A 113,896-nucleotide genomic window follows, 5' to 3' on the forward strand; every position below is an offset into this window, starting at 1 on the left:
CACCGGTCATGGCGTACGCGGCCAGTGGGAATACGATCAACTTTCAAGGGGAAGTTACGGATCAGACCTGCCAGGTCACGATCAACGGTAACGCAGCCAACCCTACGGTTCTGTTGCCAGCCGTCTCATCGACGGTTTTGACTTCTGCGGGCGCGACTGCAGGAACGACGTCTTTCACTGTGGGTGTAAGCGGCTGTGTAGCGCCGACAACCACCACGCAAGCAATCAAGACTGTCTTCGTGGGCAACCAGGTTACGGCAGCCGGGAACCTCGGCAACACCGGCACAGCTACGAATGTCGCTCTGCAATTGCTTGATCCGGCGACGCCGACGGTGCCCTTCAACCTGGGCAATGCTGGTGGCTACGCAGCCAGCGGCCTCACGCTGCCAGTCGGCGCCACGTCGGCATCGCATGATTTCGCTGTTCAGTACATCTCCGAGCCAGGCGGCGCAACTGCCGGTTCGGTGCTGGGTAGCGTCCAGTATGCAGTGAGCTATCTGTAAATACGACTGGAGTTCCCGGGTCTGTCTTCTCGGACAGGCCCAGGAGCCTTCGGGCGGAGAAAACTGAGAGTTGTTGAAATGGCCTCGCGTTACCCCATGCCTGTTCTAGGCGCCGTACTGAGCATCGTGCTCGCGCTACAAGCAGGTTCCGCCATTGGCAGCGTAACCATGACTGGCACCCGCGTGATCTACGACGGACGGTCGCCCGGAGAAAGTCTGCAGTTCACCAATCAAGGAAGCAGCCCCAGCGTGATGCAAGTATGGGTTGACTCTGGAAACGAGCAATCCACTCCAAAGACCGCTGACGCACCTTTTATTGTCACTCCGCCGGTATTCCGTATTGAACCCACTGCAGGCCAGACAATTCGCCTGTTATATGTGGGCAAGGATTTTCCTAAAGACCGCGAATCTGTCTTTTATCTTAACACCTTGGAAATTCCTTCCTTAAATTCTTCGTATGCAAACCAGAATCAAATGCTGGTAATGCTACGCAACAGAATCAAGATACTTTACCGACCGTCTGGTATCGAAGGAAGCCCTCAGAAAGCGATCGAAAAGCTCAGCTTTCAGATAGTTCGGCAAGGTGCCAATGTAAGCATCATTGCAAAGAATGCATCGAGCTACCACATATCGCTCGCGAACGGAAATTTGATTTGCGGTGGAGACGTTGCGACATTCTCCCCTGCCATGATCTCGCCCCAATCCGACATGGAGTGGAGCGTGAAGGGACGCTGTCCTGCGGGCGAATCGCCCATCCATACGAAAGTGCAATATGTCGATGACTACGGCGCAGTTCGTGAATCGGAGCTTCCGGTAACAGTTCAAGGCGCGCACTGAAATGACTAACGGGAGAACCCGTGGCTTTCGTAGTTCCGTGATTTGGAGGCATAACAGAACTGTTCTGCTTTCCGTGATACTGAGTACGCTAGTCATTACCGCATCAACGCTTCAGGCTATGGCGGCTCCAATCAACGTTGACAAGCAGGCGTCTGGCGGCGCTACGCTAGCCTACAGCTTCGACAGCAAACTGCTTCTTGGTTCATCGCTCGGTGTGGCCAACATCGAACGATTCAACAAGGCAAGTGCGGTAGAGCCTGGTATTTATCCGGTCGACATCTACGTCAATGGTGCTTTCGCGGCACGCAAGCCCGTCGATTTCCGAGCCATGGAAGGTGATGTTGTTGGCCCTTGTTTGAACGACGAGTTCCTGACCTCCAGCGGCATACTCCTTGATGAAGGTAGTGCAACTGGCAGCACGTCGACTCGGTCGCTAGCCCCGACGGGGAAGCGGGCCGCGCCCGCTCCGGAAACTCTGGCACCCGTTCCTCACGCCGAGAATTGTGTCCCGCTTGAGCGCCGCGTGCCGGGGGCATCTACTGCGTTTGACCTGTCCCGCTTGCGCCTGGATATCGGCGTCCCCCAAGCACAGATGAAGCAAGTGCCACGCGGTTTCGTCGACTCGGCCAATCTGAATGCCGGGCAGACGATGGGATATGTCAACTACGACACCAACTATTACACCTCGTCAGCCTACGGCGCTCGGTCAAACTCCGCTTACGCAGGCATCAATGCGGGTCTGAACGTTGGACTCTGGCGTCTTCGCCAACAATCGACCTACACGTATACAAGTGGGCTTGGGGAAAGTCGTTCTCATTGGAACAATATCCGCACTTATGCGGAGCGGCCGCTAGTTTCGCTGCGCAGCAATCTTGTCGTTGGGCAGAGCTTCACCGGGGGCAATCTCCTGAGCGCGGTGGGATACACCGGCGTGCACATCGAAAGCGACGACCGCATGTTGTCGGATTCAATGCGAGGGTATGCGCCTGTGGTCAATGGGGTGGCAAATACGAACGCCCGCGTCGTAATCAGCCAGAACGGTCAAACGATCTATCAGACCACGGTGGCACCGGGTCCGTTTTCCATCAAAGATCTCAATCCGACAAGCTACCAAGGGAACCTGACCGTACAGGTTCTTGAAGCCAACGGAGAGGTCACCACGTTCATTGTGCCGTTCTCGGCGGTACCGAACTCGCTTCGCCCAGGCCTGTCGCACTACAGTCTGACGCTTGGCCAGGTACGACAGATAGCCGACTCGAACGCCAAATTTGCCGATGTTACTTATGAACGCGGTTTGACGAATGTACTGACGGCAAACGGCGGTGCGCGAATTTCACCTGACTATCAGTCAGTGCTTGGCGGAGTCGTGTTTGGCACGAAAGTCGGAGCATTCGGTGTGAACACAGCGTGGTCGAGAGCGCAGGAACCGCAGGGCGGTAACGTGAACGGCTGGCGTAGTTCTGTCAACTACAGTCATACGATCCAGCAAACAATGACGACGTTCACGTTGGCAGGCTATCGCTATTCAACAAATGGTTATCGAGATTTTATCGATGCGATCAGCTCTCGTGCAGCTTTGCAGAACGGAGCCAATTGGATCTCCAGCACCTATCGTCAGCGGGACCAATTTACCGTCAATGCCAATCAGAATCTCAACGGACTCGGCTCGTTGTCTTTATCCGCTTCGACCAGTAGCTATTACAGTTCAAGGTCACGGGATACGCAATTCCAGCTCAGCTACAACAACCATTATCGGCGCATCAGCTACAACTTATCGGTAATCCGTCAGCAAACGGGCATGCTCTACGGTGGGAATGCTCCTGGCATGATTGGCGGCGCCCCGCTACCAAGTTCGCCGCCCAGGTTGACCAATGCCGTGATGTTTACGGTTTCCATACCCCTCGATCTGGGAGCTCGCTCCGCTTCAGTATCTGGCAGCGTGGCGCACAGCACGGATCAAGGCGTGTCGTATCAGACATCCGTAAGCGGCGTCGCCGATACGGCACAGACGCTTAGCTATGGATTCTCTGTTGCCGGGCAGACGCAAAACGAATCGCGCAACTTCAGTGGCAACCTGCAGAAGAACCTGTCGGCGGTAACAGTCGGTGCAAACTACTCGCAGGGCAACAACTATTGGCAGGCTGGTGCGAACGCACGCGGCGCTGCGGTTGTGCACGAAGGCGGTGTCACGCTCGGGAGATATCTCAGCGATACCTTCGGACTCATCGAGGCAAAAGGTGCGGAAGGTGCGGCAGTGCGTAATGCTCCAGGGACATTCGTGAACCGGTTCGGCTTCGCAATCGTGCCTTCGCTAACGCCCTATCGCTACAACGATGTGGCGCTCGATTCCAAGGGCATCAATCCAAACGCAGAACTAACTGGTAGCCAGGTCAGGGTCGCGCCATATGCCGGATCTTCTGTCCTGCTCAAGTTCTCGACGCTCACTGGTCATGCGGTGCTGATAACCGCTACGGGTACAGATGGAGAACTATTGCCGTTTGGTGCCACCGTTCTCGACAGTTCTGGCACGACGATTGGCGTCGTTGGCCAAGGCAATCAGGTCTATGCGCGTGTGCCAAACGACCAAGGCACGCTGACCGTCAAATGGGGGGAAGGCAAGGAGGATCTGTGCGTCATCGGCTATGACCTCAAGACAGCGGATGCGAAGGAAGTCATACAGCGTTTTGAGGGGAAATGCCGTTCAGCTCATACGGACAAGACTGCTGCACGAGCTCAAGAGCACATGTCAATGGCAAATACACCTGCCGGAGCCGGCAGAAATTCGGAATAACCACCCATGATCCGCCGCTTGCAGATATTCATTCTTCGTTTAGGGAAAGAGCGTCTCATTCCTTCACTTGCTGCGCTACTCTTTATTGTTGGCATAGCAGGACCGATGTTGGCGTTAGCACAGTCGACATCCAAAGGATGCTGGGCGATCACGACAACGACAACGAGTCCAAACTCCTACCTCTATACCGATCCCGGTACTGTTGCGAGGAATTGGAATGGCGCAGTCGATACGGCAGGGCAAGGCGCGTATCCCATGACCGTCTCGGTCAACATACCCGCTTTGGTACCAGATGGCACGCTGCTCGGAAGCGGCGTTTCGTCAATCAATAACCTCGGGGGAAGTGGCGTGGGAAGCTATAGCCCTGAGCAGGTATTGTTCCGATGTTCTCCGGATGCAGATGGAACCTTGTACGAGTACTATGCGACAAACGGCGATTCCTCTTACGCGGGAGCCACTGACGTAAGTGCACAATCTGGTATCCCGGGAACCTACAGGTCGTACTATACGGGGGTCGTGTCGCGGATAACAAATATTACTACGGGTGATTATCTCAGCCGGGCGTGGAAAGCCCGTCCCCTAACCGGGCTGGACCGTGATAGTCAGGGATGGATTCTCGTCAAAGCAAAGAATTTCAGCCAATACAGGCTGGAGATGTTTCAGTGTACGGTTTGCCAGTCTGGCGCTACGAATGGTACAGGTACCTGGGCGCAACCTCAGCCACAAGGATATGTCGCATTCGTCGGGGGAGCCACTGGGACGGTTATCAAAGGCAACCTTGCTGTAGGCGCCGACTCCGCATCCAACTTTTCAGGCTGGCCTAGCACATGGCCAGGCGCAATCAATGCGTACCAGACGGTCATAGTTAGAAGGGCTGCAACCTGCGCGGTAACCAACGCGACGCCTTTAGTACGTTTTCCAATAATATCTGTCCGGGAACTGAATCAGGGAAACACAAGACAACTGCCGGTGACTATACAAATGCAGTGCCAGAGCTCAACACCTTCCGGACTGTCTGCGTTCATAAGTGGAACTGCCGCGAATCAGACCGCTCTTGGTGTACTCGTCCAGCCCGCCAATGCGCAAAGCGCCATCGCAGCAGGCCTGACAACCGCGGGAAGTGGCGTCACTTATCTACTCTCCGATGGCTATGGTACCGATCCGAGCGTTGCGACCGGTGTGGGCGTAACACTGTCCAGGCCAAACGGCACGCCATTGAACTTCCTGACAAATCAGTACGTTACGACAGGAGGTGCGATCGACGGATGGGACCCCGTGCTAAACGACGCAACGGCGAACGGGCCTGCAAGTGGCGGAATGACTTCGTATACACGCGTCTTCAATGCAACCCTCAAAGCGTTCGCACCCGGCGTTACACCGGTGACCGCCGGCCGATTCAATGCGACCGCCCAAGTGGTCGTTCGAGTCCAGTGACTATGTTACGCATATCCAGACTCGACGATTAATAAGTATTCCTATCTTGCAAGGTGTATCAGCAATGTCCCCGATAGGGCGCGAAAAACCGGAGTTCCGCGGAATCCGAATCAATAAAATCTGGAGTGATTGGCGCCTTCTCTCCGGTTTCCGCGCACCTGGACTGGTAATTATCCTCAGCGCGATGCTTATGCAGACATGGAGCCCGCAAGCAGCTGCTGGCGTGACACCGGAAATCTCCCGGGTTGTTTACGCGGCGGATGCTGTTGAACAGTCTCTGCAGGTATTTAATGTCAATGATTATCCGGTTCTTGTTCAGGCCTGGGTCGACGACGGCAGAATAGACGCGCTGCCACAAGAGTCGACCGCACCGATAATCGTAATTCCACCAATATTCCGCCTCGGCCGCGGCGATCAGACAAGTCTCCGACTAATAAACTCCGGTGCCGCGCTTCCGCAAGATCGCGAGTCATTATTCTGGCTCAATATCTATGAGATACCGTCGACGCCCAATAGCGTTATTGCGGAGCGCCAGCTGGTGACTGTAACGATGCGGACGCAGATCAAAGTTTTCGTTCGACCTCGCAAACTTCCTTTTCCATCAGACGAACTCCCGAAGCGCCTCGCGTTTTCCTTGACAAAAATGCCTGATGAGTTCCTTTTGGAGATCAGAAATCCCACGCCATACTATGCAACCATCTCGGCGCTTAAAGTCGATACTGGATCTGCCTCACAAGTGGCACCCGTGGAAATGATCGCGCCTTTCTCCAATACCATCGTCCATCTCAGCCCGCAAAAAGACAGCGTCAGCAATGACGCAAGGATCCACTTCTCGCTAGTCAATGATGATGGGAATTCAGTTGGCGGGGAGCGTACAGTTCATATTGGGAATTAAAGCGTTGATTTTTGCCTTCCATGCGGCTTCACGCCCCTACGTTAAATCATGTATTGACAGGCGGACCCAGCAAGGCAAGGGCAGCAGACGCACCTCTGGAATCCATGAGACTGTTCGAGATCGGCATGCAAAGCCCGGGGCGGGGCCGCAGACAGTACAAGTAGTACGGCAAGGCCCCGCAACGACGCCAGAATCTTTTTGAAACGGCTTCCAAGCGCGACACCTCGTACAACGGCCCGAACTACCACTATCGCCACGCGATGTGCGAGTTGATTGTTCGATGCTGAGCGTTGCCCTCGGACACGACAGGATCGAGACGCGGCCTTCTGACGCAACTAGGCTCGTGCGGCGGCCAGTCGCTTCCTGACGCTGTCAAGCAGACATTCTGCTGGCGTCGAAAGCCGCGCATTCCAGCGTGTAATGAGTGAGATGGGGTGTTCGACTCCCTCGCAGGGCAATGCCTTCGCTACCAGGCCCAGTTCCGATACGAACTCCCGAACGTAGCCGGGCAACACCGTAACCCCGAGCCGCGCCTTCGCAAAGCTGATGGCCGACAGAACCGTCCCGACCTCGACGGATGTCGAGTACGTCAGGTGTCTCGACGCAAAAACGCGATCGATGGTCCGCCGCGTGCTGAACGTTGAATGCAAGGAGATCTGCGGATAGTCCGCAAGCAACTCCCAGCTAACCTTGCGCTTGCGTGCCAGTTCGTGGTCGCCGGCACAGATCACGAACATGGATTCGTTGTACAGGTGCTCGATCGAGAGCTTGGGATGGGCTTCTTCCATCGAAACCAGTCCGAAGTCGGCCTTTCCATTGACCACGTACTCGATCGTCTCGTCCGTCGACAACTCATGCATGCCGATCCGGATCGCCGGATGGGCTTCGTGGAACGCCGAAACCGCCCCACGCAACAATCCCACGCACATCATTGGCGACGATGCGACGCTGACTTCGCCAGCTTCCAGGTTCAGCAGGCTCTGCATACTGCGCTCGGCGGCATCCATGGTCCCGAGCACTTCACATACATGGCCATACAGCTGGTGCGCCAACTGGGTTGGTGTCACCTTGCGCGTCGACCGTTCGAAGAGCCGCTGCCCGACCTTGGCCTCCATCTCCTGGCACACCTTGCTCACCGCCGACTGCGTCATGTGAATGGCCTGGGAAGCTCCGCTGAAACTGCGGAGTTCGTACACGACGCGGAATACTCGGAACTCCCTGAGTGTGAAGTTCATGGCGCTGGCAATTGGACGGAGCGCTCGATGGTACATGACCGCTCGCCGCGCCCGTCAGCTTTTCTTCTTGCGCTCAAGAAACCGCGCCATGTACGCATCCGGTTCTGACCCAGCGTAGACGTCGCCAAACACGGCAATGCTGTGCTTCAGCCCCCGCTCGATCGCAGGATCTTCCCACGCGCGCAGCAGCAACTTCTGCGCGCGCACAGCTTCCGGCCCGCACTCCAGTATTTCGGATACCGTATGCGCAACTGCGGCATCCAGCGCGTCGTTGGCAACGACCTCGTGAACAAATCCCCAGGCGTGGGCGCGCGCAGCATTGATCGAGGACCCGGTCAGCAACATCCAGCGCGTGTTCCCCTCACCGATCAGGCGAGAAAGGATGTTTGCATGAATGACCGACGGGATGCCGATCCTGACTTCCGGCATGGCGAAATTGGCATGCTCGTCAGCGATGCGGATATCGCAAGCGGCGGCAAACTCCATGCCGCCCCCCATGCACCAGCCCGACAAACGGGCGATCGTCGGCACCGGGAAATCGCGGACTGCCTCGCACAGATCGTGCAACCGCGTGATGAACGCCACCGCCGTCTCCGGCTGGAGCCTGGCCAGCTCCTTGATGTTCGCGCCACCAACAAATGCCTTCTCCCCCGTCCCGCGCAACACCAGTACCCGGACGTCAGGGCGACGAGCTAGCCGACGCAGCGTTTGCGTGAATTCGACGATCGTGTCCGAGTCCAGAATATTCAGACTGGTGCCATTGGCGATGCGCAGCGTCGCCACGCCCTGCTCCGATACATCGAGCGCCAGATGTTTGATCTCTTCCGTGTTCACCATTTTCACCGTTTCCTGATTCATTCTTCCAGTTCCCCTGCCTGCTGACCAAGCTTCGGCGCCGGCGTTGCAAGATCATTTTGCGCGGCTGGCGAGCGAAAGCGTGCAACGATACGCCGCTGACCACCATCGCCGAAGTCGCGCTGATCAAAGAAGCCAACCGAGCGAAGCTGCGCATCTTCCAGCAGGTCTTCCACGCGATTGACACGCGCGCACGGAATATCCGCGGCTTCCAGCAGCGCCACCCACGCGTCGGTGGTGCGCGTCAGCATGACCTGCGCGAGGTGGCCATAGATGACGTCGTAGTTCTCGGCCCGCGCGGGCGCAGTTTGAAACCGGCTGTCGCGCTCGAACGTCGCGAGATCATCAATCGCCTCGAAGAACGACTTCCAGTGCTTGTCGTTGTAGACAACCGCTGCGATGTAGCCATCGCGCGTTCGATATGGCTTCCTGTGCGGTGTCAGCAGGCGGCTGTATCCCATTGCGCCAGTCGAAGGTTCGAACGACGCTCCGCCGAGGTGATCCGCAAGAACGAACGCCGCCATCGTCTCGAACATCGATACGCGAACCGTATCACCGCGCCCCGTGCTCTTGCGCGCGAACAGTGCCGCAATGGTGGCGTGCGCGGCCGTCAGGCCGGTCACCCTGTCTGCAATCAGCGTCGGCACATACTGAGGCGCGCCGCCCGTCTGGCGTGCAAACAATTCGGCCAGCCCCGTCTGCGCCTGAATGACGTCGTCATACGCCGCACGTCCGTGCAGCGGCCCACCCTCTGCATACCCGGTCAGTTCAACATAGATGATCGACGGATTCAGGCCGCGCACGGCCGCTTCATCGAGCCCTAACCTGCGCATGGCTTGCGGCCGCACGTTGTGCACCAGCACGTCAAAGCCCGGTAGCATCTCTCTGAGCGTTCGGACATCATCCTCTCGCTTGAGATCCAGGACGACCGACGATTTTCCCTGGTTCGCATGAAGGAACATGCTTCCCATGCCAGGCGCACGCTTGTTGCCGGCATGGCGCATCACGTCACCATCAGGCGGCTCGATCTTCACGACCGTCGCCCCATAGTCGGCCAGAATCTGCGTGCAGACGGGACCCATGATGACCGACGTCAGATCCAGCACACGGACGCCCGCAAGCGGCCCCGTCGTATCCGGTGCGCGATGCGTCATTGCTGCTCCACACCCGCCTTGGTGGCCCTGGACGTCCAGATGCCACGCTGAGCGACAGTGAATGCCGCGAAGTCACGCGTGCTGGCCGGCGCCGCAACCATGCCGAGCTTCGCAAGCTTCTCCACGACGGGGGGACGTGCCACGGCATCGTTCACGGCCTTGTTCCATTTCTCCACGACGGCCGCCGGCGTGCCAGCCGGCGCGGCCAGCCCCACCCATACGACCAGGTCGAAGTTCTTGTATCCAGCCTCCGCCATCGTCGGCACGTTGGGAAGCTCGGGCAAACGCCTGGGACTCGTGATGGCCAGGCCATCGAGCTTGCCACCATGAAGGAAACTCATGACGACCGATGTATCCGCCACCATGTAGTCGATCTGCCCACCGAGCAGATCGGTCACCGCAGGAGGCTGACTCTTGTAGGGAATGGCGTCGGATGGCACGTTCGCCATCTGCGAGAACGTGGCGGCCGCGATCTGCGCCGAGCCGCTGCCGTAGCCATAACGCAGATGGTTCTTCTGCGCGTACAGGGCCATGTCCTTTGCCGTCTTGTATGGCGCATCCGGACGCGTGACCAGCACCATGGGGATCGTAGCGATGCGGGAGATATGAACAAAGTCCTTGATCGGGTCGTAGCCGGGACGTTTGAACAACGCTTCGATGCCGGAATGCGTGGAACTGCTTGTCAACAACAGCGTGTAGCCATCCGCCGGCGACTTCGCCACATAGTTCGAGCCGATGATGCCGTTGGCGCCCGGCCGATTGTCGACGACGATCGTGCCAATCGACGAACGCACCTCCTCGGCAACAATGCGCGCCGCCGTATCGGAAGCACTGCCGGCCGTGAAAGGAACAACCAGCTTGATCGGCTTGTTCGGATAATCGTCACCGTGGGCAAACGCGTGTGGTGCAACGATGACGGCAGCCACCAAGGCGGCAATACGTGTCTTCATGAGTGTCTCCTCTGTCTGATGACCGCCATGTTGTTCCGATCCATTCATGCAAACAAGCGAATTGTCTTCATAGATTTATCATCGAATGGAATATGTTGGCAACAGATCCTGCATCGAAGCTGCTGCCAGGGCCCTGCTGGATCAGGCCCACGCCAGATCCAGCAGGGCCGCCAGAACCCGGGTTCGCGTGCCCATGTGGTAGACGCGCTTGAGAAACAGATGCGCGTCATGCTCCCAGGCAAACCCCATGCCGCCATGGACCTGCACCGACAGCTTGGTGGCCTGCGCGGCCGCTGCCGCCACCAGCCGATTCGCCGTGCCCGCGAGACTCGGCCCCTTCTCAGATTCACTCAATAGCGCGCGAACGGCATAGCGACCGTTATCAAGCGCAACCCACGCATTTGCCAGCGGATGCTTGATCGCCTGATACTGGCCAATCAGCCTGCCAAACTGGCGCCGCTCCTTGGCATATCCAATCGCCATATCCAACGAGGCGGCGGCTGCACCGATCATCTGAGCCAGTTCTACCGCCAGATACCGTCGGAGAATCGTCGCCATGTCCGCCTCGGCAAGCGTCAGCGTCGTCTCGGCAAGCGCACCGCGCTCAGGTAACACTCCCAGTCGCCCACATGCATCCATGCCTTCCATCTCCTGCACGTCGCATCCTGCGTACCGCCGGATCCCCCACGTCCTCCGGTCTGCCCCCAGATAGAGCTGGTAGTAGCAGGCGTCCTGGCCGTGATAGTCGACGAATCGCCCGGCGCCGGCCCCTTCATCCACACGACCGACGCCGGGATGGGTTTCGGGCGGAAGGATCACACCAGCATCGACAAGCGCGGGCATGTCATCGCAGAGTGGCTTCAGCACGTAGGCGGAAAATGCGAGCGGCTGCGTCAGAAGCGCACGGCCCATCAACTCACCGATTGCGAGGACCTGCGATTCCGCCTGCGACTCGAATTGGCACAGATCCAGCCACCCACCTTCATCCAGCAGCGACCAGAGCAGATAGCGCCTGGCGGCGTCGTGCGTACAGGCGGTTCTCGCATAGGCGATCGGATGTTGCTCGCGGATCAGTCGATCAAACGATGCCACCAGCATTTCGTCGGCTTCAGTCTGCATTGGCAATTTTGTCCTTTGGTAGGCCCAAGACTCGTTCTGCGATGATGTTCCGCTGGATCTCGGATGTACCAGCAACGATCGTCTCCGCTCTCGACCACAGGAACTCGCGAACGATCGAAGCATCCTCGGCATAGTCGCCATCCGCCCCGGGGCCGATCGCCGCACGTTCTCCCAACAGGTCAAGTTGAAGCTCGATGACCATCTGCCGTGTTTCACTCCAGAGCAGCTTCAGGATCGCCCCATCAATCCCGGGGGTGTTGCCTGCTGCGACCCGGCTTACCACCCTCTCCACACGCCAGCGAATCACCTGACAGCGATCCCGTGCATCCAGCAAACGGGAGCCGTAGGTCGCTGCGTCGCTGCCTTCCGCCGACACGCGCGCCAGCAGTGATTCAGCCCGGCCAAGCTCATGCTCCAGTTGCACGACGCGGGGAAGGAAATAGATGCCGCGCTCGAACTCCGCAGCGGCCATGGCAACTCGCCACCCATCTCCAACCTGCCCGACGATGTTCTCGTCGGGTACCGTCACATTCTCGAAGAAAACCTCGTTGTAGTCGGCCTCGCCCGTTAGCTGGCGGATTGGACAAACACGAACGCCTGGCGACTGCATATCGACGAGCATGAAGCTGAGCCCTCGATGTCCCTGGCTTTCCGGGTCCGTGCGAACCAGCGCAAAGCACCATCGCGCAAGATGCGCCTGGGTGGTCCAGATCTTGTGCCCGTTCAGGGTCCACCCGGCCTCGCCCTTGACAGCCCGCGACTTCACCGATGCGAGATCGGACCCCGATCCCGGCTCGGAGTAACCCTGACACCAGATTTCCGTGCCAAGACGAATGCCAGGGAGAAAACGTGCCTTCTGCGCCGCTGTGCCGAACTGAAGCAGGGTCGGCGCCAGAATCGAGTGCGCGATGCTGTTGCTCGGCTGAGGAGCCCCCTTGGTAGCGCAAAGCTCGTGGAAAGCGATCAGGTCGGCTATGGGCAATGCGCGCCCGCCGTACTCCTCAGGCCAGGTCAAGGCAATCAGATTGGCGTCACAGAGGAGCGCGTTCCAGCGCAACCGGCACGCCTGGCTCGGATTCATGTGCGATGGGAACTCCTCGCGCAAGGCTGCCAGGCCCCCCTCCAGCCAGGCCCTGGCCTCCACAACGATCTCCGGCGCTTCGCTGGTGTCCGACACGGTGTTCATCTCGATGTTCGGCATGGGTCAACGAGTGGGATGGTCAGAGGTGCCGCTGGACAACACGACAAACGGTTCGTCACGCCACCGTAGCGGGCCTGCGACCCATTGGCCGATGGTCTCCGGAGAGACACCTTCCACCAGCGCCCGCGGGACAAAGCTCCCGTCCGCTACGTCGAAGACACCAATCTCCGTGTACACGCGATTCACGACGCCCTGCGCCGTCAGCGGCAATTCGCAGCGAGCGACCAGACGGGAAGCATTCGAACGGGTGAGCGTTTCCATCATGACCCAGACTGTCGGCGTTCCAACCGCAAGATCCATGGCCCCACCAACGGACGGCAGCGGGTCGCCTTCACCGAGGGCCCAGTTGGCAATGTCGCCGTTCGCAGCCACTTCGAATGCCCCAAGCACCGTGATATCGAGATGTCCCCCACGCATCATCGTGAAGGACAGTGCGTGGTCGCAGATCGATGCACCGGGCTGGAGCGCCACATTTTCCTTGCTGGCGTTGATGAGATCCGGGTCAGGTGGCACCGATGGGTTTCGCTGCGCCATGCCCAGGATGCCGTTCTCGCTATGGAGATGAATGCCAAGACGCGGTGAGATGTGCTCAGTCACCATTGTCGGCATCCCGATACCCAGGTTGACCACTGCGTACCTGGGAAAGTCTTCCGCAACAAGGCGGGCGATATCGTTTCGCGTCAGGCAGCGCATGTATCTCTCCGGACTACGCGGTTGACAAAGATGCTCGGCGTCACGATGTGGCAGGGGTCAAGCATCCCCGTATCGACCACCTCATCCGCTTCAACGATCGTGGTGCCGGCGGCCGTGCACATCACCGGCCCGAAGTTTCGCTGTGCATAGCGGTATTCAAGATTGCCGAGCATGTCCGCGCGAGACGCGTTGACGAAGGCATAGTCCGCAGGCAGCGGCTGCTCCAGTACGTATCCGCGTCCGTTCATCACCCTTGTCTCCTTGCCTTCGGCGAACGGCGTCCCGTATCCCGTGGGCGTGAAGAACGCCCCGAGCCCCGCCCCCGCGGCACGAATACGCTCGACAAGCGTTCCCTGTGGCATGACTTCCACCACCAGGCTGCCGGCAATCACTCGGTCCCTGAGCAATTCCGATCCCGGCATCCGCGGGTAGGAACAGACAATGCGCCGCACCCTGCCAACCCGCACCAACTCCAAGAAGCTTGGATCACCACTGCCTGCGTTATTGTTGATCAGCGTGAGGTCCCCGACGTCAGTGCTGTTCAACAGCGCGGCGAGTAGTTGCCTCGGGATCCCCGCGCCGCCGAATCCACCTACAAAGATGGATGCGCCGGATTCAATGTCGGCAACCGCTGTCTCAGCGGCGTCAATCAGCTTGCTCTGCATATTCCGTTTCCAATCCTGTTCCCGTTGCGCTCTCCAACTCCCAGACCACATGCCCAAAGGCCAGCTCCCGGTGGGTGTCCGCCTCCAGACACCGGAAAGCCGTCCGATCGGCGCCGAGCCAGCACTCGACATCAACGCTCCGTCCCGGGTACGCCATGCCGGTGAACCGGATATCAATCTGGGAAACAAAGCACTCGCCACCGAGCGGCGGCCGCCTCAAGACTGCCCGAGTGGCAATGCCTGCCATTGAAGCACCATGCAGGATCGGCGCGTCCAGGCCCGCCTTCCTTGCGCTTTCGGGGTCGATATGCAGTGGATTGCGGTCACCGGTCAGTCGATAGATCGCCGCCTGGTTCCTGGCAGTGGGCATCCGCAGCGTCTCATCCGGCCGCCGTTCCGGTGGGCTCGGTATAGGCGGCAGCGGTGTGTCCGAAAGCAGACTGTCACCCACGGAGTAGCCGCCATCGCCCCGGCAGACGTTGACCTGCTCGATCCGCGCCAAGCACCTCTCCGACGCTTCGTCGAAAATGCAACGCTCCACTGCAACCACAGCGCCACCACGCTCCCCCTTGTCTGTCACGCGTGTCACGCAACTGCGGCTGACGACGCTGCCCGATGCGGGAAGCGGACCGAACAACGTCATGCGCTGTTCGCCGTGCACGACCTTTCTCCAGTCAATGCCATGTGCCGGATCTCGCATCCAGAACCCCTGATAGGCAATGGCGACACCATGGATGGCAATGCACGAATCCCATCTTCGTAGAGGTACTCGATCTCGTCACCGAAGGCATCGGGATCACCCAGGCCGGCGCCAACCCCAAGGGCGTACAGGATGCAGTCGTCCGCGCCATAACGATGGTGCAGGGCATCGAAACGGGTCGATTTCAGTTGGTGATAGTCCAAAGGCATCGTGACCCTCAAACTGGATCCCAGGCAAACACTTCCGCCGAAGTGTCCAGCGGCATGAAGGATTGGCGAAGTGCCGGCATTCCGTGTGTGGCGATGGTGTCCGAGGTCCAGCCTTCGGAACGATGCACGGACTTCGCAGGTCGCGACTGGCTCATCAGGAATATTTCGTTGAGCCGGATGGCGAATACCTGGCCCGAGACGTTCGCCGATGCATCCGAAGCCAGGTACGCAATCAACGGCGCGATCGTTTCGGGTCCCATGCGACGAATCTTCTCGATATGCGCTGCCTGTTCGGGCGTCTTTGCCGGAATGGTCTCGGTCATCCGGCTCCAGGCGAGCGGCGCAATGCAGTTGGATCGAACGTTGAAGCGCTGCATGTCCAGGGCGATCGCCTTGGACATGCCGACAATGCCAAGCTTGGCCGCGCAATAGTTGGCTTGCCCCCGATTGCCGATGACCGCAGAGTTCGACGTCATGTTGATCAGGCTGCCACCACCCTGCTTCTGAAAGTGATCGGCGGCTGCATGGCTGACGTTGAACGTGCCGTAAAGATGCACCTTGACGACCGCGTCGAAGTCCTCGGGAGTCAGCTTGTAGAACATCTTGTCCCGCACGATGCCGGCGTTGTTCACTACCGCATCGATTCTGCCGAATCGCTCGATGGCGGTAGCGACAATGCTCCTGGCGCCCGCATACTCCGCAACGGAATCGCAATTCGCCACAGCGGCTCCGCCGGCACGCCGAATCTCCTCGGCCACCCGCTCCGCGGCGTTGTCGCCTGCCGCGCGACCATCAAGAGAGACGCTGAGATCATTGACCACGACGCCGGCGCCCTGACGCGCCAGTTCAATCGCGGCCGCCCGCCCGATGCCATTGCCGGCCCCCGTTACTACCACTACTTTTCCATTCAACATGTACCTATTTCTCCAATGAAAGGATCGTCGTCGCCTGAGCGCTCAACGTGCCGCCATTTCCATGGACGAGCGCCGTGCGTGCGTTCGCTACCTGACGGTCGCCGCATATGCCCTGCAGTTGCCGCACGGCCTCGACCAGGCCGAACATGCTGTACATCCCTGGGTGCACGCACGAAAGGCCACCCCCATTGGTATTCACGGGCAGCGCGCCACCTGGCGCGATGCGCCCGCCCTGGATGAAGCGCCCCCCCTCTCCCTTGGGGCAGAACCCGAGATCCTCTAGAAACAGGATCGGGTTGATGGTGAACGCGTCGTAGAGCTGAACGACATCGACCTCGTCGAGATGCATCCCGGCTCGCTGCAGCGCAGACGCACCCGAAATCCGTGCATCCGTCGTCGTCAGGTCGTCCATGCATGAGATTTGCCGATGGTGATGCGACATCGCCGTCCCAAGGACATGGACGGGCACCGACGCCAGGTCCTTCGCCCGTTCCGCCGCAGTCACCACAATTGCCCCCGCGCCATCCGTCACCAGGCAACAATCGCGCGCAGTGAACGGCGATGACACGACCTTTGCACCCAACACGTCATCGATCGTCAGAGGCTCTCGCCTGAACGCCTCGGGGTTCAGTTGCGCCCACTTCCGTGCCGAAACCGCAACCTCCGCAAGTTGCTCGCGCGTGGTGCCGTACTCGTGCATATGGCGCATGGCCGCAAACGCATAGCTGGTGGGCGGATTGAACGGCTGGAATGGGTCCTCAAACGGAAACGGGTCGAGCTTCGCGCGTGCCGGAGACGTGGCCGAGACGCTGTTGCCGCCACGTGGCGTCGCGCCGTAGGCAATCACGATGTTCCTGCAGAGACCAGCCCGAATCGCGGCGGCAGCCGTGAGCAGATGGCCAACGAACGACGCGCCCCCAATCTGCGTACTGTCGGAGAAGCGTGGGCGGACACCGAGGTACTCCGCCAGCTTCACCACCCACATCGAAGATGAGAGACTGGCCGTCATCAGACCGTCGATATCGGACATTCTGAATCCGGCTTGCGCGATCGCCGCGTGCACAGCTCTCGATGTGATCTCCAGATCGGTCTGCCCGCCGGCATCGCCAATGCCCGCCGTTGCGCTCCCGACAATCGCGATACTTCCGCGCAGCGATGGATCCCAGTCAATCATTCGCTCGTCTCCTCAAGAACAAGGCGTGGAGGCTCCGTGCTCGGATCCACGATGGCACGCAGACGCATGCCGATGGCCAGCGCGCCGGGAGCAGCCCCGGGAACCGTTGACATCATGCGAAACCCATCATCCATGTCGATCAGCACCACATTTCGTCCTGCGGACTCTCCGTAACCGGGAATCTCCGAGAAGGAGTACAGCGTGCCCGTACGCGTCATCGGCACCCATGCGTAGTGCTCCGCGTCGCATGTGGGGCAATGCGTGCGTGGGAAGAAGAAGCGCTTGCGACACGTCTCGCAACACTGGATCATTGGTGTCCCCTGCCGCAGGGCCGCGAAGAACACCTGCTCCGGCGATGCCGGATTTACCGCTCGCTTAGCTGCCTCACTATTCATCCTTGACTCCCGCTTGCTGAATCACGCCCTTCCACTTCTCCATTTCCGACAAGACAAAAGCCCTGTAGGTGGGCAGGTCCATATCGGCCGGCTCTGACCCTGTCGAACGGATGTACTCCGACGTCGCCGGCATGGCGATGGCCTTTCGGAAGCCCTTGTTGAGCATGTCCAGGACCTGCGGCGGTGTTCCGGCGGGCACATAGGCACCGACCCAGGTGGTCAGTTCGAAGCCCTTGTAGCCGAGTTCATTGAGCGTCGGCACCGTTGGAAACTCATCGCTCCGCCGCGCCGAGGCGATCGCCAGCGGAACGATCTTTCCGGACTTGAGATACGCATTCGCGGTCACGGATTCGGCCACGCCAAACGGAACCTGACCGGAAACAAGATCCGCCATCGCCGGTCCCGCGCCCTTGTAAGCAACGTGAACGAGCGGAAGTCCACTCTGTGCCCGCAGGAGTTCGCCGATAATGTGCGGAGCTCCGCCGATACCGGCGGTACCGTAGGGAATGCTTGGGTGGCTCTTTCCATAGGCTTTCAGATCGGCGAACGTCCTGATGTTGAGCCCTGCATTGACGAGCACGAAGTTCGGACTAATCGCCAGCAATGCAACCGGATCGAAGGCTTTCCTGGCGTCATAGGGCAGCGTCTTCTTCAGCGCGGGATTGATGACGTGGCTGGTCGCGCCCACCAGGATGGTGTAGCCGTCCGCCGGCCGCCGCCCGACGTACTCCGTGGCGATCTGCCCCGTGGCGCCCGGTTTGTTGTCGACGACGAACGTCTGACCGGTTTGCGCCTGAAGGTCGGCGGCAACCTTGCGGGTCAGGATGTCGGTCATGCCACCGGCGGCATATGCAACAACCAGCGTGACCGGCTTCGATGGGTAAGCATCCGCCGCATGGGCGGCCGAGATAAACAATGCTGCGAGCGAGATTGAAAAAACGAACTTCACTAGCGGTCTCCTATGCCCAAGGTTTCTGAATGGAATTGGTGCGCAGCCCCCTACTGGGGCTCGATGCCGGAACGTTTCACGATGTCGCCCCACTTGCCGATCTCCTTTTGAACAAAGCGCTGAAAATCCGGCACTGACATCTGGCCCGGCAGCGTTCCCTGTTGCTGGAGCATTTCCTTGAAGCGAGTCTCGTTCATGGCGCTCTTCGCCATCGCGTTGAGTTGACTAACGATTTCGGGCGGAGTGTTGGCCGGTGCGTAGAAGCCGATCCAGATCTCGGTCTCGTAGCCCGGAACGCCCTGTTCTGCGATGGTTGGAACATCGGGCAAAACCGCCGCACGGCGGCTGGTGGTCACCCCCACGGCGTTCAGCTTGCCTGCCTGGATGTACTTGATGGCGGTCAGCGCATCCACGAACGACGCCTGAATCTGCCCACCAAGCAGATCGTTGACCGCGGCTGCGGTTCCCTTGTAGGGCACATGCAGGAGCGGCGCGCCGGTGCGGCTCGCAAGCAATGCACCGGAAAGATGCGTAATACCGCCAGTACCCGATGAACCGTAGCTGAGACTCCCGGCGCTCCGCGCATACGCCAACAGCTCCGGCAGTTTCCTAGCGGGAATCGAGGGATTGACGACGAGCACCGCAGGCGTGCTCGCCAGAAGTGCCACCGGAGCGAAATCGTGGGCCGTGTCATAAGGCAACTGCTTCGTGATGGACGGATTGACGACGTGCGCCGTGGTCGTTACGAGCAGCGTGTAGCCATCCGGCTTCGCCTTCGCCACCTTCTCCGTACCAATGATCCCGCCGGCACCTGGCCGGTTATCAACCAGCACGGTCTGCCCGGTAGCATTCTGCATACTGGTGGCCAGTTGCCTAGCCAGCACGTCGGTCATGCCGCCGGCTACGAACGGCACGATCAGAGTCACCGGCTTCTGCGGATAGGCAACCGCCTGGGCAACGGCGGAAGCGAGCAGCATGCAGCCGCCCAACAGGCAACGTCCAAGCCTTGCACTTCGATTCATCTTGTCTCCTCCTTTATTGCGCGTGGTGTATCCCACGTCGTGTCACTGGAGGATTCGGATGGTAGCGACTGACCTATTCATGACACAATCGACTTCTTCTCATGAATCCAGTCGGTGTTGGAATGAATATCACCTTTCGGCAACTGCGCCTCTTCCTGGAGGTCTTCGAGACTCACAGCATCACCGCGGCAGCGGTTCGTCAGAACCTCACCCAGTCCGCCGCCAGCAAAGTCATTGCCGAACTCGAGTCTCAATTGGGCTTTGCCCTATTCGATCGCACGACGCGCCGGGTCGAGCCCACGGCTGCGGCCATCGAATTCCATGCCTTTGCAGTCGACGTGATCGCCACCATGCACGCCGCCACCCGCAGCGTCGAGGAATTGATTGAACTGAAACGCGGCAAGGTAAGTGTGGCGGCGTCGCCGCTGATGATCTACGGGCTGCTTGCCGGCCCGATCACCGAGTATAGGAAGCGATTTCCTGGCGTCAGCTTCGAGCTCCACGAATTGTCGACGGACGAAACCGTCGAGAGCGTGCGTGCGGGAACAGTAGATTTCGGGCTCGGTGCCGTCGAAACGGACCTGCCAGGTGTTGCGACCGAACTCGTGTATCAGGGGCGTATGCGCCTGGTGGTCAGCGACGACTGTCCCCTCGCAGCCCGCAAGCGCATCTCTCTGGCGGACCTATCCCACTGCAACCACATCAGCTTGCGGCGCTTCTTCAGCGTAAGACGCACGCTGGATCAGCTTGTCCTGGACAAGGGTGTGACGCTGCCAAGCGCTCTGGAAGTCGGCACGCTGACTTCCGCGCTTGGCTTGATCAAGCAAGGAGCGGGTGTGTTGATCGCGCCGGCCTATGCGGCGGAGATCGCTGAGGAATGGGGAATGCGAACGATCCCCATCGCCGATATTCCGCACGACGCGCATCGCATCTCGCTGATCCGGCGTCGGCTGGGACGCCCCACGCTCGCGACACGCCAGTTTCTTCGAGAACTCATTCCGCAACTGAAGCAGATGAGCTCCTGAACCCATGAACCGCCCGCCTACACGCCGCCAAACTCGGACCACGCAATCTCGATCGCGTCACGCAGTGAGAGCAGCACAGGCGCATATCGCGCCTCCAGCGGACCATCGTCATCGTCCCCTACCGCGTACGAGACACTCAGGGTATAGAGCACACCATCCGGGCCCATCACCGCAGTCGCGATGCCCTCCATGCCGAGCACGACGCGCGAGCGGCAATAGCCGTCCTTCGCGTACTTCGCCCTCGATGTGTCGATGCGCTCCTTGTACTTCGGCCACTTCTCGCCGTAGTGGCTCGCCAGCCTGCCCATCAGTAGTTGCCGCCGCGATTCCGGCAGGCCAGCAAGATATGCGTGCCCGGTCGAGCTTCTTACCATCCCGAATCGCGTTCCGGTCATTGCGGCACGACTCATCAGCCCGCGGCCCTTGCGAATCGTGTGGAGATAGACCATCCAGAACCCGTCGGCTGCCGATAGCGTGACGTTGATCTGCTCCGCCGTCGCCACCTGGCCCATCAGCGGCAACACGGCGTCCAGCTCCGAGCGTCCGATATGGAACGAGCGCGCCAGGCTCAGGCATACCGGCGCGAGGCGATAGCCCTTCGACACACCGTCGTATTCGAGGTAACCGCCTTCCACCAGCGAATGGGTAAGGCGACTGACCGTGGGCCTCGGCAGGCCACTGCGTTCGGCAAGCTGAGCGTTGCTCAGCACAGGCGCGCCGCTGACGAATGCGCGCAGTAAGTTGAGTCCGCGCAGCAATGTCTGGCTGCCCGGTGTGGTGCGCGAGAAAGGCTCGCTCTCGTGCGTCGGTTCAAGCATGGCTTCCTGCCGGCTTCGGTCGCTCCGGTCGTTTCAACTGTCGAAACGACCATACTGCGGCCCCCTCTCTACGCGGTCAAGGCTCGATATCCCGCGACCATCCCATTGAATCCCAATCAGAAGGAAACGTCGTGCCGCACTTACGTTGCCTTGATTCCTGGCTGGTTCCAGACTGCGATACCCGGCCCGCCCGATGATTTGCGCGTGGACAAGGACACCCCATTTGGCAATGGTGACGGGGCACCAAGTCCATTTCGTTGAAGGCCCCGTCCACACAATGATCTATGTCAGAAAATGTGCTTGATCCCGAGGGTCGTGCCGAACTGATTGCTGCCCGGCGGCGTGTGGCCGAAGCCGGCTGCGCCATTGCCAAGACCCATGTTCGAGTTTTCCTGATTCAGTGCGTAGCCCAGCGTCAGGTAGGCCTCGGTACGCTTCGAGAATGCGTACCGACCCGTGGCGACGAACAGCCACGGGTCACCGCCGGTGTTGCGGAAATCCTGGTAATAAGCGGCCGCGCTAAGCGTCACCGCCGGCCCCGCCTGCCACATCACGCCAGTCCACCACAGGTTCGACGCCTGATTCGACACACCTGGCAGCGCGCCCACGAGAATCGCTCCATCGTAGGCCTTTGCCCATCGGTAGCCGGCGAACACCTTGAGGGTGGAGAGCGCATAGGTACCGGCCAGCGTGGCCCGACGCGACGTGGCGTCGCGGTTCGTGGTCAATGTGCCGGTGTTGACCTCGTCATAGGCCGTGCCAATGCTGAACGGGCCATTGTTGTAGCTCAGGCGAAAGCCGAACTCCCGACCTAGTTTGGCATTCCCAGGCACCTCGCTGCCATCCACCGTGGTGCTTTCCGCGCCAAAGCTGTACATCGCCGTGGCCGTCAAGCCACCGAACTTCCCCACGTACTTCACGGTGTTGTCCGGCCGGGCGACGAAGGCAAGATCCTGATTGAAGATGGACCACCTCGGCGACAGCGCCATCGGGTCGAACGCGCCGATCATGTCGAACAACGCGCTCTGCTGACGCCCAAACAGGACGCTGCCCCATTGGCTCTCCAACCCCACATATGCCGATCGCCCGAACAGCCGTCCGCCCTGCGCTGATTTGCCAGTGTCGACATCAAAGCCACTTTCGAGCACGAACACCGCTTTCAGGCCTTGGCCAAGGTCCTCGGATCCACGTACGCCCCAGCGCGAACTGGAAAGGCTGCCCGACGTCTGCCTGACCACGCTGCCTCCGCCCACCTGGTTGTTGGTGAAGCTCACGCCTGCATCCACGACGCCGTACAGGGTCACGTTTGCCCGGGATTCCGCCGAAACGCAGCACAGCAATGCTGCGAGTGCGGGAACTGTCAATCTCGCCTTCATTCTTTTCCTCCAAGTTGAAAATGCCTCAATCTCCGGCTGAGGCTGGCCAGGTCATGGCGTGTGGACGCGCTCCCGCTTGAGCGGGAACGCTTCACGCCTTATTGATTTCGTGGCGCATCAAAGCGCTGGACAAAGCTCCGCCCTGCCGGCTGTTGTCGGCGAACGGTACGTTGCTCGTGGATGAGTGATTGAGTTCGGAGCGCGCGGCTACGGATTGCCCGTAACCAGAATGCTCGCGGTCTTCCGATAATGTTCGGCTTGCTTCTCGATCAGCGTGACGGCGTTACCGCGGATGCAGGCAATGCACGCGATACGGGGGCTGTCGACAGTAGTGGACTGAGCCCCATGCCGCAGTTGTGGTGTGTGAAGTATCCGTCGTCGTCGTGACGATGCGCGACCCGAGGTCGCCAGGTTGCGAGTTGCCATCCTTGTCTCCTTGTTTGATCAACTGCATGGATGGCCAATCACGTGAAGCGGCTCGGTGGGCGCTGACGAACCCAGTACTCGGCTAACCATTGCATGAGTGCGCGTTGTCGATCTGCGTCGACCAGAACACGCACCAGCGGCGAGTATCAAACACTTGACCACGCATTGCCAGACCACCGTTTCGGTATCCGAAACGAACCCGGAGAACCGATATGGGGAGAGCAGCGATAAGGAGAATCGGGCTAATGCGCGCCTTATCGAGCGTGCAATTCGCCATCGACGCTGGCGAACCACTGCAGCAGCAACTGATTGATTTCGTCTGCTCGTTCGTATTGCACCCAATGCCCGGCGCCGGGAACCAGATGCCATTGCCGAGCCGACAGATGTCCCGCGATGCGCGGTGCCGCTTCCACGGGGTCAGCCGTCACGTCATGCTCGCCCCAAATCAGCAGCGTCTTTCCGCCATAGCTGTCGAGCGCCTGTCCGAGCACCGGACCGCCGCGCGAAATGGACTTGCTGCGGAAGCGCGTGGCCATGCAAGCCCGTTCGTGCACCGCCATGGCCAGCGCGTCGATGCTGGCCGGATCGTGAAGCATCAGTGCTTCGAGGTTGTGCCTCAACCCCTGCAGCATCTGCTCGCGGTCCTCCGTGCGCCAGTTGACCATATCGAGTCGCTGGCGCCGCTTACCGCCATGCCCGGCAGAGCCCAGTAGCGCAAGCTTCTCGACATTCGGCAGCGCGGCTGCCAGGCGGGCCGCGACAACGCCACCGAAAGAGAAACCCGCCAGCGCGAATCCATCCGACGCGCCGAACCGCTGCCTCAGACTGGCTGCCACCGTATCGACCAGCCGATCCAGCCGGTCATCCGCGTGAGGATCGCCGTCGAGCGTGCCAGATTCACCGAAACCGGGCAGGTCAGGCAGCCATAGCGTGTGCTGCTGGCTCAGCGCCTCGATATTGCGCACCCAGTGCATCCAGTTTCCATGACCGCCATGGATCAGTACCAGGGGGGAGCCACGACCGATCTCGCGCCAGACCATCTCTGTAGGACCGGATCGGTCCCGGTGGACGACAGCCCTCGCGCTGAGCCGCTCGATCATCTCGTCTGGCGTCGCGGGCCGTGGGGGCGTTGTAGATATCGGGCTCGTCATATTGCAATTACGTGGGGACGTGGGAAATGAAGCGCTGTATCTGACCACGCACGGCGTGCCCGAAGCAAGTCATGGACGAGAAAAATCGCCTCGATTCGAGTATGTGAGTTTCGCCCTTATCCCTGCTCTTCGCTGACTCATCATCTGATCACGCCGGGCGTCAGCCGTTCGGGACCTCAGACCTTCAAGTCCGCCAGCATCTGTTCCGCCAGAAAATCGCACGGTGGCCGCGCCGATTTCGCGCTGCGCGCCAGCACGACCTCCAGCGGTGCAAGCGGCGGCAGTCCTTCAGACTCCCCCAGCACGGCGAGATGCGCCGGCACGCTGCATCGGGCCAGCGGCGCCACCGCCAGTCCAGCCTCGACCATGCTGATCAATCCAAGCAGACTGGGGCTTTCATACGACATCCGATACTGGATATCGGCCTGCTGCAGCGCTGCGATGGCGCCGGCTCTCGCGGCGCTGCCGTGGGCGAAGACGGCGATCGGGAGCGGACGCTCCCGCCAGATGGGTCGGCCACCGCGGGCCGAGACCCAGACCATCGGCTCATGGCGGATGAAATCGCCGGTGACGCCGCGCGCCTTCGTGATGCAGGCCAGATCCAGCGTGTTGTCCTTCAGCAATGGAATCAGCGCGTGGCTGGGCAACCCGATGACACGGATCTCCACGCGCGGATGGGCCGCCGCGAACCGGCGCAAGACCGAAGGTAGCAGCGACGACGCGTAATCGTCAGGAACGCCGATCGTGACGCGCCCGCGAATCTCCGGGCGAACCACCGCCGACCATGCCTCCTCCCGCAAGGCCAGCATATGCCGTCCGTAATCCAGGAGCGTCCTGCCGTCCTCGGTCAGGGCGACGTTGCGCGTGGTGCGCGTGAAGAGTGGTTTGCCGAGCACGTCCTCGATCGCCTTGATCTGCATGCTCACGGCCGATGGCGACCGATGCAGGGTCTCCGCCGCGCGCGCGAACGACCCGGTATCGGCCACGGCAACGATCATCTCCATCACGTCGAGATCGAGCTTCTTCATTTCATCAGTAAATCTGAATAATCGGATCAGTATAATCCGTTTTACTTAGCTATCCCGTGGTCCGATACTGCCAGCATTCCCGATCAAGGATGGTTCTGGACCAGGTGCTGCGCATGAGAACGATGTACGAATTCATGGCCGTGGGCGGCCTGCTGGCAATCACGCCGGGCCCCAATATGGTCTACGTGATGGCGCGCTCGGTCTCGCAAGGCACCCGGGCTGGGCTGACTTCACTGGCGGGCGTCATGCTCGGTTACATGACCTACATGCTCAGCGCGGCATTTGGCATCAGTGCGCTGTTCCTGGCGATTCCTGGCGCCGCGCGCCTGCTTGCCATCGCTGGTGCAGCCTACCTGCTCTACATGGCCTGGCAGATGCTCAAGCCAGGCGGCCGGTCCCCGCTTCAGGTCCAGGCAACCCAGGCCGAACGGCCGCGTCGCCTGTTCACGATGGGCGCGATGACCAGCCTGCTCAATCCCAAGCTAGCGCTGGTCTTCCTGTCGATACTGCCGCAATTCATCGACTATCAGGCGGGTGGCGTCCTCAGGCAATCGTTGGTCCTGGGGCTGGCCCTGACCGCCGCTTTCGCATCGGTCAACGCGCTCGTCGCCATATCGTCGGGCCGCGCCGCGGCAATGATGGGAAGCCACCCACGCTGGCTGCTGGCGCAGCGCCTTGTGGCGGGCGGCGTGCTTCTGCTGCTCGGGGCGAGGATGGCGCTGGAAGCCGCGCACTGGCCGGCGCTGTCGTAGCGCCATCGCCGGCCAGGCGAGTGGAAAGATCACCCGCTTACGGCGAGTTCATCCGCAAACTTCCCCGGATCGACGGCGGATGGACGATCCACGGCATCGTGGTATCCACCCCCGTATCGTCCAGGCAGCCCTCGAAGGTGCCGCTGCCGGGATACTGCTGATGGACCGAGAGCGTGACGGCGATCATGGCCGCGCCATTGGTGCAGATGCCGACGCTGCCGCCCGGCTCTGCAGGACGTATCACCTGCCCGCCCATCACGTCGCCGCTCTGCAGGGTGCCATCGGCTTGCCACCAGTGCCATTCGCCCCCGATGACGGTAGCCTCCACCACGGTACTCGTATCGACCAGGGCACCCGGCTCGGCTGGCGGCGGCGCCGTGCGGTCGAAGCTGGCAACCCAGAATCCGCCGTGGCCGGCAATCGTATCGCTGCACGGTTCACCGGTACCGGTGTCCGATCCCGAGAACGTCACGCGGCTGGCGCCCGTGTCATAGGCCACGTCCTCGTACACATCGACGCCCGAGAGGCAGGCCTGGGAATGAACTTCCGGATACGCGCAGGCGGCGCACCACGGAAGCAGCATGACCGACGCGACGCGCCGGACCTGCGCATTGAGATCTGGAGTCATGGCGACCTCCCGGTGCATCTTGTTCTTCCAATCCTTCCCATAGCTTAGGAAGCCCAACGCCTTCCTGCCGGGTCATTTTGCCGATAGCGGCGACGCGGCATCGCGGGGGATGGCGTCCTCCCGATCGATCCGACCAACGAGTGATGCAGACACCCCATTTGCACGCGTCGAAGTCACTACTGCGCAACTCGGCTGGCATCCTTGGCGTGCTCTCCTAGACTGGAAGCTTTCGTCACAAGAGACCCGCAAGGAAAAACCATGGCCGCGATCGAAGTGAAAGTGCCGCAGTTGTCCGAATCCGTCTCGGAAGCCACGCTGATGCAGTGGAAGAAGCAAGCCGGCGAGGCCGTCAAACGCGACGAGATCCTGGTGGAACTGGAAACCGACAAGGTCACACTGGAGGTGCCAAGTCCGGCCGACGGCGTGCTGGCAAAGATCGTCCAGCCCGATGGCGCCACGGTCCATACGGACGACGTGCTCGCGGTGGTCGACACCGAGGGCAAAGCAGTCGCTGCAGCCTCTCCCGTGGCGGCTGCAGCGCCGGCATCCGCCCCAGCGCCCGCACCTGCCCCTGCTCCGGTGGCCGCCGTGGCATCAGGTGGCGCTGGTGCCCCGGCATCGGCCAAGGCCGACTTCGACGTGATCGTGATCGGCTCCGGCCCGGGTGGATATATCGCCGCCATCCGTGCGGCCCAGCTAGGCAAGACGGTAGCCTGCATCGAGGAATGGAAAGACGACGCTGGCAAGCCACGGCTCGGCGGTACCTGCCTGAACGTCGGCTGCATTCCAAGCAAGGCGCTGCTCGCCTCGTCCGAGTACTTCGAGCAAGCGAAGCATGGGCTGGCCGAACATGGCGTGCAGGTCAAGGGCGTCACGCTCGATCTGCCGCAGATGATCCAGCGCAAGGCCGCGATCGTCGACAAGTTCACCGGTGGCGTGGAGTTCTTGTTCCGTAAGAACAAGGTCACCTGGATCAAGGGCCATGGCAAGTTCAAGGGGCGGGCCGCGGATGGCATGATCACCGTGGAAGCCAGCAACGGCAGCGAGACAACGTCGCATACGGCACGCAACGTCATCATCGCAACGGGTTCGAAGGCTCGCCATCTTTCGGGCGTGCCGGTCGACAACAAGATCGTCTCCGACAACGAGGGCGCGCTGTCCTTCGATTCGGTGCCGAAGAAACTCGCGGTGATCGGCGCCGGGGTGATCGGCCTCGAACTCGGCTCGGTATGGCGACGGCTCGGCTCAGAAGTCACGCTGCTGGAGGCGCTGCCCACATTCCTCGGCGCGCTTGACGAAGCTGTGGCCAGGGAAGCCGCCAAACAGTTCGGCAAGCAGGGGCTCGCGATCCACCTTGGTGTCGACATCGGCAATATCGAAGCCACCGCCAAGGGCGTCAGCATCGCCTACAAGGACAAGGACGGCGCCGAACAGAAGCTCGTCGCGGACCGGTTGATCGTGTCGATCGGGCGCGTGCCGAATACCGACAATCTGGGTCTGGATGCCGTGGGCCTGGCCGCCGACGCGCGTGGTTTCATCCCCGTGGACGACCAGTGCCGCACGCCGGTGGCGGGCATCTACGCGATCGGCGATGTCGTGCGCGGCCCGATGCTCGCCCACAAGGCCGAAGACGAAGGCGTCATGGCCGCCGAGGTCATCGACGGCCAGAAGCCACACATCGACTACAACTGCATTCCGTGGGTGATCTACACCGAGCCCGAAATCGCCTGGGTGGGGAAGTCAGAAGCCCAGTTGAAGGCGGAAGGCCGCGAGTTCCGTTCCGGCCAGTTCCCGATGATGGCCAACGGCCGCGCACTTGGGATCGGACATCCGGATGGCTTCATCAAGATGATCGCGGATGCAAAGACCGACGAAATCCTGGGCGTGCACATCATCTCCGCCAATGCCTCGGATCTGATCGCCGAGGCCGTGGTCGCCATGGAGTTCAAGGCGGCATCGGAGGACATCGGCATGATCTGCCACCCGCACCCATCACTGTCCGAGGTCATGCGCGAGGCTGCGCTGGCGGTGCGGAAGCGGGCGCTCAATATGTAGTTGGCGCTATTGCTCCTATTGGTCGTCTCGCCAAAGGTAACGGCCCAGGACCGACTGGAGCGTCTCGTAGCTGACCGGCTTCGTCAGCACCATGCCGATGCCGGCCTCCAGGCACGCGAGTCGCTCCTCGGGTCCAGCGGTGGCCGTGATGGCGACGATGGGCAGGTCGGGGGCCACCTGCCCCGCCTTGCCCGTGCGAATTCTGCGCGCGAGCGCCAGTCCTTCGATGCCGGGCAGGCTGAGGTCCGTCAGCAGCAGCGCGGCCGGGCCGCTTTCCAGCGCCCTGAGCGCGTCGGCACCGTCCTCGCAGAGCACCACCTCGCAGCCACCAATGCCCTTGAGCTGGTCCTCCAGCACGAGCAGGCATACGGGATGATCCTCCGCGACGATGACGCGCGGCAACGGCGGTTTATTGGCAGGCATGGACACGGTACGTGGCAACAGAAAATCGGCTGTCGCTATTGTGCATGTCGACGCAGCGACAAGGTTGCTGAAAACTCCGCAACTTCCCGCATCGGTTTGCAGCCTTTTCTGCAACCCCTTCCAATTTGCCGTTAGGCTGAGACGTTTCGCAATGTCTGACCCGCCAACCGACGGCGAAGATTGTCCAGGAAGATGTCGACCACACGCGCCGCATTGCCGTCCGAGAAACCGGCGCTATGCGGCGTGGCAATGACGTTCGGCAACGACCATAGCGGCGACGTCGCCGGCAATGGCTCATGCGCGAACACATCAAGGTATGCGCCGTCCAACCTTCCTTCTGTCAGTGCGTCGATCAGCGCTGGCTCGTCCACCACTTCTCCACGCGCCACATTGACCAGCCGCGCGCCAGCCGGCAATCGCCGCAGGGCCGCGCCGTCGACCAGCCCACGCGTCCGGTCCGTCAGAGGGCAGGCCAGTATCAACCAGTCCGTACGGGGAAGCACCTCGTGCAGGGTATCGAACGTAAAAGTCTCGAACCCTTCGCCAGCCGGCGTCGGCTGTTGCCGGACCACGGCCACCGACATGCCGAGCAGGCGCAGCATGGCACCGAGCTGCTGCCCGATCGGGCCCCACCCCACAATGGTTGCGGTCTGCCCCCGCACGTCACGCGGCAATCCCGTGCCGAGCAACGGGGCCCAGCGTTGCTCGCGCTGGGCGGCGAGCAGCAGCGGAAAATGCCTCGCCAGCGCCAGCAATCCCGCCAGCGCGGTTTGCGCCACCACTCCCGCATTGGCGCCGGAAGACGTGGTGACCGTTACCCCGCGCTGCCGCAACTGGCCGAACACGGCGCGATCGGCGCCGGCCGAATGCACATGCACCCATCGCAGCGCGGGCGCCTCGAGCATCGCCGAGTAGAAGCGCTGCGTGTCCGGCAGGATCTGATGCTTGGTCGATAGCCCGGTCACATCGCGCGACACGAAGGCGATATCGACATCGACACCCTTCGGATCATCAGTGGCAGGCGCCAGTACCGGCAGCCACGGCGTGCCGTCCATGGCCAGATCGATCGCGGCGCGATGCTCCCTCAGCGTTAGTTCGGACAACAGGATGCGCAATGGCTGGACGGCTTCTAGAGACTTCGGCTGAGTTTGAGACATGTCTGAATTTCAATCGACAGTGGCACCGGAGGCCTTGACCACGACCTTCCACTTCTCATATTCCTTGCGCGTGAAATCACCGAACTGCTGCGGCGAGCCGCCGACCGGATCGGCGCCTTCACGAACCATCTGCGCCTGCAGCGATGGCAGGATGTCATTTACGGCCTGATTGACCCGGGTGACAACCTCGGCCGGCGTGCCCTTCGGTGCGAAGAAGCCGAACCACGAGCCAGCCTCGAAGCCAGGGAAGCCCTTCTCCGCCACCGTCGGCAGATCCGGCAGCGAGCGGGAACGCTTCGCGCTAGTCACCGCCAGCGCGCGCAGCTTGCCTGCCTGGATCTGCGAGATCACCGATGGAATCGTGGCGAACATGAACTGGACGCGCCCCGAGAGCAGGTCGTTCAGCGCATCGGCACCCTTGTAAGGCACATGAGTGGCCTGGGCACCGATGCGTTCACTGAACATGAAGCCCGACAGATGCGACGACGTCCCCACCCCGGTCGAGCTGTAGTTGAGCTTGCCCGAGTTCGCCTTGGCATAGGCCACGAACTCGTCGAAGTTCTTTACCGGCAGCGCGGCCGGCACGACGAGCACGTTCGGCACGTCGGCGATCTGCACCACCGGCACCAGATCGGCCAGCGGGTCGTAGTTCAGGCGCTTGTAGAGCGTCTGATTGATCGAGATCGGCCCCACCGAGTTGACCAGCAGCGTGTAGCCATCGGCCGGCGATCGGACAACGTACTCGGTGCCGATATTGCCGCCCGCGCCGGGACGGTTGTCCACCACGAAGGATTGCTTGAAGCGCTGGGCAAGTTGCTGGCTGACGCTGCGCGCCAGCATGTCGGTGGTACCGCCTGCGGTGAAGGCCACCACCACACGCACGGGCTTGGCCGGATACGGAGTGCCTTGCGCCGACGCCTGCGCGGCGAACGTGAAACCAGTGGCGGCCAATGCAGTAGCCAGCCATCGAACGGGGGCGAATCGATGCATGTCTTGTCTCTCTTGTTTATATAGTTCTTATGCGCACCGGGACGATCTTGCGCGGGCCCGGCGCCATGCCACCAGTCGGGACCCGCGATTCGGGGCACAGATCCCGCCGGTTCGCCACTAGCCATCCACGCCTCTGCGGGCGTTGGATGGCATTCAGGCCTTCTTCTTCAGGTGCAACGGTGATGCGGTAAAACGGTAACGCGGTAAGGCGGTAAGGCGGGGATACGGGAATGCGTTAATTCGGCTTCCTAGTCGCGGAAGCTCGGGTCCAGGCGATCAAGCTTGCGCAGCAACGCTGGCCACTCCATGACGCCATACGGACGGCGCGTGCCCGGCTGATAGTTACTCCACGTGGCTTCCAGCACGTCCGCCGACACCTGCTGCAGCGGCGTGTTGCACGACATCGCCGCCACCTGCGAGCGGCAGGCCAACTCGAGCCGATGCATCCAGTTGAACGCCTCGCCCACGGTATTGCCAACGGTCAGGGCACCGTGATTGCGCAGGATCAGCGCCTCGCCCTTGCCCAGGTCTTCAAGCAGCGACGCCTGCTCGGCGGTATCGAGCACCACGCCCTGGTAGTCGTGATAGCCGATCTTCAGGAAGCGCATCGCTGTCTGCGTGATCGGCAGCAAGCCGCACGCCAGGGACGACACCGCCATCGATGCCCAGCTATGGGTATGAATCACACACGCCACCTCGGGCCGCGCGTGATGCACCGCGCTGTGAATCACGTAGCCGGCCTTGTTGATGCCGTAGTTCAGCGAACCGAAGTCCGGCTTCGACAGGATGTTGCCCGCGTGGTCCACCTTGATCAGACACGATGCGGTGATCTCCTCGTACATCATGCCGTACGGGTTGATCAGGAACGCATCCTCTTCATCCGGCACGCGCACCGAGATGTGGTTGGCCATCATGTCGGCCATGCCATAAAGCTCGACCAGCCTGTAGCACGCGGCGAGATCGACGCGCGCTTGCCACTCCGTGTCGCTGCACTGGCCGCGCATCGAGGGGATGTTCAGCACACCCGGTTTCGTCATGATCCTGTCTCCCTTTTCGGTTTCTTGATTCGATTCGATGTCTTAGTCGGCGCCCAGCGCGAGATCGCTCGGCCGGCGCTTTTCGATGTTGTACTTCAGCAGCGCCGCGCAGCGGTAGATGCCATGCGCGAACTTGCCGTACGGCAGCGTCAGGAACAGCGCCATGACGATGCCGAGGTGAATGGCCAGCGCTGTGGCCATCGCACCGGTATCGCGCAAGGCCAGCAACGCCAGCCCGCTCGCGCTGGTCAGGAACAGCAGCGCGATGAATCCACGGTCCATCGGCTTCTGATCCGGATCGCCGGTGCGCGGGTCGCGCCGCACATTGAGCCAGAACAGACCGGCGGTGCCGATCAGCAGGCCGATGCCGCCCACCGTGCCAAGCAGCACAGGCAGGCTCGTCAGCGCGTACGGTGCATGCAGATCCAGCAGGTAGTGATACAGCGTGGCCACCGTCGTCGCGGCAAAGCACAGCATGAAGCCGTAGAACGTGAAATGGTGGAAGCGCCGGCGCAGCAGCGTGAACGCGTCGTCCTCGTTGTTGCAGCCTTCGCCGTGCCCACCGCCGAGATACTTGAGCCGCAGCGCATCGTGCGCGGCGCCGCCCACGGCCGCACCGCCGTCATCACTGGCTCGCGTGCCGGGCGTTACCTGCTGCCAGAACCGCGTCACCCCGATGCCCAGCGCGACGATGGCGAAGACAAACACCACGCCGAACATCACTGCCAGCAGATTGTGCGGGAAGATCGCGTAGAAGTTGCCAGCCAGCGGCGCGTGCAGCAGGCTGCCACGCATCGCCAGCACCATCAGCAGGAACAACGCCAGGCCGCCAGCCAGCGCCAGCGCCGTGGTCAGCCCCGCGCGCCGGTACAAACCGCCGAGCGCGGCGGGAAATGCGTAGTCGCCGTAGGTCTGCACACGCACCTTGGCCATCGCCTGCGGAATATTGACCGCGAACTCATGCGGCGGCGCGTACTGGCAGGCGTGATAGCAGGCGCCACAGTTGTGGCACAGATTGGCCAGATAGTGGATATCGGCCTTGGGAAACTCCAGCCGGCGCGTCATTGCCGGGAACACCGCGCAGAAGCCCTCGCAATAGCGGCAGGCGTTGCAGATCTGCAGGGTGCGGGCCACTTCGCCTTCGTCTGCAGTCAGCGGCAGCGCGCCGCGCGCCAATGCCGCGGCCTCGCGCGTCAGCGCTTCAAGATGTTGCATATTCCTTTTCCGTTGATGCCTGTGAGGCACGCCTGGCCATGCCCTTTGCCGCCTTGGCGGCCTGCGTGCCGGCAATCCGGCCGAACGCGGTGCCGATCGCCATGCCGACGCCAGCGGTATAGCCCTTGCCGAGCACGTTGCCAGCCATCATCTCGCCGGCCACGAACAGGTTGTCGCTCGGCTTGCCATCGAAATGCACGGCCGACTCTTCGTTGACCTTCAGTCCCAGGTACGTGAACGTGATGCCTGGGCGAAGCGCGTAGCCGAAGAACGGCGCGGTGTCGAGCGGCCGCGCCCAGTGAGTCTTGGACGGCGTCACGCCTTCGGTGTGGCAATCGTCCAGCACCGTGTGGTCGAACTTGCCGACCCGGCACGCGGCGTTGTACGCGTTGATCGTCCGCATGAACGTGGTTTCGTCGAGCCCGAGCTTGCGCGCGAGTTCCGGCAGCGTATCGGCCTTCACGCCCGGGAACACCGGCGGCATGAAGCGCCCGACGGCCTTTGCGTCGATGATCGAGTAACCGATCTGCTGTGGCTGCTGCGCGACCAGACGGCCCCAGATCGCATAGCGCTTGGGCCAGAAGTCCTCGCCTTCGTCGTAGAACCGCTCCGCGTTGGCGTTGAGCACGACCCCGAGCGAGACGCAATCGATTCGCGTGCAGATGCCACCGTCATAGAGCGGCGCGCGCGCGTCGATAGCCACGCAGTGCGACTGCGACGGGTCACCGATCGCGTCGGCGCCCGCGGCAATCATGTGCTTGAGCAGCACGCCCATGTTGAAGCGGGTGCCGCGGATCAGGAAGTTATCGGCGGGCCATTCGCCCCGCTCGTTCTGGCCCCAGGCCTCCCGCAGCCACTCGCGGTTCGATTCGAATCCGCCGGCCGCCAGCACGCAGGCGCGTGCTTCAATCCGCTCGGCGCCGATACGCGCCGCCACGAATCGGCTGCCATCGAGCTCGATGGCGTCGATTGGGGCGTTGTACCGAATCTGCACGCCGAGCGCCTCGGCGCTGCGGTAGTACGCATTGACGAGCGCCTTGCCGCCGCCCATGAAGAACGCATTGGTGCGAGCCACGTGGAGCGCGCCAGATAACGGTGGCTGGAAATGCACGCCATGGCTGCGCATCCAGTCCCGGCACGACGACGACGCGCGGATCGCAAGCCGCGCCAGCTTCTCGTCGGTCAGGCCGCCGGTCACTTTCAGCAGATCCTGCCAGTACTCCTCTTCGGGGTACGCGTCGACCAGCACGTCCTGCGGAGCGTCATGCATGCAGCGCAGATTGCGTGTGTGGGAGGAATTACCGCCGCGCCATTCTCGCGGCGCGGCTTCCAGCAGCATCACGCTGGCGCCCGCTTCACGGGCCATCAGCGCTGCGCAAAGGGCGGCATTGCCGCCGCCGATCACCAGGACGTCGATCATGACCGGGCGTCCTGAGTGCGGGGATTGGGGGTGGGGGTGGAAATTGACACGCCTTTCTGAGCCTTCCTGGAGTCTGTCCGGGACTGTAGCCGCCCGCTCAGGGCCTGCTAACCCGTTGACTGGCATGGGGGTATCACGATTTGTGATGGGACAGCCAAGCCGGGCCCGAGGCGGGAAACAGGTGGCGGAGGATCGCGATGGGGTTGCATGGGAGGCCTTTCAGATCCGTCTCATATCCATCCCGGCTGCGCTGGCCCAGAGTATCGAACACGGCACCCGCGGTGCCGCTCTCTCAACCTCCAAGGAGCCGTTCACATCATGGATGACATCATCGAATTCAGTACCTCCAGGCGTGCCAGCCAGACCGGCACGGAAGGCCCCTGCCCCCATCTGCTGGCATTGCGGGGCTGTATGCGGCACGACGGCCGGCCGCTGACACCCGGGCAGATCGACCTGCTGATCAAATCCTCCGTCATGGAGGAATTCATGTCCAGCATGGGGTGGGACCCCACCACCGTCGTCAATGCGGGGGACTGGCCGGCTCTTGAGGACATGCCGTACGCCGGAGCATCGGCGAACCCGCTGTTCGGCTGCTTGGCTCAGACCTACCGCGAGCAGGGCGTGGAGTTCTATGTGCCGAGTACGGATTTCTTCCGGCCACTGGCCGCTGGCCAACCTGGAGGGCGTCAGGGATGATCGGGCTGGACACCTGCGTGCTGGCGCGGCTGATCCTGGACGACGATGCCGTACAGTCGCCGATCGCCGCCGGTCTGGTCGCCAGTCTGACCTCCCAGCGGCCCGGCTACGTGTCGACAGCGGTCATCCTGGAACTGGCATGGGTGCTGCAGCGGCGCCGCTCGCGGCCCGAGATCATCCGGGCCATCTATCGCCTGCTCAGGAGCCGGGCGCTGCGGGTCGAGTCCGCTCCAGTCGTCTATCGCGCGTTGGCGATGCTCGCGTCGGGGAACATCGGTTTCGCCGATTGCCTGATCGACCGTGCCGCGCACGCAGAGGGCTGCGAATACGTCGCCACGTTCGATCACGCCGCCGGCCACATGCCCGGGTTTCGCGATATCGGGCGTCATCCGTACCCGCTATCCCTCCACTAAGAGGCGCTATCAAAATGAAGCGAAGCGGTTCTGGCTAGGGTGAAGCAGGGGTTTCGGCTCGTATGCGAGCCGCCTGCGGAACGGCATGTGCCTGCGAGCACATGCGCGCCCTGCAAGGGGGCGGCCGCAGACAGTACAAGTGGACTGGCCAAGGGCGCGCAACGACGCCAGAATCATTTTGATAGTGCCTCTAGCAGCCGTGCCCCGCGCCAACCTCCCGATCGCACCAGACCACGCGCCGTATCGGCCAGCACCACCCGCAGCGCCAGCGCAGCGGGTGACAACTCATCGTCCGACAGACTGCAAAGCAGGTTCTGACGACCTACCTGCGGATCGTCGATCTGCGCCAGGTGAAATCGCGTTTCCGCATCGGGATAGCGCCCCACTGCCGCCCATGGTTGCAGCGTGGTGCCGAAGCCCATGTCGACGGCATCCATCAGCATCGCCAGCGAATCGATCTCCTGCGTGACATGCGGCACAACCTTGGCCCGGGAGAATGCCGCATCGAGCGTGCTGCGCAGACCATGAACACCGGTGGGCATGATCAGCGGCACCTCGGACAGATCGGCCATGGTCAGACGCGTGGGCGGCTCGGCCTTACCCTGCGGCAAGGCATTGCGGGACTGAATCAGGAAAAGCGTCTCCTCAAGCAGCGGCATGACCGTCCAGCGCCGCGCGGCATGGGTATCGAACAACACGGCCAGATCAAGCTGGCGCGCATTGAGCATCGCGGTCAGGTGTCCCGACAGGCTTTCGACAATATGCAGTCGCACGTCGGGATAGCGCTCGCGCATCGCGCGAATCAGCGGCACACCGATCACCGAGGCCGTGGTCGGCGCCAGCCCGACACTGACCGTACCGGTCAGCCGCGCCTGATGCGCGGCGCGGCGCGCCTGCTCCGCGTGCCGCAGCGTCAGCTGGGCTTCGTGAAAGAACGCAAGGCCCGCTTCAGTCGGCGTCACGCCGTGTGGCGTCCGGCGCAGCAGGCGCGTGGCCAGTTCGCTCTCGAGCCGGCTGATCTGCTGGCTGACAGCCGATTGCACCATGTCGAGCTCAAGCGCCGCCCGGCTCATGCTGCCGAGTTCGACCACTCGCACGAAGTATTGAAGCTGGCGCAATTCCATCTGTGTCCCCTGGCATCGCTACCGCCGATTCCGGCGGCAACGATCGTCATCTCGTGGGACGTCTTATACCAGATGCGAAACCCGGCGCGCCGAGACGCCGGCTCCGGGGTCTCAGGCTTCGTTGGCGCCGCTGTACCAGTCGACAGTCTGATCTAGGTACACCAGACCCTTTTCAGCCAGCCCCGGACGCATGTTGTACATGTCGACGCCCAGCACGCCGGAGGCCAGCTTCTCGCGCTTGCCAGCTTCCAGCGCCTCCCGCTCGGCCGCCTTCGCGGCGATGTCCGCCGCTTGCGGTCGCGCCACGACGACCACACCGTCATCGTCCGCGACGATCACATCCCCGGGTCGTACCAGCGTGCCGGCGCAGACCACCGGTACGTTGACCGCGCCCACGGTCTCCTTGACCGCGCCCTGCGCGGAAATCGCGCGGGACCAGACCGGAAAGCCCATGGCATTCAGCGTCGACACGTCACGCACACCGCAATCGATGATCAGCCCGCGCGCGCCGCGCGCCTTCAGCGACGTTGCCAGCAGATCGCCAAACACGCCGTCGGTGCAGTCGCTCACCAGGCCCACCACCAGCACATCGCCGGGCTGAACCATTTCCACGGCCACATGGATCATCCAGTTGTCACCGGGATGCATCAGCGCCGTGACGGCACAGCCCGAGATTGCCGAACCGGACTGGATCGGCCGCAGATATGGCTTCATCAGCCCGGTACGGCGCTGGGCCTCATGCACCGTCGCCACGCCGAACTTGCCAAGCGCTTCGACATCACGCGACTCGGCGCGCAGGATATTGCGATAAGCGACGGTTCTCATGCCAGGACCTCCGAGACTTGCGGGAAAATGCGGGCGTAGCCCTCACCGTGGGTAATCTTGCGATCGGAATTGCGCGTTGCCTGCGCGCCCCGCTGAAGCGCGACGCGGGTGTAGTACTCCCACAGGTGTTCCTGCGCGGCCATGGTCGTGAACGCGCGCTGCTTCTTCTCCCAGACCGCGGAGATATCGAGCAGCACGTCCGGCTTCCAGTTGCACTGCTCCGGCTGGTGCGGCTCGAACAGGAACACGGGCGGCGCGCCGATCACCGGCACTTCGGGCTTGTAGCCATGCGCCTGGGCGATGATGCGCGCTTCCTGCGCTACGTGGGTGGCCAGTGGGTGGTCGAAGTTATAGATGTCTTCACGCGAGTGCGTCAGCACCAGTTCCGGGCGAATGTCGCGATAGATGTCGGCCAGCCGCAGCAGCGCTTCGTCGGGCACGCGCAGCGGATAGTCGCCCAGATCGAAGCATTCGAGCGTGCCGCCCAGGATCTCGGCGGCGCGTTCGGCTTCCTCGCGACGCGCGACCTTGACCCGGTCCATCGTCATGCCCGGCTGCCGCCACATCTTCGCGGACTCGCCGCGCTCGCCGAACGACAGGCACACGATGCGCACGTGATAACCACGCTCGGCGTAAAGCGCGATGGCACCGCCCGCGCGCCAGACAAAATCAGCGGCGTGGGCGCTGACCACCAGGATGGAAGGCTTTGCAGCCGATGCTTGTTGTACGGACATGGCAATACGAAAAACGTTTTCGAGAGAATGGGCGCAGTCAGGCGCCCGGATGCGGCCTCGATCGGCCGCTCAGTCAACCACTCAGTTGGCCACTCAGTCAGCCGCTCAGTCGGCCCCTCAGTCGGCGGTAATCCCAGCCTTGCGGATCACCCCGGTCCAGGTCGTGGTTTCCGAGCGGATGAACTGGCCGAACTGCTCGGGCGTGCCTGAGACGATCGTCACACCAAGCTGACCAAGCTGCTTGCGCACGTCGGCATCATTCAACGCGGCGTTGGCCGCCGTGTTCAGCGCCTTGACGACCGGCGCGGGCGTCTTGGCGGGCGCCACGAGTCCCCACCAGACCGAGGCCGTAAAGGCGGGCAGCCCTTCCTCCTTCGAGGTCGGGACATTGGGCAGCAACGCCGAACGGCTGGCGCTGGCCACCGCCAGCGGCCGCAGCGTGCCGGACTTGATATGGCTGATCACTTCAAGCGGATTGATCGGCATGAACGTCAGGCGTTCGCCGATCAAGTCGGTAATGGCGGGCGCGCCGCCTTTGTATGGAACGTGCAGCACGTCGATGCCAGCGGACTCCTTGAGCATTTCGCCCGCAAGGTGGCCCGAGCTGCCGTTGCCGGCCGAACCGAAGCTAAGTTTGCCCGGTTCCGCCTTGGCCTGGGCGATCAGCCCCTTCATCGATGTGATGTTCGACTTGGCCGGCACGACCACCACCAGCGATGCCTCGCCAATCCGCGCCACTGGCGCGAAATCCGTGGCCGGGTTGAAGCTGAGTTTGTTGAACAGCGCTGCGTTCGTCGCCAGGCTGTTCGATGCCATCATGATCGTGTAGCCGTCGGCCGGGGCCTTGGCCACGAAGTCCATGCCGATATTGGTGCTGGCGCCGGGGCGGTTATCGACGATGATCGGCTGCTTGAGTTGCTGGCTCATGCGCTGGCCAATTGAGCGAGCCACGATATCGACCGCGCCGCCCGCCGCATACGGCACGACCAGCCGGATCGGGTGGTCGGGATACGCGTCGGCACGGGCCGTCTGGGCACCGATTGCCAGCGCGGTGGCCAGCATTGCGGCCAGAATCGGGCGGCTCCCGCCCTGCAAAACATGAATACGAGCGAGCCCGCGCAGCATGATGTCTCCAGATGTTATTAATCTCCTGGCACATTTTCGGCGCGGGCCGTGATACTGTCCAATATGTTTTCAGGTGGCTCGTTATTTCGAATTCGTATCAATGGACTTTCGCCAACTTCGCTATTTCGTGGCCGTGGCCGAGGCGCTGAGCTTCAGCGAGGCCGCCCGCCGGCTGCATGTCAGCCAGCCGCCGCTCAGCATCCAGATCAAGGCACTGGAAGATGAACTGGGCAGCCCGCTGCTGGAACGGTCGCGCCATCACGTGGCGCTGACGCCGGCCGGAGAACTGTTCCTGGACAAGGCACGGGCGGCACTGGCCAATCTCGAGGAAGCGCGTGACGTGGTCAGGCAGGTGGCCTCCGGCGAAGCAGGAGAGATACGGGTGGGATTCACGGCGTCGGTGCCGATGCAGGATGTCTTTCCGCGCGCCGTGCACGCCTTCCGCGAGGCACATCGCCATGCCCGGCTTGAACTGGTGCACATGTCCACTGGTCAGCAGCTCCAGCAACTCGAAAGTGGCGAAGTCGACATTGGATTCCTGCGTCCCTCGCCTCAGTTCCGGCCACCGGCGCGTATTGAAGTGCGGGAAGTCCTGGCGGACCGTCTGGTAGCGGTGCTACCGGTCGGCCACCCGTTGGCGCGATCGAATGAGCAGACAAAGATCGACATCAGTGAACTATCCGGCGAGAAGTTCCTGCTGTTTCCCCGCGGACTCGGCTGCGGCCTGTTCGACCACGTGACCACACTGTGCAATCGCGCCGGATTCGCGCCGAATGTCGCGCAGGAAGCGCGCGAGGCCACCACGATCATCGGTCTGGTAGCCAGTGGTGCGGGGGTGTCGGTGCTACCGGCGATCTACGCGCGCACGGGCATCCCCGGCGTGGCATACCGCGCCATCGCCGGGCCCGACGCAGGCAGCCGCATCCTGATGGCGCATCGCGCGGATGCGCTATCGCCGATCATGAAACGGTTCGTGGGATATTTCTGAGGTTGGGTGTTGCCGATTGCTGGCTCCCCTCTTCCGCTCGCGGAAGAGGGGAAAAAACCAACTGCAGATCAGCCGCCTGGCGCCGTCACCAGCCCATCCGCGCGGAACATCGCCTTGATCCCGCGCACGGCCTGACGGATACGCGATTCGTTCTCGATCAACGCGAATCGCACGTACTCATCGCCGTAGTCACCAAACCCGATACCGGGGGATACGGATACCTTGGCCTTGGCCAGCAGTTGTTTGGAAAACTCCAACGAGCCGAGCGCGCGATAGGGTTCCGGGATGCGGGCCCAGATGTACATCGAAGCCTTTGGAATATCGACTGGCCAGCCCGACTCGATCAGCCCGCGTGCCAGCACGTCGCGGCGCGACTGGTACTGGGCGGCAATTTCCTTTACGCACTGCTGGTCACCCTCGAGCGCGGCGATCGCCGCCACCTGCAGCGGTGTGAACGTACCGTAGTCGTGATAGCTCTTGATACGCGTCAGCGCGGCCACGAGGTCGGGATTGCCGACCATGAAGCCAATCCGCCATCCCGCCATGTTGTAGCTCTTGGACAGCGTGAAGAACTCCACCGCGATGTCCTTCGCGCCCGGCACCTGCATGATCGACGGCGCCTTCCAGCCATCGAAGACGATATCGGCATAAGCCAGGTCGTGCACCACGAAGATGTCGTGCTTGCGCGCCAGCGCAATCACACGTTCGAAGAAATCGAGCTCCACGCAGGCCGCCGTCGGGTTGGACGGGAAACCCAGCACGATCATCTTGGGCTTCGGGTAGCTGCCGCGAATCGCGCGTTCCAGTTCGGCGAAGAAGTCGATACCCGGCGTCAGCGGCACTGAACGGATGTCTGCCCCCGCGATCACCGCGCCATAGATATGGATCGGGTAGCTGGGGTCGGGCACCAGCACGGTGTCGCCACGGTCCAGCGTGGCCAGCATCAGGTGCGCAAGGCCTTCCTTCGAGCCGATCGTGACGATCGCTTCCTTGTCCGGATCGATATCGACGTCATAGCGTTCGCGGTACCAGTGCGAGATCGCACGACGCAACCGCGGGATGCCCTTCGACGCCGAATACCCGTGCGTGTCCGGCCGCTGCGCGGCGTCGACGAGCTTGGCCACGATATGCGGCGGCGTGGCGCCATCGGGGTTGCCCATGCTCATGTCGATGATGTCCTCGCCACGGCGGCGGGCGGCCATCTTGAGCTCGGCAGTGATATTGAAAACGTACGGGGGAAGACGATCGATGCGCGCAAAGCGGCGCTTGCCGGAATCGGCAGTCATGTGGAGTCCTTTACGTAAGCGCCCGGAACCGTCCGAGCGACGTCGCGACCGTTGTCTCGGTCGCTGGGGACTGAATTTAGCAAGACGCGCGCGATCGCACAACCAATAAATTGCACGCGTCGAACAACGCGCGTTGCGCTGCGTTACTGGAACATGCCGCTGGGCGGCTGCGTCGGACGATCCGGAGGAAGATGGCGCACGATGCAATCGAGCGCATCGGCATTGGACTTGGTACCCCCCATCGACCCGGCAATCGCGTCGCGATACTGCGGCACATCGATGCGGCTGTAGTAAAGCCTGGAGGTCTGGTCGAGCCAGTAGACGTAGTCGCTGTCGCTATCGGTGGTGCCGCTGCGCAGCCACTCGCCCAGGTTGTGGTTGCCAAGCCGCGTGTCGGCGCACGCATCCTGGATCGTGTTCAGATATTTGTTGAGGCCATGGGCCTCGTAGTTACGCACGGAGTCGGGGGCGCACGCCGCGGTGCCAACAGCGGCGGCGATGGCGGCGGCAACGGCAAACAATGGCGACAGGCGAAGGCGCGGCATGGCAGATCCCTGTGTCGATGAGCGTGGCGATTAGTGTATCCGCGCCACGCCCCTGCCGGAGCCCGCGACGAAAAATTTCAGATGTCGAGATTCAACTCTTCAGTCGTCGATCGTTTCATGCACCGCCGCATTGCCGCGTTTCCAGTAAGCCGATGCGCGAATACGCGACTTGTCGATGCCGCGCTCGCCCACCAGATACTGGCGCACCTCGCGCATCGCGGCGGCCTCGCCAGCAGCCCAGACGTAGCCTTCGCCCTGCGGCAAGCTGAGCCAGCGAAGCGTCGGCGCAAGCTGGCTACCTTCGGGCCGGCCTTCGCGGTGCACCCAGTGCACTTGCGCATTCGGCCCTGTCGCGAGCGGAATCTGCGCCGAGGCATCCGACACCTCCGCCACCACGATCACACGGGCGTCCGGGCCCAGTTCCTCGATACGACGAGCCATGGCTGGCAGCGCGGTGTCGTCGCCGATCAGCAGATGCCAGTCGAACCCGCGCGGGATCACGAACGAACCGCGTGGGCCGCCCACGCCGAGATACTGGCCCGGCTGCGCTTGCGCCGCCCAGGTGGAAGCAGGCCCGTCGCCATGCAGCACGAACTCGATGTCGAGTTCGCGGGCTGTGTTGTCGTATCGGCGGGGCGTGTAGTCGCGTGTCTCTGGCCGGGGCTGCCCTTCCGGAAAACGGATGCCGTCGGCCCCCACTTCTGGCAGCGCAGGCTTTTCCGCACCCGGGGGCGGGAAAAACACCTTGATGTGATCGTCGAACGAGCCCGAGACGAAATCCGCGAGGTCTTCGCCACCCAGTGTCACGCGCAGCAACTGCGGCGATACCCGGTGCGTGCGCAGCACCTTGAGCAGGCGCATCTTGAGCGGATGGCGGACGCGCTCGACTGTCAGATTGCGGTCGTCATTCATGCGTTCTGGTCTCCCGATTCGATGTCATCCGCCGCGCGGCTCAGGATGGCGGCAATCCGGCGCTGTTCGTCTGGAGACGCACCGCTGCGAAGCGCCAGCGCCTGCTTGAGTCGCATCCGCGACGCCACGAACTCGGGCACCCATCCGCCCTGCTCGGGCTCGCGCTGCGGCTCGCCGCGCATGGCCCGGCGCATCCAGTCCATCTTGCGCGCCACGTGCTGCAGCCGTGCCAGCATCTGCTCCAGCCGCTCACGGTTCTCTTCCAGATAGGCGCGACCGGCGTCTGCCAACTGGTAGCGCTTCTTGTTGCCCTCGGTATCGACCGTTGCGTAGCCGAGATCCTCCAGGAAGGTCAGCGCGGGGTAGACCACACCCGGGCTCGGCTTGTAGAACCCGCCCGTGCGCGCCTCCAGCGCCTTGATCAGCTCATAGCCGTGTGACGGCTTTTCCTCTAGCAGCGACAGCAACAGCAGTTGCAGATCCTCGGCGCTGAACTTGCGGCCACGGCGCAGGCTTTCGCCATCGAAGCCATCGGAGCCGTCCCAATCCCCACCGCCTCCACGGGACCAGAAGCTGCCACCTCGGCCCATCGCGTGGATCAGCACGCGCAAGCCATCGTGACGCTGCCCGCGCCAATGCCCGTGTCCGCCATGCCGCCCTTGATGACCTTGGCGACCTTCACCCCTACCATCAGAACCAAAGCAGTCCCTCATGATTGCACTCCAATAAGTCTTACGATGCATCTTAAGATATATATCGTACGATATAAAGTCAAGGACGGATTCTCAGGTCATACGGTATGGGATCGTTCCTGTCATAATGCAAGCCACTACGCAAACACCCAGGACACCCAAGGCATTCCACGCAGCACCCTTTCCGCAATTCAACCTGGCAGGAGGAGACACCGTGCCTGAGAAGAAAGCCATCCTCGTCGTCGGCGCCGGCGACGCCACCGGGGGCGCCATCGCCCGCCGCTTTGCCCGCGAGGGTTATGTCGCCTGCGTCACCCGACGCGATGTCGACAAACTCGCGCCACTGGTCGAGCAGATTCGGGCCGAAGGCGGCGAAGCCCATGCCTTTGGCTGCGACGCGCGCAAGGAAGAAGAGACGGTTGCCATGATCGAGCGCATCGAGCGCGATATCGGGCAACTGGAAGTCGCGGTGTTCAACATCGGCGCGAACGTGAATTTCCCGATTCTGGAAACCACCTCGCGCGTCTACTTCAAGGTCTGGGAGATGGCCTGTTTCGCAGGCTTCCTGATGGGCCGCGAAGCCGCACGCGTCATGGTGCCCCGGCAGCGCGGGTCGATTTTCTTCACCGGCGCCACTGCAAGCACGCGCGGCCGCGAGGGCATGTCGGCATTCTCGGGCGCGAAGCACGCGCTGCGCGCGCTGGCGCAAAGCATGGCACGTGAACTTGGCCCGAAGAACCTCCACGTCGCCCACCTGATCATCGACGCCGCCATCGACACCGCCTTTATCCGCGACAATTTCCCCGACCGCTACGCCACCAGGGCACAGGACGGCATCGTCAATCCGGAGCATATCGCGGACACTTACTGGATGCTGCATCAACAGCCACGCGATGCCTGGACCCATGAACTCGATCTGCGTCCCTGGATCGAACACTGGTAATCGCCCTCAAGCCAGCATTGCCAAGAAGCACAAAGCCGGACACAAAGGAGACATGCAATGACCAAGCAGGTGGAATTTTTCTTCGATTTCGGCAGTCCTTACTCGTACCTGGCGTACAAGGAACTGCCTCGCGTGGCGGCGCGTACCGGCGCCACGATCGTGTGGCGGCCGATGCTGCTGGGCGGGGTATTCAAGGCCACGGGCAACCATAGCCCGGCCGAGATTCCGGCCAAGAGCAAGTGGTCGTCCGGCGATACCGAACGCTGGGCCCGGCGCTACGACGCACCGTTCCGGCACAACCCGTTCTTTCCGGTGAACACGCTGACCCTGATGCGTGGCGCGATCGGCTACCAGCGCAAGGGCGACGCCGAGTTCCATCGCTATGTCGACGCGATCTTCAGCGCGATGTGGGAACACGGCAAGAACCTCAACGACCCGAACGAGATCGGCAAGGTGCTGGTGGCGGCGGGATTCGACCCGCGCGAGGCACTGACGATGCTCGACGACCCCGAGGTCAAGGCCGAACTCAAGCAGGTGACCGAAGAAGCCGTGGCACGCGGTATCTTCGGCGCGCCAAGCTTCATCGTCGATGGCGAATTGTTCTGGGGCAACGACCGGCTGACGTTCGTCGAGGAACAACTCGCCAGCTAACGCCACCTGCCCGGGTAAATCCCCCTCGGGCGGCCCTTCAGGTTGCCCCTCAGGCGAACCATCAAGCCGCCAGCTTGAACGTTGTCACGGCAGCGGCAAGCTGGTTGGCCTGGGATTCGAGCGAATCCGCGGCGGCAGCAGCCTGCTCCACCAAGGCAGCGTTCTGCTGGTTCACCTGCTCCATCTGCGACACCGCCTCGCTGACCTGCGAGATACCCGATGACTGTTCGATCGATGCGGCCGAGATCTCATTGACGGTATCGGCCAGTCGCCGCACGGCCACCACGATGTCCTCGATCGTGCTGCCGGCCTGCTCTACCTGCGCGCTGCCGGCGCCCACCTTGTCGACAGACGAATCGATCAATGACTTGATCTCCTTGGCGGCCCCTGCGCTGCGCTGGGCCAGCGCGCGCACCTCGCCAGCCACCACCGCGAAACCGCGGCCCTGCTCGCCGGCACGTGCCGCTTCCACGGCGGCATTGAGTGCCAGGATGTTGGTCTGGAATGCGATGCCGTCGATCACGCCGATGATGTCCACGATCTTCTGCGAGCTGGCGTTGATCTCGCTCATCGTCTGCACCACGCCGCGCACCACCTCGCCACCGCGCGATGCCAGATCCGCCGCGTCGCGGGCCAAGCCGCTGGCGCGCGTGGCGCTCTCCGCGTTATTGGCCACCGTCGACGTCAATTCCTCCATGCTGGCGGCAGTCTGCTCCAGCGCCGAAGACTGCTGCTCGGTACGCGACGACAGGTCGGTATTGCCCGCGGCAATCTCCTTCGCGCCGGTTGTCACCGCATCGGAGCCCGCCCGCACCTTCGCCACGGTGTCCGTCAGCCCATGCTGCATTCGCGACAGCGCGCGCAGCAATTGTCCGATTTCATTGCGGCCGGCTTCGGGCACCTTGATCGTCAGATCGCCGTCCGCCACGCGCATGATCAGGTCGCACGCCAGGTGCAGCGGCGCCACAACCAGCTTGCGCAGCGCCAGATGCACGACCACGATCAGCAGCACCGACGCCACCATGCCGACACACACCAGGATCAGCACCCGGTTGAAACGGGTGCTGATCCTGGCGATCACGGCTTCCGTGTGCTGCGTGGCGAGCGCCTCGAAACGCTCGACATCAGCCGAGTACTTCGTGCCTGTAGCCGTGATGTCCTTGTCGTTGATCGCCACGAAACCATCGGGATCATCCTTGCGCAACGCTTCGAGTCCCCGTTGCACAGCGTCATTGTGTGCCCGTGCGACAGCGACCATGGCTTCGCGTGTCGAGGCATCCAGCCCCTCCAGGACAGGCGCGTTGGCAAAGCGTTCCAACGCATCGGTGGACTTGCGGATCGACCCTTCCGCATTGCCGATTGCCTCGGCATTGATGCCGCCACCGGCTTTGGACGAGTTGTACGCACGCGTCAGCGCGGCGCGCGCGCGTGTCATGTCCTTGTAGGCGCTGTTAAGCAACTGCACACGCGCCGATACCTGATGCATGTCCTCCGCGGACTCACTGGCTGCGTACAACTGGGTCACGCCCAACGCCGCGCCAAACACGATCATCAGGCCGAAAATCACCAGGGTCGCCAGCAGGCCGTGGCGGATGCTCAGGTTATTCATGGGGCTCAACAGATAAGGGTGCAAGCCCGCCTTAACGACGCCCTCGCCTGAAGCTTGAGCCTATCCATGATCTTCATTTGCGATAGATCAAATGCGGGGCTTGCGAGAGGCTTTTTCAGCACCCCCGGGCGGCGGTATCGCGGACCGTGCTACGCTGTCTCGCGCATCGTGTGGTTCGTATCGCCGGTCCTGCTCCCCAGTCAACCGCCATCTCGCCATGTCCATCGCCTTCGACCTGCCTCCCGCCGCGCGTACCGGCCAGCCCGTAGACGCCATCGACACGCCTTCGCTCGTTGTCGACCTGGATGTCTTCGCCCGCAACATCAGCCGGATGCAGACCGCGGCCGACATGGCCGGCGTCAAGCTGCGTCCCCACGCCAAGGCACACAAGTGCCCGGATGTTTCGGTCGCGCAGATCGCCGAGGGCGCAGTGGGCATCTGCTGCCAGAAGGTCAGTGAGGCCGTGCCGTTCGCGCGCGCCGGCATCCACGACATCCACATCAGCAATGAACTCGCCAGCCCGGCCAAGGCGGCGCTGCTGGCCGAAATGGCCCGGCATGCGCGCATGAGCGTGTGCGTCGACGACGTGGCGCAGATCGACGCGCTGGCCAGTGCCGCCTCGGCGGCAGGCAGCACGGTCGATGTCTTCGTCGAGATCGATGTCGGCCAGGGTCGCTGCGGTGTGCGGGATGCATCCGAGGCGCTGCGGCTCGCGGAGCGCATCGCGAAACACGCGCCACTGAAATTTCGGGGCCTGCAGGCATATCACGGGGGCGTCCAGCATCTGCGCGGCTGGGCCGAGCGTCGTGACGCCGCCGCACGGGCTGCCGAGCGCACCGGTAGTGTCATCGCGCGCCTCGCCGCAGTCGGCGTGCGCTGTGACGTGGTGACGGGCGGCGGCAGCGGCAGCGTGGAGTTCGACCTGACCAGTGGCGTCTATACCGAAATCCAGCCAGGTTCCTACGTATTCATGGACGCAGACTACGGCAGCAATGCCTACACGGGCACGCTGCGCTTCGAACATAGCCTGTTCATCGCCACCACGGTCATGAGCGTGGCGGCGGGAGACCGCGTGATCCTGGATGCGGGACTGAAGTCGATGGCAGTCGATTCCGGGCTGCCGTGGATCTGGGCCGATGGCGCGGCGTCGACGACGCTCGACTACGTGGCAGCCAACGACGAGCACGGCATTGTGAAGCCGCGCCGCGCCGACACCCCCGAGGCGTTGCCCGCACTGGGCAGCCGCGTCATGCTGGTGCCGGGCCATTGCGACCCGACCCTGAATCTCTATGACGAGATCATCGGCGTCCGGGCCGGCGTGGTGGAATGTGTCTGGCCGATCAGCGCGCGTGGGCTGAGCCGCTGATTGCCGGAACTGGAGCGCCCGCCCGCTACGCGAGTTGGGCGGCGATTTCGTTCAGATCGGCCCGCGCCCAGATCGCGCCGGTCCAGGCCTCGAAACGGAGATCCGACAAGGGAATCGGCATCAGCGTGCCAAGCCAGTCGGTCGGCGCCGCGCCGCAGCGCAGTCCGTTGGCCACCATCGTCATGGCCTCGGGCACGTCGATTTCCGCCACACGCGTGACGGTCGGCCACGGTACCAGGCGCACGTCCAGCGCCGACAGACCAAATCGGTAAAGACCAAATCGGGTATGCAACGCCCCGCGCGTCAACGTGTGACGCGCTTGACCCAGCCCGTCGTCCTTGCTCGCCGACGGGTCCCACTGCTGGTTGCGTGAGAACCAGAGAATCTCCTGCTTGCCCAGGCGCGGCTCCCGCATCAATGCGGCAGCCGGCACGAGACGCCCGGCGCGCGCGATCGCGGCCAGTGGCGTGCCCACCGTGTAGTGCCAGACATAGTCGGGTTGGTTGTTCATGATGCAACTCCTCCAAGCGCCCTGCTCAGTTACCAGACTGGGGGCGGGAAGCCCTGATCACAAGCAAGGTCACGGCTTGTTGCACCCGCAACAAGAATGGGGTCAGACGCGTCCAGCACGGGTGCCACCTCCCTGCAGCCCAGGACTGGCGCGGCTTTCAGGGAAACATCGCCAAGTTGAAAGCCGCGCCGCTGCGTCAAAATTCGAGGGAAGCGTCTAAAACCATAGCACACGGTTTGGTGCATCGCAGCACAATATTCTGATGATTCAGATAATTTGACAGCTTGCCCGACTGGCCCAAAGCGCAAAAAAGACCGATGCCGTCATCGGAATTCTTGGGCCCGATGTCACTGCGAGGACAACCTGGCTGCTTACGCTGCGAAGCGCATCGCGAGTCACGCGACGCGCCGCTGCAAGACAGCAGCGGCCGGCCATACCCCGCACGAGACACCGACCATGATCGACGCAATCCGCACCATCACCCGGGCCCGCACCCGCGGGTGCCTGGCGGCCCTGCTGCTGTGTGCGACCCTTGCCGCCTGTGGCGGCGATGGCGACGGCAGCACTGGCAACTCCGGCACCACGCCACCCACCAGCACCACGCCCGGCGGCACGACACCCGGCGGCGACACTCCCGATTCCGCCAAGCCGCTCATGAAATGCGCGCCCTGAGCACCGACGGACGCTACCAACAACGACACGCTTGACCAGGGCAGAACCGCTATGAACTCCAGCAGCCGACGCAATTTCCTGAAGATGGCCGGCAGCAGTGCCGCCGCCACCGCCGCGCTTGCCGCATTCCCGCCGGCCATCCGCCGCGCGCTGGCCATTCCGGCCAACAACGCCACCAAATCGATCCGCGACGTCGAATACGTTGTGATCCTGACGCAGGAGAACCGCTCGTTCGATCACTACTTCGGCACCATGAACGGCGTGCGCGGCTTCAGCGACCGCTTCCCGATCCCGCTGCCGGGCGGCCGCAACGCCTTCCAGCAGACCTACGCCAGCAACAACATCAACCGCGTGGTGCTGCCGTATCACCTGGACCAGACCGCCGGCAACGCCCAGCGCGTGAGCGGCACGCCTCACAGCCAGCCCGACGCGCAGGCCGCGTGGGACCTCGGCCGCATGAGCGCGTGGCCCACCGCCAAGAAGACCCAGTCGATGGGCTACTACACCGAGCAGGAACTGGGCTTCCAGTACGCGCTCGCCAATGCATTCACGCTCTGCGACGCCTACCACTGCGGCTTCCACGGTGGCACCAACACGAACCGGCTGTTCCAGTGGACCGGCACCAATGATCCGTTCGGCAAGAACGGCGGCCCGGTGATCGACAATAGCGGCGACTCGCTCGACGCCACCGGCATCAACTACACCTGGACCACCTATCCGGAACGCCTGCAGGCTGCCGGCGTGACCTGGAAGGTCTACCAGAACATGCCGGACAACTTCACCGACAATCCGCTGGCTGGGTTCAAGCAATACCGCGCGGCCAACGCGGCGCTGGGCAATACCGCCAACGGCTCGCCCTATACGCCGTACACGCCGGCCAACGACACGGTGAACCCGCTCTTCAAGGGCATCGGCAACACCATGCCCGATGGCGGCTTCCTGCAGGCACTGCGCGATGACATCGCCGCCGGCACGCTGCCGCAGGTATCGTGGATCGTCGCGCCAGCAACCTACTCGGAACACCCGGGGCCGTCGAGCCCGGTGCAGGGCGCGTGGTACACGCAGCAGTTGCTCGACGCGCTGACGGCCAACCCCGCGATCTGGAGCCGCACGGTCCTGCTGATCAACTTCGACGAGAACGACGGCTTCTTCGACCACGTGCCGCCGCCGTGCGCCCCCGCGCTCGATGCCACGGGCAATCCCGTCGGCTACACGACGATGGATGCATCGACCGAGTACTACAGCGTCGACAAGACGCCGTTTGGTCCCGGCCCGCGCGTGCCGATGTACGTCGTGTCGCCGTGGAGCCGTGGTGGCTGGGTCAACTCCCAGGCCTTCGATCACACCTCGATCCTGCGCTTCCTCGAACAGCGCTTCGGCGTGGCGGAAACCAACATCAGTGCCTACCGCCGCGCGATCATGGGTGATCTGATGTCGGCGTTCGACTTCGTCAACCCGAATAGCAACACGGCCCTGGCCTTCACGCCGCTGCAGAAGACCGATGCCGACACGCTGCGCGCCGCGCAGGATGCCAAGGCGCAGATTCCCGCGCCGACGGTTGCCACCCAGTCGATGCCCACCCAGAAGAGCGGCACGCGCCCGTCGCGCGCGCTGCCCTACACGCTGCATACCAGCGGCTTCGAGGACCCGTCCACGAACACGGTCTGGCTGCGTTTCAAGAACGACGGCACCCAGGCCGCGGTATTCCACGTGTACGACCGCCTGCATCTGGGCGATGTGCCGCGCCGCTATGCGATCGAGGCGGGCAAGTCCTACGACGCGAAGCTCGACGTGAGCCGCGACAGTGGTCGCTACGACCTTTGGGTGCTTGGCCCGAATGGCTATCACCGCGCGTTCGTCGGCGATATCAGCGCGCAGAAGGCTGCCGGCGGCGGTGCCGCGCCCGAGATTCGCGTGTGCTACGACGAGGCCAACGCCCAGGTCTGGCTCACGCTGATCAACCGTGGCAGCGCAACGTGCACGTTCACGGTCAAGCCAAACGCCTATCGGAACGACGGCCCCTGGACGTTCGAGGTCCCGGCCGGCAAAGAGGTCGATCAGCACTGGCCCGTGGGATCGCAAGGCAATTGGTACGACTTCACGGTCACCACGCAGCAGGGTGGTTTCATGCGCCGCTTCGCTGGCCGGCTGGAGAACGGCACGCATACCGTCTCCGACCCGACCATGGGCGCCTGACAACAGCTCATGGCAGCCGGCCCGGCAGCCTCGCAGTTGCCGGGCCGGTGAGCCGCGCAGCCAGGTAATCGCCCATCCGCGGGATGCCCACGGCATCCCCGGGCCCGACTCCATGTTGAAGTAACGACCCCCCTCGGCGTCGGCGCTGTCATCACCTCCGTCGCGCCATGAAGCATCATGATGGCCAGCCCCACCCCGGCACCGAATTGGCCACACACAGGCCTTCGTCACGCTGTCATATTTCCGCCTTATAGTCGGCAGCTCTCCCGTTTCCGCTTGGAACCCCATGCTTGGCGATCTGCTGATGACCTTCTACGAGGTGGCGCGACAAGGCAGCATCACCACCGCCGCTCGCCAGTTGCGAGTCAGCCAGCCCACGGTCACGGGGCGCATCCGCCAGCTCGAGGAGCTCTACGGCGTGGAGTTGTTTCATCGCCGAGCCAGCCGCGTGGACCTGAGCGATACCGGCGTCGCGCTGATGCCGCTGGCCGAACAGATCGTGCAGCAGGAGAGCAATGCCGACTTCCTGCTGCGCAATGCCGGAAATCTCCGTATGGGCAACCTGCGGATCGGCGCAACCGGCCCCTATTACATCCTGCGCAGCGTGGCGGCATTCCGGCAGCGTTTTCCGGCCATCGGCGTCAGCATCCAGATCGGCAACTCCCGGCAAATGCTCGATGCGCTTTTCGAGTACCGCATCGATGCCGCCGTGTCGTCGCATGCGGTCAATGACGATCGCCTGCACCGAGTCAGGCTGGCAGCGGACCCGATGGTGCTGGTAACGCATCCCGCGCACCCGTTCGCGCGCAGGCCGCGCGTGGAAGTTTCCGAACTCGCCGCCTGTCACCTGCTCGTGCGCGAACAGGGCTCGATGACGCGAGAGGCCACGGAAAGCGCGCTCCGTGCCGTCGGAGAGGAACTGCCGGCGCACACCGTGATCGGCAGCCGCGAGGCCATCTGCGAGGCCATCCGCCACAACCTTGGCGCAAGCGTGATGCCGATGGGTGAAGTGCCACGCGACCCGGCCTTGACGGTGGTGCCGTTCGCCAGCCGCGCGCCGGTGATCCACGAATACCTGTACTGCCTCAACAGCCGGCGCGAGACACGGCTGCTCAGCGCGCTGCTGGACAGCCTGGTGCTGCCCGGCGCCGCCTCCGGGCGCCATTGCGAAGTGCCGCCGCCAGCGCCTATATTGAACTGATCCGCCCGTCTTCCAAGCGCCCTCCGCCCCAAACGCCTCCCATCGATGACCGACCCGGGCCGCTCCAGCTTTCCCGAGTACGACCAGCTACTCGCGCTGCTGGAACTCGGCGCGCCGTGGTTTCGTTCGAAAATCGCCTGCGATGTGACCGTGCAAGGCCACACGTTTGCCGTGCACGTGGCCAGTCTGGGCACCGACGCACCAGACGCCCCGGCCATTGGCATCTTCGGCGGCATTCACGGTCTGGAACGCATCGGCACGCAGCTTGTGCTCGATTACATGCGCTCACTGCTGTGCCGTCTTGCCTGGGACGACCTGCTACATCGCCAGTTGCAGACGGTGCGGCTGGTCTTCATGCCGATCGTCAATCCAGGCGGGATGTATGCGGCAACGCGCGCCAATCCGAATGGTGTCGATCTGATGCGCAACGCGCCGCAGGATGCCGATGCCGCCGTGCCGTTCCTGGCCGGTGGGCAGCGTATCGGCGCCTGGCTACCGTGGTATCGCGGCCGGGCGGGCGCGCCAATGGAAGCGGAAAGCCGCGCGATGCTTCACGTGGTGGAAACCGAACTGCTGCCGCGCCCACTGAGCTTCGCCGTCGATTGTCATTCGGGCTACGGCTGGCGCGACAGCATCTGGTTCCCGTACGCGCGCACGCACGCACCAATGTCCCACTTCCCCGAGATGTACCTGCTCAAGACCATGTTCGAACAGGCCCATCCACATCACGGCTACGCATTCGAGCCGCAGAGCCATCAGTACCTGCTGCACGGCGATCTGTGGGACTTCGCGTATGACCGCGCGCCGCCGCAGAACCTGTTCCTGCCGATGACGCTCGAACTGGGTTCGTGGCTCTGGATCAAGAAGAATCCGCGTCAGATTTTCTCTCGTGCCGGCATTTTCAATCCCATCAAGGCACACCGCACTGCACGGGTCCTGCGCCGGCATGTAAGCCTGTTCGACTTTCTCGGCCGGGTAGCCGTGGCGCCCAATCGCTGGCTGCCGAACGGAGCGCAGCGGGATCACCTGCTGGAGCAGGCGCGCGCGCACTGGCAATATGGACCGCCCATGCCATGAGCGCCTGGATCTTCCTGCGCGGCCTGACCCGTGAATCACGCCATTGGGACAACCTGCCGGCGCTATGGACATCGCGCGGGCTTGGGCAGCCGCTGCTGATCGACCTGCCCGGCAACGGCACGGCGCGCGACGCCACGGTGCCGGCCAGCGTCGACGGCATGATGGAGGCGGTACGGGCCGCGGCGCATGCATCGGGCGTGCCGGGACCATGGCGCGTGCTGGCGATGTCGCTCGGCGCGATGGTGGCAACCCGATGGGTTCAGGCGTGGCCCGACGACGTGGCGGGGCTGGTGCTGATCAATACGAGCATGAGGCCCTTCAGCGCGATAACGGAGCGCCTGCAGCCGCTGAACTGGCCCGCGCTGCTAGGCATGGCCCACCACTGGCAAGATCGCGTGCGCTGCGAACGGACCGTGCACCGGCTCACCTGCGAGCGGCTCGATACCCGCGACGCCGACATCGCCGGCTGGGTCGAGATCGCACAAAGCGCGCCGGTCTCGCGCAAGGCGGCATGGCTGCAGTTGCTGGCCGCCGCACGATTTCGCGCCATGACCGCCGCGCCGCCATGTCCGACGCTGATCCTCTCATCCGATGCCGACCGACTGGTCAATCCGGCCTGCTCGGCGCACCTGGCGGCAGCTTGGCGTTCGGATGGCGTCAGCCATATCCGTCATCCATGGGCAGGACACGATCTGCCGCACGACGATCCTCTGTGGCTGTGCGACACAGTGGCCGCCTGGAAGCAGGACAAAAAAATACCGCCGGACGGCTGATGCCCTCCGGCGGATGATGTGTCCTGCAGATAGTTTGGTACGCGACTCAGGCGTGCGCTTCGAGCAGCGCCGCAGCGCGCTTGTTGCACAGCGCGCCAAGCAGCGTTTCGGCCGCCGATTCCAGACGATCCTGCGTGCCGAACAGGCGCGCGGCAATCAGACCGCTCTGCAGCGCCCCGTAGATCACCTGCGCCAGCATGGCGGGCGGCACCGGGTACGGCGTGTCACGCTCTTTCTGGCCGCGCTCGAGCAGCTTCGCCAGCCAGTTTTCGTTGACGTGATAGAAGTCCTTGAGCACCGAGTGCACCGACTCCGGCAGGCTCAGGATCTCGGTCGACAGCATCCCCGCCAGACAAATCTGGTTCGACCCGCAGGTCTGGCGCAACGGCTCCAGGTACTGACGCGCCTGGTCCAGCACGGGCAGGTCGGCGCTGATGCCAGCAAGCCGCTCGCTAATCCGCCGGCTGTACTCCTTGACCGCTTCCAGGATCAGATCGTCCTTCGACGGGAAGTAGTAATGAATGCTGGAGGTCTTGACGCCCACCAGCTCGGCCAGGTCGCGATAGCTGAAGCCGTTGCATCCGCGTTGGCGGATCAGGATCAGCGTGTGTTCGAGCAGTTGCTCGCGGACAGGTTGCGTTTTCATGGTCGCCACTTTATCTACACGAAGATAGATACACAACCGGGACTTTCCCGGAGCCAACCAGCGGCCATTCAGGCCGGGAACCCGCGACGGAGGTGGCGATTGCAAAACCACGCCACTTTCCGGCCGCCGGGAATCCGGGCATTCGGCCCGGACGATTTCATCTTAGCGTGCGTATCGCACCATGAAAGCCCGGCGCCCCATCGAGGGCGCCGGGCTTCAGCCGACAACCGCCCGGTCGGGGCGGCCATGGCGCTGGTCAGGCAAGGGCGCCGTCGGTGTAGACGTCCGGGGTCCGGGCACCGTCGAAGTACGGGTTGCGTGCTTCATTGCCACGGGCGCCGTCCAGATACGGATCGGCCTTGCGAGCCGGGCTGGCAGAAACGCCACTGCGGTCAAGGCCGGCTACGAAACGCGCGCCATCCAGATACGGGTCGATGGTGCGTTCAACCAGGCCATCGCGATTGCTGATGCTGGCCGTCAGGCCGTCCCGGTTGCTGATGCGGGCGCCATCCGTGAAGGCGTCACGGCTGCCGATATGCGCGCCTTCGGTAAAGCCATCGCGATTGCTGATGCGAGCGCCTTCGCTGAAGCTATCGAACTTGCCTTGGCGGGCGCCATCGGTAAAGGCGCTGCGCTGGTCGTTCACGCGATACGTATAACCGTAGACCTCGCCGTGCGAGGTGGAGGCTTGGGCGGCGCCCGTCACGAAAGCGGCGGCAAGGGCGGCGGCGGTCAGGATGGTCTTGGCGTTCATGATGCTCTCCTTCTTCAAGGGGCCGGGCAATCCGGTTCAGGTTGTGGATTGCGGGGCCGAAGTCTGTCTGCAAATTCGCGGCGCTCTTCTTCGTCTTCTTTGCTGATTGCTATCTACTACTAGATAGATTCAAAGACTTAAAAAAAGAACCGTTTCCGGTACTGCGTCACTGTCTGGTGTTGCTTGGATTGCCCGCTGCGGTGGTTGTTTGCGCTGCAACGTGTTCGTCCATGGCGTGAATACTATCTACCTATAGATAGATAAGCAAGAGGAAACTTGGGATGCCACCCACAAACTTTTCTATTGCCCCGATTGAAATCATCAATCTCACAGGTAAGTTGTTGATTTTGCGGTATAAAATTGCGACGCATCCCCCTTCTGATGCCTGCCGGTGCTTTCCCGACGGGCCTTGCAGGTGTTAGGGTTACTCACCCCTGCCGACAGTCGAGCATCGCAATGCCGCCCCCCAAAGCGTCCCCCGCCCCCAATCCGTACCGGCGCTGGCTGGTTGGCGCCGCAGGGCTGGCCGGCGTGGCGCTGCTGGCCGGCGTCGGACGGCTAATAATGTTTCGCGCAATCGAACGTGAAGCGTTCGTTCCGGCCTCGGGCGGCACGGCAAGGCCAGACGATTTCGGCGTTGCATCGCGTCAGTTTGCATTCGCAAGCGGCGACCGCCTGCTGCGCGGCTCATACGTCGCGGCCTCACCCGACGCGCCCGCACTGTCCGTATTTCATGGTGACGAGGAATGCCTGGCCGACTGGGCACCCGTCCAGGCGCTATTGCACGCCGCGGGCATCAGTTCCTTCGTCTTCGATTACAGCGGCTATGGCGCCAGCACGGGCCGGCCTTCCGTTCGCCACCTGCACCAGGACGCCCTGGCTGCCTATGCCCAGTTCCGCGCCGTTACGCCGCAGGCGTCGCGGCACTACGTCATGGCACACTCGCTCGGTAGCGGCGTATTGCTGGATGTCGTGGGCGATCTGGCGCCGGCACCTGACGGCATGGTCATCGGCGCCGGATTCCGCTCGGCGCGTGCCGCCGCAGTCGTCACTGGCCGGGTGCCGCGCTGGCTCGCCTGGATGCTGCCGGACCCATGGAATAACATCCGGCAAATCCGGAATCTGACCCTGCCCATCCTGCTGCTGCACAGCAAGCGGGATGAGACGATCCCGTTCCGGGATGCCGAATGCCTGGCGCGGGCCGCACACGGTCCCCGACGGCTGGAAGCCTTCGAGGATCTTCCGCATGACGCTGCGATCGAGCCCTCCTACATGACCCGCTTCTGGGCGCCAGTGATCGCCTATCTGAAGAGCGGGAAGCTCTGACGGCGATAAGCGACAGGCTACAGCTTGAACTCGCCCACCACCTTCTGAAGCTCCTGCGCCTGCTCGGCCAGCGCCGACGAAGCCGCAGCCGCCTGTTCGACCAGGGCGGCGTTCTGCTGCGTCACATCGTCCATCTGGGTCACGGCTACATTCACCTGCTCGATGCCGTCGCTCTGATGCTCGGAAGCCGTCGCGATCTCGCCAAGGATCTGCGTCACACGACGCACCGCCTGGACAATTTCCTCCATGGTCTGCCCGGCCTGGCCGACCAGCGCCGAACCGCTTTCCACCTGACGCGCCGAGTCATTGATCAGCACGTTGATCTCCTTGGCAGCCGCGGCGCTGCGCTGGGCCAGTGTGCGCACTTCGCCAGCCACCACGGCGAAGCCGCGACCCTGCTCGCCCGCGCGCGCTGCTTCCACGGCGGCATTCAGGGCCAGGATATTGGTCTGGAATGCAATGCCCTCGATGACGGCGATGATGTCCGTCACCTTGCGCGAACTGACGCTGATGGCATTCATCGTTTCCACGACATTGCCGACGATCGCGCCACCGCGCTCGGCGATGCCGGACGCCGAAGCCGCAAGCCCGTTGGCGGTGCGCGCGCGATCGGTGTTCTGCCGGACCATCGCAGTCAGTTCGCCCATGCTCGACGCGGTTTCCTGCAGCGTGGCCGCCTGCTCCTCGGTCCGCTGCGACAGATCGGTATTGCCCACGGCGATTTGCTGCGATGCCGAAGAAATCGAATCGCTGGCGGATTTGATGCGCGTGACCAGGTCGGTCAGCATGTCTTCCATCTCTCCCAGGCCGCCGAGCAGACGACCGAAGTCGCCACCGCGCTCGGTTTCGAAGTCCTTGCTCAGATCGCCGGCAGCCACCGTCTCCGCGATGAATTCAGCCTCTTTCAGCGGCGCCTCGATCGCACTGGCCAGACGGGCCCAGCACACGACGCTGAACACCGCCACGGCCGTGCCCAGCCCATAGAGCCAGCCTCGCGTGTCCCCATCGGCGATCTGGCCCAATGCCAGCGTCATCATGACCGCCACCAGCACCACCACCACCCCAAATGCCGCGCCCAGCCGGATGCGCATGCTCAAGTTATCCCACGCCATCTTTCTCCGCTCCTCTTTCGTGCCCCGCGTTGTCCGGGGCTATCGATGGACTAACGGATCCAGCAAAGTAACCTTTACCCCTCCGAAAGAGTGGGACGAGAAAAGACAAAACCGGGACAAAAACAATCAGGCGAGGCGTTCCCGCCATCATTTGGTCATCGGCGCGTCATGCCGCTGTCATGCGGGAGAAATGCCTGCAATTGACCGATGTTGCGTGCGGCAGACGGGGTGTCGTTTTTTTGCCGATGGCAGGATTTGACGGCGCGGATCGCGTCGGAGACCGGCAGTGGCACCTCCGCCACAATCGGTGGAATCGCCCGGCCCATTGCCCCAGAAACGACAAAGCCGGGACGCGCAGTTCGCGGCATCCCGGCCAATGGGCAAACAATCTACTCCTGCGTGCGGCGTACCGCAATCATTCTTGTGGTCGACCCCACATGAACCATGGTGACCCATCGTGTACCTTGCGCCGGATCGTCTATATTTGACCGCAATGGCGCTCACATCCGTTCACGACTCACCGCCGTAGACAGCCCCTGGAGGTAAATGCCATGCGTTCGCTTGCAAACTTGTTCAGTCCGCCGACGCCCGAGAAAATCGCCGAGAAGGAACTGCAAGACATGAGGCTGACGCTTTTCCAGGCAGAACGCCGCCTGCTGGAAGCGCAGATGCAAGTCGACTACTACCGGAACATGATCGCTTTCCTGGAAGAAGTGGGAACGAGCGGCGTGGAGGGTGTGGCCGACCGACGCTATGCGATCACCCATACGGGCACGGACGCCGCCGCTGCACCCGCACGTGCCGCACCGGGCCTGACCACGGTGCCAATCGTGCCCTCTGCCGCCTGACGCCGCGCTGGCGTGGCAACACCCGCATGGGCTCGTTCGGGCCTGTGCGATACTGGCCGCCTTCCCTAGCTTCGTGCTGTTGCACTGGAACCGGCCATGAGCGAACCGCTGCCCGCCATCGAAATTGAAACCGCGCCGAACCCGGCGTTCTCCGTGATCTGGATGCACGGGCTGGGTGCCGATGGCAGCGACTTCGTTCCGGTTGTCCCGGAACTCGGATTGCCCGAAACCCTGGCCATCCGGTTCATCTTCCCGAACGCCCCGGCGATACCCGTGACCTGCAACAGCGGCTACGTCATGCCGGCCTGGTATGACATCTACTCGCTAGATGAAGCGGGTCGCCGTGCCGATGAACGGGGCATCCTGCAATCCCGCGATGCCATCCGCGCGCTTATCGCACGCGAGAACGCGCGCGGCGTGCCAACCAACCGCATCGTCCTGGCGGGGTTCTCGCAAGGTGGCGCGATCGCGTACACCACGGCCCTGACCCATCCCGAAGCGCTCGCCGGAGTGATTGCGCTGTCGACATACATCCCCTCGACCGACCTGATCGCGTCCGAGGCCGCACCGGCCAACGCCGCCACGCCAATCCTCGCCGCCCACGGCACCGAGGACGATGTCGTGCCGCTGGTGCTTGGGACCCGCGCGCGCGACTGGGTGGCTGCCGCGGGTCATCCGGTCACATGGCTGACCTACCGGATGCCGCATTCGGTCTGCATCGAGGAAATTGTCGATATCGGCCAGTGGCTGCAGGAGCGCTTTGTGTGAGTGCCGCGACGATTGCCGCGCTAACATGGCGGCCGTCCTTCATCCGCCTCTTGTGCCCCACCCCCGATATCCACGCATGATCCCCGCCGCTCCCCTGCCCCGCATCGACTTCAACACCCGCAAGGCCCTGATGTTCGCGCTGACCGCCGAACGGCTGTCAGCCTTCTACGAACACGGCCAGTGGATGACCGAGGGCCAGGGCGCCACGCTCGCGGGCAACTGGCTGTCGCGCTCGAAACTGCAGCTGGCACTGTCGGAGCGGCGTGTGCTGTCCGACCTGAGCGATCAACTCGCCCGGCAATTGGCCGAAACGCTGTCGCGTGAAGCCGGCCTCTACGCCTCGCACGAGATGATGGAAGCCCTCGATCCGAACTACCAGTCCGCATTCGCGCACGACATGCTCGATGAGTGCGAGCGGATGCTGCGGGAGGCTGGCGTCGAGGAAGACTGAGCATCTAATAGCACTTACAAAGTGCTAGCAGTGTTCAGCGACGCCCACAATGGACTGTTCCTGGCGGCACCACGGCACACCAGCAAGTCCGTGTTCCTCCAGCACGATCTCCGCCCCGCGCTGTCGGAACGGGGTGTGCTGGTCATCTCCGTCGATGGATGAGCGGCCCAGCCGTGCGCTTACCGCGGCCGTGATGCCCCCTACCGCGCCTCTACCGCAGTCCGCTTCGGGTTCAGCAGGTCGGCATCGAGCCGCCGGAACACCATGGCGGACGCCAGCGTGATCACGCCCACACTGAGGAAGGCCAGCCGATAGGCCGGAGCAGCCACGCCAAGCTTGGCCGAGAACAGACTCACGAGTCCACCGCCAATGGTCACGCCGAGGCCGATCGCGAGCATCTGCACCATCGAAAACAGGCTGTTGCCGCTGCCTGCGTCTTCACGCGACAAACCCTTGAGTGTGACGCCGTTCATCGCGGCAAACTGCATGGAGTTGGCGGCACCGAAAATCGCCAGCTGCACGATCGACAGCCCGAGCGGCCAGCCCGGCGAGATCGCCGCGAACGAAGCGATCGAAGCCCCGACGATCACCGTATTGACGAGCAGGAATATGTCGTAGCCGAAGCGATTCACCAGCGGCACGATCCAGCGCTTCGAGATGGTCCCGGAAATGGCTACCGGCAACAACATCAGGCCCGAATGAAACGGGGAGTAGCCGAGCTGAAGCTGAAACAGCAGCGGCAGCAGGAACGGCACGGCGCCCGAGCCAATGCGGCAGACCAGGTTGCCGACCAGCCCCACGGTGAAGTTGGGCTCCCGAAACAGCGCGAGACGGAACAGCGGCGTGCGATGGCGACGTGCATGCGGAATGTAGAGCAGCGCGCTGGCAATGCTTGCGGCCATCAGCGCGGCGCTCAGGCTACTGACCGAACCACGCTCGAGCGCGAGCGAGAACGTGACCATGCACAGCGACAGCAGACCACAGCCGATCCAGTCGAACGGCGGCGCGGCATCCACTTCGCCAGCCGGCAGGTAACGATGCACGGCGAACAGGCCGACCAGCCCCACTGGGACATTGATCAGGAAAATCCAGTGCCACGACGCGCTCTGCACCAGCCATCCGCCGAGCACCGGGCCAAAGATCGGCCCGACCTGCCCCGCGATGGAGACAAAGGCCAGTGCGGCAATGTACTGCTCGCCGGGAATGTTGCGCAGCACCGCGAGCCTGCCGATCGGCAACAGCATCGATCCGCCAATGCCCTGCAGCACCCGCGCGATCACCAGTTGGGTCAGCGTGTGCGCCGTGGCGCAGAACACCGAGCCAATCACGAAGATCAGGATTGCGCTGAAGTAGACGCGCCTTGTGCCGAACCTGTCGGCCAGCCAGCCAGACGCCGGGGTCAGCATCGCCATGGTCAGCGTGTAGGCCACCACCACAGGCTTGAGATCGAGCGGTTTCTCGCCCAGGCTGCGCGCCATTGCGGGCAACGCGGTGTTGACGATAGTGGTGTCCAGCGTCTGCATGAAAAAGCCGGCGAAGACGATCCACAGCATGGCCTTCTGGGAGAAGGCCTGATCGGTGGCGGAAGCAGAGGCGGTACGCATAGGAAATTCTTGATGGGGCGGCGTCACTCCGGGTAATCCCGGAGACGTTCGAGCATGGTACCTAGCGGACACCCCATCGGGAACCCCTCTGGCTTTGTTGACTGCAATCGGATTTGCCGATGACAATGCGTCGATGCTCAATCCCGTTTGGATCCAGACTTTCGCGACCGTGGCCACCGCGCGCAGCTTTACCGACGCGGGGCGTCAGCTTGGCCTGTCGCAATCGTCGGTCAGCGACCATATCCGGCGGCTCGAAGGCAGCGTGAACCGGCGGCTGTTTGTGCGCGATACGCACTCGCTGGCGCTGACACCCGATGGCGAAGCCCTGCTCGTTCATGCCCGGCTGATTCTCGAATCCCTGGCCCGTGCCGAATCCCAGTTCAGCGGACCGCGCCTGCAGGGCCGCGTGCGCCTTGGCACCTCCGAAGACCTGGCGCAGGGTCCTCTGCCGAATGTGCTGGCCGCATTCCGCGCCACGCACCCGGACGTGGAGCTCGAGATCACCATCGGCATGACCAGCAAGCTGTACGAGTGGATGGAAGCGGGCACGCTGGACCTCATCGTCGGCAAGCGGCGCGAAGGCGAGCGCCGCGGCGTGCCCCTTTTCCGTGGCCGGCTCGAATGGCTGGCGCGACCCGGTACGGTTGTGGATGTGCGTCAGCCTCTACCGCTGATCCTCGTGAACGAACCGAGCGTGACGCGCTCCGTGGTGCTGGACACGCTGGCCAAGAACGGCTGGCGCTGGCGCGTCGTGTGCACCAGCAGTAGCCATTCCGGATGCATCGCAGCGGCGCGAGGCGGGCTCGGCATCACCGTGCGGGCCGAGAATCTGACCGGCGGCGGCCTGGTGCCACCGGTCAATTTCGATGCACTGCCAGCACTGCCGGACGTGGAGTTCATTACGCTGGCCGCACGCCGACTCACCGAGCCGGCCGACACGCTGCTGCAACTGATTCGCAAGAGCGACCTGCGCGCCGCGCGGGTCGATTGATGCCTGCTTAGCCTGGCAACGCACCCAGCGCCTGATAGGCGGTCAGCAGGTGATATGGCGTGGTGGAAGGCATCTCCGCCCGCACGACCATGCCATCGGGCGCCAGGCATTCGTGCCAGCCACCGGCATGGAGAAAGCGCGTGCGGAAGCGGTCAGTCCAGACCGCGAGCGCATCCAGCGCTTCGCCATCATGTTCGACCGATCCCTTGACCGCCAGCGCCCGGGCGAACTCGGTCTGTGCCCAGATACGCTCGGTGGCATCCAGTACGCCCCCCGCCCCATCCAGCGCCGCGCAAACACCCAGCGTGTCGTCCGCCACGCCGTGGCGGCGCGCGAAATCGAACGCCCGGCGCAATGCCGATGACAGTGCCGCATCGGCGAACAATGCCGGGGCCGTCATGACCAGCGAATACCACTCGAATTGATGTCCCGGCTCGATCCGATTGCCGGCGCTGCCCTGTGGCAGTTCGGCCACGCATCCATCGGCGGCATCGACAAAGCGTGCATGCACCGCATCGGCCAGGTCACGGAGCCGGTTCGCGAACCATGTGTCGCCAGTGGCTTCCAGCGCGGCGAGATAGGCCTCGGTCAGGTGCATGACCGGGTTCTGCAGCACGCCGCTGCCATTGGGTGTGAAATCCTCGGCCAGGGCCGCGTGATACAGCCCGCTGCCATCGGCAAAGCGGTTTTCGATGACATCGACCGTTCGACGCAGCAGGTCCAGCGCCGCGGCGCTGCCGCCAGCGCGGTGGTAATGCGCGCAGGCGAAGACCACGAAGGCGTGGGTATAGAGATCGCGTGTCGTATCGAGCGGCTGGCCGTCGGCGTCGATGCTGTAGATCCAGCCGCCCGCTCCATCGCCGAAGTGACGTTGCAGCGCTGCAAGCAGCGTATCGGCATGTGTCAGGTTGCCGGCCGTCGCAAAGACATAGAGCTGGCGCGCGCACGCCATCGCCCGATAGCGTTTGTCCGGCAACGGCTGGCCAGTGGCGCCGTCCAGTGCCTCATGCGCCAGTTGCATCGCCGGATTCCATCCCGCGCCGGTCCAGGGCGGCAGGACGGCCGTATCGAAATGGGCGAGCAGCGCGGAGATCCGGGCGGAAAGGGTCGGCGGCGAGACTGGCATGTCGGATTGGGTTCGGGTGGGCCGGATAGTCGACCCGCAAGACCGAAGCCAGACAAGATAGCAGGCCCGGAGATACGAGGAAAGGCCGCCGACGCCGCACCGCATCATTTCGGGGTGGCAATGCCCCGCGACGCTGACTATGTTGAAAGTCCGCCGGGTTGTCGTTCCTGTCATGGCCCGTCGGCAAGGGAGAATTGCCATGCCCACCACCCATCCCATGACCCTGACCGACCACCGCCGCACGCTGGTCATGCATGTGCTTGAAGACCCTCCCGGACGCTATACGTGGCGCATCGTGGTGGAAGAGAAATGCGGCGGCGCCGAATGCGACAGCATGATCGAAGCCGCGGCCGACTACCCCTCGCACGCGGAAGCGGAGGCGGCCTGCTGGGCTGCCGGCAACAGCATGCTCGACAAGCCGCGCGCGGCGGGCGAAGTCACTGACACGCAAACGCTCCACTAGGCGCGCGCGCCTGCAAACGCCCCCGGCCTGGGCCGGGGTTTCCTTCAAAGGACGAACTAGCGATGGACAAGCCCACCGTAAGCCCCCGCCGCTTCGTCGAGATCCTGAACGAGCGGCTCACCCGGCATCCCCTCTACCGCGAGGGCATGCACGTGTACGCCATTCCGCCCCATTCGGAGCATCCGCACAGCCTCGTCTGCGTGGGCCCGCGGGGGACCGAATGCGTCTGCACGACGATCGAGGCCATCGTGCGTGGCGAGTGCGACGTCTTCCCCGACATCGCACGGGACTGGCGCCCCCGCCCGAACCCGCCCGCGCACGAACACCGCGCGCGTTAGCGGTCGATTGGCGGTCACGATCCGGCGGGCTATGGCCCGCCGGATCGATTTCGACTGCCTTGAACGACACAATCCTGCGCTGATCGCTCCGGCTGGATACAATGGCTCCGCAATCCCCTGCCCGGAGCGCCGATGAAGAGAGATTTCGAAGCGGATGGCATGACCGCCGACCCGTTGATCCCCGAATCCGGATCACAGTCGGCCAGCACCACACCGAGCCCGGCGGCGCGTGCCGCCGAAATGGCCGCCACGGTTGCCCGAGCTGCCATCGACCAGGCCGATCATGCGATGCGCAACTGGACCGACCCGGTAGAGGGTCCGGTGCGTGCCGGGTCCCCCGAACATCTGCGCATGTTCTGCAACATGCTTCTGCAGACCCACAACCCCTACAAACCCGCCGTCATCGAGTGGCCGAAGCTCTCGCCGGAAGCGCTTGAGCGCGTGACCTCGCTGCCGATCTGGGACATCGCCGTGCAGACCGAAGGCCGCGCGTCGATCCGCGTGCACAGCTTCGCCCGGCTTCAGCGCAACCCGCTGTTGCGCAGCGCGCTGGAAATGGATGGCGACGAGGAAGCGCGGCACAAGGTGGTGCTGGCCAAGCTGGTCGAGGCCTACGGCATCCAGTTGGAACCCGAGCCCGAATATCTGCCGCCGTCCGACATCGAATGGGGCTGGCTGGTTACCGGCTACAGCGAGTGCATCGACAGCTTTGCCGCCTTCGGCCTGTTCGCGGCCGCCAAGGATTCGGGCTTCTTCCCCGCCGAACTCGTCGAGACCTTCGAACCGGTGATTCAGGAAGAAGGCCGCCACATCCTGTTCTTCGTCAACTGGGTGGCCTGGTACCGCGCCAGCCTGCCCTGGTGGCGTCGCCCCGCGTTCGCCTTCAAGGTGTTCCGCGTCTGGCTGTTCCTGATTCGGGAACGGATCGGCCTGGCCCGCCAGATCGAAGTGGACGAGCATGGCGGCGCCCAGGATGCCAACTTCCCGATGAACGCCGCCGAAACATTGGCCGACTCGCTGACGCCCGGCTCGATGATCGATCTCTGTCTGGCGGAGAACGATCGGCGCATGGCGGGGTATGATGCGCGGCTTCTGCGTCCGACCACGGTGCCCAAGCTGGCGCGCTTCGCACGACGCTTCGTCAAATAATTCGCCATGCTGTTTGGATTGTCCCTGCTGACCCTTGTGGTCTGGTGCGTGCTGGTCTTCGCCCGCGCCGGTTTCTGGCGCGTGCGCAAGCCCACGCCCTCTCCCGCCCCGGCCGAATGGCCCACCGTGGTCACCGTGATCCCGGCCCGCAATGAAGCGGACGTGATTGGCCGCGCCGTCACCGGTGTGCTGAGCCAGCGCTACGCCGGCCGGCTCCATCTGGTGGTGGTGGACGATCACAGTACCGATGGCACGGCGGACATCGCGCGTGCCGCGGCCCTGTCCATCGGCAAGGGCGACGCGCTGACCGTGATCGGGGCACGCGACCTGCCCGCCGGCTGGAGTGGCAAGGTCTGGGCGCAGTCCGAAGGTCTGGCCGCCGCCGACAAGGCCGCGCCAGAGGCCAGGTATGTCTGGCTGACCGATGCGGATATCTGGCACGGTCCGAATGCGCTGGCCGAGCTGGTGGCCCGCGCCGAGGACGAGCAGCGTGACCTGGTCTCGCTGATGGTGCGCCTGCGCTGCGATTCCGCGTGGGAACGCATGATCGTGCCGGCATTTGTCTTCTATTTCGCCAAACTCTACCCGTTCGCGAGCATTGCGAACCCGCGCAGCCGCGTTGCCGGCGCGGCGGGCGGCTGCATGCTGGCGCGGCGCTCGGCGCTGGCCCGTATCGGCGGGTTCGAAGCCATTCGCGGCGAGTTGATCGACGATTGCAGCCTTGCGGCGAAGATCAAGGCAGGTGGATCGATCCGGCTCGATCTGGCGGATGACAGCATTTCGCTCCGCCCCTACGACGACTGGCAGAGCCTCTGGAACATGATCGCCCGCAGTGCCTACACGCAGTTGCACTACTCGCCGTGGATGCTGATCGGAGCCACGCTGGGCATGATCCTGACCTATCTGGCCCCGCCGGTCCTGGCGCTGGCCGGCGGCGCGGGGACCTGGCCAGCCTGGCTGGCCTGGCTCCTGATGGCCATCAGCTACCGGCCGATGCTGCGTGAGTATCGCCAACCCGTGTGGATGGCACCGCTGCTGCCGCTGACCGCCCTGTTCTACCTGGGCGCCACGCTGGATTCCGCGCGGCGCTATTACCTGCGTCGCGGCGGCCAGTGGAAAGGGCGCTCGCAGGCGCCCGTACGATCGTAACGTCCAGATGGCGGGGCCACCCGCCATGCCGATCGGCTACTTCAGATAGCCGGCTTCCCGGAACCACGTGAGCGCGTCGCGCAGCCCTTCCTGATAGGGGCGCGGCGCGTATCCAAGCTCACGCTGGGCCTTGGCGGAAGTGAAGAACATCCGGTATTGCGACATCTTCAGCCCATCCACGGTCACGAACGGCTCCTTGCCGGTGAAGCGTGCGATGGTCTCGGCCACGCGCGCGACCGGATAGAGCGGCCAGCGCGGCAACTCGATGGTTGGCGCCTTGCGGCCGGCCATGCCCGCGATGTCGGCCAGCATCTGCCGCAGCAGCACATCCTGGCCGCCCAGGATATAGCGCTCGCCGATGCGCCCTTTGTCCAGCGCCAGGAAATGACCGTTCGCCACGTCGTCCACGTGGACCAGATTCAGGCCGGTATCGACGAAGGCCGGGATCTTGCCGGTGGCCGCTTCGACAATGATCCTGCCTGTCGGGGTCGGGCGCACGTCGCGCGGGCCAATCGGCGTGGAGGGATTCACGATGACCGCCGGCAGGCCTTCCGCCACCAGACGCTCCACCTCGCGCTCGGCAAGCACCTTGCTGCGCTTGTAGGCACCGATCGCCTCATGGCCGGCCATTGCCGCCGTCTCGTCGACCGGCGCCGTGGCGCCCGCCACACGCAGGGTGGCCACGCTGCTCGTATAGATGACACGCTCCACGCCAGCGGCGCGTGCGGCGTTCATGACCGTGACCGTGCCCTCGACGTTCGAACGCACGATTTCCTCGGGATCAGGCGCCCAGAGCCGGTAATCGGCCGCCACATGGAACAGGTAGCGCACGCCGGCCATGGCGCGGGTCATCGACGCCGCATCGCGCATGTCGCCTTCGACAATCTCCACGGGCAAGCCGGCCAGATTGGCCCGCGGGCTGGTCGGGCGCACAAGCACACGCACCTGGAAGCCACGGTCGAGTGCCTGTCGCATCACAGAGGAGCCCAGGAATCCCGACGCACCTGTAACAAGAATGCAATTGTTAATTTCAAATCCCCTGACAATACTGCCGGCGCGGCAGGCATTTCTGCCCCGCAGAAGCCCGCCCACAGCCGGATTGCGGTGCGGCATTCTCGCCGGAAACGCGCTGTTGGCAAATTCCCACGCGGCGACACGAAAACTGACACCGGTATATAGTAACCACCGTAATCCGGAAATGTGATCCCGGGAGTACCAAAATATAAATGTCTTCTAATCTTCACAAGAGGGTCTGGGGGCCATTTCGATGCAGGTGATACTTGCTCAACCTCGCGGATTTTGCGCAGGTGTCGTCCGCGCGATCGAAATCGTCGATCGAGCCCTCGTCAAGCATGGCGCCCCCGTCTATGTGCGACACGAGATCGTACACAACAAGCATGTGGTGGAAAGCCTGCGCCAGAAAGGCGCGCGCTTTGTCGAGGAACTCGACGAGGTGCCTGGAAATGCGGTGACGATCTTCAGCGCGCATGGCGTGTCGCGGGACGTGGTCAGCGAGGCCGCCCGCCGCGAACTGCACGCGATCGACGCGACCTGCCCGCTCGTCATCAAGGTTCACAATCAGGGACGCCAGTACGCGGCAGCGGGCCGCCACGTCGTCCTGATCGGCCATGCCGGCCACCCCGAGGTGGAAGGCACGATGGGGCAGATTCCGGGCAAGGTCATCCTGGTCCAGAACGAGGCCGATGTCGCCACGCTGGACCTGCCGAATGACGCACCGGTCGCTTACATCACACAGACCACGTTGTCCGTGGACGACACCCGTAATATCATTGCGGCGCTCGGCGCGCGATTTACCAATCTGGTTGGCCCGAGTACACGCGATATCTGCTACGCCACTCAGAACCGGCAGAGCGCGGTGCGCGAGTTGTCCACCCGCGTGGACGTCATCCTCGTGATTGGCGCCACCAACAGTTCCAACTCGAATCGCCTGCGCGAAATCGGCACCGAGAGCGGCGTACCGAGTTACCTGATCGCCGATGGCAGCGAGCTGGACCCCACGTGGGTCCGCGACGCCGCCGTCGTCGGCATTACCGCGGGTGCCTCGGCACCCGAAGAAATGGTGGAAGACGTCATTGCGGCCTTGCGCCGCCTTGGTCCGGTCGAAGTCTCGACCATGGAAGGGATCGAGGAACATGCCGAATTCCGCCTGCCGGCCGAGCTGGACGATGTGAAGCAGGCCCCGGCGGCCAGTAGTACCACTGAACCCAGCGACGCACGCCTTGCCGACCAGACGGCGGCAGGCTGAAGCAACGAACCTAACAGGAAGCACCCCCTTGGCCATTCCCTTTCTGCAGGTCGCCCGCGTAGGCGCCTACATCGCACGCAAGCATCTTTCCGGGCAGAAGCGCTACCCGCTCGCCCTGATGCTCGAGCCCCTGTTCCGCTGCAACCTCGCCTGCTCGGGCTGCGGCAAGATCGACTATCCGGACCCCATCCTGAACCAGCGCCTGTCGGTGCAGGAATGCCTGGAGGCCGTGGACGAGTGCGGCGCCCCGGTGGTCTCGATCGCCGGCGGCGAGCCGCTGCTGCACAAGGATATGCCGGAGATCGTGCGCGGCATCATCGCCCGCAAGCGTTTCGTCTACCTGTGCACGAACGCGCTGCTGATGGAAAAGAAGATCGACCAGTACGAGCCGAGCCCGTACTTCGTGTGGTCGATCCACCTGGATGGCGACCGCGAAATGCACGACCATTCGGTGAACCAGGAAGGCGTGTACGACCGCTGTGTGGAAGCGATCCGCATGGCCAAGGAACGTGGCTTCCGCGTCAACATCAACTGCACGCTGTTCAACGATGCCAAGCCTGACCGCGTGGCCAAGTTCTTTGACTCGGTCAAGGCGATGGGCGTGGACGGCATCACGGTCTCGCCGGGCTACGCCTACGAGCGCGCCCCGGACCAGCAGCACTTCCTGCACCGCGGCAAGACCAAGCAACTGTTCCGCGACATCCTGTCGCGCGGCAACGCCGGCAAGAACTGGGCGTTCAGCCAGTCGACGATGTTCCTGGACTTCCTGGCCGGCAATCAGACCTACAAGTGCACGCCGTGGGGCAACCCGGCGCGTACCGTGTTCGGCTGGCAGCGTCCGTGCTACCTGGTCGGCGAAGGCTATGTGAAGACCTTCAAGGAACTGATGGAAGACACCGACTGGGACGCCTACGGTGTCGGCAACTACGAGAAGTGCGCCAACTGCATGGTCCACAGCGGCTTCGAAGCCACGGCTGTGGCCGACACGTTCGCGCACCCGATCAAGGCGCTGGGCGTGAGCCTGCGCGGCGTGAAGACCGATGGCCCGATGGCCCCGGACATCCCGCTGGACAAGCAGCGTCCCGCCGAGTACGTCTTCTCGCGCCACGTGGAAATCAAGCTGGCCGAGATCGGCAACCTGAAGAAGGCGCAGGGTAGCCGCGCCGAGGCCGCGCAGGCCGCTCAGGTGCACTAAGCCTGTTCTGGTGACGTGAAAGCAATCGGGGTCGGCATTGCCGACCCCGATTGCTTTTCCGGACCACTCAGGCCATTCAGGCCCACACAGGCATCAAGTCCGCGCGTTGTGATTCGTCAGGTACTTCACCAATCCATCCACGCCGTCACGAGCGACGATGTCCGCAAACTGCTTGCGGTACACCTCGATCAGCCACGCCCCCATCATGTTGATGTCATAGATGCGCCAGCCTTCCGCGCCGCGCTCCAGCCGATAATCGATCAGCATCTCGTCGCCGTTGTTCATCACCCGCGTGGCCACCACCACGTCGTTGGCATTGCTGCCGGTTTTGGCCGGCTTGTACGAGAATTTCGGGCTCTGCTCGCGCAGTTGCGAAAGCGACACCGCGTAGCTGCGCACCAGCAGCGCCGTGAACTGCTCCTGCAGGACCTTCTGCTGCTCCGGCGTCGCCTGTTTCCAGGCACCGCCCACCGCCAGGCGCGTGGTGCGGCCAAAGTCGGTATAGGGCAGGAACTCGCGCTGGACCACCGCCGTGATCTTCCCGAGATCGCCCGCGCGGGTTTCCGGATCGGCCTTGATCTTCGTGATCACGCCCTCGACGGCGGACTGCACGAGCTTGTCCGGCGATGCGCTGGTATTGACCTGCGCATGGGCGGTACTGACGACGGCCACGGCGGCGATCGGCGCAATGATGGCGGCGGGAAGGAATCCGTAACGGTTCATGACAATCTGATGCTCAAGGTATCGGCCGGCTGGCCAGTCGAGCCAGTATATAGCGTATCGCCGCGAGGCCGGACCGCATGGCGCGCAAGGCGCTCCGGACCTGCAACGCCACCGTCACCCGCTATACTCCGGGTGCCGCCCACGCGCCCCTCCGCAACCGGGCGATGAAGAATTCAAACACATGATCAGACCGCTGCTCGTTCGCACCGTCAAATTCGCTACCGCCCACGCCTGGCTGGTAATTGGCATTTCCTTGTTGCTGACCGTTGCCGCAGGCATCTACGCGGCCCGCAACTTCGCCATCAACACCGATATCAGCCGGCTGCTTGAATCCGACGCCCCCTGGGCGAAGCACGACCAGGCCATCAGCGACGCCTTTCCGCAGCGCGACAAGATGATCCTCGCCGTGGTGCAGGCCCCAGCCAAGGAGCTTGCCGATGCGGCCGCCAATGAACTGGCCGATGCCCTGCGCAAGCAGCCCAAGCGCTTCCGCGCGGTCGGGCAGCCCGGTTCGGGCCCGTTCTTCGAACGCAACGGCCTGTTGTTCGCCGATACCGCGAGCGTCAACGACATGGCCGAGAAACTCACGCAGGCCCGGCCGCTGCTCAACAACCTCGCGCACGATCCCACGTTGCGCGGCCTGTCGGACCTGCTGACCACCACGCTGGCCCTCCCCTTGCAGCTCGGACAGATCAAGCTGGCTGACATGGAAAAGCTGCTCCAGGCGAGCGCGAATACCGTCGACGGCGTGCTGGCCGACCATACGGTGGCCCTGTCGTGGGCCGGACTGGTCGACGACAGCCTCAAGGCCAACGCCGACGGCAACGCGTTCAGTTTCGTGACGCTGTCGCCGGTGCTCGATTTCAGCGACCTGCAAGCCGGCTCTGGCGCCAGCGAAGCGATCCGCACCGCGGCCACCGAACTCAAGCTTGCCGAACGCTACAGCGCCGTTGTGCGACTGACCGGCCCGCAGCCCCTGGCCGACGACGAATTCTCGTCGGTCAGCGAAGGCGCCGCGCTCAATGGCATCCTCACACTGGTCGTCGTGATCGGCATCCTGTGGATGGCGCTGCGTTCCGCGCGGCTGATCACGGCCGTCCTTGTCAGCCTGATCTCCGGGCTCATCATCACTGCCGCGCTGGGCCTGCTGATGGTTGGCGCGCTGAACATGATTTCCGTGGCGTTCGCGGTGCTTTTCGTCGGCCTGGGTGTCGACTTCGGCATCCAGTTCGGCGTGCGTTACCGAGCAGAGCGGCACGAGCATGACGACATCAACAAGGCGCTGGAGCTGGCGGCCCGCGACGTAGCAGGCCCGCTCACGCTGGCCGCGGCTGCCACCGCCGCGGCGTTCTTCTGCTTCCTGCCCACCGACTACCGCGGCGTGGCCGAGCTTGGCAAGATCGCCGGCGTCGGCATGTTCATCGCCTTTGGCACCACCTTCACGCTGCTGCCGGCCATGATCCGCGTGCTGGCCCCGCCGGGCGAGGACGAAGTGCCGGGCTTTGCCTGGCTGGCCCCGGCCGATACCTTCTTCGAACGCCATCGCAAGGGCACGCTGGTGGGCGTGCTGGCAGTGCTGATCGCGGGCGCCCCGCTGCTGCCGCACCTGCGTTTCGATTTCGACCCGCTGCACCTGAAGGACCCAGACTCCGAATCGATGTCGACGCTGCTCGCGCTCAAGGATGCGCCGCAGGCCGGGACCGACAACGTCAGCGTGCTCGCCTCGTCCGTGGCGGCGGCCCAGCAGATCGCCACGCGGCTCAAGACGCTGCCGGAAGTCGAGCGCGTGGTCACGCTGAAGACGTTCATTCCGGATGACCAACCGGCCAAGCTGGCCATCGTCGCCGGCATGGCGAAAAGCCTGATGCCCGTGCTGACGCAAACGCGCTCGCAGCCGGCCGAGGACGTGCGCCGCGTGGCATCGCTGCGCAACGCTTCGCGCCAGCTCGCGCTGGCCGCCGAGGATCACCCCGGCCCGGGCGCGGCTGCAGCCGACCATCTGTCGCAAGCGCTCAAGAAGCTGGCCGATGCGCCGGCCGCCACGCGCGACCGCGCGGAACAGGCCATTGCGCTGCCGCTGCAACTGGCGCTGGCCTCGTTGCAGAACGCGCTGCAGCCCGAGCCGATCTCGCAGCAGACGCTGCCGCCCGAACTGGTCCGCGACTGGCTCGCACCCGATGGTCAGGCACTGGTCAGCGTCAGCCCGAAGCTGCCCCCGCCCGGCGCGAAGAACGATGACGCCCGCGAAGCGGCGCTGAACCAGTTCATCGACGTGATGGCGCGCGTGCAGCCGGACGCCACCGGCGGCCCGATCGCGATCCGCGGATCGGCCGACACGATCATGACCGCGTTCGTGCACGCCGGCGTGTTGGCGGTGATCTCAATCACGGTGCTGCTGTGGATCACGCTGCGGAGCGTCGGCGATGTGCTGCGGACACTGATCCCGCTGCTGGTTTCCGGCCTCGTGACGCTCGAACTCTGCGTGGTGTTCGGCATCGCGCTGAACTTCGCCAATATCATCGCGCTGCCGCTGCTGCTGGGCATTGGCGTGGCTTTCAAGATCTACTACGTGATTGCCTGGCGCCATGGCAAGACCAAGCTTCTGCAGTCGAGCCTGACCCACGCCGTGCTGTTCAGCGCCGCCACCACGGCGACGGCGTTCGGCAGCCTCTGGCTGTCGCATCACCCGGGCACTGCGAGCATGGGCAAGCTGCTGGCGCTGGCGCTGGCCTGCACGCTGGCTGGCGCGGTGTTCTTCCAGCCGATCCTGATGGGACGCCCGCGCCGTCAGCCGTCGGGCCGCGCCGAACCGCTCGGCCCGTCGCTGCCCCCGCTCTCGGTAGCCGCGTCCATGTCACAATCTGCCGATAACACAGCGGGGCCGGATCAACGCCACCCAGGAAGGTAGGCGCCGCACCCTTACAAGAAACCAAAGCCAAGACCGTTTCCCGATGCTATCCCGCTTTTCGCCTTCGGGCGCCGTAGCACTGCGCCAGCCCCGGCTTGCCCGCGCGCTGGCCGCCGCCTCGCTCTCTGTCCTCGCCACCGGCTGCGCCACAGGTCCTCAAGCCAATCCGCAGGATCCGCTGGAGCCCATGAACCGGGTGATCTTCAAGGTCAACGACACGATCGACACCTATGGCGCGCAACCGCTGGCCAAGGGCTACAAGGCGGTAACGCCGGAGCCGGCCCGTCTGGCCGTGACCAATTTCTTCTCGAACCTGTCGGACGTGGGCAACTTCGTCAACAACGTGCTGCAGGGCAAGGGCGTCGATGCGACCGAAACGATGATGCGCATCGCCATCAATTCGGTGCTCGGCATTGGCGGCCTGATCGACGTGGCGACGGCCGCCGGCCTGAACCGCCATTCGCAGGATTTTGGGCTGACCCTCGGTACCTGGGGCGTGCCCGCTGGCCCATACCTGGTGCTGCCGATCTACGGACCGAGTTCGTTCCGCGACAGCATGGGCGTGGCCGCCAGCATCTACCTGGACCCGGCGCACTATCTGGATCCGGCCTGGCGCAACTCGCTGTTTGGCGTCAACGTGATCAACACGCGCGCTAACCTGCTGGGCGCGACGGACCTGCTCTCGCAGGCCGCGCTCGACAAGTACGCGTTCGTGCGCGATGCCTATTCGCAGCGGCGCCAGTACCTGCTGAACCAGGGCGAGAACGCGCTGCCGTCATACGATGAGGTGGACGAGTCGGACAAAGCCTCGGAGGCCAAGCCCGCTGCTGCTGGGGAGGCTGCTCCGGCCAAGCCCGCTGCTGGAGAGGCTAATCCAGCCGCCCCGGCAACTCCGGCAACTCCGGCTGCTCCGGCTGCTCCGGCTGCTCCGGCTGCTCCGGCAACCCCGGCTGCCCCGGCTGCCCCGCCGTCCGATTCAGCAAAGTAGCCAGAATCAGAATAGCGTCTCGCGCCAATCGAGACGCTTGCCCTCTCCACCGCCCCCTAAAGGGCCTATCAATGGCTGCTGGTTCGCTCTTCGGCGGAGAGCGTCAGGGCGTTTGTCCGACGACTACGCAAAAAATTGCCCGCGTCGGGATGCGACGCGGGCCGGAAGGCGCGCGGATGCGGAGTCCGCGGCACCCAGATCGTAGGCAATTTCCGAAAACGTGACTGCCAACAATTGTGTCGGCCCGCATTCAGGACGCGCGGCCGCGCAGGGGCAACCAGATGGAGAACATCGTGCCCTTGCCAACTTCACTGGCAACCATCACCCGGCCGCCATGGCGCTCCGCCACGGTCTTCACAAATACAAGCCCCAAGCCACTGCCAGACGGCGCATCGGCGCCATGCGCGTGCACCCGGCTGAACGGCCTGAACAGTTGTGCCTGGGCGTCTTGCGGGATGCCCGACCCCTGATCGGACACCTCGATCGCCATATAGGGGCCGAGCCGGCGCAGGCGCACCGTCACTTCGGTGCCGCACGGGCTGTACTTGATGGCGTTGTTGACCAGATTGGTGATGGCGCGAGCCAGCAGGGCTGGCGCCACGCGCATCCTCGGCCCCTGCTCGTCGATGTCGAGCCGCAGTTCGGTCCCACGCGCCTTGGCCAGCGCCCACAATTCATCGGTGGCGTCGAGCACGATCTGCGTCAGGTCGGTCTCGGCAAACGTCAGGCTTTGCGATTCGGCCTGCGCGATTCGGATGAAATCGTCAGCCAGGGCAAGCGTGCGGTGCGCGTGCTCGCCGATTCGTCCGAGCAGTTCGGTCTGCGGCAAGGCACGGTCGGGGCGTGACTGCATGTCGATCAGTGCCAGGATCGACGCCTGCGGCGAGCGCATGTCGTGAGACAGGAAATGCAGTGTCTGCTCGCGCTGGCGTTCGGCGCGACGTATCGCGGTGATGTCGATCAGGCTGACGATCACGCCCGCGGGACGCCCCGCCTCGCCATGCAGTGGCCCGCCATGCAACAGATAGCGCCGGCCGTCCTCGGTGGTCAGTTCCACGCCATGCGAATCCGACGACGACATCACCGGCGCGTCACCTTCGAGCGCACCGCACAGCGCGTCCCAGTAGGCCAGACCCGGCCCCGCCACCGTGAACATCACCTCGATCAGGTCGGGCAACCCGGGGCGGCCTAGCTCGCCGTATGTATTGCTGCCGCGCATGTACCGCAGGTCGTTGGCATAGTACGCGCCGTCGATCCCCTGGAGGATCGTTGGCGCCAGCGCCACCGCGCGCCGGTTCGCCACCAGAATGCCGCCATCCAGATTGCAGATCACGGTAGCTTCCGGCAGGCTCTCCAGTCCGTCGGACAGAAAGCGCCGCATGTCGCGCAGGCGCGAGGTCATGCCGTAGACCGCCTGCATCCGGCCATCGAGCGAGTGGTCGATGCGCGTGGCTGGCGCCGCCAGCAAGCCGGGCTCATGCGCCAGGCGCCCGAGTTCTTCGGACAGGAAGCGAAGCGCGGCTTCCTGACGCCGCCAGCTCCACAGGGGGTAGACCATCATGCAGCCAAGCACCGCGCCCGACGGCGCGAACCACAGATGCATGCTGCCTGGCAGGCAGAGACTGGTACCGACGACCGCCGCAACGATCGCCATCGTGGCGAGCAGCGCATTGCGCGGCGAGAACCGCAACGCCGCCAGGGCCGCCAGCAGCACCGGCAGGATCGTCCCGAGCCAGCCCACCGGCTTGGGCACGGTAACGATGCCGGTGCCGTCGAGCAGCGCCTGCAGGGTGTTGGCCAGAATTTCGACACCGCTCATGGCGCGCCCGTCGCGCGATACCGGCGTCGGAAACACATCGCCGAGTCCGGTGGCGACGGTGCCGATCAGCACCGACTTGTCGCGAAAGTAGCCGCGACTGACCTCGCCAGAAAGCACATCCAGCACCGAGACGCGCGCGAACGACCCCGGGGGGCCGACGAACGGAATCCGCAATCGGTCCTGACTGATCCAGCCCGCGCCATCCATGCGTACCGCGCGTTCGTTGCGGAACTGCGCCGCTGTCACCGGTGTGTGCTGGCCCAGCGCTGCCATGGCGGCCGCGAAGTGCCAGACCGGCGCCCCCTCGCCATCGCCCTCGCGCAGATACACCTGTCGGGCCACGCCATCGGTATCCACAATCATGTTGATGTGGCCGGTCTGCGCCAGCAGGCCATCCATCGGGCCGCGCAGCCGCGCGCCGCTCGATCCTGACTCGCCGACCATGGGCAAGACCACGTTGCCAGCCCGCGCCACGGAACGCGCCAGGTCGGCATCGTCGGACGGATAACGGATATCGTGTTCGGACAGGATCACATCGATGCCGATCGCACGCGGATTGTCAGCGCCGATCTGGTCCACCAGCGCGGCAAGCACCGTGCGCCGCCACGGCCAGCGGCCGATCACCCCGATGCTTTCGTCGTCGATGGCGACGATCACGATGTCATCGCGGGCGGGATGCTTCTGGGCCACGATGGCCAGGTCCAGCACGGCCAGGTCCGCGCGCTCGAACCAGGAGAAACTTGACGCGGCGAGGGAGATCACCAGCACGGCGATGGTGAGCAGCGCCCACTCCAGTCGCGTGCGCCGACGAAAGCCCATGGCGCCCGGGGCGCCCTCCCGCTCGGCCGCGTCGAACTGGCCGCCGCGCAGGTCAGCTCTATTGGGCGCCAAGTTGCACGCCTTTCTTCGCGCCGCCCGTCATAATCACCGCACCCTGTCCATCACGCAGCACAGATTGCAGGTCGATTCGCTGTGGCGCGGAAAACGCGCTTGCCAGAGGCACGTCCGTTCCAGTGGCTCGTGCCACGCGAACGAAGTATGTGCCGGGTGCCGGGCGGGGAATCGAAAGCGCGCTCTCCGTAGTATGGAACGTGACCACATCGCCACTGAAAGCGGGATCGGACGCCATCTGGAGCACATAGCCCGTGGCAGCGGCGGCTCCGGCATCGGCAGGCCAGCGCACGCGCAGTTCCTCGCCGTTGTCGACCGGCGCCGGCACTGGCGGGGCCGGTTGCACTGTCACCTTTAGCGTGTCGCCCCATGGGCCCGGCTGATTCCGCGCATCGAACGAACGCAAGCGCCACCACCACTGCCCCACCGCCAGCGTGCGGACGGCCTCCACGCCATTTTCACGGCGCGTCTCGGCGCGTTGAGAAAACTCGGGATCGGCGGCCAGCGCAAGCTCGTAGCCCGATGCGTCCTGCACGGCAGCCCAGCGGAACGCCACCTCGCCGCCATGCTCGACGGCGTCGGGTGCAGGCATCAGCGAGAACGGCGCTGGCGGATTGCGCCAGACCTTGAACGGTTGCACGCCGTTCCGTCCGGCTAGCCGCTGTGGCGACAGGGCGCTGACTGCCAGGAAAAGATCGCCGTCCGGCAGATCGTCGAATACGGCCTCCGGCGACGCCGACTCCGTCGTCGCTACCCATTCGGTCAGCGCGGTATCGCGCGCCACGCCCGCGCGGTAGCCAGCCGCGCCCGGCACGGCCTGCCAGCGCACCGTGACGGCACGGCTGGAAATCGGCTGCGGCAGCGCGGCAACGACCGGGGCGGGCAACAATGCCGTTGGTTTGGACAGTCGGCCCGCGGTCGACACCCCGACACCGTAGCCGGCGGCGACTTGGGTGGCCGAGCCCGGACGCGCACCCGCCCCCACACCGACCTTGCCTTCGATGACTTCGCTACGGCTACCACCGTCATCGGCGCTGACGCGATACCGCGTGCCACGCACGCCGGTCACCATCAACGGCGTGCTGATCTCATAGCGCCCGACGCCACCGCCCTTCGGCGCGACCACGGAATCGGCGCCGCCCTTGTCGATGCCGATCATCGTATCGGTCAGACCGCTGCGCGCGAATGCGCGCAGTCGGCGCACCTGCAGCTTGGTCGCCGCTGGCAGCGACACACGGGTCCCGTCACTCAGTTCGAGCGTTGCCGCACTATTCGGACCGATCTCGATCCGCGCCGATTCGGCCAGCGCCATGCCGGTCTGCATCGGCCTGCCATCGACGCTTGCCTGTCCGCGCACGAAAACCACTCGCGCCGTCGACGGCGCTACGGGGATCTGCGACAGGGGAATGCGAATCCGCGTGCCGGGCACCAGCCGGTACGGATCTTCCACGCGATTGAGCGTCTGCAGCAGATGCCAACCGTCCGTGCTTGTCATGAAACGCGTGGCCAGGCCGATCAGGGTGTCGCCCCGCTCGACCTCATAGATGAAATCCTTGCCCTGCGTGCCCGCAGGGCCGGCCAGCGCACTGCCAGACAGAATCAGGGAAATCAGCGCACCTCCCACGGCGGCGCGGTGCAGCGTGGGACGGCTACTCATGAGCGGCCGTGGCTTCGAACCGATAGCCATGCGAATAGACGGAAGCCAGCCGCACACCGTTCTCGGGGCGCAGGGCCAGCTTGATGCGCAGGCGCGACATATGCGTGTCGAGCGTGCGCGAGGCGGCATCCATCGCACGCCCCCAGACGGCCTGTTCAATCACGTCGCGCGCCAGCAGGCGGCCAATATTGCGGAACAGGAACAATGCCAGGTCGAACTCGCGCGGCGACAGATCGACGTTCTGACCGTCCAGCGCGATAACGCGCCGGCGCGCGTCTACGATATAGGCGCCTTGCCGGATCAGATCGTCTTCGTGCAGGGTCTTGGGATATGCGCGACGCAGCAACGCTCGCACGCGCGCGACGAACTCGCCCGGCCGGATCGGCTTGGCAAGGTAATCGTCGGCGCCCACGGACAGGCCCGCGACGATATCGGATTCTTCGATGCGACTGGTCAGGAACAGGATCGGTGGCAGGCGTCCCGAATGCTGGCGGACCCAGCTCACGAGTTCATAACCACTGACGTCCGGCAATTGCCAGTCCATGACGACCAGGTCGAACGCCTGGTCCCGCAACGCTCGCAAGAACGCGGAACCGGTCGCGAAGCTCGAGCATTCAAAGCCCGCTTCATCCAGCAGCTGGCAAATCTGCTCGGCCTGGCTGGTGTCGTCCTCCACGGAGGCAATTCTCATACTTCCCTCTGATAACTACGGCCTGTGTCTGGCACGGCGGTGTTATGTTACCGAACGGTAACACGGCCCGTCGAGGCTACGTTAGAGGGGATTCTGCGCTTCGGGTGTTGCAGACCAACCTCAATCCTTACCTTTTTCTCTCAGTTTCCAATTGCGGGCGTAACGGTTTCGTGCACGCAAAATGCAGCATCGCCACGCATCGCGTCCTTTATTGGAGCATATAGGTTTCGTACTCGAGACGGTCAAGTTTACGATCGAGCAGATATAACGCAAGTGCTACGACGATCAGCAGCGAGACCGCGAAGCCATAGCCATACCAGGCCGGCCCAAGCTCGAGCGTGAGGCGCGTCAGCACGAAATTCAGCACGACGAACGTGCCGGTCAGCATCAGCACCTCGCGGCGGCGATCCAGGTAGAAGTAGATGTTCAGCACGCCCAGCAGCACCACCTGCAGGCTGGCGCCGATCACGTCCACGTAGAGCAGCGGCAGATACAGCTCAGAAATCCCGAGCAGTCGCAGCACCCATCCGCCCACCACGAACAGCACCAGCGACGCGATGGCTTGCACCTTGACGATCTCGTACAGGCCCAGGCGGATGGTCTGGACCATCGTGTTGCGCATGTCCTCGATATGCTCCAGCGAGCTGCCGCCGCGCACCGCGTTGTAGAACGCGTCGTAATACTCGACAAAGTCCGTCTCGATCCGCACCAGGAACACCGCCATGCCCGGGATGATCGCCAGATAGGCCAGGAACACCGGAATGTCGTAGATGATCGACGCATGGAGCGGCCCGATCATCTGCTGGCCGGTGGACGGCGCATACCAGAACATGAACTTGTCGAGCCAGATGCCAAGGTTGTAGAACAGGCCGATGGCGACCAGGCTCGGATACGCGTAGCGCTTCTGGAAGACCTCGAACGACATGAAGCGGCGGCTCGTGTAGTTCCGGTAGATCAGCGTGATCATGCCCACCAGCAGGCATAGCTGGCCGACCACAAAGCCGCCGAGCAGCCCTTCGAGCCCGCTCTTGCGCATTGCCAGCGCCGCCAGCACGGTGATGGCATAGCCGATCAGGAAGGTCCACACGATGGCCTTGTACTGCTTCATGCCGGACAGGAAGATCGCCGCGATCCAGATGTTGCTCATGATCACGAAGCCCGCGATCATCAACAGCCGGTACAGCACCGACTGCTCCGGAAAGGCCCAGAACGCGCACGCCAGGCCGATCAGCCCCGCCAGCATCGTGGCCAGCAACGCCACCGCGTGATAGTTCGACAGCACCAGATCATCGCGACGCTCGAACAGCCGGTCCGAGGTGAAGCGCGTGAACGAGAGCTGCATCGGCCCGGTCAGTATCAGGCTGCACGCGATCAGGTACGTCACCGAGACCTGGAACTGCGTGATAAGCATGCCCGGAATCACGAAACCGACCGATAGCAGGCCAATCAGCAGGATGCCGACGATCGACAGCACCCACGGACCGGAGCTGATCACCCCGGCATAGGCATAGGCGCCGATCAGCCCCGAAAGGCTGTCCCGCCGCAGCATCTTGCGCAGTTCGAATCCGATGCCGGCCATGTCAGCGCCCTCCCCCGTGCACCGGGCACTTTGCCGGGCTTGCCCCGCCGCGTGCGTGATGCGTGTTGTCCGGCATCGCCATCATCGATGCATAGAGCGTGCGATAGCTGCCCACCATCTGTTCCTGCGTGTAGTAGCGTTCCACCCGCGCGATGCCGGCGGCCTGGGCCGCCTGCCATCGCGCGGGCTCCTTGATCAGTTTCAGCGCCGCATCGGCCAGCGCAGCCGGGTCCGCAATGCGCACCACGTCGCCCGCGGCCCCCAGCGCCGCGTCCTCGCCGGGCAGCCCGAAGACGAGCTGGCTGCACGAGCCGACGTCGGTCGTCACGCACGGCACACCCGCCGCGAACCCTTCGAGCACCACCAGCGGCAACGCCTCGGAAATCGAACTCAGCACCAGCACGCCGACTTTCGGCAGCAGTTCGTCGATCTTCTGGAAGCCGAGAAACTTCACCTTGCTGCCCAGCCCGAGGCTTTCGGCCAGGCTGCGACACTCAGTCGCGTAATCCGGATCTTCATCCTCGGGGCCGGCAATCCACCCTTCGGCATCGGGATACTCCCGCACCACAGTCAGCATCGCGCGAATGAACGTCTTGATGTCCTTGATGGGCACCACCCGGCCAATCAGGCACAGCACCGGCGGCACACCCGGCGCGCGCCGCTCGCGCAGCGCCGAAAGGCGCGGCAGGTTGATGCCATTCGGGATATTGTGCGTGCGCTCGGCCGGCGCGCCATCCAGCACCTGGCGGCTGCGGTTGCCTTCGTACAGCGCCGTGATCTCGTCACCGGCCTCATAGCAGACGCGACCCAGCGTCTCGAAGAAGCGCACCCAGAGCTCGCGGAAATAGCTGATCTGGGAAATATCGCGCTCGAAGATGTTCCGGTTATCGCGGATCCACTGACTCTGGAACAGGTCGATCTTCCGTTCTTTCGTATAAATGCCGTGCTCCGAGACCAGCAACGGGCGCCCAGTGCGATGCCGCAGCATTGCACCGAGGAATCCCGCGTATCCGGTGGAAACCGTGTGATAGACCTTGGCGGGAATCAGCCCGTCCACGATCCGCACGAGCTGCCACAGCGGCTTGTGCATGATCCGGACAGTCCAGAAATAGTCCGTGAACGACGGATCGGTGCAGTACCGTCGGTACTGATCGGTGATCGTGTCCCACGCCCGCTTGCTGTAGAGGAACGCATCCTCGGACAGCGCGCCGCCCTCGCCCAGCGCCGGCATCAGTTCGCGAATCAGATCACCCGCCTCCACCTCCCTGCCGCGCTGGCGCAGCATTTTGTGCAGTTCGTCCGAGCGGTCGAAGGCATGCGCGTCGCCCTTCGTGCCATGCACCATCGGCGGCGGCGCGAAGTCGTAGAGGAAGTGCGTTTCCAAATGCACCACGTTGTCCGGCAGCGCGTAGGCCATCTCGCCATAGTCCTGTCGGCGGCTGCCGATGAAGACGATGCCGAACCGGATATCGGGGAAGGCGCGGATCATCTGATTGACCCAGCTCGACACCCCACCACTCACATAAGGAAACGTGCCTTCCAGAAGCAGCATGACGTCCGCGGACGTTCCCTTGACCAGAATCTCGCTCATGATTGCCAGTACCGCAGCAGGGGCCGCACCAGTGGGAGCGGCGAAGGACTGTCGAAATCCGCCATCAGGCGGCGCACGGTGGCATAGTCGCGTTCCAGGTAAGCCGCCTCGGCAAGCAGCGGCAACACGCGATCACGCGCGAAGCCGAGCGCTTCGGCACGAGCCAGGAACTCGCGCGCCTCGGCGGGCGCGTTGCGCGTCAGCGCCAGCCGGCCGCGCATGTACCAGAGCGCGGCGATGTTGCCGTCGATCTCCAGTGCCGCGCTGGCGTAGCGCTCCACCTGGCTAGCCGTGTAGCGGTACACATCGCCCTGCACCAGGTTCTGGTAGATCAGTTCCCAATACAGGTCAGCCAACCGCTGGTTGATCTCCCCGCGCGCCTGCGGGCTGTCAGCCGACTCCAGACGGGGCAGCTCGGCCAGGATCTTCTGCGTAAGCTGCTTTTCCGCGCCATCGAGCATGCCGTAGGCCAGCAGCCGGATATCGTCGGTGCTGTCGGCCAGCAGTTCGCGCAGCACCGGGCTGGCCGTTCGCGTGGGCATCGACTGCATGGCTACCAGCGCGGTCATGCGTTCAGGCAATGGCGCGCGCGTATTGCCGAGTTGCGCGCGCAGCCGCGCGCCCCCGCCATGGGTCACACGCTGGATCAGGTGGGTGACGAACTCGGGCAGCGCTACCGATGCAATACCGCTGTTGCTGCCACGGCGCGGGAACAGTTTCGAGAACAACAGGCTGCCCATGCACACCAACACGCCACCCGCCGGCACGAAGAAGCAGAACGCTGCCAGATAGCCATAGCTCCACACGAAAGGCGTCCGGAAGCGGCGCGGCAACAGGCGCCACAATGCCAGCCCCAACAGCGCCGCGGCCGCGCCTTGCAGCGTCAGGAAGCCCAGCAACAGCGGCAGCCCAGTCCCGCCGCCGAACAGCAGCGCCAGGGCGGAGATCTGGAAGGCGGCGCCTCCGAAGGTCAGCTTGCCCATGGGTCAGCCTGCCCTTGCCGGTCCGGCGCCCGCCACGCTGGCGTCGCGCATGCCATCGGCCTGCACGGCCGTGATCGTGGACGCCCCATCGAGCTGGCAGCGGTGCAGCAGCCGCATGAGCGCCTCCTCCGCACCCTCGGCGGGCACCGAGAGCGTGTAGACGCCAATATGCGCGCTTGAGAAATCGGTGCCGAACTGCGCGCGCAGCATGTCCTCGATACGCACCAGATAGGCGGATACCGCCTGGGCGTCCGACAGCGGCATCAGCGTCAGCATGGCCCGGTGATGGGCGTTGCGCACCGGCCAGGCCACATCGAGCGCACGACGGCTGCGCACGACCTGCTCGAACAGCGCATCGCGCGCTTCGTCGAGGTCGAAGACCAGCGCCACCACCGAACTTTGGATGCCCGTCTCGTGACGCAGCCGCGACAGCCGCGCGTAGTCGAGCGCGAACGCATACGGAATAGCCGGTGCCATTTCCTGGATGCCGTGCGTGGCGCGGGCATGTTCCACGCCATCGGCGTAGTAGCCCATCAGCACCATCAGCATCTGCAGGTTTTCATAGGTCAGCGACAGGAACGGCATCCGTTCCACGACCAGCACGCCAATCAATCGATCCGACCCCGCCAGCACGGGCGCGACGGCCACGTAACGCGTCTGCGCGTCCTGCTGGAGCCCCGTGGAACGCAAATGCGCCAGCGCGCGCGTTTCAAGGCAGTGCCGCACGAGTGGATCGTTGACGTCGATCTCGAAGGCCGGGCCGATGCTGGCCACGGCGTTCGGCACGACACGCTCGCCATCGCAGGCATAGAGCGCCGCGCCCTCGACCTGACAGGCCTGTGCGACGACCTGGAGCATCGGCTGCGCGCCGGCCAGCGGACCGGTATTGCCGCCGTTCATCGCGTCCTGCAAGGCCACCGCGCGCAGTTGCGACAACGTGTCGCGCAGCGTCGTCGGACGCGCCAGCAGATCGTTCTCGAGCCGGGCATGAGAAATGCGCAGCAGATAGTGGTTCTTCGTCAGCGCGGCCAGCCGTTCGTCGAGATAGCGATTCACGGCCCGCGCTCGCGCCAGGCGCGTATTCCACACGTCCCCGAACTGCCCCGCCACCAGCACCAGCAGCAGCCCGCCCATGAAGAACATGCGCGGGAAGGCGCCACTGTGCGCGCCGATCTCGTCGAAAAAGAACCAGCCGCCCAGCAGCATCAGCACCGCGCCAACGCCCACCAACGTGCCATAGCGCAGCGCCAGAATCACCGGCAGCAGCCAGACCCATGGAAAGCCCATGCCCAGCAGCAGCGGATTCTGCGGCAGCACTAGCCAGGTGATGCCCATTGCCGCCGCCATGATCACGATCATCTCGATCACGGCTGCCGCACCGCCACCCGCGGGCGCCAGCCAGCGCGCGTAGCGCCCGCCCAGGCCGATGCCCTGCCCCTGGCGCCTTGTTTCCACGGTCTTGGCCACGTCTCTCCCCCGTCCTTCCGTGCTCAACCCTGCATCAGCGGCGCCAGCAGGCGACGCAGCAGCTTCTGCGCCACGCCCGAGAGCGACTCGCGGCTCCAGCCGGCGTTGCTGCCGGTGGCCGACCACACCACCTGGCCGCTGGCCACGTCGATCAGCTGCAGCGAGATGCCCACGGCGGGCTCGCCGTCAACGCCAACTTTGTAGCGCCACTCCTGCACCGAGCCGGTCAGCGCGTAACGCGCGCGCTCGCCACGGGCCCACTCGAGCGCCTTGCCCACCGATTCACGCTCGGCCGGTTCGAACAGCGTTTCCGGGTTCAGCGAGGCGGGGTAGCGCTTGAGGTTCGCCACGCCGCCGGTCTTCAGCAGCGATTCGGCGATCGCCTCGGCACGCAGGCCAGCCTGGGGCGTTTCGGTGTTGTTGACGATGGGCAGTACCGCCACCACGTCGCCGGGCGACATCTGCGGCGCGCGGCCCACGTCGGTCACCGCGCAACCAGCCAGCCACAGTGCCGCGCCGAGCGCGCCACACCAGGCCATCACGCGGCCCATGCGAGTCGTCATCCTGTTCATGTTTTCCATCCCCCTCGTTACTCTCAAGAACTCGATCATCAGTATTCACTATCAGTAGAGCCAGCGATATCGCAAACCCACTTCCGTCAGCGGCGTGCCGCCGTTGCGGGACGCGGTTTCATGCAGCACGTACATCGACATGTGGTCGTTGCCGAACACCGAACCAGCCATGCCAAGCTGGCCGCGGAAGTTGTGCCCCGCGCGCGAGTCGTAGAGCGCCCCAACGTCCAGGAAGGGCCGCCACTTGCGCGTGTAGTCGTCGAGCAGTTCGGTGCCAAAGCCGAACAGCACACCCGCCTGCGTGAAGTTCTGCGGCATGTAGAACGCAGGCGTAGCGTCGCCACCGACCGGCACCAGCCGCTGCATCGTGGGCGTCAGCGTGCCGCCGTTGGTGTTGTAAATGCCGCGCGTGCCGACGATGCGGACCGTGTAGTCAGGATACTGCGTGCGAATGCGATAGCCGGCCTCCACGTCGTAGACCATGCCGTGCCCCAGCGAGCTGCGGTCCTGCCCGTAGAAGCGGTCGTACTCGATCCGTCCGCGAATGAACTCACGCAGCCCCAGCCGCCATGTCGCGCCCAGTTCGACCAGGTCCTTCATGCCGCCCACACGTAGTTGCGCCGATTCGTCCGCCTGCTGGTTGTAGCCGAGCCGGCCAGTGAAAGACACCCGATCCTCCAGGTTCCACGCGCCAGTCAGCCGCGCCGTGGTGAAGCTCTGCAGGCCGTCGCGACGCCCCACGCCCAGCAGCCAGAGTTTCTGGGTGTCGCGGTAGGTCAACGCCAATTCGGCGCGACGGTCGCTGCCAGGCACGTTGTCAAGCGCAGTACGGTCGGTCGAGCGCTGATCGCGGAACACGCCGCGCAGGTTCAGCGCATAGCCGTCCCAAAGCCGGGCTCCACCAGCCAGGCTGTACTCGTAGAACTCCAGCGGATTCTGACGCTGGTACGACGCGCGCGGCTCGATTGCCTGGGCGTTGAACAACAGTGCGTCCTGCAGTGTCTGCTGCAGCGAGTCATCAGTGCGCGCCAGTTCCTGCGTTTCAAACGCCTGGGTCTGGGCAGCGGAAAGTCGGTCGAGCTGGCGATTGACCTCGATCTGGCTCAGCACAGGCACCTTCCCGGCCTTGCGCTCCATGATCCGGTCGAGCTTGTCCATGTCGTTGTCGTCGAGCGCAATCGCGATCTCGGCATACGCGGGCCTCTGCAGCCGCTCGGCGTACTGACGGGCCAGCCAGGCTCGCGCGAGTTCGTTCGACTCCGACGACATCGCCCAGGCCAGCGCCACCTCGCGACTGGCGGCCGTAAGCTGCGCCTGTCTGCGCCGTTCGCGTTCCACCAGCGCCGGCGGCGGCGTCACCTCGAGCGGGGACAAACCCGGCACGTTACCGAGCTGCGAGGGCGATTTTGGATCGCTGGGCGCAGCCTGCCGCGCGGCGACGCTTTCGCGGTCGCGCCGCAGCATCTCGACGACGAGTCCACGCGACACATCGGCCGAGGCAAATATCTGCCCGAGCGCGATCATCTGCCGACGGAGATCCGAGCGTGCCGGACGACCCTGCGCATCTTCTTCGTCTTCATCGGCATACTCGTCGCCGGCGCTTTCCTCGGCCCACTTCGCGCCACCCACGGCCCACGTACGATGCAGTTCGACCCATGCCTGCCGGCGGATACGCCAGGCCAGATCGGTCTGGCCGATAGCCTCGCAGGCATCGGCGGTCACGCCGAGCCAGAGCGGATCGGCGCTCTTGCCATGCTGCATCTTGCGCAGGAAGTGCAAGGCAGTGCGGCCGTCCTGGAAGCGCATCGCGCCGGCTGCGTAGGCACCCCAGAGGCTCGGATCATTCTCCGCCTCTGGCTTCAGCCGCAGCATCACTGCGCGCACCTCGGTGTCGGTACCCATGTCGACGAGTGCCCACAGCAGTGCGCCGTAGGTTTCGCTATCGGCATCGGCCTGCCCGATGGCATGACGCAGATCGGCAAGCGCGCGTTCGTGATTACCGGTCGCGCGCCAGTACTCGGCGCGACGCATCAGGAAACCCGCCGACGATTCGGCCTGTCGCGTCTGCTCGGGAGTCAGGCTGGCAAGCATCTGCTCGATGCGGATATAAGCGTGCGCGCGCGTGTAGTAGTACATCGCCAACTGAAGCTCATCGAGCTTGCCGTTCTTGCGCCAGCCTGCCTCTGCAATGCGGCCGGCGTCGATCGGCCAGCGATCGTAGTACTCGATCAGGTTCGCGAAATCATCGTCCTCGGTATCGCGAACTTCGGCCAGGCAGTCGTTGCGGGCAGCGCCGGGCGGCATCGCCATGCAGTGATCGTCATGACTCTTGGCCATCGAGATCATCATCTGGCGATAGCCGTACTTGAGCAGATCGTCCCGCTGCGTCAGGCGGGCAAGCTGGGTGTACGTGCGCCAATAGAGCAGGTCCTGCGTGGTGGCCTTGTCGCGCGCAGGCAGCATCGCGTCCATCGCCTGATCCAGCCGGCCGCGCACGAACAGTATGTTGGCGCGTTTGAGCGCGTAGAGCGGGCGCGCGCCGAAGCGCTTCTCCAGTTGGCCGTAGAGCTCGAACGCGCGGTCGTCCTTGCCGGCGCGCTCGGCCAGTTCGGCATTGCGCTCCATCACCTGACGCCCGTTCGGCCCGTTGGCGAGCCCGTCGAGGAATGCCATGCCGGCCTCCGGCTCGCCGAGCCGTTCGTAGGCCGCGACGACCTCGTCGATCGTCTTCAGATCGCCGCCCGCCGCACGATGCCGCAACGCCGCCAGATAGGCCCGGTCGTCGTTGAGGCCCGGCGCCAGCCGCATCACGTTATTCCACGCGCGTTCGTCGTTGGTCTCCTGCGCATACTTGAGCCAGCTTTGCAGCGCGACCATTGGCTGGCGATTCCATTCCGCCACCTGCGCCAGACGCTCGCGCCAGACGGCGTCGTTGGGCAACTTGTCCACGGCCGTCTGCGCCACGCGCTGGGCCTGATCGAGCTTGCCCGCGGCCAGGAACACGCGGTAGGCCAGGTCGTAGTCGTCGGGATTGAACGTCTTGCCATTGGCGACGGCCGTGGCCACTTCGGCCTTGGCCGTCTCCTGGGCCTCAGCCTGCGTGATGTCGCGCGTGGCCGGTTTCGTCACCACGCCAGACGCCGGAATCGCTTCCGCAGCCGCACGGCGCAGGCCGAATTCGCCCACCTGCTCGCGCAAGGCGAGGCCGCGCGGACCGTCGAGGAACACAACGCCGCGCGCGAGCCACGGCTCGGTATCGGAGACCCGGCGGAGGTTCCCCTGCCGTTCAGCCTGTGCGAACTGCGTGCCCTTCGTCGGCCGGTTGGCCGACAGCTTGAGCAGGCGCTCCACATACTTCGCCGCGATATCCGGCTTGTTCGCCGCCAGCGCCAGTCTGGTCAGATAGCGCAGTACCTCGGCGTCATCGAGCAGCTTTCCACCATGGCGCTCCGCTTCGGCCAGCGCTTCATCGAGCAGATTGCCGGCCTGCAGTGTCTGCAGGGCCTGCAGGAACAGCGTGCGCTGCTCGTAGAGATTTTTCGCGCGGGCCTGCGCCTCGAACAACGCGCGGGCGGAATCGCGATAGTTGCCGCCCGCCAGCGCGATGCCGGCAAGCTGGCGATTATAGAAATCCACGTTGGCCGGGTCGCGCACGCTGAGTTCGCGGAATAGCTTCACGGCGGCAGCCGCATTGCCGACCTGGCGCGACTGCGTGGCCAGCGTCTGCAGATCGGCCACCGACCAGGCGCGCAGCATCTCCGGCGTGGTGGCGTCCTTGAGCAGGCCGTTCATCATGGCCAGACGCTCCGCGCGCTCGGGGGAATCCGGCTGGGCCGCATAGGCGCGCTGCTGCGCGATCTCGATGCGCGTGCGCAGGATCTGGCCCGTCAGGTCCTGGCCCTTCACCGCCAACATGCGTTCGAGCATCGTCTCGGCATCATCCAGCCGACCACTGCGGGCGTACTGTTCGGCCAGCACGCTCATGAAGTTCGTATCGTTGGGCGCCACGCGTGACCACGCCTCGAGATAGGCCACGGTCAGGCCATCGACGGCCCTCCCCTGACCAAGCAGGCGCTCACGCAGGGTCTCGCGCGGGAACATCAGCGCCAGCCCGACCCCCACAATCGCGGTAAAGGTCAGAACCAGCGCCGGCGGCAACAGCCGCTCGCGCTCAGGCGCCGCAGCGGACTTCGACTTGTTGCTGGACATGGATCGGATCATTGACCGCCGGAGTATCGAAACGCAGCGTATTGCGATCGCGCACACCGGTTACTGGCTTGCCATCGATGGAAACACTGCACTGGCCCGCGTTGGCGAGCCGGAAGAACGGCTTGTAATAGCCGGCGAAGGTAAATCGGGTGACATTGCCGTCGCGGCGCCAGTCGCGCACGAGACCGTTGGCCTCGGGCAGCTCCGGCACCGACTGCGTGGCCGTGGGTGCGAAACGGAAGCGCGCATTGCCACCATCCAGATGCACGTAGACGCCGCCACCTGGCGCCGGCGACGAACCTGTCACGCCGGTCGCGGTGGCCACGTCGGGCACGCCCGCGCCCGTCCAGCGCAGATTGCGCAGGTTGCCATCGCCCCGCACGCGCCATGCGCCGCTGGCCGGCGCGCCGTCGGCGCCATCGCCCAACTCGCGGGCCACGGCCATCCCCTGCCAGTCGATCACCTTGAGCACGTAGTCGGTGGAGTGCATCGGCAGCAAGTTCTGCGTCAGCACGTAGTCATAAACCTTGCGCAGCGCCTTCAGCGATGCCACCTTGGTGCCCGAGTAACTGTGGTAGTAAATGTTCACCGCCTTGAAGCGGTACGGCTTCTCCGTCATCTCGAACGTTTCGATCACGCGCTCGAAGCCGTAGTACGGCCCATGCCACAGGTTCGTATAGACGTTCTCGTTCTGGTTGGTCGCGAACACCTGGAACGTGTGATCCGCCTTGTGGATGCCCAGCGGGGCGATGGCAGTCCAGGTCGGGTTGCTGCGCGTGATCAGCGTGTCGCCGCCATTCATGTTCAGCACGCCAGCGGCTTCGGTCAGCTTGAGCGCCTCGGGCGGGGCCTGGCAATCGCCGGGCCACAGCACCAGCTTCACTGGCTTGTTCGGCGACAGCACCTTGTTGATGTAATCGATCGAGCCGCCGATTTCGCGGTTCAGGTCCATCTTGTAGCCCGGAATTGCCAGGTGATAGGTGTCATCGCCCTCGATGATCCTGGCATTGCTCTCCTGTCCCGGCACGGTCCGGCCCCATTCGAACGGATGCGAATAGGTATGGCTGGCCACCTCGACATACGGCTGCGCGAAGATCTTGCGGGCAATCGGCTCCAGTTCTGGTGCCAGCTTCGGATACATGCCGCTCTTGCCGACCTCGCCTTCAATCACGGACATCGTCATCGGCAGGCGGTACCGGTCGAAGATCTCACGGAACAGCACCTCGCCCGAATAACCGCCACCGGGAATCTCCGCCTTCGAGGCAAAACCGTCGCCATCGATATGGATGGTCAGCAGCCGGCGGCCGCTTTCGGTGGTGGAATCCGGCACCGGCATCAACGGCAGGCGCAATGCCTCGCGCAGGAAGTCGATCGGCTGCACGATCCAGCGGTCCTGCCCCTTGGGCGTGTTCTGCCGCACGGCGTAGGGGCCCATCACATAGCCGCCCCAGGCCGTGATCGCTGCGGCGTCATACGTCAGCGTGCCCGAGCGCAAGCGCAGCAGCGTGCGCGTGTTCGCCGCGCCATCGCGTATCTGCACCGGCACCGCATCGGTACGGTCCGGGGCCACCTGCTGCTCGAAGCCCATCATCTTGTCCTGCGACAGGATCTGGACGTCACCCGAGGTGCGGCCCTTGGCCACCTTCAGGTCCAGCATCCGCGCGAGCGCCCCGTCGGGCTGCGCGCCAAACCCGTTCATGAAGACCACGGGGATGCCCTGGCGGATCTGTTTCTCCGCCCAGGCGTAGAAGCGGCCCGGGTTCTGGCGGATATTGCCGTTGGTCCAGACCACCACGCCGGCATAGCGGTCGGGAGTGATCTCCGGCAACGTGTCGCGCGTTTCGGCGAAATCGACGCGATAGCCCAGATAGTTGAGCGGCATCGACAGGAAGCGCACGCCGACGCTGTCGTCGATGGAAACATCGAGTTCGTTTTCCTGCACCACCAGCACGCGGCGCGGCATGACCTCGAACGACCCGACGCCCACGGTCTGCAGGCCGGAATCGGTGACATAGGGAGTGATGCCCAGCGCGCCGATGCGACGCGCGGTGTCGCGTCGGCATTGCGCGTCGGTGGGCGGGCAGTAGTCGATCGAGATCACGGGCAGGCCGTACTGCTCGCGGACGATGCGCGCCTGGTTGAGCAACCAGTCACGATCCTGCTGGCTGACTTCGGTATACGCGCCCTGCGCTTGGTTCCAGCCGCGGAACAGCGATTCGAACACCACGCCGTAGGCCAGCGAATGCACCTGGGGCAGAATCTCGAAGCCACGGTTGAACAGCAGCTTCGCGTCTGGATAACGTGCCTTGATTGCCTGAAGCACACGCACCATGCCGGCTTCCTGACGCGCGCGGTCGGCGTCGGTCTTGGCCACGAGATGGTAAGAATCGAGCGTGTCGAGGAAGAAACCGCGATAGCCGCGTTCCCACAGCGGCGTGATTACCTTGTCGACATAGAAGGCGGGCCAGCCGTCGGCGGCCTGATCGACGACTCTGGCGTTCCATGCGTCATTGCTGCCGGAAAGCCAGGCCTTGGGGATGTCCTTGAAGTACGCGCGGCTCGGCAGAACTTCACCGACGCTGACATATGCGAACCAGGCGGTGTTCGGCGTTTTGGCGCTACGCGGATCGAAGCCGCTATCGGGCTCCACGACGGCCACGTCGAAGGCCTGCAGCATGTCCACGGGCGGGCGGGCGCCATAGTGAAATGCCACGCTCGGCGCAACGCGCGCTGGCGCCAGCGACTGCGCCAGCGCCGCGGTCGACGGCGTCAGTGTGCCAAGCACAAGCCCGACACCGGCTGCCACAATGGCAATCACGGCCATCACTACACGCCACGCACCGGAACGCGAGCGGCCTGTCAGCCCGTCCCTCTCCTCGAAAAGTCCCCGAATCCATCGTTGTAATTGCTTCACTGGCTTAAAGTCCGCTGCTGTTATGACGGTTGCCGATGGCGGCGCGCAGGCCCTGCTCGCATACATGGCCCGCATTTCGGACGATGCCCAAGCCTGCATTATGCCTTACGCATCACTTCTATATAGGATTTTTCCTATTTTGCGAGCAGGTGGATCCTAGGCCATCCGTTTGAAACAGATTGTCAAAAATTGTGCCCGACAAGCCATGTCACGCGTACGACATTTGGCACGATTCAACCTGCGTGGCCCTTGACCACGCGGGAATCGGTAAGCAGATGTTACACCGGGTGGTAAAAATGCAGATGTCTGCCGCCACTACGCTCGCCTTGACCACAAGTTTCTCAGTTCGTGCATACGGGATAACCATACCTCTCAGGATTTTCATTCCGGCATCTGGCCCATTTGAGGTATTGCGGCGTGATTGTCCGCATGGCAACTGCGGGGAACTGTGTGATATCTCACACTCCTCCTTACGAATATGTACCGACTGCCGGTACCGCCACGCCCGCAATGCCTGACATAACATCGTAGAAGGCACCCTGATGTCAGACAAATCCGGAATGGATGTAGAAGAATTTAATATCTGCTGTTTGTATGCCGAAACACCATTAGGGGCATGGTCCGATTGACAGCCAGAAAAAAACCGTCAAAATGGCTGCTCGCATGTGCGCCGGCCTGAAGCGTTTTGCTCCGGTTCGTTGTGAGCGACATGCTTGGTCGGGCAATTACGCCCATTTGAAATTCGAGGTTGGATAGACATATGGAAACCGGTACCGTTAAGTGGTTCAACGACGCCAAGGGCTTCGGCTTCATCACGCCGGACGCAGGCGGCAATGACCTGTTCGCACACTTCTCGGCGATTGAAGGCAATGGCTTCAAGTCGCTGAAGGAAGGTCAGAAGGTTCGCTACGTGAAGGCTATGGGCCAGAAGGGCGAACAGGCCACGAAGATCCAGGCTATCTAACTGGATCACCGGGCAGTTTATCTTGCCTGGGAAGCCCCGCTCCGGCGGGGCTTTCTGCTTTCTGGGCTTTCCACAGGGCAGATAATGTATTGCATTGATGACGTTCGGTCATCGCGGTGTTTCTTGCGCGTGGCAATTCACTTGGCCGCACTAATGGCCATGACGATATGCGCGGCGCAAATGGCACTTGGACAGACGACACGCAACTTCGGCAACGACCCGTTCCTGCGAATCTCGCAGGCGATCACCAATTGCCCCGAACCGGCGGGCCCGCGCATTACCGAGGCGGATTGGAAACGCGAGGCGCACCACCGCATCGAGGAAGGTAACCACTGCTATATGGAAGGCCGTTGCAGGCTGGCCAACGCTTACCAGTACGACCAGGAAATTGCCGAGGCCCTGCGGCGGCGGCTCGACACGCTGCGGCACACGATGCCCGCCTGGCAGCAAAGCTCGCTCTGGATCATGGTGCGGGGCCGCTGGCTGACCGTGCAGGGCTGCGTGGCTGCAGATTTCGACCGGAAGGGATTCCTGGGGGCGCTGCGCGAAGTGCCCGACGTAGAACGGGTCATCGACCAGACCACCACCACCCCGGCACGCGGCGTACCATACCCGCGTTATGGTGATAACGTCACAAATCCCCCGGCGCGATGAAGTTGCTATAATCGCCCGACTTCGAATCCCCCCAAATTCTGCCGTTCCCGGGGCGCCACCCGTTGGCTGCCCCGCTGGAAGGTATTTGACAATGCGTGCCGAGGAAACCCGTGGCCGGTACTGAAATCGCAACGCCAGGCGGGCCGATCGCCGGACCCGCCGTGTCATCCGGAAGCTCGTTCCACGCGGCCATGCGCATCCTGCCCGCTTCGCAGCGGCAGGCCATGTTCGAGATCTACGCGTTTTGCCGCGCCGTGGACGACATCGCCGATGGCGACACCCAGCACGCCGACCGGCTCGCCGCGCTGGAACAGTGGCGCGCAGACATCGCCGCCTGCTATGCAGGCCAGGCGCCTGCGGCGCTGCGCCCGCTCGACGAGCAGATCAAGGCGTTCAATCTCCAGCAGCAGGACTTCTCCGACGTCATCGACGGCATGATCATGGACGTCGTTGCCACGATCGTCGCGCCGGATGCCGCCACGCTGGACACCTACTGCGACCGCGTGGCCAGCGCCGTCGGCCGCCTGGCCGTGCGCGTGTTCGGCCTGGACGAAGCACCCGGCATTGCGCTGGCGCATCACCTTGGCCGCGCGCTGCAGTTGACCAACATCCTGCGTGACCTCGACGAGGACGCCGAGATCGGCCGTCTGTACCTGCCGGCCGAGGCCCTGGCCGCCGCCGGCATTCCCGTCGGCAAGCCATACGACGTCATCCATCATCCCGCGATCGCCGAAGTCTGCAACGGCATCGCGCGCGATGCTCAGGCTCACTACGATGCCTCCGCCGCGATCATGGCGCGCTGCCCGGCGCGCGTGGTGCGTTCGCCGCGCATCATGTCCGATGTCTATCACGGCATCCTGACTCGCCTGCTGGCCCGTGGCTGGCAACCGCCGCGCGCACGCGTGCGCGTGCCCAAGGCAAAGCTGGTCTGGATTCTGCTCCGACATGCCATCGCATGATTTGCCCGCCTTGTATTTAGCCAAGGCACGCGGCCATTGCCGCGTGCCCAGAACAGAGAAGTGCCCCCGATTTAGATGAACCAGGCCGCAACAATTACCCGCCCCCAGGATGAAACGCTGACCACCAGCGCCCGTCGCCCTGCCCAGCCGGCCCTGCCCGATCCGCTCGATGCCGGCATCGCACATGCCGTCGAATCCCTGCTGGCGCAACAGCAGTCCGATGGCCACTGGGTCTACGAACTCGAAGCCGACGCCACGATTCCGGCCGAGTACATCCTGATGGTCCACTACCTCGGCGAGACGCCGGATCTGGTACTGGAAGGCAAGATCGCCAACTACCTGCGCCGCATCCAGAACGCCGATGGCGGCTGGCCACTGTTCCACGCCGGCGCCTCGGACGTCAGTGCCAGCGTGAAGGGCTACTTCGCGCTGAAGATGGCCGGCGACAACCCGGAAGCCGAGCACATGCGCCGCGCGCGCGCCGCGATCCACGCGATGGGCGGCGCCGAGGCCAGCAACGTCTTCACCCGCACGCTGCTCGCGCTGTACGGCGTGATGCCGTGGCAGGCGGTGCCGATGATGCCGGTGGAAATCATGCTGCTGCCCGAGTGGTTTCCGTTCCATCTGTCGAAGGTGTCGTACTGGGCCCGCACGGTCATCGTGCCGCTGCTGGTACTCAACAGCCTGCGTCCGCAGGCGCGCAATCCGCGCAAGATCGGCATCGACGAATTGTTCGTGCGCCCGTGCCAGGCCACCCGCCTGCCGCGCCGCGCGCCGCACCAGAGCCCGCTATGGGTCGGCGTGTTCCGCACGCTCGACGCCGTGGTGCGCATGGCCGAGCCGCTGTTCCCGCGTGGCCTGCGCCAGCGGGCCATCGAGCGCGCGCGTGAATTCACGGTCGAACGTCTGAACGGCGAAGACGGCCTCGGCGCGATCTTCCCGGCGATGGTCAACTCGGTGCTGATGTTCGACGTGCTCGGCGTGCCCGAGAACGACCCGAACCGGGCCATCGCGCGCCGCTCGATCGACAAGCTGCTCGTGGTCAAGGATGACGAGGCTTATTGCCAGCCATGCCTGTCGCCGGTCTGGGATACGTCGCTGGCCGCCCATGCCTTGCTGGAAGTCGGCGAGCCGCGCACGATCGCGGCGGCCGCACGCGGGCTGGACTGGCTTGTGCCGCTGCAGGAACTCGAACTGCGCGGCGACTGGACGGTGCGCCGTCCCAACGTCCGCCCGGGAGGCTGGGCCTTCCAGTACGCCAATCCTCACTACCCCGACGTGGACGACACCGCCGTGGTGGCTGCCGCGATGGACCGCGTGGACAAGGGCGACCGCTCCAACCGTTATGACGAAGCCGTATCCCGCGCCTGCGAGTGGATCGTCGGCATGCAAAGCAGCAACGGTGGCTGGGGCGCGTTCGAACCCGAGAACACGCACCTCTACCTGAACAACATCCCGTTCGCCGATCACGGCGCACTGCTCGATCCGCCCACGGCCGACGTATCCGCGCGTTGTCTGGCGATGCTGTGCCAGCTCGGCCAGATGCCGGCCAACAGCGAGCCGGCCGCGCGCGCGCTGCGCTACCTGCTCGACGAACAAGAGGCCGACGGAAGCTGGTTTGGCCGCTGGGGCACCAACTATATCTATGGCACGTGGAGCGCGCTGTGCGGGCTGAACGCCGCCGGCATCGGCACGGACGCGCCCGAGATGAAGCGCGCGGCCCAATGGCTGCTGTCGATCCAGAACGAGGATGGCGGCTGGGGCGAGTCGGGCGACAGCTACAAGCTCGAGTATCGTGGCTATGAAAAGGCCCCGAGCACCGCATCGCAAACGGCCTGGGCCATGCTCGGCCTGATGGCCGCCGGCGCGGGCGACCACCCCGCCCTGGTGCGCGGCGTCGAGTACCTGCTGCGCACGCAGGCCAGCCATGGTTTCTGGGACGAGCCGTACTTCACGGCGGTGGGTTTCCCTCGCGTGTTCTATCTGCGCTACCACGGCTATTCGCGCTTCTTCCCGCTCTGGGCACTGGCGCGCTTCCGCAACCTGCTGCGCGATGGCAATCGCGCCATCACCTGGGGGCTCTGAAGTCGTGGCGGTACTGGCAGTCAGCGGGATGGATTTCGAGGCGCGCATCGCGTCGGGACCGGGCGTGGAAACGCTCTATGGGCATCGCGATGCGGCACTGGCGCGTGTGCTTGACGCCAGGCTGGTGCAAGGCTGCGACGGCGTGATCAGCTTCGGCGTGGCCGGCGGGCTCGATCCCACGCTGCCGCCGGGCACCGTGATCGTCGCCACGGCCGTGCGGGTGGGCGACGCGTCTTACTCGACCGACCCGTACTGGACAGCGGCGCTTCGCCGCGCCCTGCCTCAGGCCGTGTGTGGCCTGCTGGCTGGCTCCGATACCCCGGTCACCACGGTGACCGACAAGACCGCGCTGCACGAATCCCACGGCGCCCTGGCCGTGGACATGGAATCCCATATCGCCGCGCTGGCCGCCCAGACCCACCAAATTCCATTCGCCGCGCTGCGCGTGGTGATCGACCCTGCCGACCGTCCCGTGCCCCCACTGGCCGTGGCCGGCATGGCGGCCGATGGCAGCACCGACATCGGCGCAATCGTCTTCGGCCTGCTCAAGGCTCCGCATCAACTTGGCGGCCTCCTGCGGCTGGGGCGCGATGCTTCGGCGGCAAAGTCCGCACTATCTGCCGCCCGACACGCTGTCGGCGCTGGCTTCGCATTGACCGCACTCGCGGCGGCCTGACGCCGCCCTTCCGTCTTTTCGCTCTCCCCCAACCCCTCTCGCGCCATCGCGGGTGAGGGGTGCTCACCCACGCCCACCAAAACACCCGCTGTTTTTCCCCCTCTCCCGCAGCGCCAGAGCGGGCTGGGGAGAAGGCAAGCTGTTCAAATTCCCATCCAGGTCAGGATCACACCCGCGTGCCGCAGCCTGACATCCCGCCGCCACCTGTCATCCACCATGACTTGACAGTCCGTCGCCCCCCTCCTATCCTCCGTTTCATTCCTTTCTTAAGATCGATGTTCTGTACTATAGAACATCAGAAATTGGAGACCCCAGCATGAGCAAGACCCACCCGACCCGCCCGACCTCCTCGCGACGCCGCAACCTCGTGCACGGCCTGATCGCCGTGGCGGCCATCGCCACCCTGCCGGGTGCGTCCGCATTTGCCGCCGATGCCTATCCGGCTCAGCCGATCCGTCTGGTCGTGCCGTTCCCGCCGGCAGGCGGCACTGACGTGCTATCGCGTCTGGTCTTCAACAAGATTGGCACCGCCACGCACTGGACGGTGGTGGTGGAAAACCGCGCCGGCGCCGGCGGTAACATCGGCCTCGACGCCGTGGCCAAGGCACGGCCCGATGGCTACACGATCGGCATGGGCCAGACCGCCAACCTCGCCATCAACCCGACGCTCTACCCGAAGATGCCGTACAACGCGGTCACGGATTTCACGCCCGTGGCCCTGGTGGCCGCGCAGCCCGTGGTGCTGATCGTGCGACAGGACTCGCCCTACAAGACGCTGGCTGACCTCGTGGCCGCGGCCAAGACCAAGCAACTGTCGATGGCGTCGGCAGGCACCGGTACCGTGGGCCACCTGACCGGCGAGATGTTCCAGCGCCGTGCCGGCTTCAAGGCGCTGCATGTGCCATACAAGGGCGCATCGCCCGCGCTGACCGACCTGATGGGCGGCCAGACCGACTTCTACTTCGCCACGCCGCCGATCGCCATGCCGATGCTCAAGGCTGGCAAGCTGCGCGCGCTGGGTGTGACGTCGGTCAAGCGTGTGGCGCTGCTGCCGAATGTGCCCACCGTCGCGGAGCAGGGCTACGCGGGCTTCCAGGCCGAGGACTGGAAGGCACTGGTGGCGCCCGCCGGCACACCGGCCGACGTGATCGCCCGCCTGAACGCGGAAGTCAACAAGGCGCTCAAGGATGCGGATACGATCGCCAGACTGCGAGACGAAGGCAGCGAACCGCGCGGCGGCTCCGCGGCGGACCTCGCCACGTTCATCAAGAGCGAGCACACGCGCTGGGGCACGATCGTGCGAGACTCCGGCGCTCGCGTTGAATAAGACCAACAACATTCCTGGCCGGACCCACATACCCCACATGCAAAAGCCGCTTCGCAATATCCGCGTGCTCGACCTCACCAACGTGCTGGCCGGGCCCTTCTGCTGCCACCAGCTCGCCCACATGGGGGCCGAGGTGATCAAGGTGGAAACGCCCGGCACGGGCGACCTCGCACGTCAGCTTGGCGCCGATGCCGAACTGAACCGCAAGCTGATGGGCGTGTCGTTCCTGGCGCAGAACCCCGGCAAGCGCTCGATCACGATCAACCTCAAGCACGCGCGCGGCAAGGAAGTCTTCCGCAAGCTGGTGCAGAGCGCCGACGTCGTTGTCGAGAACTTCCGCCCCGGCGTGATGACGCGCCTGGGCCTGGGCTACGACGAACTCAAGCTGGTGAACCCGCGCCTGATCTACTGCGCGATCTCCGGATTCGGCCAGGATGGGCCGCTCTCCGACCTGCCGGCCTATGACCAGATCATCCAGGGCATGGCAGGCGTGATGAGCATCACCGGCGAACCGCAGACCGCGCCGTATCGCGTCGGTTATCCCGTCTCCGACACCATCGGCGGCATGACCGCGGCCTTTTCCATCGCCGCCTCGCTGGCCGATACCGAACGCACGGAAGGCTACTTCCTCGACGTATCGATGCTGGAAGCCACGCTGGTCACGATGGGCTGGGTTGTTTCCAACCATCTGGTGGCGGGCAAGGACCCCGCCCCGATGGGCAACGAGAACATGACGGCGAGCCCGTCCGGTACGTTCCGCACCGGCGACGGCCCGCTCAATATCGCCGCCAACAAGCAGGAGCAGTTCGAAGCGGTGTGCCGCGTGGTGGGCCGCCCCGAGCTGGCGACCGACCCACGCTTTGCGGAGCGCCAGTCGCGCCTGGCGAACCGCGCGGCGCTGACCGCCGAACTGGAAGCGGAACTGGCGAAGAAGTCCGCCACCGACTGGTGGCAACTGCTCAATGAGGCTGGCGTGCCGGCCGGGCCGGTGCTGAAGGTGCCGGACACGCTCGCACTTCCGCAGGTGCGCGACCGCGGCATGATCGGCGCGTTCGAGAACGTGCCGGGCGTGGGTCGCGACATCCGCCTGCTGCGCACCGGTTTCAAGGTCAACGGGCAGGCACCGTCCGTGGACACGCCCCCGCCGCAGCTCGGCGAGCATACCGACGACATCCTCGGCGAACTCGGCTATGACGCCGCCGCCATCGACACCCTCAAACAGGAGCGCGCGCTATGAGCGCCACGAACGAAACGATCGACGCTGGCCAACAGGCTTCGCAGGACTGGTGGCGTACCGAAATTATCGACATGAAGCCGGGTGAGATCCGCTATCGCGGCTACCCGATCGAGCAGTTGATCGGCAATGTGTCGTTCGCGCAGATGATCTGGCTGATGCTGCGCGGCGAGCTGCCGGGCAAGCGCGAAGGCGAACTGCTCGACGCGGCGCTGATGGCCGCCGTCGACCACGGCCCGCAGGCACCCAGCATCGCCATCGCCCGCATGGCCGCCACCTGCGGCGTGGGGCTGAACAATGCGATGGCCTCGGCGGTCAACGTGCTGGGCGACGTGCACGGCGGCGCCGGCGAGCAAGCGGTGGAACTCTATCAGGACATCGCGCGCCGCTTCGACGCCGGCACGCCGTTTGACGATGCCGTGGCCGCCGGCCTGGCCCACTATCGCGACCTGCACGGCAAGTTCGTCTCGGGCTTCGGCCATCGTTTCCATCCGCTCGACCCGCGCGCGCCGCGCCTGCTGACGCTGGTGGATCAGGCTGCCGACGATGGCGTGGTGTCCGGCCGTTACGCAGCGATTGCCCGCGCGGTGGAAAAAGCGCTCGGCGCGGGACGCGACAAGCCGATCCCGATGAACATCGACGGCGCGACCGCTGTCATCTACGCGGAACTGGGCTTTCCGGCACCGCTGGCACGCGGGCTGTTCTGCCTGTCGCGCTCCGTGGGCATCCTGTCTCATGCGTGGGAGCAAACCCAGCAGGGCGGCCGCAACAAGGGGCCGATTCCGCGCCAGTTCATCTGGACGTATGACGGGCAGCCGCAACGGGATGTGCCGGTGGATGGCGGGGCGGTATAAGGACGGCCTTAAGGACGGCATAAGGGCGGCCCAGGTCCACCGGGCCCGCCCGGGTATCCACCGTCAAACAATCATCTGCGGCTCGGTCACCGATTGCAGCGCGTCGCCGACCGGTGTCTCTTCGATCATGCTGGACGCCAGCATGAACTGGTCGCGGCCGCGCTGCTTGGCCTGATAGAGCGCGCGGTCTGCCGTGGCGAACAGGCTGCGCCACAGGCCCTCACGGCTTGAGGGCCCGCCGCGCAGCTCGGCCACGCCGATGCTGACGCTGGCATGACCGCCCGCGCCGGGCAGTTCGATCGCCCTCACCTTCCGCAGAATACGATTGGCCAGCGCAGTGGCCTGGTGCTCGTCCGTATGCGGACAGAGAATGCAAAACTCCTCGCCACCATAGCGCGCGGCAATATCGGACGCACGCCGCGAATTGTCGAGCGCCGTCGCGATTTCACGCAGCACGTTGTCACCGGCATGGTGGCCGTGCGTGTCGTTGACCAGCTTGAAATAGTCGACGTCGATCACGAGGCACGACAGCGCCTCGCCGTCGCGCTGCCAGCGCGCGATCATGCTGACGGCCATCATGTCGAGCGCGCCGCGATTGAGCAGCCCGGTCAGCGCATCGGTACGCGCGCCGCTCTCGTTGCGCGCGATGATCTGCTCCATCGACATCAGGCAGAAACCGAACAGGCCCAGCAACACGGCGACCAGCGGCGCCAGCGGCCAGACCGAGCCTTCGGGCTGCAGGAAGAAAGGCGTGACCTCGAAACCCTTGAATGTCGCCCCGTAGCTCAGCGCCGCCACCTGCGAGATCAGCAGCACCAGGTGGGAAGCCAGCACCAGCGGGCCGCCGATGCTCCTGCGGCCGCGCGCGCTACGCAGCATGGTGATGACAGTGGAAAACGAGATCAGGGCCAGCAAGCCGTACGCGAGGGCATGCATGAGCATGCTGCCGTCGGGCAGGCCGGTCAGCAGCATCAGCAGCACCAGCGCCACGAAGCCGACACCGTGCAGCAGCGCCGCTTGTTCGGACATGCCGTAGTAAACGCGCACGCCCCGGTAGATCGTCAGGCGGCCAAGTACATAGGCACCGGCACCGAGCGCGCCGAGTTCCGCCGATCCGGCGCTTGCGCTGGCCGCGACGACCAGCCCCGCGCCTGAGGCGATCACATGCCCGACAGCCCACAGGCGGCCAGCCTCATTGGCGCGCAGCGCGAGCACCAGCCCCGCCGCCATGACGAGCGTGCTGGAGAAAACCACCATCATCACGACCAGGACGGTCTGCTGGGCCAGGTGCACGGGAGTCGAATCCTCTAAAGCTACCGGGGGCGGCTGCCGCTTGTCGAGGTTTACCCTTGGCGGGTGGCCCCCTGTTGCAATCGTCGGCACGAAAGCACGCATCTTATCCCGCGCGGGTCACCGAGCGGCACCCCCGACAAGCCGGGGGATGCTCAGTCGTCCTGCGGGGCAGTTGCCGCCGAGGATGAGGGTCCGGCGGCTTCGACGACCTCCGGGAAGGTCCCGCCAAGCGCCTGCGTCAGCCCTCGCGCGGCATCGAGTACCTGTTCGCGGAACGATTCGGAGAAACGCGGCGTCGGGCAGGTCAGCGTCAAGGCGCCCTTCAATTCCCCACCGGGCCCGAACACCGGCGACGACACGCCCGCGATGTCGGGGCTGCGGTCGCCCACCAGCGCGATCACGCCTTCGTCACGGATACGCTGATAGATCTCTCCGCGCGCGCCGGCGAAAGCGCGCAGCACACGGCCGCCGGCGCCGCGATTGAGCGGCAGCAGATCGCCGGCACGAATGTGGTCGCGTACCGGCTGCGGGGAGTCCACGCGATAAAGGCAGAGCCGGTGCTCGCCCTGCTGGATATGGAACGCAGCCGATTCGCGGGTAGCGCGCACCAGTTCGCGCAACGCCGGCAACACGACCTGCTCGAGCGAGAACGACGCCGCGTAGACCGCATTGAGACGCGCGATCTCGGGGCCGAGCCCGTAGCGCCCATCGGCATGGCGCTGGATCAGCCGCGCATGCTCCAGCGAGGCCAGCAGCCTCAGCAGCGTGCTCTTGTAGAGGCCGCTGCGTTGCGCGAGTTCGGCCAGCCCCAACGTCCCGTCGCCCTCCCGGAAAGCCGACAGCACGAACAACGCCCGATCCACGGCGACGGCACCACCTTCGGCGGCGTGCTTGTCAGCTTCGGAGAGTTGGGCGGCTTTGCGGGGCATGGAGAAAGCGTCGAAGGCGTGGCATGGAACGGGCGTCCACGGTATAGAACGGTCAAATCAATGTCAATCTGCACGCCAACGCGCCGCACAGGCCGCGCCCATTCCCGGTATGATTGCCGCTCCCGGGTTTTCCCTATGTTGTCGTACCTGATACACGACCCGGACCCGGCCTGAATCCCCGTCCAATCGCGCCCCGCACCGAATGACCACCCCGCTTTCCCCCGAGGCCACGCCGCCGCATGGCGATCTCGCCGCCGGCAATGTGACCCGCCGCATACTTGGCATCGTTGTCTTCAACTTCATCGCATATCTCAGCGTCGGCCTGCCGATCGCCGTGGTGCCCGGCTTCGTGCATGGCGACCTTGGCTATAGCGCGGTACTGGCGGGTCTGGCGGTCAGCATCCAGTACCTGGCCACACTGCTGAGCCGCCCGTGGGCCGGCAGCCTGTGCGACATGAAAGGGCCGAAGCGCTCGGTGCTGACGGGCCTGCTGCTATGCGCGGGCAGCGGCTTGCTGCTGCTGGGCGCCGCGCAGTTCGCGGGCAACGACTGGCTCGCGCTGGGCTGGCTGCTGTCGAGCCGCCTGATGCTGGGCGCGGGCGAGAGCCTGGTGACCACCGGCACCATCGCCTGGGGCATCGGCAGCGTGGGCGCGCGCCATACGGCAAAAGTGATTTCCTGGAATGGCGTCACCACTTACGGCGCGCTGGCGGTGGGCGCGCCCGTGGGCGTACTGCTGGCCGGCCACGGTGGCCTGACCGCAATCGGCATCGTGACGTCGGTCATTGCTGGCGCCTCGTGGCTGCTGGCGCGCCGCCAGGCCGCCGTGCCAATCCTCAAGGGCGAGCGCCTGCCCTTCCGCAGCGTATTCCGCGCGATGTCTCCGTTCGGCTTGTGCCTCGGGCTTGGCTCGGTCGGCTTTGGCGCGATCACGGCCTTCATCACGCTCTACTACGCGGGGCATGGCTGGGATCATGCCGCGCTGGCGCTGACCGCGCTCGGCACCTGCTTCGTCCTGACGCGGCTGATCATGGCCGACAGCATCACGCGCTTCGGCGGTTATCCGGTGGCGCTGGTGTCGTTCGCGGTGGAGGCAGCGGGTCTGGCGATGCTGTGGCTGGCCCAGGCGCCGTGGCAGGCATTGGCTGGCGCGGCCGTGGTGGGCTTCGGTTTCTCGCTGGTCTTTCCGTCGCTCGGCATCGAAGCCGTCAAGCGCGTGCCAGCCACCAATCGCGGCTCCGCGCTAGGCGCCTACGCGCTGTTCTTCGATTTCTCGCTCGGGCTGACCGGCCCCGTAGCCGGCCTGATCACGAAGCACGCCGGCTACCCGGCCGTGTACCTGTTCGCCGCGCTGGCGGCGGTGCTGGCGCTGATGCTCAGTCAGGTCCTGGCCGCGCGCTATCGCGACCGGCTGGCGCCGGCCACCTGATACTCATCTGACTTCCACCGGATCAGAGCCGTTCGCAGCAGTACGCCTCGGTGCTGTACGGGAACGACACCACGTCGCGCCCCTGCAGCGCCGGGTCGGTGGCAATGACCTCGCGCAACCGGGCGCGCACGGCGTCCTGCTGGTCCTGCGGCAGCGACGCGATGAAGCTGACCGACATCACGCGATCGACGATCACCTGTTCCGGCGCGCCGCTGTGGGTGTACGCAAAGCGTGTCAGACCGAGCGGTCCCATGCCATCGGCCGGGAAGACCTTCTTCCAGTCCCCCTTGTAGAAGCGCGGCGCATCGCCCTCGAACGGCGTCATGATCTCGGTCAGCCTGGCGACCCAGCCTACCGACTCGTCGCGGACATTCCACACCAGCCCGAGCTTGCCGCCGGGCTTCAGCACGCGGCGGATTTCCTGCACGGCGGCAGTGTTGGCAAACCAGTGGAACGCCTGGGCGCAGACCACCGCGTCGACGCTGCCGTCGGGCAGCGGAATCGACTCGGCGCTACCCGCCAGCGCCTGCACATCCGGCAGCTTCGACGACAGTTGGGCGCGCATGGCATCGACCGGTTCCACGGCAATCACCGTGGCGCCGGTCTGCGCCAGCAGGCGCGTGAACTTGCCGGTGCCCGCGCCGAGGTCGACAACAGTCTTGCCGGGCGCCACGCCAAGCGTGTCGCGCAGCCAGCCGGAAAGCTCGGCGGGATATTCGGGACGCCCTCGGGCGTAGGTATCGGCCTGGGCGGAGAAGCCCTGGGCGGCAGCATGATGGATCGCGGTCATGAGCGCGTACGTTACTCCGCTCGCATGACAACGGCAAGACCCGCCTGCCAGTGCTGCTACTGTGGCCTCCTAGTTCGGCTGCTAGTGCGGCTGCTAGTGCTGCTGCCCCCAGCGCCGGACGGTAACGCGCTCCAGTGTGGCGAATACCAGCCCTTCCACGGCCAGTCCGATCAGGATTACCGTGGCCAGCCCCGCGAACACCCGGTCGGTATAGAGTTCGTTGCGGTTCTGGAAGATGTACCAGCCCAGGCCGCCCTTGCCCGACGAAGCACCGAAGACAAGCTCGGCCGCGATCAGCGTGCGCCACGCAAAAGCCCAGCCGATCTTCAGCCCGGAAAGGATGGCCGGCAACGCCGCGGGCACCAGGATCAGCACCACGAAGCGCAGCCCGCGCAGACCATAGTTGCGCCCCGCCATGCGCAGCGTTTCCGGCACGCCGCGAAACCCGGCATACGTATTCAGCGCGAGCGGCCACAGCACCGAGTGCACCAGCACGAAGATCAGGCTCTTGCTGCCAAGCCCGAACCACAGCAGCGCCAGCGGCAGCAGCGCGATGGCCGGCAGGGGATTGAACATCGCGGTCAGCGTGTCGAGCAGGTCGCGCCCGATACGCGTCGACGCAGCCAGCGTGGTGAGCGCGAAGGCCAGCACGATGCCGGCGGCGTAGCCCTGCAGCAGCACTGTCAACGACACCGCCGCCTTGCCCGGCAGTTCGCCACTGGCGATGCCTTCGCCGAACGCCCGTGCTGTGGCCAGGAACGTCGGCAGCAGCAGATCGTTGTCCTGGATGCGGGCGATGATTTCCCACAGTGTGGCCAACACCACCAGGATCAAGGCCTTGCGCAACCAGCCTTGCTGCCACAGTTGCCGGTACCACGGCAGCGGCAGCGACAACGGCGCGGCCGTGAAGGGAGCCAGCACGTGCTCGTACTCGGGGCGAACCGGGGGATTGGCGGTACTCATCGCTTGCATCTCGAATCGAAGGGCGGGAATTTGGGGATACCTGGGAATTCAGGCGTGAACGATGCGGCTCGACGCATCCTCCACGGTGGCGGGTTCGTCGAACAGCATCCGGTGGATGCGGTGCGCGGCCGTCTGGAATTCCGCGCTGCCCTGGCTGGCCAGCGTGAACTGATGACTGTTGAGTTCCGCGCGCACCCGCCCCGGATGCGGCGACAGCAGCAGAATGCGGCTGCCGACCACCAGTGCTTCCTCGATCGAGTGAGTCACGAACAGCAGCGTGAAGGCCGCGTCGTCCCACAGCGCGAGCAATTCCTCCTGCATCCGGCGGCGCGTCAGCGCATCGAGCGCGGCGAACGGCTCGTCCATCAGCAGCACTTTCGGCCGCATGGCCAGCGCGCGCGCAATCGCCACCCGCTGCTTCATGCCGCCCGACAGCGTGTGTGGATAGGCATCGGCAAAGGCCGCGAGCCCCACCTTGTCCAGGAAATGCAACGCCACGTCGTTGGCCTCGGCCTTTGACATGCCACGCGCCTGCCGCAGCGGGAACATCACGTTCTGTCGCACCGTTTTCCACGGCGGCAACTGATCGAATTCCTGGAACACGACGATGCGGTCCGGCCCCGGCTTTTGCACCCGTTGCCCATCGAGCCGGATCTCGCCTTCGGCCGGCGGCACGAAGCCCGCAACCGCCTTGAGCAACGTCGACTTGCCGCAGCCCGAAGGCCCCAGCAGCACGAACCGGTCGGTGGCGTGGACGTCGAAGCTCACGCGATGCGTGGCGCGCACCACGCGCTGCGCGGTGCGGTACTCCAGCGATACGCCATCCACCTGCAGCAGCGGTTCGTGACTGGCGACCACACGCAGGTGCGCGCTATTGCCTTCGGCCATGTCAACTCCCTTCGGCGGTTGCCGGGTCCTGGAAGAAATAGTCCTGCCACGACTTCGGCTGATGCTTGATCGCACCCACGCGATACATGAAGTCCGCCAGCGCGAACGTGTTCTGCGGCGTCACCTTGAACTGCACCTGCGGGTTCTTCAGGATCTTCACCAGCAGCGCGCGGTCGATCTTCGCCTTGTTCACGCGGATATACAGATCGGCGGCAGCTTCCGGGTTCTTCGTTGCGAACTGGGCGGCTTCGGCCAGCGCATCGACGAACGCGCGGTAGGTTTTCGGGTTCTCGCTGCGGAATTTCTCGGTCGCGTAGAGCACCGTGGCGGAACTGGGCCCGCCAAGCACATCGTAGGAATTGAGCACGATGCGCGCGTTCGGATTTCCCGCCAGTTCCTGTTCCTGGAACGGCGGGTTGCCGAAGTGCCCAGTGATCTCGGTGCCGCCTGCAATGATCGCCGCGGCAGCATCGGGATGCGGCACCGCCACGGTCCATTTGTCGAGCCGGTTGAATTCCTTGTCACCCCACTGCTTGGCAGCGGCATATTGCAGCACGCGCGACTGCACCGAGACGGTCACCGCCGGCAACGCGATGCGGTCTTTCTCGGTGAAATCCGCAATCGTCTTGATCTTGGGATTGTTGCTGACCAGGTAATACGGGAAGTTGCCAAGCGACGCCACGCCCTTCACGTTCTGCTTGCCCTGGGTGCGGTCCCACAGCGTCAGCAGCGGGCCAACACCAGCCCCTGCGATGTCGATCGCGCCGGAGAGCAAGGCATCGTTGACCGCCGCGCCACCGGAAAGCTGCGTCCATTCGACCTTGACGTCGATGCCCTGCTGCTTGCCGTGTTTCTCGATCAGTTGCTGGTCGCGTGCGACGTTGAGCAGCAGATAGACCACGCCGAACTGCTCGGCAATGCGCAGGCGGCCTTCGGCGTGCGCATTGCCAGTCAAGGCAAGGCCCGCCGTCAGCATGGCAACGGCGGCGCGACGGGTCAGGGTGGAAGCAGACGTAAAGGCGGACGAAAACAACGACATGCAATGGACTCCTGAAAAATGGGGCCGGAGTGAAAAAACGGGAACCGGATCAGAACGGCTGATCGCCTTCGATCGTGGTGCGATACATCACGCGCCGCTGGTGATCGGGTGTGCCGGCGGCCAGATGCAGCAGCGACCGGTTGTCCCAGAACACGAGGTCGTGCTCGCGCCACTGATGGCGGTACACGTGCTCGGGCTTCACGCTGTGTGCGAACAATTCATCGAGGATCGCGCGGCTTTCGTCATCAGGCAGGCCGACGATGCGCGTGGTGAAATGCTCGCTGACGAACAGCGCGCGGCGCCCGGTCTCCGGATGCGTGCGAACCACCGGATGCACCACGGGCTTGACCTGCGCGATCTGCTCCGGCGTCAGGTTCGGACGCCACGGGCTGCGCGCCTGCAACTCCGCGTACCGCGCCAGATACGTATGCTCGGCGGCGAGATCGGCCACCTTGCGCTGCAGCGCTTCCGGCAGGCTCTCCCATGCGGTGTGCATATTGGCGAAAAGCGTGTCGCCGCCTTCGGCGGGCAACTCCCTTGCGTGCAACAGGGAACCAAGACTCGGTGTCTCCTTGTAGGAGAGATCCGAATGCCAGAAGTGGCCGGCATCACCCAGCCCGATCGGCTTGCCGTTCTCGATCACGTTCGAGACGATCAGCACTTCGGGGTGGCCCGGCAACTGGAACTGGTTCAGCACGTGAATCTGCAGCGGCCCGAAGCGGCGGCTGAAAGCGATCTGTTGTGCCGGCGTGATGCGCTGGTCGCGGAACACCAGCACGTGATGATCGAGATGCGCCTGATGGATGCGCTGGAAATCACCATGCGACAGCGGCCGCGCCAGATCGACCCCGATGACTTCCGCACCCAGTGCGGCGCCCAGCGGGCGGATTTCGAAATCCTGAAGGGATCTGGCGGAAGACTCGGTGGCGAGGTTGGCGGAGGTATCGACGGTGGCGTCGGCAGTGGCAATCGTCATGGCAGGTCTTTGCTCTGGGGGAAGCACAAGTCTTGCACTGTAGGGAAGCCGCACCAGCCGGACAACGAATCAAATCGCGCGCGATTATGCGGATTCCTTATATCGCGTTGGCGCGCCCGCGGCCTCGCGCCTAAACTTTCTGGAATGACTGGAACAACACCAGGCGCGCGGGAGGCCCGTATGCAAGATGCGATACGTTCCATGCTGTCTCTGTCGATGGCGACAGCCTTCGTGGTCTTGACGGGATGCGGAGGCAGCGACAAGCCCAAGGCAGGGGCACCCGCCACGTCCAGCGGCAGTCCGGCTTCCGCCGCATCCAATGCCGCATCCGTCGCCGCATCCAACGCCGGGGCCGGGGCCATCACCCAGCCGCCCATCCCGGAAGGCCAGCCAGCGGAGGCCGCAGCGCCCGGCCGGTTCCAGATCGTCGCCAGCGGCCAGACTCGCACCGGCCCGTTCCTGCTCGACACGCAGACGGGCCGGATCTGGCAGCTGAGGGAATTCGCCGGTCTTCAGGGCTCGCCCGTCGCGTGGCACGAGATGACGATCATCGACGACAAGGGCGGCATGGGGATTACATCCACCCAGTTCCAGAAACTCTATCCACCACGTGGCGGTGTACCGCCACAGGCCGCGCATCGGCGCCGCTAGCGACCCGGCTTCGCGTCCCCCGATGAAACTGCCCCACCCGCCCGCGCCGACAATGTGACGGCGGTGCGCCACCGCACGCCCGCAGCGCGATTCCGTGCCCTACACTCAAAGGCAGCAGCGTTCACAAGATGCTGCGCCGCACAGGACACCGCGAACCACAAGGGAGCAACCTCAAGGGGACAACCACATGGGCACTGTTGCGCGTTTTGAAATCGGCTTTACCCGCTACCTCTCCCCCGACGGCTCGCCCGAGCCCGACCTTCCCGACTTTGCCCGCGATCCGGCCACCCTGCTGCCGCTCTATCGCGCCATGGTGCTGACCCGGCAGTTCGATCTCAAGGCCATCGCGATGCAGCGCACCGGCCAGATCGGCACGTTCGCGTCCGCGCTGGGCCAGGAAGCGATCGGCGTCGGCGTGGCCACGGCAATGCGCCGCGACGACGTGCTGGTGCCGTCGTACCGCGATCATGCCGCGCAGTTTGTGCGGGGCGTCACGATGACGGAGAGCCTGCTGTACTGGGGTGGCGACGAGCGCGGCAGCGCGTTTGCCGCAGTGCCATATGACTTCGGCAACTGCGTGCCGATCGGCACCCAGGTTGGCCATGCGGCCGGCGTGGCCTACACGTTCAAGCTGCGCCAGGCGCCGAACGTGGCCGTGTGCATCCTCGGCGACGGCGGCACCTCGAAGGGTGACTTCTACGAAGGGATGAACATGGCCGGCGCGTGGCACGTCCCACTGGTCATCGTTATCAACAACAACCAGTGGGCCATCTCGATGCCGCGCGCCAAGCAGACGGCGGCGGCGACGCTGGCCCAGAAGGCGATCGCGGCGGGCATTCCTGGCGAACAGATCGACGGCAACGACGTGATTGCCGTGCGGCAGCGCGTTGGCGCGGCCATCGAACATGCGCGCCACGGCGGCGGGCCGACATTGATCGAGGCGGTGAGCTACCGCCTGGGCGACCATACGACAGCCGATGATGCGTCGCGCTACCGGGACGAGGCATCGGTCAAGGAAGCCTGGCGCTGCGAGCCCATTATCCGGCTGCGAGACTACCTGGCCCGCCTCGGCGCCTGGGACGCCGCGCAGGAAGAGGCGCTGATCAAGGAATGCCAGCAGGCCGTTGGCGCGGCCGTGCAGGCCTACCTTGCGCTGCCGCATCCCGATGCATCGGCGATGTTCGATTGCCTGTATGAAACGCTGCCAGACGCCATGGCCGAACAACTCGACACCGCGCGGCAATACGACGCCTCTGGCAAGACCGACACCTCGGGAGCCCATCATGGCTGAACTGCATATGGTGGAAGCCGTCAACCTGGCCCTGGCCCATGCCCTGGCCAACGATCCCGACGTGGTGCTGCTGGGCGAGGACATCGGCGTGAACGGCGGCGTATTCCGCTCGACCGTGGGGCTGCAGTCGCGCTTCGGCGAGGCCCGCGTCATCGACACGCCGCTGGCCGAGGGCGCCATC

105 protein-coding genes and 1 pseudogene (2 of these 106 running past the window's edge) are annotated in these 113,896 nt (G+C 64.1%); 46 read left to right on the forward strand and 60 right to left on the reverse strand.

What is annotated here, in order from left to right:
* The 5 genes from K6G35_RS27655 to K6G35_RS27675 all read left to right on the forward strand — a co-directional run.
* Positions 1-503 carry the 3' portion of a fimbrial protein gene (locus K6G35_RS27655; RefSeq protein ID WP_008652416.1) on the forward strand. The gene continues 37 nt to the left of window position 1, outside the view, so only the last 503 of its 540 coding nucleotides appear in the window; its start codon lies beyond the left edge, outside the window; it ends in the stop codon at positions 501-503.
* A gap of 78 nt (positions 504-581) precedes the next feature.
* A complete protein-coding gene (locus tag K6G35_RS27660; protein WP_495676689.1) occupies positions 582-1,340 on the forward strand; it encodes a fimbrial biogenesis chaperone in 759 nt (252 codons plus the stop codon).
* A gap of 118 nt (positions 1,341-1,458) precedes the next feature.
* The gene (locus K6G35_RS27665) at positions 1,459-4,131 is read left to right on the forward strand and encodes a fimbria/pilus outer membrane usher protein (RefSeq protein WP_234819013.1); all 2,673 of its coding nucleotides are present in this window, start codon (positions 1,459-1,461) and stop codon (positions 4,129-4,131) included.
* Between the two features lie 6 nt (positions 4,132-4,137).
* A complete protein-coding gene (locus K6G35_RS27670) occupies positions 4,138-5,565 on the forward strand; it encodes a fimbrial protein (protein ID WP_186425629.1) in 1,428 nt (475 codons plus the stop codon).
* A 64-nt stretch (positions 5,566-5,629) separates the two neighbouring features.
* A complete protein-coding gene (locus K6G35_RS27675) occupies positions 5,630-6,460 on the forward strand; it encodes a fimbrial biogenesis chaperone (protein ID WP_495676690.1) in 831 nt (276 codons plus the stop codon).
* Between the two features lie 335 nt (positions 6,461-6,795).
* Here K6G35_RS27675 and K6G35_RS27680 read toward each other — a convergent pair whose 3' ends face one another.
* The 15 genes from K6G35_RS27680 to K6G35_RS27750 form a co-directional block, all read right to left on the reverse strand.
* Positions 6,796-7,695, reverse strand: a complete 900-nt coding sequence (locus K6G35_RS27680) for a LysR family transcriptional regulator (protein ID WP_035883380.1) — start codon at positions 7,693-7,695, stop codon at positions 6,796-6,798.
* A 54-nt stretch (positions 7,696-7,749) separates the two neighbouring features.
* On the reverse strand, positions 7,750-8,532 hold the full coding sequence (locus tag K6G35_RS27685; protein WP_052018200.1) for an enoyl-CoA hydratase: 783 nt from the start codon (positions 8,530-8,532) through the stop codon (positions 7,750-7,752).
* A 17-nt stretch (positions 8,533-8,549) separates the two neighbouring features.
* Positions 8,550-9,704 carry a CaiB/BaiF CoA transferase family protein gene (locus K6G35_RS27690; protein WP_008652442.1) on the reverse strand — a complete coding sequence of 385 codons (1,155 nt, stop codon included), beginning with the start codon at positions 9,702-9,704 and terminating at the stop codon, positions 8,550-8,552.
* On the reverse strand, positions 9,701-10,654 hold the full coding sequence (locus K6G35_RS27695) for a Bug family tripartite tricarboxylate transporter substrate binding protein (RefSeq protein WP_495676691.1): 954 nt from the start codon (positions 10,652-10,654) through the stop codon (positions 9,701-9,703). The genes K6G35_RS27690 and K6G35_RS27695 overlap by 4 nt, the downstream gene beginning before the upstream one ends.
* 141 nt (positions 10,655-10,795) lie before the next feature.
* Positions 10,796-11,752 carry an acyl-CoA dehydrogenase family protein gene (locus K6G35_RS27700; RefSeq protein ID WP_495676692.1) on the reverse strand — a complete coding sequence of 319 codons (957 nt, stop codon included), beginning with the start codon at positions 11,750-11,752 and terminating at the stop codon, positions 10,796-10,798.
* Between the two features lie 10 nt (positions 11,753-11,762).
* On the reverse strand, positions 11,763-12,974 hold the full coding sequence (locus tag K6G35_RS27705) for an acyl-CoA dehydrogenase family protein (RefSeq protein WP_495676693.1): 1,212 nt from the start codon (positions 12,972-12,974) through the stop codon (positions 11,763-11,765).
* Between the two features lie 3 nt (positions 12,975-12,977).
* Positions 12,978-13,667: a CoA-transferase gene (locus tag K6G35_RS27710; RefSeq protein WP_286882523.1), complete on the reverse strand. Its 690-nt coding sequence runs from the start codon at positions 13,665-13,667 to the stop codon at positions 12,978-12,980.
* Positions 13,655-14,332, reverse strand: coding sequence for a 3-oxoacid CoA-transferase subunit A (locus tag K6G35_RS27715; protein ID WP_495676694.1), 678 nt, complete (start codon positions 14,330-14,332; stop codon positions 13,655-13,657). The genes K6G35_RS27710 and K6G35_RS27715 overlap by 13 nt, the downstream gene beginning before the upstream one ends.
* Complete coding sequence (locus K6G35_RS27720; protein ID WP_495676695.1) at positions 14,313-14,993, reverse strand: MaoC/PaaZ C-terminal domain-containing protein; 681 nt, start codon at positions 14,991-14,993, stop codon at positions 14,313-14,315. Before K6G35_RS27720 ends, K6G35_RS27715 begins: the two co-directional genes overlap by 20 nt.
* Positions 14,972-15,241, reverse strand: a complete 270-nt coding sequence (locus tag K6G35_RS27725) for a hypothetical protein (protein WP_495676696.1) — start codon at positions 15,239-15,241, stop codon at positions 14,972-14,974. The genes K6G35_RS27720 and K6G35_RS27725 overlap by 22 nt, the downstream gene beginning before the upstream one ends.
* 8 nt (positions 15,242-15,249) lie before the next feature.
* The gene (locus K6G35_RS27730; RefSeq protein ID WP_286882526.1) at positions 15,250-16,155 is read right to left on the reverse strand and encodes an SDR family oxidoreductase; all 906 of its coding nucleotides are present in this window, start codon (positions 16,153-16,155) and stop codon (positions 15,250-15,252) included.
* Between the two features lie 4 nt (positions 16,156-16,159).
* Positions 16,160-17,329, reverse strand: coding sequence for a thiolase family protein (locus K6G35_RS27735; RefSeq protein ID WP_286882527.1), 1,170 nt, complete (start codon positions 17,327-17,329; stop codon positions 16,160-16,162).
* Entirely contained in the window at positions 17,326-17,724 is a 399-nt protein-coding gene (locus K6G35_RS27740) for a Zn-ribbon domain-containing OB-fold protein (protein ID WP_286882528.1), read from the reverse strand. The genes K6G35_RS27735 and K6G35_RS27740 overlap by 4 nt, the downstream gene beginning before the upstream one ends.
* The gene (locus K6G35_RS27745) at positions 17,717-18,673 is read right to left on the reverse strand and encodes a Bug family tripartite tricarboxylate transporter substrate binding protein (protein ID WP_495676697.1); all 957 of its coding nucleotides are present in this window, start codon (positions 18,671-18,673) and stop codon (positions 17,717-17,719) included. Before K6G35_RS27745 ends, K6G35_RS27740 begins: the two co-directional genes overlap by 8 nt.
* A 50-nt stretch (positions 18,674-18,723) precedes the next feature.
* A complete protein-coding gene (locus tag K6G35_RS27750) occupies positions 18,724-19,695 on the reverse strand; it encodes a Bug family tripartite tricarboxylate transporter substrate binding protein (protein WP_286882530.1) in 972 nt (323 codons plus the stop codon).
* Between the two features lie 122 nt (positions 19,696-19,817).
* On the opposite strand from K6G35_RS27750, the gene K6G35_RS27755 reads away from it, so the two are divergent.
* Positions 19,818-20,720 carry a LysR family transcriptional regulator gene (locus K6G35_RS27755; protein WP_495676698.1) on the forward strand — a complete coding sequence of 301 codons (903 nt, stop codon included), beginning with the start codon at positions 19,818-19,820 and terminating at the stop codon, positions 20,718-20,720.
* Positions 20,721-20,737: 17 nt separating this feature from the next.
* On the opposite strand, the gene K6G35_RS27760 is transcribed toward K6G35_RS27755, so the two are convergent.
* The 4 genes from K6G35_RS27760 to K6G35_RS27775 all read right to left on the reverse strand — a co-directional run bounded on the left by K6G35_RS27760 (position 20,738) and on the right by K6G35_RS27775 (position 25,519).
* Complete coding sequence (locus K6G35_RS27760) at positions 20,738-21,538, reverse strand: IclR family transcriptional regulator (protein WP_008652446.1); 801 nt, start codon at positions 21,536-21,538, stop codon at positions 20,738-20,740.
* 287 nt (positions 21,539-21,825) lie between these two features.
* A complete protein-coding gene (locus K6G35_RS27765; protein WP_035883284.1) occupies positions 21,826-22,914 on the reverse strand; it encodes a porin in 1,089 nt (362 codons plus the stop codon).
* A gap of 680 nt (positions 22,915-23,594) precedes the next feature.
* Positions 23,595-24,491, reverse strand: coding sequence for an alpha/beta fold hydrolase (locus K6G35_RS27770; protein WP_495676699.1), 897 nt, complete (start codon positions 24,489-24,491; stop codon positions 23,595-23,597).
* Between the two features lie 176 nt (positions 24,492-24,667).
* A complete protein-coding gene (locus K6G35_RS27775; RefSeq protein WP_495676700.1) occupies positions 24,668-25,519 on the reverse strand; it encodes a LysR substrate-binding domain-containing protein in 852 nt (283 codons plus the stop codon).
* Positions 25,520-25,632: 113 nt separating this feature from the next.
* On the opposite strand from K6G35_RS27775, the gene K6G35_RS27780 reads away from it, so the two are divergent.
* Positions 25,633-26,271, forward strand: a complete 639-nt coding sequence (locus K6G35_RS27780) for a LysE family translocator (protein WP_035883378.1) — start codon at positions 25,633-25,635, stop codon at positions 26,269-26,271.
* Between the two features lie 37 nt (positions 26,272-26,308).
* Here K6G35_RS27780 and K6G35_RS27785 read toward each other — a convergent pair whose 3' ends face one another.
* Positions 26,309-26,899, reverse strand: a complete 591-nt coding sequence (locus K6G35_RS27785; RefSeq protein WP_234707029.1) for a hypothetical protein — start codon at positions 26,897-26,899, stop codon at positions 26,309-26,311.
* A gap of 258 nt (positions 26,900-27,157) precedes the next feature.
* Between K6G35_RS27785 and K6G35_RS27790 the strand changes: the two are divergent.
* Both K6G35_RS27790 and lpdA read left to right on the forward strand, forming a co-directional pair.
* Positions 27,158-27,373 (forward strand): annotated as a pseudogene (locus K6G35_RS27790) (biotin/lipoyl-containing protein); the annotation flags it as partial.
* A 114-nt stretch (positions 27,374-27,487) separates the two neighbouring features.
* Complete coding sequence (gene lpdA, locus K6G35_RS27795) at positions 27,488-28,954, forward strand: dihydrolipoyl dehydrogenase (RefSeq protein WP_495677143.1); 1,467 nt, start codon at positions 27,488-27,490, stop codon at positions 28,952-28,954.
* Positions 28,955-28,969: 15 nt separating this feature from the next.
* On the opposite strand, the gene K6G35_RS27800 is transcribed toward lpdA, so the two are convergent.
* The 6 genes from K6G35_RS27800 to tcuA all read right to left on the reverse strand — a co-directional run bounded on the left by K6G35_RS27800 (position 28,970) and on the right by tcuA (position 35,196).
* A complete protein-coding gene (locus tag K6G35_RS27800; RefSeq protein ID WP_186425636.1) occupies positions 28,970-29,377 on the reverse strand; it encodes a response regulator in 408 nt (135 codons plus the stop codon).
* 131 nt (positions 29,378-29,508) lie between these two features.
* Complete coding sequence (locus K6G35_RS27805; protein WP_052018194.1) at positions 29,509-30,534, reverse strand: D-2-hydroxyacid dehydrogenase; 1,026 nt, start codon at positions 30,532-30,534, stop codon at positions 29,509-29,511.
* Positions 30,535-30,543: 9 nt separating this feature from the next.
* A complete protein-coding gene (locus tag K6G35_RS27810) occupies positions 30,544-31,524 on the reverse strand; it encodes a Bug family tripartite tricarboxylate transporter substrate binding protein (protein WP_008652460.1) in 981 nt (326 codons plus the stop codon).
* 248 nt (positions 31,525-31,772) lie between these two features.
* Complete coding sequence (locus tag K6G35_RS27815) at positions 31,773-32,561, reverse strand: class II aldolase/adducin family protein (protein ID WP_008652461.1); 789 nt, start codon at positions 32,559-32,561, stop codon at positions 31,773-31,775.
* A 42-nt stretch (positions 32,562-32,603) separates the two neighbouring features.
* Entirely contained in the window at positions 32,604-33,776 is a 1,173-nt protein-coding gene (gene tcuB, locus K6G35_RS27820; RefSeq protein WP_286882534.1) for a tricarballylate utilization 4Fe-4S protein TcuB, read from the reverse strand.
* Positions 33,763-35,196 carry an FAD-dependent tricarballylate dehydrogenase TcuA gene (gene tcuA / locus K6G35_RS27825; protein ID WP_286882535.1) on the reverse strand — a complete coding sequence of 478 codons (1,434 nt, stop codon included), beginning with the start codon at positions 35,194-35,196 and terminating at the stop codon, positions 33,763-33,765. Before tcuA ends, tcuB begins: the two co-directional genes overlap by 14 nt.
* 318 nt (positions 35,197-35,514) lie before the next feature.
* On the opposite strand from tcuA, the gene K6G35_RS27830 reads away from it, so the two are divergent.
* Complete coding sequence (locus K6G35_RS27830) at positions 35,515-35,892, forward strand: hypothetical protein (protein ID WP_008652464.1); 378 nt, start codon at positions 35,515-35,517, stop codon at positions 35,890-35,892.
* A complete protein-coding gene (locus tag K6G35_RS27835; RefSeq protein ID WP_008652465.1) occupies positions 35,889-36,305 on the forward strand; it encodes a type II toxin-antitoxin system VapC family toxin in 417 nt (138 codons plus the stop codon). Before K6G35_RS27830 ends, K6G35_RS27835 begins: the two co-directional genes overlap by 4 nt.
* Before the next feature lie 173 nt (positions 36,306-36,478).
* Here the strand turns inward: K6G35_RS27835 and K6G35_RS27840 are convergent, their stop codons facing one another.
* The 4 genes from K6G35_RS27840 to K6G35_RS27855 all read right to left on the reverse strand — a co-directional run bounded on the left by K6G35_RS27840 (position 36,479) and on the right by K6G35_RS27855 (position 40,113).
* On the reverse strand, positions 36,479-37,429 hold the full coding sequence (locus tag K6G35_RS27840; protein ID WP_008645050.1) for a LysR family transcriptional regulator: 951 nt from the start codon (positions 37,427-37,429) through the stop codon (positions 36,479-36,481).
* A gap of 111 nt (positions 37,430-37,540) precedes the next feature.
* Positions 37,541-38,254 (reverse strand): 4-carboxy-4-hydroxy-2-oxoadipate aldolase/oxaloacetate decarboxylase, encoded by a 714-nt coding sequence (locus K6G35_RS27845; protein WP_008645052.1) that lies wholly within the window; start codon positions 38,252-38,254, stop codon positions 37,541-37,543.
* On the reverse strand, positions 38,251-38,988 hold the full coding sequence (locus K6G35_RS27850) for a PIG-L deacetylase family protein (protein WP_011518694.1): 738 nt from the start codon (positions 38,986-38,988) through the stop codon (positions 38,251-38,253). Before K6G35_RS27850 ends, K6G35_RS27845 begins: the two co-directional genes overlap by 4 nt.
* Positions 38,989-39,105: 117 nt before the next feature.
* The gene (locus K6G35_RS27855) at positions 39,106-40,113 is read right to left on the reverse strand and encodes a tripartite tricarboxylate transporter substrate binding protein (protein ID WP_035883274.1); all 1,008 of its coding nucleotides are present in this window, start codon (positions 40,111-40,113) and stop codon (positions 39,106-39,108) included.
* 100 nt (positions 40,114-40,213) lie between these two features.
* Here K6G35_RS27855 and K6G35_RS27860 point away from each other — a divergent pair, with 100 nt between their 5' ends.
* Positions 40,214-41,101: a LysR substrate-binding domain-containing protein gene (locus tag K6G35_RS27860; RefSeq protein WP_495676701.1), complete on the forward strand. Its 888-nt coding sequence runs from the start codon at positions 40,214-40,216 to the stop codon at positions 41,099-41,101.
* Between the two features lie 68 nt (positions 41,102-41,169).
* On the opposite strand, the gene alaC is transcribed toward K6G35_RS27860, so the two are convergent.
* From alaC to K6G35_RS27880, 4 genes are all read right to left on the reverse strand, one after another.
* Positions 41,170-42,387, reverse strand: a complete 1,218-nt coding sequence (alaC, locus tag K6G35_RS27865) for an alanine transaminase (RefSeq protein ID WP_008645063.1) — start codon at positions 42,385-42,387, stop codon at positions 41,170-41,172.
* Between the two features lie 143 nt (positions 42,388-42,530).
* Positions 42,531-42,932 carry a hypothetical protein gene (locus tag K6G35_RS27870; RefSeq protein ID WP_008645064.1) on the reverse strand — a complete coding sequence of 134 codons (402 nt, stop codon included), beginning with the start codon at positions 42,930-42,932 and terminating at the stop codon, positions 42,531-42,533.
* A gap of 99 nt (positions 42,933-43,031) precedes the next feature.
* A complete protein-coding gene (locus tag K6G35_RS27875) occupies positions 43,032-43,844 on the reverse strand; it encodes a siderophore-interacting protein (RefSeq protein ID WP_008645065.1) in 813 nt (270 codons plus the stop codon).
* The gene (locus K6G35_RS27880; RefSeq protein ID WP_317915496.1) at positions 43,841-44,434 is read right to left on the reverse strand and encodes a PadR family transcriptional regulator; all 594 of its coding nucleotides are present in this window, start codon (positions 44,432-44,434) and stop codon (positions 43,841-43,843) included. The genes K6G35_RS27875 and K6G35_RS27880 overlap by 4 nt, the downstream gene beginning before the upstream one ends.
* Positions 44,435-44,750: 316 nt before the next feature.
* Here K6G35_RS27880 and K6G35_RS27885 point away from each other — a divergent pair, with 316 nt between their 5' ends.
* Both K6G35_RS27885 and K6G35_RS27890 read left to right on the forward strand, forming a co-directional pair.
* The gene (locus K6G35_RS27885; protein ID WP_495676702.1) at positions 44,751-45,479 is read left to right on the forward strand and encodes an SDR family oxidoreductase; all 729 of its coding nucleotides are present in this window, start codon (positions 44,751-44,753) and stop codon (positions 45,477-45,479) included.
* Between the two features lie 57 nt (positions 45,480-45,536).
* Positions 45,537-46,130, forward strand: a complete 594-nt coding sequence (locus tag K6G35_RS27890) for a 2-hydroxychromene-2-carboxylate isomerase (protein ID WP_008645068.1) — start codon at positions 45,537-45,539, stop codon at positions 46,128-46,130.
* Positions 46,131-46,191: 61 nt separating this feature from the next.
* On the opposite strand, the gene K6G35_RS27895 is transcribed toward K6G35_RS27890, so the two are convergent.
* Complete coding sequence (locus K6G35_RS27895) at positions 46,192-47,739, reverse strand: methyl-accepting chemotaxis protein (protein ID WP_008645069.1); 1,548 nt, start codon at positions 47,737-47,739, stop codon at positions 46,192-46,194.
* 217 nt (positions 47,740-47,956) lie between these two features.
* Here K6G35_RS27895 and K6G35_RS27900 point away from each other — a divergent pair, with 217 nt between their 5' ends.
* Complete coding sequence (locus tag K6G35_RS27900) at positions 47,957-49,105, forward strand: DSD1 family PLP-dependent enzyme (RefSeq protein ID WP_035883270.1); 1,149 nt, start codon at positions 47,957-47,959, stop codon at positions 49,103-49,105.
* 25 nt (positions 49,106-49,130) lie between these two features.
* Here the strand turns inward: K6G35_RS27900 and K6G35_RS27905 are convergent, their stop codons facing one another.
* Positions 49,131-49,616, reverse strand: a complete 486-nt coding sequence (locus tag K6G35_RS27905; protein WP_008645072.1) for a hypothetical protein — start codon at positions 49,614-49,616, stop codon at positions 49,131-49,133.
* Between the two features lie 456 nt (positions 49,617-50,072).
* Between K6G35_RS27905 and K6G35_RS27910 the strand changes: the two genes are divergently transcribed.
* From K6G35_RS27910 to K6G35_RS27930, 5 genes are all read left to right on the forward strand, one after another.
* Positions 50,073-50,288, forward strand: a complete 216-nt coding sequence (locus tag K6G35_RS27910; protein WP_008645073.1) for a hypothetical protein — start codon at positions 50,073-50,075, stop codon at positions 50,286-50,288.
* A 51-nt stretch (positions 50,289-50,339) separates the two neighbouring features.
* Positions 50,340-52,484: a phosphocholine-specific phospholipase C gene (locus K6G35_RS27915; protein WP_495676703.1), complete on the forward strand. Its 2,145-nt coding sequence runs from the start codon at positions 50,340-50,342 to the stop codon at positions 52,482-52,484.
* Positions 52,485-52,770: 286 nt separating this feature from the next.
* Positions 52,771-53,685 (forward strand): LysR substrate-binding domain-containing protein, encoded by a 915-nt coding sequence (locus K6G35_RS27920; RefSeq protein WP_008645076.1) that lies wholly within the window; start codon positions 52,771-52,773, stop codon positions 53,683-53,685.
* A gap of 45 nt (positions 53,686-53,730) precedes the next feature.
* Positions 53,731-54,762 carry a M14 family zinc carboxypeptidase gene (locus K6G35_RS27925; RefSeq protein ID WP_035883269.1) on the forward strand — a complete coding sequence of 344 codons (1,032 nt, stop codon included), beginning with the start codon at positions 53,731-53,733 and terminating at the stop codon, positions 54,760-54,762.
* Positions 54,759-55,535, forward strand: coding sequence for an alpha/beta fold hydrolase (locus K6G35_RS27930; RefSeq protein WP_035883268.1), 777 nt, complete (start codon positions 54,759-54,761; stop codon positions 55,533-55,535). Before K6G35_RS27925 ends, K6G35_RS27930 begins: the two co-directional genes overlap by 4 nt.
* 46 nt (positions 55,536-55,581) lie before the next feature.
* Here K6G35_RS27930 and K6G35_RS27935 read toward each other — a convergent pair whose 3' ends face one another.
* A complete protein-coding gene (locus K6G35_RS27935) occupies positions 55,582-56,181 on the reverse strand; it encodes a TetR/AcrR family transcriptional regulator (protein ID WP_008645082.1) in 600 nt (199 codons plus the stop codon).
* 256 nt (positions 56,182-56,437) lie between these two features.
* Entirely contained in the window at positions 56,438-56,935 is a 498-nt protein-coding gene (locus K6G35_RS27940; RefSeq protein ID WP_495676704.1) for a copper resistance protein CopQ, read from the reverse strand.
* Between the two features lie 456 nt (positions 56,936-57,391).
* Here K6G35_RS27940 and K6G35_RS27945 point away from each other — a divergent pair, with 456 nt between their 5' ends.
* Positions 57,392-58,261, forward strand: coding sequence for an alpha/beta hydrolase (locus K6G35_RS27945; RefSeq protein ID WP_495676705.1), 870 nt, complete (start codon positions 57,392-57,394; stop codon positions 58,259-58,261).
* Between the two features lie 17 nt (positions 58,262-58,278).
* On the opposite strand, the gene K6G35_RS27950 is transcribed toward K6G35_RS27945, so the two are convergent.
* Positions 58,279-59,352 (reverse strand): methyl-accepting chemotaxis protein, encoded by a 1,074-nt coding sequence (locus K6G35_RS27950; RefSeq protein WP_186425734.1) that lies wholly within the window; start codon positions 59,350-59,352, stop codon positions 58,279-58,281.
* Positions 59,353-59,924: 572 nt separating this feature from the next.
* Between K6G35_RS27950 and K6G35_RS27955 the strand changes: the two genes are divergently transcribed.
* From K6G35_RS27955 to K6G35_RS27970, 4 genes are all read left to right on the forward strand, one after another.
* Entirely contained in the window at positions 59,925-60,221 is a 297-nt protein-coding gene (locus K6G35_RS27955; protein WP_008645090.1) for a hypothetical protein, read from the forward strand.
* Between the two features lie 96 nt (positions 60,222-60,317).
* Positions 60,318-60,989, forward strand: coding sequence for an alpha/beta hydrolase (locus K6G35_RS27960; protein WP_495676706.1), 672 nt, complete (start codon positions 60,318-60,320; stop codon positions 60,987-60,989).
* 76 nt (positions 60,990-61,065) lie between these two features.
* Entirely contained in the window at positions 61,066-61,440 is a 375-nt protein-coding gene (locus K6G35_RS27965) for a hypothetical protein (protein WP_008645093.1), read from the forward strand.
* A gap of 21 nt (positions 61,441-61,461) precedes the next feature.
* Complete coding sequence (locus tag K6G35_RS27970) at positions 61,462-61,602, forward strand: hypothetical protein (protein ID WP_495676707.1); 141 nt, start codon at positions 61,462-61,464, stop codon at positions 61,600-61,602.
* Between the two features lie 38 nt (positions 61,603-61,640).
* On the opposite strand, the gene mdtD is transcribed toward K6G35_RS27970, so the two are convergent.
* Positions 61,641-63,044 carry a multidrug transporter subunit MdtD gene (mdtD, locus tag K6G35_RS27975; protein ID WP_008645095.1) on the reverse strand — a complete coding sequence of 468 codons (1,404 nt, stop codon included), beginning with the start codon at positions 63,042-63,044 and terminating at the stop codon, positions 61,641-61,643.
* Positions 63,045-63,177: 133 nt separating this feature from the next.
* Here mdtD and K6G35_RS27980 point away from each other — a divergent pair, with 133 nt between their 5' ends.
* Positions 63,178-64,035 carry a LysR family transcriptional regulator gene (locus K6G35_RS27980; RefSeq protein ID WP_008645096.1) on the forward strand — a complete coding sequence of 286 codons (858 nt, stop codon included), beginning with the start codon at positions 63,178-63,180 and terminating at the stop codon, positions 64,033-64,035.
* A 7-nt stretch (positions 64,036-64,042) separates the two neighbouring features.
* Here the strand turns inward: K6G35_RS27980 and K6G35_RS27985 are convergent, their stop codons facing one another.
* A complete protein-coding gene (locus K6G35_RS27985) occupies positions 64,043-65,161 on the reverse strand; it encodes an AGE family epimerase/isomerase (protein WP_495676708.1) in 1,119 nt (372 codons plus the stop codon).
* 199 nt (positions 65,162-65,360) lie between these two features.
* Here K6G35_RS27985 and K6G35_RS27990 point away from each other — a divergent pair, with 199 nt between their 5' ends.
* The 4 genes from K6G35_RS27990 to K6G35_RS28005 all read left to right on the forward strand — a co-directional run bounded on the left by K6G35_RS27990 (position 65,361) and on the right by K6G35_RS28005 (position 68,260).
* A complete protein-coding gene (locus tag K6G35_RS27990) occupies positions 65,361-65,624 on the forward strand; it encodes a hypothetical protein (RefSeq protein WP_035883266.1) in 264 nt (87 codons plus the stop codon).
* A gap of 62 nt (positions 65,625-65,686) precedes the next feature.
* Complete coding sequence (locus tag K6G35_RS27995) at positions 65,687-65,962, forward strand: hypothetical protein (protein WP_011518661.1); 276 nt, start codon at positions 65,687-65,689, stop codon at positions 65,960-65,962.
* 132 nt (positions 65,963-66,094) lie between these two features.
* A complete protein-coding gene (locus K6G35_RS28000; RefSeq protein ID WP_286882547.1) occupies positions 66,095-67,111 on the forward strand; it encodes a ferritin-like domain-containing protein in 1,017 nt (338 codons plus the stop codon).
* 6 nt (positions 67,112-67,117) lie between these two features.
* Entirely contained in the window at positions 67,118-68,260 is a 1,143-nt protein-coding gene (locus K6G35_RS28005; protein WP_008645101.1) for a glycosyltransferase, read from the forward strand.
* A gap of 36 nt (positions 68,261-68,296) precedes the next feature.
* Here the strand turns inward: K6G35_RS28005 and hpnA are convergent, their stop codons facing one another.
* On the reverse strand, positions 68,297-69,373 hold the full coding sequence (gene hpnA, locus K6G35_RS28010; protein WP_267880404.1) for a hopanoid-associated sugar epimerase: 1,077 nt from the start codon (positions 69,371-69,373) through the stop codon (positions 68,297-68,299).
* 154 nt (positions 69,374-69,527) lie between these two features.
* Here hpnA and ispH point away from each other — a divergent pair, with 154 nt between their 5' ends.
* Together ispH and hpnH are read left to right on the forward strand one after the other, a co-directional pair.
* A complete protein-coding gene (gene ispH, locus K6G35_RS28015; RefSeq protein ID WP_040010987.1) occupies positions 69,528-70,526 on the forward strand; it encodes a 4-hydroxy-3-methylbut-2-enyl diphosphate reductase in 999 nt (332 codons plus the stop codon).
* Between the two features lie 28 nt (positions 70,527-70,554).
* Entirely contained in the window at positions 70,555-71,721 is a 1,167-nt protein-coding gene (gene hpnH / locus K6G35_RS28020) for an adenosyl-hopene transferase HpnH (protein ID WP_008645108.1), read from the forward strand.
* 93 nt (positions 71,722-71,814) lie between these two features.
* Here hpnH and K6G35_RS28025 read toward each other — a convergent pair whose 3' ends face one another.
* Complete coding sequence (locus K6G35_RS28025) at positions 71,815-72,444, reverse strand: MlaC/ttg2D family ABC transporter substrate-binding protein (RefSeq protein ID WP_008645112.1); 630 nt, start codon at positions 72,442-72,444, stop codon at positions 71,815-71,817.
* Positions 72,445-72,625: 181 nt separating this feature from the next.
* Here K6G35_RS28025 and hpnN point away from each other — a divergent pair, with 181 nt between their 5' ends.
* Together hpnN and K6G35_RS28035 are read left to right on the forward strand one after the other, a co-directional pair.
* Positions 72,626-75,352 (forward strand): hopanoid transporter HpnN, encoded by a 2,727-nt coding sequence (hpnN, locus tag K6G35_RS28030; protein WP_035883264.1) that lies wholly within the window; start codon positions 72,626-72,628, stop codon positions 75,350-75,352.
* Positions 75,353-75,395: 43 nt separating this feature from the next.
* Positions 75,396-76,340: an MlaA family lipoprotein gene (locus tag K6G35_RS28035; RefSeq protein ID WP_495676709.1), complete on the forward strand. Its 945-nt coding sequence runs from the start codon at positions 75,396-75,398 to the stop codon at positions 76,338-76,340.
* Positions 76,341-76,590: 250 nt separating this feature from the next.
* On the opposite strand, the gene K6G35_RS28040 is transcribed toward K6G35_RS28035, so the two are convergent.
* From K6G35_RS28040 to K6G35_RS28085, 10 genes are all read right to left on the reverse strand, one after another.
* Positions 76,591-79,050 (reverse strand): CHASE2 domain-containing protein, encoded by a 2,460-nt coding sequence (locus tag K6G35_RS28040; RefSeq protein WP_495676710.1) that lies wholly within the window; start codon positions 79,048-79,050, stop codon positions 76,591-76,593.
* Positions 79,037-80,707, reverse strand: a complete 1,671-nt coding sequence (locus tag K6G35_RS28045) for a FecR domain-containing protein (RefSeq protein WP_495676711.1) — start codon at positions 80,705-80,707, stop codon at positions 79,037-79,039. Before K6G35_RS28045 ends, K6G35_RS28040 begins: the two co-directional genes overlap by 14 nt.
* Positions 80,700-81,398: a response regulator transcription factor gene (locus K6G35_RS28050; protein ID WP_011518651.1), complete on the reverse strand. Its 699-nt coding sequence runs from the start codon at positions 81,396-81,398 to the stop codon at positions 80,700-80,702. Before K6G35_RS28050 ends, K6G35_RS28045 begins: the two co-directional genes overlap by 8 nt.
* Before the next feature lie 208 nt (positions 81,399-81,606).
* Positions 81,607-82,977 (reverse strand): exopolysaccharide Pel transporter PelG, encoded by a 1,371-nt coding sequence (gene pelG, locus K6G35_RS28055; RefSeq protein ID WP_008645329.1) that lies wholly within the window; start codon positions 82,975-82,977, stop codon positions 81,607-81,609.
* Between the two features lies 1 nt (position 82,978).
* Positions 82,979-84,568, reverse strand: a complete 1,590-nt coding sequence (gene pelF, locus K6G35_RS28060; protein ID WP_024570847.1) for a GT4 family glycosyltransferase PelF — start codon at positions 84,566-84,568, stop codon at positions 82,979-82,981.
* Positions 84,565-85,551 (reverse strand): tetratricopeptide repeat protein, encoded by a 987-nt coding sequence (locus K6G35_RS28065; RefSeq protein ID WP_008648362.1) that lies wholly within the window; start codon positions 85,549-85,551, stop codon positions 84,565-84,567. Before K6G35_RS28065 ends, pelF begins: the two co-directional genes overlap by 4 nt.
* A gap of 3 nt (positions 85,552-85,554) precedes the next feature.
* Positions 85,555-87,018, reverse strand: a complete 1,464-nt coding sequence (locus K6G35_RS28070) for a PelD GGDEF domain-containing protein (protein ID WP_495676712.1) — start codon at positions 87,016-87,018, stop codon at positions 85,555-85,557.
* A 23-nt stretch (positions 87,019-87,041) separates the two neighbouring features.
* The gene (locus K6G35_RS28075; protein ID WP_008648366.1) at positions 87,042-87,590 is read right to left on the reverse strand and encodes an LpoB-related protein; all 549 of its coding nucleotides are present in this window, start codon (positions 87,588-87,590) and stop codon (positions 87,042-87,044) included.
* A gap of 51 nt (positions 87,591-87,641) precedes the next feature.
* Complete coding sequence (locus K6G35_RS28080; RefSeq protein WP_495676713.1) at positions 87,642-91,799, reverse strand: tetratricopeptide repeat protein; 4,158 nt, start codon at positions 91,797-91,799, stop codon at positions 87,642-87,644.
* Positions 91,762-94,623, reverse strand: a complete 2,862-nt coding sequence (locus K6G35_RS28085; RefSeq protein WP_495676714.1) for a bifunctional glycoside hydrolase/polysaccharide deacetylase family protein — start codon at positions 94,621-94,623, stop codon at positions 91,762-91,764. The genes K6G35_RS28080 and K6G35_RS28085 overlap by 38 nt, the downstream gene beginning before the upstream one ends.
* A gap of 850 nt (positions 94,624-95,473) precedes the next feature.
* Between K6G35_RS28085 and K6G35_RS28090 the strand changes: the two genes are divergently transcribed.
* The 8 genes from K6G35_RS28090 to K6G35_RS28125 all read left to right on the forward strand — a co-directional run bounded on the left by K6G35_RS28090 (position 95,474) and on the right by K6G35_RS28125 (position 103,466).
* Positions 95,474-95,677 carry a cold-shock protein gene (locus tag K6G35_RS28090; RefSeq protein ID WP_008650922.1) on the forward strand — a complete coding sequence of 68 codons (204 nt, stop codon included), beginning with the start codon at positions 95,474-95,476 and terminating at the stop codon, positions 95,675-95,677.
* 180 nt (positions 95,678-95,857) lie between these two features.
* Positions 95,858-96,331, forward strand: a complete 474-nt coding sequence (locus K6G35_RS28095; RefSeq protein ID WP_495676715.1) for a BON domain-containing protein — start codon at positions 95,858-95,860, stop codon at positions 96,329-96,331.
* Positions 96,332-96,441: 110 nt separating this feature from the next.
* The gene (hpnD, locus tag K6G35_RS28100; protein WP_008650919.1) at positions 96,442-97,290 is read left to right on the forward strand and encodes a presqualene diphosphate synthase HpnD; all 849 of its coding nucleotides are present in this window, start codon (positions 96,442-96,444) and stop codon (positions 97,288-97,290) included.
* A gap of 75 nt (positions 97,291-97,365) precedes the next feature.
* Entirely contained in the window at positions 97,366-99,375 is a 2,010-nt protein-coding gene (gene shc / locus K6G35_RS28105) for a squalene--hopene cyclase (RefSeq protein WP_008650918.1), read from the forward strand.
* A 28-nt stretch (positions 99,376-99,403) separates the two neighbouring features.
* Positions 99,404-100,051 (forward strand): phosphorylase, encoded by a 648-nt coding sequence (locus K6G35_RS28110; protein ID WP_495677144.1) that lies wholly within the window; start codon positions 99,404-99,406, stop codon positions 100,049-100,051.
* Positions 100,052-100,367: 316 nt separating this feature from the next.
* Complete coding sequence (locus tag K6G35_RS28115; RefSeq protein ID WP_495676716.1) at positions 100,368-101,378, forward strand: Bug family tripartite tricarboxylate transporter substrate binding protein; 1,011 nt, start codon at positions 100,368-100,370, stop codon at positions 101,376-101,378.
* A 37-nt stretch (positions 101,379-101,415) separates the two neighbouring features.
* A complete protein-coding gene (locus K6G35_RS28120; RefSeq protein WP_495676717.1) occupies positions 101,416-102,615 on the forward strand; it encodes a CaiB/BaiF CoA transferase family protein in 1,200 nt (399 codons plus the stop codon).
* The gene (locus tag K6G35_RS28125) at positions 102,612-103,466 is read left to right on the forward strand and encodes a citryl-CoA lyase (RefSeq protein WP_008650914.1); all 855 of its coding nucleotides are present in this window, start codon (positions 102,612-102,614) and stop codon (positions 103,464-103,466) included. Before K6G35_RS28120 ends, K6G35_RS28125 begins: the two co-directional genes overlap by 4 nt.
* A 63-nt stretch (positions 103,467-103,529) precedes the next feature.
* Here K6G35_RS28125 and K6G35_RS28130 read toward each other — a convergent pair whose 3' ends face one another.
* Together K6G35_RS28130 and K6G35_RS28135 are read right to left on the reverse strand one after the other, a co-directional pair.
* Positions 103,530-104,759 (reverse strand): GGDEF domain-containing protein, encoded by a 1,230-nt coding sequence (locus K6G35_RS28130; protein WP_008650913.1) that lies wholly within the window; start codon positions 104,757-104,759, stop codon positions 103,530-103,532.
* Between the two features lie 152 nt (positions 104,760-104,911).
* Complete coding sequence (locus K6G35_RS28135; RefSeq protein ID WP_008650912.1) at positions 104,912-105,688, reverse strand: IclR family transcriptional regulator; 777 nt, start codon at positions 105,686-105,688, stop codon at positions 104,912-104,914.
* A 202-nt stretch (positions 105,689-105,890) separates the two neighbouring features.
* Here K6G35_RS28135 and K6G35_RS28140 point away from each other — a divergent pair, with 202 nt between their 5' ends.
* Positions 105,891-107,117: an MFS transporter gene (locus K6G35_RS28140; RefSeq protein WP_495676718.1), complete on the forward strand. Its 1,227-nt coding sequence runs from the start codon at positions 105,891-105,893 to the stop codon at positions 107,115-107,117.
* A 22-nt stretch (positions 107,118-107,139) separates the two neighbouring features.
* Here K6G35_RS28140 and K6G35_RS28145 read toward each other — a convergent pair whose 3' ends face one another.
* The 5 genes from K6G35_RS28145 to K6G35_RS28165 all read right to left on the reverse strand — a co-directional run bounded on the left by K6G35_RS28145 (position 107,140) and on the right by K6G35_RS28165 (position 111,773).
* Positions 107,140-107,907: a class I SAM-dependent methyltransferase gene (locus K6G35_RS28145; RefSeq protein WP_035883252.1), complete on the reverse strand. Its 768-nt coding sequence runs from the start codon at positions 107,905-107,907 to the stop codon at positions 107,140-107,142.
* Positions 107,908-108,000: 93 nt separating this feature from the next.
* A complete protein-coding gene (locus K6G35_RS28150; protein WP_008650906.1) occupies positions 108,001-108,870 on the reverse strand; it encodes an ABC transporter permease in 870 nt (289 codons plus the stop codon).
* Between the two features lie 48 nt (positions 108,871-108,918).
* Positions 108,919-109,758, reverse strand: coding sequence for an ABC transporter ATP-binding protein (locus tag K6G35_RS28155; protein ID WP_011518630.1), 840 nt, complete (start codon positions 109,756-109,758; stop codon positions 108,919-108,921).
* Between the two features lies 1 nt (position 109,759).
* On the reverse strand, positions 109,760-110,734 hold the full coding sequence (locus tag K6G35_RS28160) for an ABC transporter substrate-binding protein (protein ID WP_286882602.1): 975 nt from the start codon (positions 110,732-110,734) through the stop codon (positions 109,760-109,762).
* 112 nt (positions 110,735-110,846) lie between these two features.
* Positions 110,847-111,773: a TauD/TfdA dioxygenase family protein gene (locus K6G35_RS28165; protein ID WP_186425656.1), complete on the reverse strand. Its 927-nt coding sequence runs from the start codon at positions 111,771-111,773 to the stop codon at positions 110,847-110,849.
* 201 nt (positions 111,774-111,974) lie between these two features.
* Between K6G35_RS28165 and K6G35_RS28170 the strand changes: the two genes are divergently transcribed.
* The 3 genes from K6G35_RS28170 to K6G35_RS28180 all read left to right on the forward strand — a co-directional run.
* Entirely contained in the window at positions 111,975-112,424 is a 450-nt protein-coding gene (locus K6G35_RS28170; protein ID WP_008650902.1) for a hypothetical protein, read from the forward strand.
* Positions 112,425-112,611: 187 nt separating this feature from the next.
* A complete protein-coding gene (gene pdhA, locus K6G35_RS28175; RefSeq protein WP_008650901.1) occupies positions 112,612-113,715 on the forward strand; it encodes a pyruvate dehydrogenase (acetyl-transferring) E1 component subunit alpha in 1,104 nt (367 codons plus the stop codon).
* On the forward strand, positions 113,708-113,896 hold the 5' end (the start) of the coding sequence (locus tag K6G35_RS28180; RefSeq protein WP_008650900.1) for an alpha-ketoacid dehydrogenase subunit beta. Its footprint extends 792 nt past the window's final position; 189 of the gene's 981 nt are visible here — the first part of the coding sequence; its start codon is at positions 113,708-113,710; its stop codon lies beyond the right edge, outside the window. The genes pdhA and K6G35_RS28180 overlap by 8 nt, the downstream gene beginning before the upstream one ends.

Source organism: Cupriavidus sp. HY129 (assembly GCF_059492215.1).

What these genes read in the sequence shown, in the direction of transcription:
- K6G35_RS27660 (WP_495676689.1), top strand. Translation starts at nt 582, where the DNA reads ATGGCCTCGCGTTACCCCATGCCTGTTCTAGGCGCCGTACTGAGCATC.
- K6G35_RS27665 (WP_234819013.1), top strand. Translation starts at nt 1,459, where the DNA reads ATGGCGGCTCCAATCAACGTTGACAAGCAGGCGTCTGGCGGCGCTACG.
- K6G35_RS27670 (WP_186425629.1), top strand. Translation starts at nt 4,138, where the DNA reads ATGATCCGCCGCTTGCAGATATTCATTCTTCGTTTAGGGAAAGAGCGT.
- K6G35_RS27675 (WP_495676690.1), top strand. Translation starts at nt 5,630, where the DNA reads ATGTCCCCGATAGGGCGCGAAAAACCGGAGTTCCGCGGAATCCGAATC.
- K6G35_RS27680 (WP_035883380.1), bottom strand. Translation starts at nt 7,695, where the DNA reads ATGAACTTCACACTCAGGGAGTTCCGAGTATTCCGCGTCGTGTACGAA.
- K6G35_RS27685 (WP_052018200.1), bottom strand. Translation starts at nt 8,532, where the DNA reads ATGGTGAACACGGAAGAGATCAAACATCTGGCGCTCGATGTATCGGAG.
- K6G35_RS27690 (WP_008652442.1), bottom strand. Translation starts at nt 9,704, where the DNA reads ATGACGCATCGCGCACCGGATACGACGGGGCCGCTTGCGGGCGTCCGT.
- K6G35_RS27695 (WP_495676691.1), bottom strand. Translation starts at nt 10,654, where the DNA reads ATGAAGACACGTATTGCCGCCTTGGTGGCTGCCGTCATCGTTGCACCA.
- K6G35_RS27700 (WP_495676692.1), bottom strand. Translation starts at nt 11,752, where the DNA reads ATGCTGGTGGCATCGTTTGATCGACTGATCCGCGAGCAACATCCGATC.
- K6G35_RS27705 (WP_495676693.1), bottom strand. Translation starts at nt 12,974, where the DNA reads ATGCCGAACATCGAGATGAACACCGTGTCGGACACCAGCGAAGCGCCG.
- K6G35_RS27710 (WP_286882523.1), bottom strand. Translation starts at nt 13,667, where the DNA reads ATGCGCTGCCTGACGCGAAACGATATCGCCCGCCTTGTTGCGGAAGAC.
- K6G35_RS27715 (WP_495676694.1), bottom strand. Translation starts at nt 14,332, where the DNA reads ATGCAGAGCAAGCTGATTGACGCCGCTGAGACAGCGGTTGCCGACATT.
- K6G35_RS27725 (WP_495676696.1), bottom strand. Translation starts at nt 15,241, where the DNA reads ATGCCTTTGGACTATCACCAACTGAAATCGACCCGTTTCGATGCCCTG.
- K6G35_RS27730 (WP_286882526.1), bottom strand. Translation starts at nt 16,155, where the DNA reads ATGTTGAATGGAAAAGTAGTGGTAGTAACGGGGGCCGGCAATGGCATC.
- K6G35_RS27735 (WP_286882527.1), bottom strand. Translation starts at nt 17,329, where the DNA reads ATGATTGACTGGGATCCATCGCTGCGCGGAAGTATCGCGATTGTCGGG.
- K6G35_RS27740 (WP_286882528.1), bottom strand. Translation starts at nt 17,724, where the DNA reads ATGAATAGTGAGGCAGCTAAGCGAGCGGTAAATCCGGCATCGCCGGAG.
- K6G35_RS27750 (WP_286882530.1), bottom strand. Translation starts at nt 19,695, where the DNA reads ATGAATCGAAGTGCAAGGCTTGGACGTTGCCTGTTGGGCGGCTGCATG.
- K6G35_RS27755 (WP_495676698.1), top strand. Translation starts at nt 19,818, where the DNA reads ATGAATATCACCTTTCGGCAACTGCGCCTCTTCCTGGAGGTCTTCGAG.
- K6G35_RS27760 (WP_008652446.1), bottom strand. Translation starts at nt 21,538, where the DNA reads ATGCTTGAACCGACGCACGAGAGCGAGCCTTTCTCGCGCACCACACCG.
- K6G35_RS27765 (WP_035883284.1), bottom strand. Translation starts at nt 22,914, where the DNA reads ATGAAGGCGAGATTGACAGTTCCCGCACTCGCAGCATTGCTGTGCTGC.
- K6G35_RS27770 (WP_495676699.1), bottom strand. Translation starts at nt 24,491, where the DNA reads ATGACGAGCCCGATATCTACAACGCCCCCACGGCCCGCGACGCCAGAC.
- K6G35_RS27775 (WP_495676700.1), bottom strand. Translation starts at nt 25,519, where the DNA reads ATGAAGAAGCTCGATCTCGACGTGATGGAGATGATCGTTGCCGTGGCC.
- K6G35_RS27780 (WP_035883378.1), top strand. Translation starts at nt 25,633, where the DNA reads ATGAGAACGATGTACGAATTCATGGCCGTGGGCGGCCTGCTGGCAATC.
- K6G35_RS27785 (WP_234707029.1), bottom strand. Translation starts at nt 26,899, where the DNA reads ATGACTCCAGATCTCAATGCGCAGGTCCGGCGCGTCGCGTCGGTCATG.
- K6G35_RS27800 (WP_186425636.1), bottom strand. Translation starts at nt 29,377, where the DNA reads ATGCCTGCCAATAAACCGCCGTTGCCGCGCGTCATCGTCGCGGAGGAT.
- K6G35_RS27805 (WP_052018194.1), bottom strand. Translation starts at nt 30,534, where the DNA reads ATGTCTCAAACTCAGCCGAAGTCTCTAGAAGCCGTCCAGCCATTGCGC.
- K6G35_RS27810 (WP_008652460.1), bottom strand. Translation starts at nt 31,524, where the DNA reads ATGCATCGATTCGCCCCCGTTCGATGGCTGGCTACTGCATTGGCCGCC.
- K6G35_RS27815 (WP_008652461.1), bottom strand. Translation starts at nt 32,561, where the DNA reads ATGACGAAACCGGGTGTGCTGAACATCCCCTCGATGCGCGGCCAGTGC.
- tcuB (WP_286882534.1), bottom strand. Translation starts at nt 33,776, where the DNA reads ATGCAACATCTTGAAGCGCTGACGCGCGAGGCCGCGGCATTGGCGCGC.
- tcuA (WP_286882535.1), bottom strand. Translation starts at nt 35,196, where the DNA reads ATGATCGACGTCCTGGTGATCGGCGGCGGCAATGCCGCCCTTTGCGCA.
- K6G35_RS27830 (WP_008652464.1), top strand. Translation starts at nt 35,515, where the DNA reads ATGGATGACATCATCGAATTCAGTACCTCCAGGCGTGCCAGCCAGACC.
- K6G35_RS27835 (WP_008652465.1), top strand. Translation starts at nt 35,889, where the DNA reads ATGATCGGGCTGGACACCTGCGTGCTGGCGCGGCTGATCCTGGACGAC.
- K6G35_RS27840 (WP_008645050.1), bottom strand. Translation starts at nt 37,429, where the DNA reads ATGGAATTGCGCCAGCTTCAATACTTCGTGCGAGTGGTCGAACTCGGC.
- K6G35_RS27845 (WP_008645052.1), bottom strand. Translation starts at nt 38,254, where the DNA reads ATGAGAACCGTCGCTTATCGCAATATCCTGCGCGCCGAGTCGCGTGAT.
- K6G35_RS27850 (WP_011518694.1), bottom strand. Translation starts at nt 38,988, where the DNA reads ATGTCCGTACAACAAGCATCGGCTGCAAAGCCTTCCATCCTGGTGGTC.
- K6G35_RS27855 (WP_035883274.1), bottom strand. Translation starts at nt 40,113, where the DNA reads ATGCTGCGCGGGCTCGCTCGTATTCATGTTTTGCAGGGCGGGAGCCGC.
- K6G35_RS27860 (WP_495676701.1), top strand. Translation starts at nt 40,214, where the DNA reads ATGGACTTTCGCCAACTTCGCTATTTCGTGGCCGTGGCCGAGGCGCTG.
- alaC (WP_008645063.1), bottom strand. Translation starts at nt 42,387, where the DNA reads ATGACTGCCGATTCCGGCAAGCGCCGCTTTGCGCGCATCGATCGTCTT.
- K6G35_RS27870 (WP_008645064.1), bottom strand. Translation starts at nt 42,932, where the DNA reads ATGCCGCGCCTTCGCCTGTCGCCATTGTTTGCCGTTGCCGCCGCCATC.
- K6G35_RS27875 (WP_008645065.1), bottom strand. Translation starts at nt 43,844, where the DNA reads ATGAATGACGACCGCAATCTGACAGTCGAGCGCGTCCGCCATCCGCTC.
- K6G35_RS27880 (WP_317915496.1), bottom strand. Translation starts at nt 44,434, where the DNA reads ATGGGCCGAGGTGGCAGCTTCTGGTCCCGTGGAGGCGGTGGGGATTGG.
- K6G35_RS27890 (WP_008645068.1), top strand. Translation starts at nt 45,537, where the DNA reads ATGACCAAGCAGGTGGAATTTTTCTTCGATTTCGGCAGTCCTTACTCG.
- K6G35_RS27895 (WP_008645069.1), bottom strand. Translation starts at nt 47,739, where the DNA reads ATGAATAACCTGAGCATCCGCCACGGCCTGCTGGCGACCCTGGTGATT.
- K6G35_RS27900 (WP_035883270.1), top strand. Translation starts at nt 47,957, where the DNA reads ATGTCCATCGCCTTCGACCTGCCTCCCGCCGCGCGTACCGGCCAGCCC.
- K6G35_RS27905 (WP_008645072.1), bottom strand. Translation starts at nt 49,616, where the DNA reads ATGAACAACCAACCCGACTATGTCTGGCACTACACGGTGGGCACGCCA.
- K6G35_RS27910 (WP_008645073.1), top strand. Translation starts at nt 50,073, where the DNA reads ATGATCGACGCAATCCGCACCATCACCCGGGCCCGCACCCGCGGGTGC.
- K6G35_RS27915 (WP_495676703.1), top strand. Translation starts at nt 50,340, where the DNA reads ATGAACTCCAGCAGCCGACGCAATTTCCTGAAGATGGCCGGCAGCAGT.
- K6G35_RS27920 (WP_008645076.1), top strand. Translation starts at nt 52,771, where the DNA reads ATGCTTGGCGATCTGCTGATGACCTTCTACGAGGTGGCGCGACAAGGC.
- K6G35_RS27925 (WP_035883269.1), top strand. Translation starts at nt 53,731, where the DNA reads ATGACCGACCCGGGCCGCTCCAGCTTTCCCGAGTACGACCAGCTACTC.
- K6G35_RS27930 (WP_035883268.1), top strand. Translation starts at nt 54,759, where the DNA reads ATGAGCGCCTGGATCTTCCTGCGCGGCCTGACCCGTGAATCACGCCAT.
- K6G35_RS27935 (WP_008645082.1), bottom strand. Translation starts at nt 56,181, where the DNA reads ATGAAAACGCAACCTGTCCGCGAGCAACTGCTCGAACACACGCTGATC.
- K6G35_RS27940 (WP_495676704.1), bottom strand. Translation starts at nt 56,935, where the DNA reads ATGAACGCCAAGACCATCCTGACCGCCGCCGCCCTTGCCGCCGCTTTC.
- K6G35_RS27945 (WP_495676705.1), top strand. Translation starts at nt 57,392, where the DNA reads ATGCCGCCCCCCAAAGCGTCCCCCGCCCCCAATCCGTACCGGCGCTGG.
- K6G35_RS27950 (WP_186425734.1), bottom strand. Translation starts at nt 59,352, where the DNA reads ATGCGCATCCGGCTGGGCGCGGCATTTGGGGTGGTGGTGGTGCTGGTG.
- K6G35_RS27955 (WP_008645090.1), top strand. Translation starts at nt 59,925, where the DNA reads ATGCGTTCGCTTGCAAACTTGTTCAGTCCGCCGACGCCCGAGAAAATC.
- K6G35_RS27960 (WP_495676706.1), top strand. Translation starts at nt 60,318, where the DNA reads ATGAGCGAACCGCTGCCCGCCATCGAAATTGAAACCGCGCCGAACCCG.
- K6G35_RS27965 (WP_008645093.1), top strand. Translation starts at nt 61,066, where the DNA reads ATGATCCCCGCCGCTCCCCTGCCCCGCATCGACTTCAACACCCGCAAG.
- mdtD (WP_008645095.1), bottom strand. Translation starts at nt 63,044, where the DNA reads ATGCGTACCGCCTCTGCTTCCGCCACCGATCAGGCCTTCTCCCAGAAG.
- K6G35_RS27980 (WP_008645096.1), top strand. Translation starts at nt 63,178, where the DNA reads ATGCTCAATCCCGTTTGGATCCAGACTTTCGCGACCGTGGCCACCGCG.
- K6G35_RS27985 (WP_495676708.1), bottom strand. Translation starts at nt 65,161, where the DNA reads ATGCCAGTCTCGCCGCCGACCCTTTCCGCCCGGATCTCCGCGCTGCTC.
- K6G35_RS27990 (WP_035883266.1), top strand. Translation starts at nt 65,361, where the DNA reads ATGCCCACCACCCATCCCATGACCCTGACCGACCACCGCCGCACGCTG.
- K6G35_RS27995 (WP_011518661.1), top strand. Translation starts at nt 65,687, where the DNA reads ATGGACAAGCCCACCGTAAGCCCCCGCCGCTTCGTCGAGATCCTGAAC.
- K6G35_RS28000 (WP_286882547.1), top strand. Translation starts at nt 66,095, where the DNA reads ATGAAGAGAGATTTCGAAGCGGATGGCATGACCGCCGACCCGTTGATC.
- K6G35_RS28005 (WP_008645101.1), top strand. Translation starts at nt 67,118, where the DNA reads ATGCTGTTTGGATTGTCCCTGCTGACCCTTGTGGTCTGGTGCGTGCTG.
- hpnA (WP_267880404.1), bottom strand. Translation starts at nt 69,373, where the DNA reads ATGCCGCACCGCAATCCGGCTGTGGGCGGGCTTCTGCGGGGCAGAAAT.
- ispH (WP_040010987.1), top strand. Translation starts at nt 69,528, where the DNA reads ATGCAGGTGATACTTGCTCAACCTCGCGGATTTTGCGCAGGTGTCGTC.
- K6G35_RS28025 (WP_008645112.1), bottom strand. Translation starts at nt 72,444, where the DNA reads ATGAACCGTTACGGATTCCTTCCCGCCGCCATCATTGCGCCGATCGCC.
- hpnN (WP_035883264.1), top strand. Translation starts at nt 72,626, where the DNA reads ATGATCAGACCGCTGCTCGTTCGCACCGTCAAATTCGCTACCGCCCAC.
- K6G35_RS28035 (WP_495676709.1), top strand. Translation starts at nt 75,396, where the DNA reads ATGCTATCCCGCTTTTCGCCTTCGGGCGCCGTAGCACTGCGCCAGCCC.
- K6G35_RS28045 (WP_495676711.1), bottom strand. Translation starts at nt 80,707, where the DNA reads ATGAGTAGCCGTCCCACGCTGCACCGCGCCGCCGTGGGAGGTGCGCTG.
- K6G35_RS28050 (WP_011518651.1), bottom strand. Translation starts at nt 81,398, where the DNA reads ATGAGAATTGCCTCCGTGGAGGACGACACCAGCCAGGCCGAGCAGATT.
- pelG (WP_008645329.1), bottom strand. Translation starts at nt 82,977, where the DNA reads ATGGCCGGCATCGGATTCGAACTGCGCAAGATGCTGCGGCGGGACAGC.
- pelF (WP_024570847.1), bottom strand. Translation starts at nt 84,568, where the DNA reads ATGAGCGAGATTCTGGTCAAGGGAACGTCCGCGGACGTCATGCTGCTT.
- K6G35_RS28065 (WP_008648362.1), bottom strand. Translation starts at nt 85,551, where the DNA reads ATGGGCAAGCTGACCTTCGGAGGCGCCGCCTTCCAGATCTCCGCCCTG.
- K6G35_RS28075 (WP_008648366.1), bottom strand. Translation starts at nt 87,590, where the DNA reads ATGAACAGGATGACGACTCGCATGGGCCGCGTGATGGCCTGGTGTGGC.
- K6G35_RS28080 (WP_495676713.1), bottom strand. Translation starts at nt 91,799, where the DNA reads ATGTCCAGCAACAAGTCGAAGTCCGCTGCGGCGCCTGAGCGCGAGCGG.
- K6G35_RS28085 (WP_495676714.1), bottom strand. Translation starts at nt 94,623, where the DNA reads ATGGCCGTGATTGCCATTGTGGCAGCCGGTGTCGGGCTTGTGCTTGGC.
- K6G35_RS28090 (WP_008650922.1), top strand. Translation starts at nt 95,474, where the DNA reads ATGGAAACCGGTACCGTTAAGTGGTTCAACGACGCCAAGGGCTTCGGC.
- K6G35_RS28095 (WP_495676715.1), top strand. Translation starts at nt 95,858, where the DNA reads ATGGCACTTGGACAGACGACACGCAACTTCGGCAACGACCCGTTCCTG.
- shc (WP_008650918.1), top strand. Translation starts at nt 97,366, where the DNA reads ATGAACCAGGCCGCAACAATTACCCGCCCCCAGGATGAAACGCTGACC.
- K6G35_RS28110 (WP_495677144.1), top strand. Translation starts at nt 99,404, where the DNA reads ATGGATTTCGAGGCGCGCATCGCGTCGGGACCGGGCGTGGAAACGCTC.
- K6G35_RS28115 (WP_495676716.1), top strand. Translation starts at nt 100,368, where the DNA reads ATGAGCAAGACCCACCCGACCCGCCCGACCTCCTCGCGACGCCGCAAC.
- K6G35_RS28120 (WP_495676717.1), top strand. Translation starts at nt 101,416, where the DNA reads ATGCAAAAGCCGCTTCGCAATATCCGCGTGCTCGACCTCACCAACGTG.
- K6G35_RS28125 (WP_008650914.1), top strand. Translation starts at nt 102,612, where the DNA reads ATGAGCGCCACGAACGAAACGATCGACGCTGGCCAACAGGCTTCGCAG.
- K6G35_RS28135 (WP_008650912.1), bottom strand. Translation starts at nt 105,688, where the DNA reads ATGCCCCGCAAAGCCGCCCAACTCTCCGAAGCTGACAAGCACGCCGCC.
- K6G35_RS28140 (WP_495676718.1), top strand. Translation starts at nt 105,891, where the DNA reads ATGACCACCCCGCTTTCCCCCGAGGCCACGCCGCCGCATGGCGATCTC.
- K6G35_RS28145 (WP_035883252.1), bottom strand. Translation starts at nt 107,907, where the DNA reads ATGACCGCGATCCATCATGCTGCCGCCCAGGGCTTCTCCGCCCAGGCC.
- K6G35_RS28150 (WP_008650906.1), bottom strand. Translation starts at nt 108,870, where the DNA reads ATGAGTACCGCCAATCCCCCGGTTCGCCCCGAGTACGAGCACGTGCTG.
- K6G35_RS28155 (WP_011518630.1), bottom strand. Translation starts at nt 109,758, where the DNA reads ATGGCCGAAGGCAATAGCGCGCACCTGCGTGTGGTCGCCAGTCACGAA.
- K6G35_RS28160 (WP_286882602.1), bottom strand. Translation starts at nt 110,734, where the DNA reads ATGCTGACGGCGGGCCTTGCCTTGACTGGCAATGCGCACGCCGAAGGC.
- K6G35_RS28165 (WP_186425656.1), bottom strand. Translation starts at nt 111,773, where the DNA reads ATGACGATTGCCACTGCCGACGCCACCGTCGATACCTCCGCCAACCTC.
- K6G35_RS28170 (WP_008650902.1), top strand. Translation starts at nt 111,975, where the DNA reads ATGCTGTCTCTGTCGATGGCGACAGCCTTCGTGGTCTTGACGGGATGC.
- pdhA (WP_008650901.1), top strand. Translation starts at nt 112,612, where the DNA reads ATGGGCACTGTTGCGCGTTTTGAAATCGGCTTTACCCGCTACCTCTCC.